The 95,095-nt window shown below is 59.1% G+C and carries 80 protein-coding genes, 1 tRNA gene and 1 pseudogene; 42 read left to right on the forward strand and 40 right to left on the reverse strand.

The features are described 5' to 3' along the window. The coding region (locus BN1117_RS01990) for a DUF533 domain-containing protein (RefSeq protein ID WP_040094517.1) at window positions 1–250 on the reverse strand (250 nt) is incomplete at its 3' end. 132 nt (window positions 251–382) lie between these two features. Between BN1117_RS01990 and BN1117_RS01995 the strand changes: the two genes are divergently transcribed. After that, on the forward strand, window positions 383–856 hold the full coding sequence (locus tag BN1117_RS01995) for an acyl-CoA thioesterase (protein ID WP_040094519.1): 474 nt from the start codon (window positions 383–385) through the stop codon (window positions 854–856). Between the two features lie 95 nt (window positions 857–951). Next, entirely contained in the window at window positions 952–1,107 is a 156-nt protein-coding gene (rsmS, locus tag BN1117_RS18840) for a pleiotropic regulatory protein RsmS (protein WP_082032537.1), read from the forward strand. Between the two features lie 126 nt (window positions 1,108–1,233). Here rsmS and rluF read toward each other — a convergent pair whose 3' ends face one another. Beyond that, window positions 1,234–2,253 carry a 23S rRNA pseudouridine(2604) synthase RluF gene (gene rluF, locus BN1117_RS02000; RefSeq protein ID WP_040094521.1) on the reverse strand — a complete coding sequence of 340 codons (1,020 nt, stop codon included), beginning with the start codon at window positions 2,251–2,253 and terminating at the stop codon, window positions 1,234–1,236. A gap of 561 nt (window positions 2,254–2,814) precedes the next feature. Between rluF and BN1117_RS02005 the strand changes: the two genes are divergently transcribed. Further along, complete coding sequence (locus BN1117_RS02005; RefSeq protein WP_040094635.1) at window positions 2,815–3,753, forward strand: hypothetical protein; 939 nt, start codon at window positions 2,815–2,817, stop codon at window positions 3,751–3,753. 56 nt (window positions 3,754–3,809) lie between these two features. Here BN1117_RS02005 and BN1117_RS02010 read toward each other — a convergent pair whose 3' ends face one another. From BN1117_RS02010 to BN1117_RS02030, 5 genes are all read right to left on the reverse strand, one after another. Further along, on the reverse strand, window positions 3,810–4,058 hold the full coding sequence (locus BN1117_RS02010; RefSeq protein WP_040094522.1) for a hypothetical protein: 249 nt from the start codon (window positions 4,056–4,058) through the stop codon (window positions 3,810–3,812). A 122-nt stretch (window positions 4,059–4,180) separates the two neighbouring features. Further along, window positions 4,181–6,604 carry a penicillin-binding protein 1C gene (pbpC, locus tag BN1117_RS02015; RefSeq protein ID WP_040094524.1) on the reverse strand — a complete coding sequence of 808 codons (2,424 nt, stop codon included), beginning with the start codon at window positions 6,602–6,604 and terminating at the stop codon, window positions 4,181–4,183. 10 nt (window positions 6,605–6,614) lie between these two features. Beyond that, window positions 6,615–11,498 carry an alpha-2-macroglobulin family protein gene (locus BN1117_RS02020; RefSeq protein ID WP_040094526.1) on the reverse strand — a complete coding sequence of 1,628 codons (4,884 nt, stop codon included), beginning with the start codon at window positions 11,496–11,498 and terminating at the stop codon, window positions 6,615–6,617. A 165-nt stretch (window positions 11,499–11,663) separates the two neighbouring features. Then, window positions 11,664–12,323, reverse strand: coding sequence for a DedA family protein (locus BN1117_RS02025; RefSeq protein WP_040094527.1), 660 nt, complete (start codon window positions 12,321–12,323; stop codon window positions 11,664–11,666). Window positions 12,324–12,537: 214 nt separating this feature from the next. Next, window positions 12,538–14,226, reverse strand: coding sequence for an FAD-dependent oxidoreductase (locus BN1117_RS02030; RefSeq protein ID WP_040094529.1), 1,689 nt, complete (start codon window positions 14,224–14,226; stop codon window positions 12,538–12,540). A 135-nt stretch (window positions 14,227–14,361) separates the two neighbouring features. On the opposite strand from BN1117_RS02030, the gene BN1117_RS02035 reads away from it, so the two are divergent. The 3 genes from BN1117_RS02035 to BN1117_RS02045 all read left to right on the forward strand — a co-directional run bounded on the left by BN1117_RS02035 (window position 14,362) and on the right by BN1117_RS02045 (window position 18,891). Continuing rightward, window positions 14,362–17,298 carry a sensor domain-containing phosphodiesterase gene (locus tag BN1117_RS02035; RefSeq protein ID WP_040094531.1) on the forward strand — a complete coding sequence of 979 codons (2,937 nt, stop codon included), beginning with the start codon at window positions 14,362–14,364 and terminating at the stop codon, window positions 17,296–17,298. A gap of 65 nt (window positions 17,299–17,363) precedes the next feature. Beyond that, the gene (pflA, locus tag BN1117_RS02040) at window positions 17,364–18,161 is read left to right on the forward strand and encodes a pyruvate formate lyase 1-activating protein (protein WP_082032538.1); all 798 of its coding nucleotides are present in this window, start codon (window positions 17,364–17,366) and stop codon (window positions 18,159–18,161) included. An 88-nt stretch (window positions 18,162–18,249) separates the two neighbouring features. Next, the gene (locus BN1117_RS02045) at window positions 18,250–18,891 is read left to right on the forward strand and encodes an energy-coupling factor ABC transporter permease (RefSeq protein WP_040094533.1); all 642 of its coding nucleotides are present in this window, start codon (window positions 18,250–18,252) and stop codon (window positions 18,889–18,891) included. Between the two features lie 77 nt (window positions 18,892–18,968). Here BN1117_RS02045 and BN1117_RS02050 read toward each other — a convergent pair whose 3' ends face one another. Both BN1117_RS02050 and ycfP read right to left on the reverse strand, forming a co-directional pair. Continuing rightward, the gene (locus BN1117_RS02050) at window positions 18,969–20,261 is read right to left on the reverse strand and encodes an NAD(P)/FAD-dependent oxidoreductase (RefSeq protein ID WP_040094535.1); all 1,293 of its coding nucleotides are present in this window, start codon (window positions 20,259–20,261) and stop codon (window positions 18,969–18,971) included. Between the two features lie 74 nt (window positions 20,262–20,335). Continuing rightward, a complete protein-coding gene (ycfP, locus tag BN1117_RS02055) occupies window positions 20,336–20,875 on the reverse strand; it encodes an alpha/beta hydrolase YcfP (protein ID WP_040094537.1) in 540 nt (179 codons plus the stop codon). A 484-nt stretch (window positions 20,876–21,359) separates the two neighbouring features. Between ycfP and BN1117_RS02060 the strand changes: the two genes are divergently transcribed. Then, on the forward strand, window positions 21,360–22,766 hold the full coding sequence (locus tag BN1117_RS02060; protein WP_040094539.1) for a nucleobase:cation symporter-2 family protein: 1,407 nt from the start codon (window positions 21,360–21,362) through the stop codon (window positions 22,764–22,766). Window positions 22,767–22,829: 63 nt separating this feature from the next. Here BN1117_RS02060 and BN1117_RS02065 read toward each other — a convergent pair whose 3' ends face one another. From BN1117_RS02065 to BN1117_RS02090, 7 genes are all read right to left on the reverse strand, one after another. Next, window positions 22,830–24,626 carry a M3 family oligoendopeptidase gene (locus BN1117_RS02065; RefSeq protein ID WP_040094540.1) on the reverse strand — a complete coding sequence of 599 codons (1,797 nt, stop codon included), beginning with the start codon at window positions 24,624–24,626 and terminating at the stop codon, window positions 22,830–22,832. 128 nt (window positions 24,627–24,754) lie between these two features. After that, window positions 24,755–25,675 carry a DUF808 domain-containing protein gene (locus tag BN1117_RS02070; protein WP_040094542.1) on the reverse strand — a complete coding sequence of 307 codons (921 nt, stop codon included), beginning with the start codon at window positions 25,673–25,675 and terminating at the stop codon, window positions 24,755–24,757. 1 nt (window position 25,676) lies between these two features. Then, complete coding sequence (locus BN1117_RS19600; RefSeq protein ID WP_167334805.1) at window positions 25,677–25,817, reverse strand: hypothetical protein; 141 nt, start codon at window positions 25,815–25,817, stop codon at window positions 25,677–25,679. Between the two features lie 298 nt (window positions 25,818–26,115). Continuing rightward, window positions 26,116–27,375: a dicarboxylate/amino acid:cation symporter gene (locus BN1117_RS02075; RefSeq protein WP_040094544.1), complete on the reverse strand. Its 1,260-nt coding sequence runs from the start codon at window positions 27,373–27,375 to the stop codon at window positions 26,116–26,118. A gap of 204 nt (window positions 27,376–27,579) precedes the next feature. Continuing rightward, entirely contained in the window at window positions 27,580–28,011 is a 432-nt protein-coding gene (locus BN1117_RS02080) for a CC0125/CC1285 family lipoprotein (protein WP_052441389.1), read from the reverse strand. A 216-nt stretch (window positions 28,012–28,227) separates the two neighbouring features. Continuing rightward, window positions 28,228–28,304, reverse strand: a tRNA-Pro gene (locus BN1117_RS02085). 113 nt (window positions 28,305–28,417) lie between these two features. Beyond that, window positions 28,418–29,761: a dihydroorotase gene (locus tag BN1117_RS02090; protein WP_040094547.1), complete on the reverse strand. Its 1,344-nt coding sequence runs from the start codon at window positions 29,759–29,761 to the stop codon at window positions 28,418–28,420. Window positions 29,762–29,841: 80 nt separating this feature from the next. On the opposite strand from BN1117_RS02090, the gene BN1117_RS02095 reads away from it, so the two are divergent. Next, complete coding sequence (locus tag BN1117_RS02095) at window positions 29,842–30,717, forward strand: 6-pyruvoyl trahydropterin synthase family protein (protein WP_040094549.1); 876 nt, start codon at window positions 29,842–29,844, stop codon at window positions 30,715–30,717. Window positions 30,718–30,784: 67 nt separating this feature from the next. Here the strand turns inward: BN1117_RS02095 and BN1117_RS02100 are convergent, their stop codons facing one another. Further along, a complete protein-coding gene (locus BN1117_RS02100) occupies window positions 30,785–32,797 on the reverse strand; it encodes a methyl-accepting chemotaxis protein (protein WP_040094550.1) in 2,013 nt (670 codons plus the stop codon). A 251-nt stretch (window positions 32,798–33,048) separates the two neighbouring features. On the opposite strand from BN1117_RS02100, the gene hinT reads away from it, so the two are divergent. From hinT to tyrA, 12 genes are all read left to right on the forward strand, one after another. After that, complete coding sequence (hinT, locus tag BN1117_RS02105) at window positions 33,049–33,399, forward strand: purine nucleoside phosphoramidase (RefSeq protein ID WP_040094552.1); 351 nt, start codon at window positions 33,049–33,051, stop codon at window positions 33,397–33,399. Further along, a complete protein-coding gene (locus BN1117_RS02110) occupies window positions 33,399–34,847 on the forward strand; it encodes a COG3014 family protein (protein ID WP_040094554.1) in 1,449 nt (482 codons plus the stop codon). Before hinT ends, BN1117_RS02110 begins: the two co-directional genes overlap by 1 nt. An 83-nt stretch (window positions 34,848–34,930) precedes the next feature. Then, window positions 34,931–35,329: a YcfL family putative periplasmic lipoprotein gene (locus BN1117_RS02115; RefSeq protein WP_040094556.1), complete on the forward strand. Its 399-nt coding sequence runs from the start codon at window positions 34,931–34,933 to the stop codon at window positions 35,327–35,329. Further along, complete coding sequence (lpoB, locus tag BN1117_RS02120) at window positions 35,329–35,925, forward strand: penicillin-binding protein activator LpoB (protein ID WP_040094558.1); 597 nt, start codon at window positions 35,329–35,331, stop codon at window positions 35,923–35,925. Before BN1117_RS02115 ends, lpoB begins: the two co-directional genes overlap by 1 nt. Next, window positions 35,915–36,760 carry a choline kinase family protein gene (locus tag BN1117_RS02125; protein ID WP_052441391.1) on the forward strand — a complete coding sequence of 282 codons (846 nt, stop codon included), beginning with the start codon at window positions 35,915–35,917 and terminating at the stop codon, window positions 36,758–36,760. Before lpoB ends, BN1117_RS02125 begins: the two co-directional genes overlap by 11 nt. Before the next feature lie 3 nt (window positions 36,761–36,763). After that, window positions 36,764–37,621, forward strand: a complete 858-nt coding sequence (locus BN1117_RS02130; protein ID WP_040094560.1) for a DUF6279 family lipoprotein — start codon at window positions 36,764–36,766, stop codon at window positions 37,619–37,621. A 96-nt stretch (window positions 37,622–37,717) separates the two neighbouring features. Further along, entirely contained in the window at window positions 37,718–38,152 is a 435-nt protein-coding gene (locus BN1117_RS02135; protein WP_040094562.1) for a hypothetical protein, read from the forward strand. 155 nt (window positions 38,153–38,307) lie between these two features. Beyond that, window positions 38,308–40,110, forward strand: a complete 1,803-nt coding sequence (gene secD / locus BN1117_RS02140; RefSeq protein WP_040094564.1) for a protein translocase subunit SecD — start codon at window positions 38,308–38,310, stop codon at window positions 40,108–40,110. A gap of 150 nt (window positions 40,111–40,260) precedes the next feature. Beyond that, on the forward strand, window positions 40,261–41,178 hold the full coding sequence (secF, locus tag BN1117_RS02145) for a protein translocase subunit SecF (protein ID WP_082032539.1): 918 nt from the start codon (window positions 40,261–40,263) through the stop codon (window positions 41,176–41,178). A 235-nt stretch (window positions 41,179–41,413) separates the two neighbouring features. Beyond that, window positions 41,414–42,730 carry a glucose-1-phosphate adenylyltransferase gene (gene glgC / locus BN1117_RS02150; protein WP_040094568.1) on the forward strand — a complete coding sequence of 439 codons (1,317 nt, stop codon included), beginning with the start codon at window positions 41,414–41,416 and terminating at the stop codon, window positions 42,728–42,730. A gap of 339 nt (window positions 42,731–43,069) precedes the next feature. Then, entirely contained in the window at window positions 43,070–44,143 is a 1,074-nt protein-coding gene (locus BN1117_RS02155; protein ID WP_040094570.1) for a 3-deoxy-7-phosphoheptulonate synthase, read from the forward strand. A gap of 118 nt (window positions 44,144–44,261) precedes the next feature. Further along, a complete protein-coding gene (gene tyrA, locus BN1117_RS02160) occupies window positions 44,262–45,401 on the forward strand; it encodes a bifunctional chorismate mutase/prephenate dehydrogenase (protein ID WP_040094572.1) in 1,140 nt (379 codons plus the stop codon). A gap of 101 nt (window positions 45,402–45,502) precedes the next feature. Here the strand turns inward: tyrA and BN1117_RS02165 are convergent, their stop codons facing one another. From BN1117_RS02165 to dapB, 4 genes are all read right to left on the reverse strand, one after another. Continuing rightward, on the reverse strand, window positions 45,503–46,654 hold the full coding sequence (locus BN1117_RS02165) for a DUF1615 family protein (RefSeq protein WP_040094574.1): 1,152 nt from the start codon (window positions 46,652–46,654) through the stop codon (window positions 45,503–45,505). A gap of 289 nt (window positions 46,655–46,943) precedes the next feature. Next, window positions 46,944–50,168: a carbamoyl-phosphate synthase large subunit gene (gene carB, locus BN1117_RS02170; protein WP_040094576.1), complete on the reverse strand. Its 3,225-nt coding sequence runs from the start codon at window positions 50,166–50,168 to the stop codon at window positions 46,944–46,946. Between the two features lie 20 nt (window positions 50,169–50,188). After that, window positions 50,189–51,325 carry a glutamine-hydrolyzing carbamoyl-phosphate synthase small subunit gene (gene carA / locus BN1117_RS02175; protein WP_040094578.1) on the reverse strand — a complete coding sequence of 379 codons (1,137 nt, stop codon included), beginning with the start codon at window positions 51,323–51,325 and terminating at the stop codon, window positions 50,189–50,191. 669 nt (window positions 51,326–51,994) lie between these two features. Then, entirely contained in the window at window positions 51,995–52,807 is an 813-nt protein-coding gene (gene dapB, locus BN1117_RS02180; protein WP_040094640.1) for a 4-hydroxy-tetrahydrodipicolinate reductase, read from the reverse strand. A gap of 333 nt (window positions 52,808–53,140) precedes the next feature. Here dapB and BN1117_RS02185 point away from each other — a divergent pair, with 333 nt between their 5' ends. The 4 genes from BN1117_RS02185 (at window position 53,141) to serA (ending at window position 57,759) form a co-directional block, all read left to right on the forward strand. Continuing rightward, window positions 53,141–54,475, forward strand: a complete 1,335-nt coding sequence (locus BN1117_RS02185; protein ID WP_040094579.1) for a Na+/H+ antiporter NhaC family protein — start codon at window positions 53,141–53,143, stop codon at window positions 54,473–54,475. Window positions 54,476–54,790: 315 nt separating this feature from the next. Then, on the forward strand, window positions 54,791–55,387 hold the full coding sequence (locus BN1117_RS02190) for a 5-formyltetrahydrofolate cyclo-ligase (protein ID WP_040094581.1): 597 nt from the start codon (window positions 54,791–54,793) through the stop codon (window positions 55,385–55,387). A 161-nt stretch (window positions 55,388–55,548) separates the two neighbouring features. Then, a complete protein-coding gene (gene rpiA, locus BN1117_RS02195) occupies window positions 55,549–56,202 on the forward strand; it encodes a ribose-5-phosphate isomerase RpiA (RefSeq protein WP_040094583.1) in 654 nt (217 codons plus the stop codon). Between the two features lie 324 nt (window positions 56,203–56,526). Then, window positions 56,527–57,759, forward strand: a complete 1,233-nt coding sequence (gene serA, locus BN1117_RS02200; RefSeq protein ID WP_040094584.1) for a phosphoglycerate dehydrogenase — start codon at window positions 56,527–56,529, stop codon at window positions 57,757–57,759. Between the two features lie 186 nt (window positions 57,760–57,945). On the opposite strand, the gene BN1117_RS02205 is transcribed toward serA, so the two are convergent. Then, on the reverse strand, window positions 57,946–58,326 hold the full coding sequence (locus BN1117_RS02205; RefSeq protein ID WP_040094586.1) for a diacylglycerol kinase: 381 nt from the start codon (window positions 58,324–58,326) through the stop codon (window positions 57,946–57,948). 144 nt (window positions 58,327–58,470) lie between these two features. Between BN1117_RS02205 and BN1117_RS02210 the strand changes: the two genes are divergently transcribed. From BN1117_RS02210 to BN1117_RS19295, 3 genes and pseudogenes are all read left to right on the forward strand, one after another. Continuing rightward, window positions 58,471–59,538, forward strand: coding sequence for a 3-deoxy-7-phosphoheptulonate synthase (locus BN1117_RS02210; RefSeq protein WP_040094588.1), 1,068 nt, complete (start codon window positions 58,471–58,473; stop codon window positions 59,536–59,538). A 17-nt stretch (window positions 59,539–59,555) separates the two neighbouring features. Beyond that, window positions 59,556–59,666: pseudogene (locus BN1117_RS20005) on the forward strand (3-deoxy-7-phosphoheptulonate synthase); the annotation flags it as partial. Between the two features lie 5 nt (window positions 59,667–59,671). Then, window positions 59,672–59,794 (forward strand): hypothetical protein, encoded by a 123-nt coding sequence (locus BN1117_RS19295; RefSeq protein ID WP_425283246.1) that lies wholly within the window; start codon window positions 59,672–59,674, stop codon window positions 59,792–59,794. A gap of 238 nt (window positions 59,795–60,032) precedes the next feature. On the opposite strand, the gene BN1117_RS02215 is transcribed toward BN1117_RS19295, so the two are convergent. The 3 genes from BN1117_RS02215 to BN1117_RS02225 form a co-directional block, all read right to left on the reverse strand. Beyond that, window positions 60,033–60,830 carry an ATP-binding cassette domain-containing protein gene (locus tag BN1117_RS02215; RefSeq protein ID WP_040094590.1) on the reverse strand — a complete coding sequence of 266 codons (798 nt, stop codon included), beginning with the start codon at window positions 60,828–60,830 and terminating at the stop codon, window positions 60,033–60,035. Between the two features lie 53 nt (window positions 60,831–60,883). Continuing rightward, window positions 60,884–61,891, reverse strand: coding sequence for a vitamin B12 ABC transporter permease BtuC (btuC, locus tag BN1117_RS02220; RefSeq protein WP_040094592.1), 1,008 nt, complete (start codon window positions 61,889–61,891; stop codon window positions 60,884–60,886). A gap of 100 nt (window positions 61,892–61,991) precedes the next feature. Further along, window positions 61,992–62,723, reverse strand: coding sequence for a substrate-binding periplasmic protein (locus tag BN1117_RS02225; protein ID WP_040094593.1), 732 nt, complete (start codon window positions 62,721–62,723; stop codon window positions 61,992–61,994). Window positions 62,724–62,835: 112 nt separating this feature from the next. On the opposite strand from BN1117_RS02225, the gene BN1117_RS02230 reads away from it, so the two are divergent. Next, the gene (locus BN1117_RS02230) at window positions 62,836–63,192 is read left to right on the forward strand and encodes a DMT family protein (protein WP_005353120.1); all 357 of its coding nucleotides are present in this window, start codon (window positions 62,836–62,838) and stop codon (window positions 63,190–63,192) included. A gap of 58 nt (window positions 63,193–63,250) precedes the next feature. Beyond that, entirely contained in the window at window positions 63,251–64,390 is a 1,140-nt protein-coding gene (gene tapW / locus BN1117_RS02235; RefSeq protein WP_040094595.1) for a type IVa pilus ATPase TapW, read from the forward strand. 94 nt (window positions 64,391–64,484) lie between these two features. On the opposite strand, the gene BN1117_RS02240 is transcribed toward tapW, so the two are convergent. Beyond that, window positions 64,485–64,934, reverse strand: a complete 450-nt coding sequence (locus tag BN1117_RS02240) for a methyltransferase family protein (protein ID WP_040094596.1) — start codon at window positions 64,932–64,934, stop codon at window positions 64,485–64,487. Window positions 64,935–65,099: 165 nt separating this feature from the next. On the opposite strand from BN1117_RS02240, the gene alr reads away from it, so the two are divergent. Then, on the forward strand, window positions 65,100–66,326 hold the full coding sequence (gene alr / locus BN1117_RS02245) for an alanine racemase (protein WP_040094597.1): 1,227 nt from the start codon (window positions 65,100–65,102) through the stop codon (window positions 66,324–66,326). 51 nt (window positions 66,327–66,377) lie between these two features. Here alr and BN1117_RS02250 read toward each other — a convergent pair whose 3' ends face one another. The 8 genes from BN1117_RS02250 to BN1117_RS02285 all read right to left on the reverse strand — a co-directional run bounded on the left by BN1117_RS02250 (window position 66,378) and on the right by BN1117_RS02285 (window position 74,397). Further along, window positions 66,378–67,337, reverse strand: coding sequence for a TerC family protein (locus BN1117_RS02250; protein ID WP_040094598.1), 960 nt, complete (start codon window positions 67,335–67,337; stop codon window positions 66,378–66,380). Between the two features lie 434 nt (window positions 67,338–67,771). Beyond that, entirely contained in the window at window positions 67,772–68,767 is a 996-nt protein-coding gene (gene oppF, locus BN1117_RS02255; protein ID WP_040094599.1) for a murein tripeptide/oligopeptide ABC transporter ATP binding protein OppF, read from the reverse strand. Then, the gene (locus tag BN1117_RS02260; protein ID WP_040094600.1) at window positions 68,768–68,881 is read right to left on the reverse strand and encodes a hypothetical protein; all 114 of its coding nucleotides are present in this window, start codon (window positions 68,879–68,881) and stop codon (window positions 68,768–68,770) included. It abuts the gene before it with no gap. Beyond that, the gene (oppD, locus tag BN1117_RS02265) at window positions 68,878–69,864 is read right to left on the reverse strand and encodes an ABC transporter ATP-binding protein (RefSeq protein ID WP_040094602.1); all 987 of its coding nucleotides are present in this window, start codon (window positions 69,862–69,864) and stop codon (window positions 68,878–68,880) included. Before oppD ends, BN1117_RS02260 begins: the two co-directional genes overlap by 4 nt. Window positions 69,865–69,918: 54 nt before the next feature. Then, window positions 69,919–70,830, reverse strand: a complete 912-nt coding sequence (gene oppC, locus BN1117_RS02270; protein WP_040094604.1) for an oligopeptide ABC transporter permease OppC — start codon at window positions 70,828–70,830, stop codon at window positions 69,919–69,921. A gap of 14 nt (window positions 70,831–70,844) precedes the next feature. Further along, window positions 70,845–71,765, reverse strand: a complete 921-nt coding sequence (oppB, locus tag BN1117_RS02275; protein ID WP_040094605.1) for an oligopeptide ABC transporter permease OppB — start codon at window positions 71,763–71,765, stop codon at window positions 70,845–70,847. A gap of 98 nt (window positions 71,766–71,863) precedes the next feature. After that, window positions 71,864–73,483 (reverse strand): ABC transporter substrate-binding protein, encoded by a 1,620-nt coding sequence (locus tag BN1117_RS02280; RefSeq protein WP_040094607.1) that lies wholly within the window; start codon window positions 73,481–73,483, stop codon window positions 71,864–71,866. A 278-nt stretch (window positions 73,484–73,761) separates the two neighbouring features. Further along, window positions 73,762–74,397 (reverse strand): YchE family NAAT transporter, encoded by a 636-nt coding sequence (locus BN1117_RS02285; protein ID WP_040094609.1) that lies wholly within the window; start codon window positions 74,395–74,397, stop codon window positions 73,762–73,764. A gap of 829 nt (window positions 74,398–75,226) precedes the next feature. Between BN1117_RS02285 and adhE the strand changes: the two genes are divergently transcribed. Then, window positions 75,227–77,893, forward strand: coding sequence for a bifunctional acetaldehyde-CoA/alcohol dehydrogenase (adhE, locus tag BN1117_RS02290; RefSeq protein WP_040094611.1), 2,667 nt, complete (start codon window positions 75,227–75,229; stop codon window positions 77,891–77,893). Window positions 77,894–78,430: 537 nt separating this feature from the next. Here adhE and BN1117_RS02295 read toward each other — a convergent pair. The 3 genes from BN1117_RS02295 to BN1117_RS18845 all read right to left on the reverse strand — a co-directional run bounded on the left by BN1117_RS02295 (window position 78,431) and on the right by BN1117_RS18845 (window position 81,322). Further along, window positions 78,431–79,171 (reverse strand): YebC/PmpR family DNA-binding transcriptional regulator, encoded by a 741-nt coding sequence (locus BN1117_RS02295; protein WP_040094613.1) that lies wholly within the window; start codon window positions 79,169–79,171, stop codon window positions 78,431–78,433. Window positions 79,172–79,271: 100 nt separating this feature from the next. Continuing rightward, window positions 79,272–81,038: an aspartate--tRNA ligase gene (aspS, locus tag BN1117_RS02300; protein WP_040094616.1), complete on the reverse strand. Its 1,767-nt coding sequence runs from the start codon at window positions 81,036–81,038 to the stop codon at window positions 79,272–79,274. 32 nt (window positions 81,039–81,070) lie between these two features. After that, the gene (locus tag BN1117_RS18845) at window positions 81,071–81,322 is read right to left on the reverse strand and encodes an FmdB family zinc ribbon protein (RefSeq protein ID WP_005337686.1); all 252 of its coding nucleotides are present in this window, start codon (window positions 81,320–81,322) and stop codon (window positions 81,071–81,073) included. Between the two features lie 162 nt (window positions 81,323–81,484). Here BN1117_RS18845 and BN1117_RS02310 point away from each other — a divergent pair, with 162 nt between their 5' ends. From BN1117_RS02310 to BN1117_RS02335, 6 genes are all read left to right on the forward strand, one after another. After that, on the forward strand, window positions 81,485–82,333 hold the full coding sequence (locus BN1117_RS02310) for a DUF72 domain-containing protein (protein ID WP_040094618.1): 849 nt from the start codon (window positions 81,485–81,487) through the stop codon (window positions 82,331–82,333). 275 nt (window positions 82,334–82,608) lie between these two features. Next, the gene (cmoA, locus tag BN1117_RS02315; RefSeq protein WP_040094620.1) at window positions 82,609–83,355 is read left to right on the forward strand and encodes a carboxy-S-adenosyl-L-methionine synthase CmoA; all 747 of its coding nucleotides are present in this window, start codon (window positions 82,609–82,611) and stop codon (window positions 83,353–83,355) included. Then, window positions 83,352–84,329, forward strand: a complete 978-nt coding sequence (cmoB, locus tag BN1117_RS02320) for a tRNA 5-methoxyuridine(34)/uridine 5-oxyacetic acid(34) synthase CmoB (protein ID WP_040094621.1) — start codon at window positions 83,352–83,354, stop codon at window positions 84,327–84,329. Before cmoA ends, cmoB begins: the two co-directional genes overlap by 4 nt. 52 nt (window positions 84,330–84,381) lie before the next feature. Continuing rightward, window positions 84,382–85,170: an ATP-dependent zinc protease family protein gene (locus tag BN1117_RS02325; RefSeq protein ID WP_040094623.1), complete on the forward strand. Its 789-nt coding sequence runs from the start codon at window positions 84,382–84,384 to the stop codon at window positions 85,168–85,170. Between the two features lie 3 nt (window positions 85,171–85,173). After that, window positions 85,174–86,712 carry an inactive transglutaminase family protein gene (locus BN1117_RS02330; protein ID WP_040094625.1) on the forward strand — a complete coding sequence of 513 codons (1,539 nt, stop codon included), beginning with the start codon at window positions 85,174–85,176 and terminating at the stop codon, window positions 86,710–86,712. Window positions 86,713–86,715: 3 nt separating this feature from the next. Beyond that, window positions 86,716–87,681 carry an alpha-L-glutamate ligase-like protein gene (locus BN1117_RS02335; protein ID WP_040094627.1) on the forward strand — a complete coding sequence of 322 codons (966 nt, stop codon included), beginning with the start codon at window positions 86,716–86,718 and terminating at the stop codon, window positions 87,679–87,681. Window positions 87,682–87,922: 241 nt separating this feature from the next. On the opposite strand, the gene BN1117_RS02340 is transcribed toward BN1117_RS02335, so the two are convergent. Next, entirely contained in the window at window positions 87,923–88,525 is a 603-nt protein-coding gene (locus BN1117_RS02340; protein WP_005337701.1) for a peroxiredoxin C, read from the reverse strand. Window positions 88,526–88,671: 146 nt separating this feature from the next. Between BN1117_RS02340 and BN1117_RS02345 the strand changes: the two genes are divergently transcribed. From BN1117_RS02345 to BN1117_RS19305, 4 genes are all read left to right on the forward strand, one after another. After that, window positions 88,672–89,580, forward strand: a complete 909-nt coding sequence (locus tag BN1117_RS02345) for a hydrogen peroxide-inducible genes activator (protein WP_040094629.1) — start codon at window positions 88,672–88,674, stop codon at window positions 89,578–89,580. A gap of 194 nt (window positions 89,581–89,774) precedes the next feature. Beyond that, on the forward strand, window positions 89,775–90,224 hold the full coding sequence (locus BN1117_RS02350; RefSeq protein WP_005337703.1) for a C40 family peptidase: 450 nt from the start codon (window positions 89,775–89,777) through the stop codon (window positions 90,222–90,224). Between the two features lie 311 nt (window positions 90,225–90,535). Continuing rightward, window positions 90,536–90,712, forward strand: a complete 177-nt coding sequence (locus BN1117_RS19300) for a hypothetical protein (RefSeq protein ID WP_005337704.1) — start codon at window positions 90,536–90,538, stop codon at window positions 90,710–90,712. A gap of 390 nt (window positions 90,713–91,102) precedes the next feature. Then, complete coding sequence (locus BN1117_RS19305; protein ID WP_005337712.1) at window positions 91,103–91,279, forward strand: hypothetical protein; 177 nt, start codon at window positions 91,103–91,105, stop codon at window positions 91,277–91,279. Between the two features lie 72 nt (window positions 91,280–91,351). Here the strand turns inward: BN1117_RS19305 and icd are convergent, their stop codons facing one another. Together icd and BN1117_RS02360 are read right to left on the reverse strand one after the other, a co-directional pair. Next, complete coding sequence (gene icd, locus BN1117_RS02355; RefSeq protein ID WP_040094630.1) at window positions 91,352–92,605, reverse strand: NADP-dependent isocitrate dehydrogenase; 1,254 nt, start codon at window positions 92,603–92,605, stop codon at window positions 91,352–91,354. Window positions 92,606–92,761: 156 nt separating this feature from the next. Further along, a complete protein-coding gene (locus BN1117_RS02360; protein ID WP_040094632.1) occupies window positions 92,762–93,637 on the reverse strand; it encodes a helix-turn-helix transcriptional regulator in 876 nt (291 codons plus the stop codon). 129 nt (window positions 93,638–93,766) lie between these two features. On the opposite strand from BN1117_RS02360, the gene manA reads away from it, so the two are divergent. Continuing rightward, window positions 93,767–94,966, forward strand: a complete 1,200-nt coding sequence (gene manA / locus BN1117_RS02365) for a mannose-6-phosphate isomerase, class I (RefSeq protein ID WP_040094633.1) — start codon at window positions 93,767–93,769, stop codon at window positions 94,964–94,966. Window positions 94,967–95,095: the final 129 nt, after the last annotated feature.

Consider the following 95,095-nt stretch of genomic DNA (forward strand, 5'->3'; position numbering starts at 1 on the left):
CTGCAACTGTGGGCGGCGCCGCCTGCTGGGCCTGCCAATCCTGATAGAGCTTGTAAGCCAACCCGCCAAGGGCTGCGGCGCCGCCCACAGTTGCAGCCTTGCCGCCATATTTGCGCATCTTCTTGTTGCCCAGCAGCAGTCCGAGCGCGCCACCGGCCAGCGCCCCCTGTATCTGCCCTTTGCGCTTGTCGCCCCCGTCGTTGAGCCAGCCTTTGCCAGCCCCCAGCAACTGTTCCAGCATCTGTTTCATGGTGTCACTCCTGCGGCTATGTTCCCGTCAATAGAGCAAGATAGTGACTCCGCTCCCCTGAATCGGGGATGAACCCTTGACCGGGCAGGCCGATGGGGCAAAGCTCAGGGAAACTCTTCAGGCAATAAGGATATGACTGTGCCCAATCGCGAACTGACCCTGCAATTTCTGGCCGAGCCCTCCGACGTCAATTTCGGCGGCAAGGTCCATGGTGGCATGGTGATGAAGTGGATCGATCAGGCGGGCTATGCCTGCGCCGCCGGCTGGTGCGGCGGCTATGCGGTGACCGTCTACGTGGGGGGGATCCGCTTTTTGCGCCCCATCCAGATTGGCCAGCTGGTGGAGGTGCACGCCCAGGTGATCCACACCGGCACCACCAGCATGCATCTGGCGGTGGATGTCTACAGTCGCCACCCCACCGAGACCGAGCGCCACAAGACCACCCACTGCATCATCATCTTTGTGGCGATGGATGAGCAGGGCAAACCGACCCCGGTGCCCCAGTGGCAACCGGTGAGCGAGAGCGATCTGCAGTTGCAGCAGTACGCCAAAAAGCTGATCGCCCTGCGCGAGGAGATCGACAAGGAGATGCGCCAGCACCTCTGACCTTGGTGACCCCCTGCCCGACAGAGCGGGGCGCTTTCGGCCAACGGCGGCGCCCCTGTATAATCCCCCCTCTTCCCGCAACCGGAACCCTGCCCATGTCACTGGAAACTGCCCCGCCCGAGGTGAAACTCGCGGTGGATCTTATCGAACTGCTGGAAACCAATGAGCTGGCCCCCGAGCTGGTGCTGGCGGCACTGGCCATCGTTCAGCGCGACTATGAGCGCAAGCTGGCAGAGCAACCAGGCCGCTGAATCAAGGCCAAGCGGCCGCCGCGTTACTCAGGTTGGTTGGTAATCCCCCGCAAAACCGGGGCGCAAAAGCAATACACCGGCCAGAGGCCGGTGTATTGGAGAGCAAAAAGGACGCAGCGGGCGAACTCAGCGCCCCTTCTTCTGCCGTCCGGCGTTCGCGGTACGCGGCTTGCCTGCTGCCGGTTTGCCACCCTTGCCGGGAGCCCCTTTGCCAGCACCGCCCTTGTTGGCAGCACCTTTGCCCGCGCCACCCTTGCCCACCGGCAGCTTCTTCTCGAAGGCTTCCGGGCCCGGCACATTGGGGCGCCCGCCAATCTCGTGATCGTCATCGCGGCGCGGCTTCTTGCCCTGCCCCGGCTTGGCGCTTTGCCCCGCAGGGGCCTTGGCCGCCTTCGGTTTGTCGCCTTTGGCCGGTTTCACCTCGGAGGAGGAGTCCTCAATCAGCTTGAACAGGTCGATCAGCTCGTCGTCGGTGAGATCGCGCCACTCGCCCACCGGTAATCCCTTGAGGCTGACGTTCATGATGCGGATGCGCTCGAGCTTGGCCACTTCAAAACCGAAGTACTCGCACATGCGGCGGATCTGGCGGTTAAGCCCCTGCACCAGGGTGATGCGAAAGACAAACGGCGCCTCTTTCTTCACCTTGCACTTCTTGGTGACAGTACCGAGGATCGGCACCCCGGCAGCCATGCCGCGCACAAACTCGTCGGTCACCGGCTTGTCGACGGTCACCAGATACTCTTTTTCGTGATCGTTGCCAGCCCGCAGGATCTTGTTGACCAGATCGCCGTGGTTGGTGAGGAAAATCAGTCCCTGCGAATCCTTGTCGAGCCGCCCGATAGGGAAGACCCGGGTACTGTGGTTGACGAAATCGACGATGTTGTCCTTCTCGCCCGCCTCTGTGGTACTGACGATGCCCACCGGCTTGTTGAGGGCGATCAACACCAGACTGTCCGCCTCGCGCGGCTCGATCACCTGACCGTTGACCTTCACCAGATCACCAACCTGCACCTGATCGCCGATCCCGGCCCGCTTGCCGTTGATAAAGACGTGGCCCTGCTCGATAAAGCGGTCGGCCTCGCGGCGCGAGCAAATACCGCTTTCGCTGATGTATTTGTTCAGGCGCATGGATTCGTTAGCCAGCATGGGTCACCTGCCAGAGGGGATAAACCCCATCCTGTTGTTCGGTTGCGTGCGTCGGCCATGCCGGACACATGATCTGCGGCATCAGCCTCTCCATTACGTCGATTTTCTGCATACGGCTCCCATTTCACGAGACCAGTGCCGGCCCATCCGGCAAAAAAGGGCGACACATTACCACATTGCCTGCCACAGCACGCCGGATTATCGCCAACTCCGTCGTACCAGCGACACAATTGCGGGCCCACTCACAAAGCAAGACCCCGTTGCACGACGCAACGGAAGCAAACAGGAGCCTAACCCACGCAAGCACACTTTCACCCGTTGGCATTTGACATCGCAAGAAAACCTCGATTATATCGCCGACCAGATGGGTCACTCAGACCTTGAAATGTGTCAGTCCAGTTACGGGAAGTGGATCATATCCGCCATAGGTTCCAGGCTGCGCGGATCGGGGACCTGATGACATCAAAAGGCCATATTGCCCCAACCGCGCCCCAAGAAAACGGCAAGTAACTATAAGGCATTGTTTTTAAAGTGGTAAAAACTTACATCTACTACCCGGGCATGGAAGTACGAGACGAACTCTGGCTCAAGTTTGCCCTGCTCTATCTGGAGCGGCTCGCCTTTGTCTTCACCGTCAGCGAAAAGAGCGGTCTTATCGCCCTGCAACAGAGCATCGAGCAACAGACAGACCTGCTGGCCGAGCGACCAGATGCTGCTTTCTTTGCCGCTATTACTCCGCAACTCGAAAGCCAACTCACCGGTCTGCTCACCCCCGACTTTGTTCGCCACAAGGTATTTGGCAACAAGGAGCTGGTGACCCGCTGGCGTCAAGAGGCCAACCACGACTGCTTCTGCCCGGATCAGGCGGGACTGGAGCGACTGCACGGTTTTTGCCTGAGCCACGGCTTTGCAACCCGGGATGAGGGGGGGATCAGAATGGCGCGCCGCTTTGCCAACCTGCTCTCCATGCGTCTCGCCCGCGAGTGGGCGCTCGCCAATGATGGGGCACTCATTACCGATCACGACTATCTCGACCGCCTGCTCCACCTGCTGGAATCCCGCTACCATAACCGGGGTGGCCAGGATTGCTTCCACCTCGAGATCCCGCTGCAAGTGCCCACTCACCTGGCCGACATTCCGTTTGCCGAACTGATTGCCCTGCGCGGGCGCAGCGGCTTTCGTCAACAGCTGGCCGAATTTCATCTGGCTCTCAACGCTCTGCTCGCCATGCTGGGCAGCGGCTACGCCGATCCCGCCGTGTTGACTCGCTTCGAGCAGGCCCGGCAGAGGCTCAATCAACTGCTGGGGCCCGAGACCATCAGCATGCCACTTACCACACTCGTCAGCACCAGCCTGCCTGCCATGGCGATGCTCCACCAGTTAACGGCAAGCCATCCTGCAAGCAATCTCATCTTCCATCCCATCAAGAAGAGCCATTTTCACCAGCGCAAGAGCCAACACTTCTTCACCCGGCTCGGTCATCTGCGCCAACCGGGTTGAAACAGCGGCATGCAAAAAGGGGTTGGCCTCTGCCAACCCCTTCCGTTATCTGCGGCCTACCAATCATCACCTCGGTGATTGACCTGCTCTTGCGCCTGTTTGCGCGCCTCTATTGCCTGGTCACGGCGGATATTGGCAGGGGTACAGGCAAACTGTTTCTGATAACAACGCGCAAAACTCTCGGAAGCAGGTTCGAAAGGTGAATAGAACCCGGTACGTTCAGGAGAAACATGGTGATCACCATGATTGGTCGTGGTACAGCCCGAACTCATCAGCACCAGCAAGGGACACAGAACACGCAGCAAAAGAGAACTCCCGATTGGATTTTAATGAATTCGTAATTATTCATAAATCAACCCATCCAATCAAATATTGATGCATTTCAAATAGTTAATTACATTCACCTCAATGGCTGTCGGCAAAATGTTCAACGGATGATGGTGCCGGTATCACTGTCAGGATGCACCACACGAAACTCGATACGATCGCTGTTGCCCGCTTCATCCACCACCACCAGCTGATAACGACCCGCCACGCTCAGCACCTGATCCCCGTCCCAGCGCAGCCGTTGGCCGTTGAGAAACCAGGCTGGCTTACCGACACCGCCGAGCACCTTGGGCTGCAACCGGTAGCGCTGACTGCGGATAAGGTTGCCCTCCCCCAGCGCCACAATGCGAATAGGGGACTGCAGCTCGGCGCGCTGCCCCTCTCCCGCGCAGCCGCTGGCAAGCAGCGCCTGTCGTCGCTCGTCGGGCGTTCGCCACGGCTCCAGCGACAGCGGCCAGAGCGCCCGAAAAGCGGATTGCGCCGCATCCTGGCAGCGGGTCAGGGTCGGCTTGCCCTCGGCGTTCAGTGCAACTTGGCGCAGTGGCGAGGGCCAATCCATGGGATCCGGCAAGGTGGGAGGATCCCGCCCTTCCAGCAACCAGGCGCTCTGTCGCTGCAAACAGGCTTCTGGCAGAGTCGCGCTCATTTTGCGCCCCAACGGCCAGCAGATCTCGGCTTCGCTCACCGTGTTGGGTTGTGCCGGCAGAGGGCTGTTGTCAGCCAACCGCGAGTAGACCGACAGCAGCAGCGGCACCGCCGCACTCTGGCCGTAAAAGCCGGGCATGGGGGTGCCATCGGGGCGCCCCAGCCAGACGCCGATGGTCCAGCGCCCGGAGACCCCCATAGCCCAGCTGTCGCGATAGCCATAGCTGGTGCCGGTCTTCCAGGCCAGCCGGTTAACCCGGCCGGTTGCCTCGCTGGTAAAGGGTTGATCCGCCCGCCCCTGCGCGCTCAATATCTGCCAGACGATCCAGGCCGCTCCCGGGCTCAGCAAAGGGCGTGACACCGCCTGCTGCTCCGCCAGCCAGACCGGCATCGCTACCTGCCCCTGCCGGGTCAGCGCACTGTAGAGCGCCACCAGCTGCTCGAGCCGAATGCCTGCCGCCCCCAGCGCAATGGCCGGATTGGGTTTATCGGAGAGCGCCAGCCGCACTCCGGCATTGTCGAGACGGCTGACCAGCTTGTCGGCCCCAAGCGCCTCCAGCACCTGCACCGCCGGCACATTGAGGGATTGCTGCAGCGCCTGAGCCAGGGTCACTGGCCCCTGAAAGGCACCGGAGAAATTGGCGGGACGATAATCCGAGCCCAGTCTTGGCGCATCGGAGAGCAGAGAAGCCGAGTGCACCAGCCCCTCGTCCATCGCCAGACCGTAGATAAAGGGCTTGAGGGTAGAGCCGGGGGAGCGGATCGCCTGCACCATGTCCAGATAACCGTGGCGGCGCAAATTGCCATACTCGGCGCTGCCCACATAGGCGCGCACCGCCATGGTTTGGTTGTCCACCAGCAGCAGGGCGGCGGAGGTCTGCTCGGGGAAACGGCGGATATAGCTCGCCACCCGACCCTCCAGCCAGCGCTGCAGATCGCCATCGATAGTGGTGTGCACCAGCGCTCCCGCCTGATGGTTGGCAGCGAGGCGGGCAAACAGCGGCGCCTCCATCGGCGTGAAGTGACCGCGGGCCAGCACCGGCTCGATGCGTCCCTCCAGCCACGCCTGTTCGGGCCAGACACCCTGAGCCACCAGCCGCTGCATTACCTTGTCACGGGCGGTGCGGGCCCGCTCGGGGTGGCGGTCCGGCCGGTTGCGGCTGGGGGCCTGGGGCAGCACCGCCAGCAGCGCCGCCTCGGCATGGGTCAGCTTGGCAGCGCTCTTGCCAAGGTAGGCAAAACTTGCCGCCTGCACCCCCTCCAGGTTGCCGCCAAACGGCGCCCGGTTGAGGTAGACGGTGAGCAAGGTGCGCTTGTCGTAATGCCACTCCAGTTGCAGCGCACGGGCCATCTGGCGCAGCTTGCCGGGCACGCTCCTGTGGTAGGGTTCGATAAGACGCGCCACCTGCATGGTGAGGGTCGAGCCGCCCGACACGGCCCGCCCGTAGCGCAGCCACTGCCAGACCCCCCGCACCATGGCCACCGGATTAACCCCGGGATGACGCCAGAAGTAGCGATCCTCGTAACCCAGCAACGCCTCGATATAGCGGGGGGAGACCTGCTCCAGGGTCACGGGGTAGCGCCACACGCCGCTGGTATCGGCAAAGGCGCGCAGCGGTCGCCCCTTCATGTCGAGCACCACCCTTGCGTAGGCAGGGTCGAGTGGCGGCGGCGGGAAAATGCGATCCAGCGCCAGCAATGACAGCAGCAGTGCTACAACGCCCAGCACCGAAAAGCGCAGCCAACGTGACAGGCCACCAAGCCAAAGCAAGCAAGCGCGGCCAGTGCGACCCAGGCTCAGCCAACCACGCTGCCAAAAAGTGAGCGGGCGAACCCGCTCAAGGGAGGGGTCGTTACTCAGAGGGCGTCTGCGACCCATCAAGCGCCAGCTACTCAGAGATACGCACCTCGTGGATATCCTCACCCACAGCCCGCAGCTCGGGCCGGTACATATCCTCCACCTGGGTCGGCGGCACCTGATAGCGACCCGGCGTCACCGCCCGCATCAGGTAGACCAGCTGCTGGTTGCTCCCCTCGCTCAGATCCAGCGCTGCCGTGTAGCGGTCATCGCGAAACGCCTGATGCTTGAGATAGTCGTTCCACTCGCTCTGCCACGCCGGTTTCCCCTCAATGGAGAGCTCTTCGAGCTTGATGCTGTTGCCAAGGGCCGGGTTCTCCAGCTCGAAGCCAGCGGGCACCATCTCCACCAGCAGGGCATCAGGCACCGCCGATTCGCTGCTGACATTGAGCCGCACCACCACCAGATCGCCCACCTTCACTTTGGCAGGATCAAAACGCTGACCGTCGCTGTTAAACCAGCTGCGGGTCACACTCATCCCCTTGCTGATCCGTGCTGGCGCCTGTTCGGGATAACCTACCAGGGTGCGCTGCACATAGAGGGAGCCCTTGCCCTCGTTGGTAACGGCGCTGGCGGCCAGTGCCTCGGGGGCACCCAGCAGCAACGGGGCCGAACCATTCAAGGCGTCGCTGCCAGAGGATGAAGCAACCCCGGCCTGCCAGTCGACGGCCGGATCGAAACGGGCGAGTCGCAACAGGGCGAGCCGCTCCTGGGTGCTGAGCCACTGACGGTGAGCCAGGGTATCGGCCACCTTGGCGCTGAGATCAGGCCAGCGCTCCGCAGCCAGCTTGTGCTGACGCAGCAAGGCAAGCTCGAGGGCCTGATCGCGCAGCGGCGAACCGTAATCCCCGAGATAGTCGTCACCACGCTCGGTCGCCAATGCCCGGCTGAGGACCTTGGCGGCGCTCTGCTCATCCCCCATGGCTGAGAGGGCCAGCGAGAGGTGCAAAAGCGGCAAGCCGGAGCGAGCGTGATCGGCCTGCTGCTCCCAGATAAGGCGCAAGGTAGCGAGCGGCGCCTTGCCCACCCGGGCCAGCACATAGGCACTGTAGGCCTGATAGGCCAGCCGGCTGTGCTCGGGGGCACTGCTCCAGCGCTCGCCATACTGGCTGTCGGTGAGATAGCTTTGCAGCCGGTTCAGCGCCTGATTGAGCATCGCCTCCGGCACGGCGTCGCCTGCCTCCTTGCGCGCCAGCAGGTAGTCGGCGGCATAGGCGGTGAGCCACTGCTCCTCGTCGGAGCGACCATCCCACAAACCAAAGCCACCGCTCGGCAATTGCAACCGCTGCAACCGTTGCAGCAGGGCGCGCTGCAGATCCGCCTCGCTCGCAGCTTTCTTGCCCTCTGCGGGTTTGCTCCAGGCGGCCCGCTCATCCGCCGTGGTCAGCAAGTAAGGCCAGGCCCGGGACAAGGTTTGCTCCAGACAGGCGTAGGGGTAGTCGGCCAGCGCCTGCCACTGGGTTGCCGGATCCCAGGGCGGGGTGCCGGAGAGGCTGAGCAGCCCCTGCAGGTTAGTGGGATCCAGCCCGGCCAGCTCAGCTGGCGCAAAGCTCATCTGTTGGCCGGGAGCCAGCATCTGGTAACGCTGGCGCGTCTCGGCCGGCCAGGGGGAGCGCAGCGGCAAAGTCCAGTCGCGGCTGATGGCAAAATCCTTGCCGCTGGCCGCCAACTGCAAGCTCGCCACACCGCTCGCCCCGGTCACGGTGAGCGGCAGAGTCAACCACTGCTCCTCGCCATTTTTAAGGGACAGGGTGCCGGGCAACTCGCCATGTGCCTTGAGCCCGCCATTGAGGGTCCAGACAAGGGAGAGGGTCTGATCCTCGCCGCTCATGTTGCGCAGCTGCACCAGCGCCCGGGTCTCATCCCCTCTGGCGCCAAAGCGCGGCCAGCCGATCTCGGCCACCAGGGGCGCCACCACCTTGACGGCGCGCTCGGCCTCGCCGACCTGCTGTTCGTTCCAGGCCAATGCCATCAGTGCCAACTCGCCGTTGAAGTTGGGCAGTTCGAGCGGGATCAACGCCTTGCCCTGCTGGTCAAAACTCACCTCGCCGCTCCAGAGCGCAGCTATCTCGACCCGGCTCTCCAGCGCGCCACCCTTTTTCAGCGACGCCCGGTCACCCCCATAGTTGAGTCGGGCCAGCTTGCCATCCTGCGGCGGGATCACTTGCCCGTAGTTGTCGAACAAATCTTGCGCGAAGCGCTTGCGGCCAAAGAAGATCTCGAACGGGTCGAGAGGCTGGTAGTCGCTGATGTTGAGCACCCCCCGATCCACCGCCGCCAGCACCACCCGCCCCTGACTGTTGGGGGTGGAGGTGGCGGTCACTTCCAGTCGGGTGAGCGGCACCGCTTTATCAGGCGCGCTCAGGGTGAGCGGCAGACGGCGCGCTTCCCGATCCAGGGTGAGCGGCACCAGCCCGACCGAGCGCAGGCTCTGCCCCTGCTGCTTGCCGACTGGTCTGGAGGCGCTGTCTGGCGCGGCGATCTGGGCCGAAATGTGCAGATCATGACGCAGCCATTCGGGGCTGACCGGGATCTCGAACTCGCCGCGGGCATCCTTGGCATCGCCATCGGCCCCCTTGAGCTCGATGCGTTGCCACCAGCGCAAGCCGTCGCCATCTTCCACCAGCAGCAAGCCCTTGCCGGGGCGCGGGGCCACCAGCGTCACTTTGGCCTTGTCACCCGCCTGATAAGCGCGTTTGTCGAGGGTGATGGCAATCTTGTCGGGCCGCGCCTGCTCGCCACCGCCGCCCCAGGCGTAACGACCGATCTCCACCCGCAGGCTCGATTGATGGCCCTGACTGTTCTCCACCTCCAATCGATACCAGCCCGCCGCCAGTTGCAGCGTGAGCGGGGTCGGCCCCTTGCCGTCCAGCTGCAGGGTCTGCTCCTGCTCCAGATAGGGCTGGCTGTTAAACTCGTACTTCCACCCCTCGCCATCGGCGTAGTGCCAGTAGTAGTCGCGGTACTCGTTGATAAGACGCACCTTCACCGACCCCGCCACCGGTTGACCTTGCTCATCAAGGTTGAGGATCTGGAAGGGGAGCGGCTTTCCCCCCTCTACCCGATCCGCCACAAAATCGGCCTTGAGCGCCGGCCACTGGCTGCCCGCGGGCCAGCCATACTGGGTGCGGCTGCGATTGACGGCGCGGCCGCCGGGCTCGGCGAGGGAGACCCGATAGGCCACCTCCAGCGGCCCGAGCACGCGCACTCCATCGAGCTCATCGGTAAGCGAAAACGTCCCCTGCCCCTGCGCGTTGAGGGTGAGACTGCGCGCCTCAAGATCCTTGGCCTGCTCGGCGAGCAGTACGTCACCCAGGGTGAACTCCTGCCACTGGGTAAAGGGCATGGTAGCGCGGCTGATTTTCACCTCCGCCTTCGCCTTGGTGCTGCTCGCGGGCGCACCGTAGAGATAGTCCCCCTGCAGTGGCAGGGTGAGGGCGGCGTCCAAATCCGTCACTTCACCATCCGGCCCCTTGCCAAGCTGCAGTTTGAGCCGCTCCGGCAAAAACTCCTCCACTAAAAAGGGCCACTCGAAGCGGCTGCCGGCAGCGGTCTTGAGGTTGATGGTCCAGCGCCCGAGCGGCGCATCATCCGGCAGACGCAGACCGTAGTGGGCCGCCCCCAAATTGTCCGGCAGCAGCCGTTTCTGTTCGAGCAGCTGGCCGTCCGGCTGTTTCACCTCCAGCTCTACCGCCATGCCCGGCAGCAGCTGGCCATCTTGGCCCTTGAGCAGGATCTGACTGTCGAGCCGCTCGCCGGGGCGATAGAGGTCACGCCCGCTAAACAGATAGAGCTGCTGGGCCTGCCAGGGCTGGGTGCCGAGATCGAAGGTGGAGAGATCGAGCGCAGCCCCATCGAGGCGCAGCACCGCCAGATGGGTGCCCTGTTCGGCCAGCAGCAGGCGGGCCCCCTGCACCTGGTCGAAGCGACGGTGGCCACGGTTGTCGGTCTGTTGCACCTGCAGCCGGTTGCCCTTCTCGTCGAGCAGGGAGAGCTGCACATCCTTGAGGGGGTCGGCGCTGGCCAGGGAGCTGACGAACACCTCCAGCTGATCGCGGTAACGGCGGGCACTGAGCCCCATGTCGCTCACCGCGAAATAGGTGGTCTCCTTGCGCCAGTCGTAGTTGCCAAGGGGGGACATCACCGCAAAGTAGACGCCAGCCTCCGCCAGTTGCGGCTCCTTGACGTTGATAAGGCGGGTCTCGCGCCGGTTGGCATCAAGCTCCAGGGCGTAGCGGCCGCTGAATACCCGCTTGGCCCGCTGGGTGATCTGCTCAAGCTCCCAGTTGCCCATGCCGGCACCGGGGCGATATTCCGCCAGGAAACGGGGCAGATATTCCGCATCGACCCGAAAGAAATCGATATTGACCTCGTCCACGTTGACCGCGCTGATGGGCAGGCGAAGTTCCTGACGAAGTGGCAATACCATGCCGCTGGCGCTAAACGACGCGCCCGCCTCCAGCGGCCGGGTTTTGAGGGTCCAGCTCTGAGGGGATGGGCCCAACCCCGCCTTGAGGCTCACCTCATAACGTTTATTGGGCTGAACATTCGGGAAATAGAGGGTGCGGCCATCGTCGGCGAGGATCCACTCCCCCTGCAGCTGCTTGCCCCCTTCACTGACCGAGAGCCAGCTCTGCCAGTTGGCCTTGGGCGCCAGGGTGCCGGAGAAGACCAGCGCCAGCGCCGGGGCATCGCGATATTGACGGGCATTGGCCTGTACCACAGTCGTTGGTGCGCCTGCTTCCTGTTGCGCAGTGGATTCTGTGGTCGGTACTTGGCTGGCGGGCTTGTCAGGGCCGCAACCAGACAGCAAACCAACCACCCCGCAAAGCAGCAGGGTCGACCAGCGGCGGCGCAGAGCGCCGATTCCAGCGGCAGAGCAGTGAAAAGCAGAGGGAGAGTCGAAGAGGCGCATAGGTTCCATCCCGAGTTGGAGCGCTGCAAACGCAGCGTGGCTGGAAACAGGATAAGGCATCCTGCTCACCCGACACAAAGCTCATTACCCGAATGGGCACAATTCCGCGCCCCTACTGCACGAGAATCCCCTTGCCCACTGATCCAGTGCGGCAAGGGTTGTCATCTAGTCGTGGCTGGTCTCGTTTTTTGCTCCGCCTTTGAACCAGCGAAACAGGATGGCCATGACGGCCGCCAGAAACAGCACCAGCGAGGTAATCAGCAGCGCCCGGGTCAACAGTTCGCTGTGGTGGAGAAAGAAGGGAGTATTCATCGCCAGTTTGCCTACCAAACTGAGGCAGAGCGCCCACATAAAGGCACTGGCAAAGCTGGCCACACTCATGCGCAGCACATTTAGTCGGCCAATTCCCATCAACATGGGAGTCAGCACTCGCACAAACGGGATAAAACGGGAGGAGAACATCGCCAGAAAACCGTACTTTTGCAGCAGCCGGGTCGCCTTGGGCAGGCTGTCAGGGGGGAGCATCCGCTCGATATGATCCATAAAGCGGGTGCGCTGCAGTGCCCGCCCCTGCCAGTAGGCGAGCACAGATCCTATGCCAGCAGCCAACGGCAGATAGATAAGGGTCACTTCGGGGCCAAATACTCCCATGCCCACCAGCCCCCCGGCCAGCAGCACCAGACTGTCTCCCGGAAGAGGCATAAAGACAAAAGCGGACTCAAGCAGCAGCACCAATATCAGGCAGCCGATCAGCAGATGCACCGCCTGCATCTGAACCAGGGCGTCAAAATCCTGATGCCAAATGGCCATCAGCATATCCAACATGTCACTCTCCCTACTACACGGTTCATGTTCCAAGATGCACGATTTATAACGCCCCTCCCCTGAACAAAACGTTAATTTTGTCCGGCATGGGAAATAAAGTGTGTCGAAATATTGCTGCAATTAGGGGATGCAAGGAGGGCAAACAGCAGAGATAAAAAGCCCCTCATCTTGCACGCACAAGGGAGAGGGGCAAACAGGCACAGAAATAAAACGGTTACTCGGCGGTGGCCATCTGCCAGGTTTTAAAGCCGCCGGAGAGATTCTTCACTTTAAAGCCGTGCTGGCTCAGCAAGCGGCAGGCGACATGGCCGCGTAGCCCGACCTGACAGCTGATCAGCAGCTCTTTCTCTTTGGGCAACTCATGGAGGCGACCACGCAACTCGTCGAGGGGGATATGCAGCGCCCCCGGAATGCGGCCCAGCTTGTCGAGCTCGGGGCCATTGCGCACATCCACCACCAGCTGATGGGAGTGACGAGCCTCAACCTCGGCCACATGGCAGAGCAGGGTGTCCCCCTTCAGGTGGTTGCTTGCCACAAAGCCCGCCATATTGATCACATCCTTGGCTGAGCCGAACGGCGGCGCATAGGTAAGCTCCAGATCCTGCAGGTCAAACACGGTGAGACCGGCGCGCTGGGCCACCGCCAGCACGTCGATGCGCTTGTCGATACCATCCTTGCCGATGGCCTGGGCGCCGTAAATCTTGCCATCCGGGGCAAACAGCAGCTTGAGGCTGACCGGATGGGCACCGGGGTAGTAACCGGCGTGGCTGCCCGGGTGGACATAGACCTTCTCGAACGGCAATCCCAGTTGCACCAGTCGCTTCTCGTTGAGGCCAGTGCTGGCCACCGCCAGATCAAACAGCTTGCAGATGGCGGTCCCTTGCGTCTTCTTGTAGGTTTCAGCTCGGCCCAGCATGTTGTCGGCGGCGATGCGCCCCTGCCGGTTGGCGGGGCCCGCCAGCGGGATCAGCACAGCTTCGCCGGTGACGAAGTCAATCTCTTCCACCGCATCCCCCACCGCGTAGATAAAGGGATCCGAGGTACGCATCCCGGCATCCACCTTGATGCCGCCCCGTGGCCCCAGCTCCAGCCCCGCCTTGGCGGCGAGCAGGGTTTCCGGCTTGACGCCGATGGCGAGGATCAAGAGACCGGTATCAAGATGGGAACCGTCATTGAGGGTCAGGCGCAGGCCACCGCTTTTGGCGGTCGGTACGGCGGAGGTCTTCTCGGCTGGCAGATCCAGACTCTCGATGGCGGTGAGGCCGGTGCGCAGGCGCAGGTCGATCCCCTCTTCCCGGATGCGGGCATGGAGCATGTTGGCCATCTCTTTGTCCACCGGCGCCATCACCTGATCGGCCAGCTCCAGCAGGGTAACCTCCAGCTTGCGCTGGTGCAGCGCCTCCATCATCTCCAACCCGATAAAGCCGCCGCCCACCACGGTAACGTGGCGTGGCTGATCATGGTGAAGAGAGGCCAGGATCCGGTCCATGTCCGGGATATTGCGCAGGGTATGGACACGGGGGCTGTCGATACCGGGGAAAGGAGGACGGATCGGCGCAGCCCCCGGGCTCAGCAGCAGCACATCGTAATGCTCGCGCAGCTCTTCACCGGTTTGCAGGTTGCGCACCAGCAAGGTCTTGCCCGCCTTGTCGATCTCGATTACATCGTGGAAAACCCGCACATCGACGTTGAAACGGCGCTTGAAACTCTGGGGAGTCTGCAGCAGCAAGGCATCCCGGTCGGGGATATCCCCCCCGATGTGGTAGGGCAAACCGCAGTTGGCGAAGCTGACAAACTCGCCCCGCTCGAACATCACGATCTCGGCCTCTTCACTCAAACGACGGGCACGAGCCGCCGCCGAGGCGCCCCCCGCGACACCGCCGATAATCAGGATCCGTTTCATCTGCAAGACTCCTCATACATGATAATGGGTTATAAATTAGATCTTTCTAATTTAGATTTCAATGAAATTTTGTTTCGCACCATTTTGCAGTATTCTTGCTACCCCGACGGTTGCTTAACAGGATGTTGTTTGTTCATGTCGTCTACCGCACTCAGTCATCTTCCTCCTGCCCGCCAGACGCCACTCTTTTTCCGGCTGGATCGGCGCAGTCAACGGCTGGTCGCCTTGACCGACGTGATGCAAACCCCGCTCTACTGGCTCGACGAGCCGCGCGCCCCCTGGCCTGCCCAGTTACCCGATGCCCTGCGCCTGCCTATCGAGCAACTGCTGACCAACGGCTATGGCGGCCAGATCACAGTCCGCTTTGCCAGTCAGCGATGGCATATCGCCCTCGCTCACGAGCAGGAGGGCTTCTGGCTTATCTGCCTGCAGACCCAGCGCCAGGCTCCGGTGGCCGATCTGGCACTGCAACTGCCACGTCTCAGCCAGATGGCAAGCCAGCAACAGTATGCGCTCCTGCTGGAGACCCTTAAAGAGTGTATCGGGGCCGATCGGCTCATTCTCTGGCACTATCAGGCCAACGGCGAGCTGGGCTGCGAGCAGCTGACCCCTGTGTTCACTTTGGGGGTCGAGGCGCTCTACCCCATTCGTGGTGACAGCCGCTATATCCGCGCCCTGCGAACCCGCAAATCGTTGAGCTTCTCGGAAGCTGCCCACCAGCCGATGCTGAGCAATCACCTCTATCTGACCAGTGCCGGTGTGCGCTCACGCCTCGATGGCGCCCTGCTGGAGCAGGACAAGCTGTGCGGGGTGCTGAGTCTGGAATATCTCGACCCCACCCCCCTTAGCGAGGAGATGCTGCAACTGGTACGCAGCAGCGCCCAGCTGCTCGGCCACTGGCAACCGCAACCGGAAGAGCGCCGTACCGAGTTGGCCCTCCCGCCCGAGCTGCACCAACAGACCGGCATCGACTACTGCAAGACCCTGGTAAGCTGGGCCATGAGCGCCAGCGGTGCCCGGGTGGGCTGGATCGGCGAGTTCCAACCCCGCGGTCAGGATCTCTGGATCATCCCCCGCTGCGTCATAAATGAAGAGATCTTCCCCACCCTCAAGCCCATCCAGCTCGACCCCGGCCCCGCTCAGGAGCTGTTCCAGCACGGTCAGGCCATCTATGTGGAAGATCTGCCCCTGCGCTATCCCAAGGCAACCCGGCTGCTGGCCCTCAATGCCAGCGCCTACATCGGCATTCCGCTTCATGGCCAGAGCGGCGCCCCCATTGGCCAGATCACCCTGCTGCTCGATACCCCCCTTGAGGCGCCCGAGCAGTTGCTGGATCTGTTGAGCAGCCAGCACGAGCGGGCCGCCATCGAGCTCAAGCGCCTCGCCGCCGACGATGCGCTGCGGCTGGCTGAGGTCGCCTTCAATACCCACGATGGACTGATCGTGATGGATCACAACGGCATCATCCTCAAGGTGAACCACTCCTTTAGCCGGATCACCGGATTTGGCGAGGTAGAGGTGATCGGTCACTCCATTCGCAAGCTGCGCCCCACCTACTACGGGGATCATCTCAAGGAAGATGTCAGCCGTACCGTCAACGAGCAGGCGTTCTGGCTCGGAGAAGAGCGCTGCCTGCACAAGGATGGTCACCTCTTTCCGGTGCGCTTGATGGTGAACGGGGTCAAGGATGAGCAGGGAGAGCTCAGCCACTTCATCTGCAGCTTCTACGACATCACTCAGGAAAAAGAGGCGGCCAGACACATCGAGCAGCTCGCCTACTACGACGATCTCTGTGGCCTGCACAACCGGCGCAGCCTCAACCATATTTTGCAGCAGACCCTGAGTGCCCCCAACGGCCAGTGGGGCGCCCTGCTGCTGGTCGATCTCGACAACTTCAAGTCGATCAACGACTCCCTCGGTCACATCTGCGGCGATTTGCTGCTGCAGGCCGTGGTGCAACGCTTCAAAGAGCTGCCCCAGGACAATCTGGTGCAGGCGCGCATCTCGGGGGATGAGTTTGCCCTGCTCTTTACCCAGCTGGGACAAGGGGAAGTCACCGCCAAAATTCTGGCAGAGCACTTCGCCCGCGAGCTGATGGGGCTGTTTCGCACCCCGTTCGACATCGGCGATCACAAGCTGCACTGCAGCGCCTCGGTGGGGATCAGCCTCTTCTCCGGCAACGAGACGGATCATCTGGTCCTGATGCAACAGGCTGACACCGCGACTCACATCGCCAAGCGGACAGGTCAGGGCAGCTACGTCTTCTTCACCGAGGCAATGGCCCAGCAGGAAAGAAACCGCCTGACCCTCACCAACCAGTTGCGCGATGCCCTGCGCCATCACGAACTACAACTGCACTATCAGCCCCAATACCGGGTCGACAATGGCTCGCTGTCGGGTATCGAGGCTCTGCTGCGCTGGCAGCGCTGCGACGGCACCATGGTGCCACCCGGGGAGTTCATTCCCATCGCCGAAGAGACCAGCCTGATCCTCGAGATCGGTTACTGGGTGATGAAGACCGCCTGCGCCCAATACAGCTTTTGGCTCAACCGCGGCCTGCTGATCCCCCATCTGTCGGTCAACGTCAGCGCCCGCCAGTTCCATACACAGGGCTTTGTGCAACAGGTGGAGTACATCTTGCGCGATACCGGCGTGCCTCCCTCCCGCCTGCTGCTGGAGGTGACCGAGTCGGTAGTGCTGGAGAATCGACGTGAGAGTATCGCCAGAATGCGCCAGCTCAAGGAGCTCGGCATCCTCATCTCCATCGATGACTTCGGCACCGGTTACTCGTCGCTGGCCTATCTGCGGGATCTGCCCGCCGATGAGGTGAAGCTGGACAGAAGCTTCATTCAGACCCTGGTACACAGCGAACAGGACAGAGCCATCGTCAAGGCGATCCTCGATCTGGCCCAGGTCTTCCGCTTTACCGTCACCGCCGAAGGGGTGGAAGAGGAGGCGCAGCTGGCCATCCTCAAAACACTAGGATGCCAGCATTATCAAGGGTTTCTCACCAGTCGGCCGCTCACCGTCAAGGGGCTGGAGCAGCTGCTTGGCAGCCGGACGCCGGACTAAAGGTGTAGGATCAATAGGGGTTTATGTAATAAAATAACGGCCTGCTCGAATCGTTGGAGTTGTTTATGTCTGTCATTAATCGGATCCCTGCCGTTGAAATCAGCCAGCCAGCCGGAGCTCACGGCACCGTTGGCCGGATCCATTCCGTTGAAACCTGCGGCACTGTCGATGGTCCGGGGATACGCTTTATCGTATTCATGCAAGGCTGCCTGATGCGCTGCAAGTACTGCCACAATCGCGATACGTGGGATACCGAAGGTGGCCGCGAAGTGACGGTGCCGGAGTTGATGAGTGACATCACCAGCTATCGCCACTTCATGAATGCCTCCGGCGGTGGCGTGACAGCGTCCGGCGGTGAAGCCATGCTGCAACCGGCTTTTATTACCGAACTGTTTACCGCCTGCAAAGAGAAAGGGATCCACACCTGTCTCGACACCAACGGCTTCGTCCGTCATCTCGACGAACAGGTGGACCAGCTGCTCGAACAGACCGATCTGGTGCTGCTCGACATCAAACAGATCAATGACGAGAAACACATTCCGCTGACCCATGTCAGCAACAGATACACCCTGGAGTTTGCCCGCTATCTGGCGGCCAAAGGCAAGACCATGTGGATCCGCTACGTGGTGGTGCCGACCTGGAGCGACGACGACGAGAGCGCTGAAGGGCTGGGCCAGTTTATCGCCGAACTGGGCGAGAGCGTGGAGAAGGTGGAGCTGCTCCCCTACCATGAGTTGGGCAAACACAAGTGGGACGTACTGGGCGATACCTATGATCTGAACGGGATCAAGCCCCCCAGCAAGGAGACCATGGAACGGGTCAAGGGCATCCTCGGCAAGTACCACGACAACGTCAAATATTGATGGTAAAAGCAGGCTGACTCGTCAGCCTGCTCTGCTATGGGTCGGTCGGAAAGGCCGTCCGGACTCTACTGCATGAATGGACGACAAGATGAGTGAAGGACAACTCGCCGCTCTCCTGGTCTGGCTGGTACTGCTGGCCTTTAGCCTGCGCCACTCCCTGTGGCAGACCCTCCATGGCAATCCCCTCTATCAGCACCTGTTGCTGGGCAGTGCCATCGCGCTGGTACCGCTCTGGTATCTAAGGGCCGGTCTGCATGAGGGGCTGGAGGTCCATTTTCTCGGGCTCACCACCCTCACCCTGTTGTTGGGCTGGCGACTGGCGCTGCTCGCCCCCTGCCTGACCCTGCTGGTGCTCGGCTACTTCGGTGTCACCAATCTGGCCGATTTTGGCTGGCAAGCGCTGGTTGGTATCGCCCTGCCGGTCGCCACCAGCTGGCTGCTGTTTCTGGCCAGCTGGGCCTGGCTGCCACGCCATCTTTTTGTCTACCTCTTCGTCGCCGCCTTTCTCGGTGGTGCCATCACCATCTCGGTCAAGCTGGCCGCCAGCGCATTGCTGATGGGACTGAGCGACAGCTACCCCTGGCACACCATCACGGCAGATTACCTCTCCATCTGGCCGCTGCTGCTGTTCCCCGAAGCCCTGCTCAACGGCATGGCGATGACGGTGCTGGCCATCTACCGCCCTCACTGGGTCAATACCTTCTTCGACCGCACCTATCTGGGCCGATAACACCTCGCTGCAACCGCCATAAAAAAGGAGAGGCCATGGCCTCTCCTTTCAGATCCCGTGTCAACGCCCTTGCAGGCTTAGTGCAGCTTCAGGGTTGGGCGCAGTACCCGGTTGATGCGACCCACCAGCATGATGAGGCCGGTCTTGACGTAACCGTGCAGGGCGATCTGGTGCATCCGGTAGAGGGAGATGTAAACCAGACGGGCGATGTAGCCCTCCACCATCATGGAGCCGCGCATCAGGTTACCCATCAGGCTGCCCACGGTGGAGAAGCGGCTGAGGGACACCAGCGAACCGTGGTCGTGATAGAGGTAAGGTTTGAGCTCTCCACCATTAATTTTGGCCAAGATATTTTTGAACGCCTGGGTCGCCATCTGGTGGGCAGACTGGGCACGCGGCGGCACGAACTTGCCGTCCGGCTGCGGGCAGGCGGCGCAGTCACCGATCACGAAGATGCTGTCGTCGCGGGTGGTCTGCAGGGTCTCTTTCACCACCAGCTGGTTGATGCGGTTGGTCTCAAGACCCGCGATATCCTTCATAAAGTCAGGCGCCTTGATACCGGCCGCCCACACCATCAGATCCGCTTCAATCAGCTCACCATCCTTGGTGTGCAGACCATCGCTGGTCGCTTCGGTGATCATGGTGGCGGTACGTACGTCCACGCCCAGCTTAACCAGCTCCTGATGGGCGGCGCCACTGATGCGCTCAGGCAGAGCCGGCAGGATGCGCGGGCCTGCTTCCACCAGGGTCACCTTCAGGCTGTCGGTGGTGAGGTTCTTGAAGCCGTAGGCGTAGAGCTGCTCGACCGCGTTGTAGAGCTCGGCAGAGAGCTCAACGCCGGTTGCGCCGCCACCAACGATGGCAATCTTCACCTTGTCGCCCGGCTTATATTCGGTAGCGAACTGCAGGAAGCGGTTCATCATGCTGTTGTGGAAGCGGTGTGCCTGGGAGGGGCTATCGAGGAAGATGCAGTTATCCTTGATGCCCTTGGTGTTGAAATCGTTGGAGACAGAGCCGATAGCCATCACCAGATAGTCGTAGGGCAGCTCACGCTCATGAACGACCAATTCACCATTCTCATCATGGATGGGGGCCAGTACGATACGCTTTTCATCGCGCTTGATATCGGTCAAGGTGCCAAGCTGGAAGTCAAAACCGTGGTTCTTGGCGTGAGACTGGTAGCTCAGGGCATCAATGCCCGCATCCATGGAGCCGGTGGCCACTTCATGCAGCAGCGGCTTCCACAGGTGGGTGCGGTTACGGTCAACCAGGGTGATCCTGGCCTTGTTCTTTTTGCCAAGCTTGCGGCCCAGACTGGTGGCCAGCTCCAGGCCACCGGCGCCGCCGCCGACAACGACAATATTCATCATGATGATTTTCCTCGGTTCCTCAAAACGAAAGGGAGCCATTGGCTCCCTAAAACGAAATCGGTCAACGTGATGGTTCAGGCTTCTTTGAAGGCCTTCATCCTCTGCAGATGATGCGAGATATTTTTGAACTTATGAGTCTCGCGCTCATCCCACACGATGTCGTAATAGTTCTTCAATTCACGTTCAGTGTCCCGATTATCTCGCACTTCATCCGCCACGGAAAGGATACACAGGCAGTTTCCTGAATTTTTCTTACGAAACTCAGTTACACACTTGGTGCCGATATCGTCATATTCTTCCGGCCGGTCTATCTTGCCCTGCATGTTATCTTCCGGATGGAGGTTAGGGTTGAAGATCACCTGGCGAATGCCGCACAGAAAACCGATCCGCTCGCTCCAGTAGCCCCCCAGACCCACGCCGCAGATCAGCGGTTTTGGATCGGTACTCATATCGAGCTGTTTTTTCACTTCCTTGAGCAAGTGGCTCATATCATGACGGGGGTGAACCGTGCTGTAGTGCACGAAACGCACATCATCATCAATAAACTGCAACTGCAGCACTTTCTCGTGATTGCCGGGGCTGGTGGCATCAAAGCCATGCAGATAGATGATCATGGACAAGACCTCAAAAACTGTGTCGGTTCTATCGAAACTACCGCAGCGTCGACACCGCGCGCTACCAAAATATCTCTCTTTCTTGCTTTGGATCACGCCACTGTCCCTGATTACACCTGATGGCTCGCAGCTACCTCCCCATACGGGAGAGGACCTTGATATCAAAGTGAGAGCAGCGGCCCGATAATGATACACCAGTTACCAATCTGAGAGCCCCGACACGGACACCAGGTGCAAAGTGGCAAGCACCTGTCAGGCCAGGTTGTGACTCATCCCGCAAAAACAAGGCGTTATCGCCAAAGGTTTTCGCTCATGAGCGGCATTGTGCATGTTTTGTGCACTGACCCGTGCTGCACCGGCTCCCTCTCACTACTGCCGAGGGATCTGGCACCTCTGCCAATACACGCGATCAATGACCGGGAAAGCTGCGGCTTTCACTATCTTGCCTGTAGCAGTTGCGCGGGCTTCAAGGAGTGATCTGTTCATGAACGAGACCAATCCCCCCTCCCCCCGACCGGGTGCGCGCAAGCGCCCGGTGGATGAAGTGGAGCGCATGCTCCCCATGGGCCAACTCTTTACCCTGGGCCTGCAACATGTGCTGGTAATGTACGCCGGCGCCGTGGCGGTGCCATTGGTGATTGGCGGCAGCCTGGGGCTGCCCAAGGATCAAATCTCCTACCTTATCAGTTCGGATCTCTTCTGCTGCGGCATCGTCACCCTGCTGCAATGTATCGGGATTGGCCGCTTTGCCGGGATCCGGCTGCCGGTCATCATGTCGGTCACCTTTGCCGCCGTGATGCCGATGCTGGCCATCGGAGCCAACCCGGATCTGGGGCTGACCGGCATCTTCGGCGCCACCATCGCCGCCGGTATCATCTCGACCCTGCTGGTGCCGCTGATAGGTCGGCTGATGCCGCTCTTCCCCACCGTCGTGACCGGGGTAGTTATCACCTCCATCGGGATCAGCATTATGCAGGTGGGGATCGACTGGATGGCGGGGGGCAAGGGCAATCCGGAATATGGCAGCCTGCGCTATATCGGCACCAGCTTTCTGGTGCTCGTCTTTATCCTGTTGGTGACCCGCTTCACCAAGGGCTTTTTCAGCAATATTTCGGTGCTGCTCGGGATCATCTTCGGCTTCGTGGTAGCCACCGCCATGGGCGAAGTGAGCCTCGATGGCCTCGGCGAGGCAGCCTGGTTTGCCCCCATAGTGCCCTTCGCCTTCGGCTGGCCCACCTTCGATCCCATCTCCATCGCCACCCTGACGGTGATCATGCTCATCACCTTTATCGAGTCGATGGGGATGTTTCTGGCCCTTGGCGACATCGTCGGCCATCCGGCCAGGCGCGGAGATATCGTGCGCGGGCTGCGAGTAGATGGTATCGGCACCATTATTGGTGGGGTATTCAACAGCTTCCCCCACACCTCGTTCTCCCAAAATATCGGTCTGGTGAGCGTGACCGGGGTGTCGAGTCGCTGGGTCTGTGTGATGTCGGGAGGGATCCTGCTCGCCTTTGGCCTTATCCCCAAGATGTCGGTACTGGTCGCCTCCATCCCGCCCTTCGTGCTGGGGGGTGCCGGTATCGTGATGTTCGGCATGGTGCTGGCCACCGGTATTCGCATCCTGGCGCGCACCGATTACAGCGGCAACCGTCACAACCTCTATATCGTCGCCATCAGTCTTGGAATTGGCATGATCCCGACGGTCTCCGGGAATTTTTTCCAGCAGCTGCCGGCGCAACTACAACCACTTTTTCATAGCGGTATCCTGCTTGCCACCATCAGCTCGGTGCTGCTCAACCTCTTCTTCAACGGCTATCAGCCGGACCTGAGTCACCAGACCCGTCCTCTGTTCGTTGGTCCCATCAAACCGCAGCAAGAGCAGGCATAGCAAACAGGCCCCCGGACAGCGAGACTGTCCGGGGGCCTGTTGTTCATATCACCGCTGACCCAATCAGGCAGGCAACTGCGCGAAGCGCTCTACCGCCTGCGCTACTTGTGCCAGACTCTCCTGCCAGAAGGCGGCCTCACGGATATCCTGCCCCAGATGCTTGGCTACCAGATCTTCGGCGCTCATCCGGCCGGTATCGCGCAACAAGGCGCGATACGCCTCGGCCACGCCCTCTTCCCCCGCCGCCTTGCGGCTCATCAACTGCTGATAGACCCCGAGGCTGAACAGATAACCGAACAGATAGGGGTAGTTGTAAAAGCCAAACCCGGCGATGGAGAAGTGCGCCTTGGCCGCCCAGAACATGGGATGATAGCGGGTAAGACTCCCCTCATACCAGCGCCCCCATGCCTCGTCAGTCAACGCCTTGAGCCGCTCTGCCGGCACATAACCCTGCGCCCGCTCGGCCACCAAGGCCTGCTCGAAATCGAAGCGGGCCGGGATATTGACCAGGAAGGTGGCAGCGCCATCGGCTTCGGCCCAGGCGATGGCCAGCTGCTCTTCCGTGCTTTGCGCCTGTTCAAACAAGGCGCTACGCACCAGGGTTTCGGCAAAAATAGAGGCGGTCTCCGCCAGCGTCATGGGGTAACGGCGCTGGCTCATCGGCAGATCGCGGATCACCCAGTTATGCCAGGCGTGACCCAGCTCATGGGCCAGGGTAATGACGTTATCCATGGTGCCAGCATAGGTAACAAAGACCCGTGGCTCGACCGGTTCGGCAAACTTGGTGCAGTAGGCGCCGGTGCGGCGATTTGGCGTGGGCGCCCCATCAATCCACCCCTTCTCGGCCATCATGCGGGCAAATGCCCCCATCTCGGGATCGAATCGGCTAAAGGCATCGGCAATCAACTCGATCGCCTCATCAAACGGAATGTCACGGCTGCTGGAAGCTGGCGGCGGCGCAAAGAGATCCTCCGGCCCCAGCTCATCTATGCCAAGGCGCTCGGCCATCAGCCCCAGCGCCCGCTGGCCCAACCCACGGGCTCGCCAGGTTTCGCTCATCAGGGTATCCAGGGTGGCTCGCTCGATATGGCTCTGGTGGCAGGAGAGATCCAGCGCATCGAGCAAACGGCTGTTGCCACGCTGGCAGGCCAGCTCCAGCCGCCAGCCATTGAGAGCATTGAGGATGGCGGCCACCGTCTCCTGCTCTCCTTCCCAGCCAGCACTGATGGCATCGAACGCCTCAAGGCGCAATGCCCGCACCGGGCTGGAGAGCAGATTGCTCGCCTCGGCCAGTCCCATCTCGCGGCCATCAATGGTCAAGCGGATCTTGCCCACCAGATCGTTGTAGAGGTTGCCCCAGGCATGAAGGCCATCGGTGCCAAGGCCGATCACCAGCTGCTCAGCCGCCACCGGCAGGCGCTGATCCTGCAAGCGACGCTCATGGCGCAGGCGGTACGCCTCTTCACCGAGCAGGGGATCCGTCATCAGCGCGGCGAACTCCTCTTCCGGCAACGCCAACAGCAAATCCTCCACCGGCGCGAGCGTCTTGAACAGGTCGGCATTGAGGGCACGGGCACGGGACGCCAGCTGTTTGGCCTGCGGATCCCGCGCATCCTGGCTGCCGCGACACGCGGCCAGGATCGCCACATTCCAGCCAATGTTGTGAATGTCCCGAGTCCGCAGCCGCGCCTCCCGTAAAAAATCCTGCAACGCGGCGGCATCGTTGCGCACCCCGTCCAGACCCGTCATAAAGCTGGCAAGCGCCTCCAGCGCGCCGCGGGCAGCGTTCATGTCCGCTTCCAGCTCGGGGCTATCGAGGCCCGGGTAGATATGATCGTTATTCCACTGTTGTTGATACATAGCGTCTCGCAAAATCCTTTATCAGGAGGCGCACCAAGCCTGAGGCTCGGTCTCCCGAAGGCAAAAAAAGAGATGAGGAACAAGAGAGCACATGGCCCACAAGCCCCTTAATCCATATGCGTTATTCCTTATCCCTTGGCCGGGGCAAGGCGGCTCGCCAGCGTCATCATCACAACCAGCAGCAGACCCGCCACCACACCGGCTACGGCATTGAGCAGCGTCGGCGTCACCGCCGCCAGTACCGCCCCCACTGTGGGCAGAGTGGCAACGACAGCGGCTGCGCCTTCAATCAGGTGATGGGCAAAAGGCCAGCCATGCACCAAAATGCCACCGCCCACCATAAACATGGCAATGGTACCGACCAGTGCCAGAATACGCATCAGACGGGGCGCCGTCACCAACAGCCCTTGCCCCACTGCGCGGCGCAGGGCGCTGCCATCAGGCTTTTGCAGCAAATGCAGGCCGATGTCATCGAGCTTGACGATCAGCCCCACCAACCCGTAGACCCCGATGGTCATCAACAGGGCGATGCCCGCCACCACCGATAGCTGCAGGGCGAGGCTCGCCCCCTGTACCGTGCCAAGGGCGATGACGATGATCTCGGCAGAGAGAATAAAATCGGTGCGGATCGCCCCCTTCACCTTCTGCTGCTCAAACGCCACCAGATCATCAGGAATAGGAGCAGTGTGTGCCTCACCTTCACTCGCCTCATGGGGCAGGAACTTGTGAGCCAGCTTCTCGGCCCCCTCAAAGCAGAGGTAAGCGCCTCCCAGCATCAAGAGTGGCGTGATAAGCCAGGGCACCAGGGCACTGATGGCGATGGCGGCGGGCACCAGAATTAGCTTGTTGCGCAACGACCCCTTGGCCACCGCCCACACCACCGGCAGCTCCCGCTCGGCGCGCACCCCGGAGACCTGCTCCGCGTTGAGGGCCAGATCGTCCCCCAACACCCCGGCGGTCTTCTTGGCCGCCATCTTGGTCATCAGCGCCACGTCATCGAGCACGCTGGCGATATCGTCGAGCAGGGCCAACAAACTGGTTCCGGCCATATCAGAGAATCCTTATATCAGTGAGAAACGTCTTCCCGAAAAATGTCTCGCGCTTGTTCACCACGACCTTGGTCATCAGCGCCACGTCATCAAGCACGCTGGCGATATCGTCGAGCAGGGCCAACAAACTGGTTCCGGCCATATCAGAGAATCCTTATATCAGTGAGAACAACCCCGGGAGAGAGGCGTACGTCCCGATAACCACCGGGGTCAACAGGGCTACCTCATGGCGATCGCAGACCATCATCGGCCGAGCCAAGAATCCGGCGCTCGCCATCGGGGTGACGTCTTTCGGGCAAAAGATGGCACAGTGTAACGAGAAGCCGCCGTTTCGGCAGTTGCCAGACGCAGGAAGTTGACCGCTACCATAAAAAATCCCTGCCATGCACATGACAGGGATTGTGACTGCTGACGCGGCAACAAACGCCAGCACCTCTTGCTTAGGCGTTAGCGGTTTCACCTTCGGCTAGCGGAGCAGCTTCACCCAGACTGTGCTCCGTCTTGGCAACCACACTGGCGGCGATGGCGTTACCGAGCACATTGGTGGCAGAGCGCCCCATGTCGAGGAAGTGGTCGATGCCCAGCAGCAGCAGGATGCCCGCCTCCGGGATATGGAACTGATTGAGGGTCGCGGCAATCACCACCAGCGAGGCGCGCGGTACCCCGGCCATCCCTTTCGAAGTGACCATCAACAGCAGCAGCATGGTGATCTGCTGGGCCATGGAGAGCTCGATGCCATACGCTTGGGCGATAAACATCACCGCGAAGGTACAGTACATCATGGAGCCGTCGAGGTTGAAGGAGTAACCCATCGGCAGCACGAAGCTGGCGATGCGCTTGTCACAACCGAACTTCTCCAGACGATCCAGGGTCTTCGGATAGGCAGCTTCAGAGCTGGCGGTAGAGAACGCCAGCAGAATGGGCTCGCGGATCAGCGCCAGCAGCGTGATAACGCGGCCACGCAGGAACACGCTGCCCATGGCAACCAGCAGCAGCCAGAGGCAGCCGAGCGCGATATAGAACTGGGCCATAAAACTGCCGTAGGTGACCAGAATACCCAGCCCCTCTTTAGCGACCATGGCGGCAATGGCACCAAACACCGCAAAGGGCGCAAAGTTCATCACATAACCGGTCACTTTCAACATGATCTCGGCGGCGCTGGCCATCAGCATCACCACAGGCTTGGCCAGGTCCCCCAGTGCGGCCGCAGCCAGACCGAAAAAGAGTGAGAACACCACAATCTGCAGGATCTCGTTAGTGGCCATCGCTTCGACCACGCTCTTGGGGATGGCGTGGGTCACAAAATCTTTCAGGGTAATGGCACCGGCAGCAATACCCGAGCTGGCGGTGTCATTGGGCAGGGAGAGTGAGAGCCCCACCCCCGGCTGCATCAGGTGGACCATTGCCAACCCCAGGCTCAGGGACATCAGAGAAGCCAGCATAAACCAGCCGAGGGTCTTGGCACCGATACGCCCCACGGTGCGGGTGTCGCCCATCTTGGCGATGCCGACCACCAGGGTAGTGAAGACCAGGGGAGCGATGATCATCTTGATCAGGCGCAGGAAGATATCGGTCAGGATGGTGATGTTATTGGCGAAATCCGCTGCCTGATCGACCGCAAACAGGCGATAGCCCTGTCCGGTGAGGATGCCAAACATCATGGAGATGAGGATGGCGACCGTCAGTTTATTCATTTTCATGGGGGAGTCCCGGGTTTGATTGGTGCAAGCTGTGTTGGGTTAGATAGGCGTCACAACAGTCCGTTTCTGTGATCCTGGCCGTTGATTCCAGGGGGCCGGTATGCTTGGAGAATGCCTAAAAGCAGGGGGTAAATCTAGAGGTTGAAACCAGAATTTTATGCTGCCATTAGATGTATTAGATATGGAACTTGCCGAACAACGATATTAATCGCCGTTTATTTTTATTTCTGCGAGATATTTTGTTGATAACGCCTGAGGATCGACCGCGCGGGATAACAGCGTGACGGTCAGTAGCGCCGAGATGGTGTGTTGTACCTGCATCTGCGATATAAAGCGATCCGGTTCATCCTCGTCAAAGCCGAAGATAGGCCGTGATGGGGTTACCCTGACGGCATCGCGGTTAATGGTCAGCTCATCGACCTTGAGCCAAGCGTAACCATCCTCCAGCGCCAGCTCCCCTGCCCGCTTGAGCATATATTTGCGGGCAGTCTCTCGGTCCACCAGATCGTTACCAACGAACTCCAGTTGCCACTTGTCGGGGGCAAGCCGGGTCTGGGAGAAACCGGTCTGGCCGTTCCAGAACGACTTTTCACTATGGTAAGGGGTGGCGCAACCCACCAACAGCAGAGTGAGCATCAGCAGACAACAGGGTTTAGATACGGATGCAGACACGAGAGGCCTCGCCAGGCAAATGAGCAACAGAGTTGTTACTACACCATAAAGCGCGGTGGCAGCACAATCTGCTCACGCCAGCAGCGACCAGCATGCATCACCACATGCTTCACGCCTGTGCGGCGAATCGCAGGCAAAAGAAAAGGCCTTGTCGTTTGACAAGGCCTTTACCGGGGAATTTGGTCGGTGTGAGAGGATTCGAACCTCCGACCCTCTACACCCCATGCAGATGCGCTACCTGGCTGCGCTACACACCGACTAAAGTCAGCTCGGCTGACGGGGGCAGAGTTTATGGAGATGACCCCGCCCTGTCAACAGAGAAACGCCGCCAATTCCCCGGCCAGGGTGCGTTCGCCTGCTTTGCGAACAATCAGCGGTTAAAGGTCAGCCGCTTGCCCAGGATCTGGTCAGTCAGCTGGCCGTTTTGCCAGGCAATCTGACCGTTGACCAGGGTCATCTCTATCGTGCTGTGAAAGCGGTATCCGTTGAAAGGAGACCAGCCGCACAGATAGAGGAGGTTGTCATCGTTAACCACATAGGGCTTGCCCAGATCCAGCAGTACCAAATCGGCGAAGTAACCCTCGCGGATATAACCGCGATCTTCTACCTGAAAACGCTCGGCCACCGCGTGGGAGGTCTTCTTGACGATGGTTTCCAGCGAGAATACCCCGTTGTGGTAGAGCTCCAGCAGCGCCTGCAAAGAGTGCTGCACCAGCGGTACGCCGGACGGCGCCTTGAAATAGCTGTTCTGCTTCTCTTCCCAGGTGTGGGGTGCGTGGTCGGTGGCGATGATGTCGAGCACATCGTTGCGCACCGCATCCAGCAGCGCCTGCTGGTCAGCCGCGCTCTTCACCGCCGGGTTGCACTTGATCAGGCTGCCCTGGGTCTCGTAATCGGCCTCATTGAAGAACAGATGGTGCACACATACCTCGGCGCTGATGTTCTTGTCCTTGAGCTCCTTCAGGTCCGGAGTGGCGGTAAAGAGCGACAGCTCTTTCGCCGTGGTCAGGTGCAGCACGTGCAGCTTGGCACCGTACTGCTTGGCCAAAGAGACTGCCAGGCTGGAGGATTTGTAGCAGGCATCGGCGCTGCGGATGCGGCCGTGCTCGCCCATCGGCACATCTTCACCCCATTTGGCGCGGGCTTCGTCCTCCAGCACCTTGATGGTAGGCGTGTCTTCGCAATGGGTGACAATCATCACCGGGCTCTCGCGGAAGATGGCGGCCAGGGTCTCCTGATTATCCACCAGCATGTTGCCGGTCGAGGCCCCCATGAAGATCTTGATGCCACAAGACTGTTTCGGATCGAGCTTCTTGATCTCTTCCAGGTTGTCGTTGGTGGCACCGAGGTAGAAGCTGTAGTTGGCGACGGAGGAGTTGGCGGCGATCTGGTATTTGGCTTCGAGGGCGTCGAGGGTGGTGGTCTGGGGATTGACGTTGGGCATTTCCATGAAACTGGTGGTACCACCGGCCACGGCGGCGCGGGATTCGCTGGCGATGGTCCCTTTGTGGGTCAATCCCGGCTCTCGGAAGTGGACCTGATCATCGATCATTCCGGGGATCAGGTGACGACCTGCGGCATCGATAACCAGCGCATCGGGCGCCTCGATATCCGGGGCAATGCGGGCAATCCGTTCACCCTCGATCAACACATCAGAGGCATAGATACGGCCTTCGTTGACCAGGGTGGCATTCTTGATAAGCAGTCTGTTCATGGGGGGTTCCAGTTCCTTTGCCGATAATCGCGGGTCATAATAGCGCAAAACTGCCCTTTCTCTGTAGCAAGGCCTGACTGATGAAGTTATTTGTAAGAGATTTGACCGTGATCGACTCCAGCTACCTGTGCGAACGCCGCGGCATGGTGGGCGAGAGCTGGCTGGTAGACATTGAAATGAGCGGCGAGCTCAACGAAATGAGCATGCTGCTGGACTTTGGCCGGGTAAAGAAGCTGATCAAGTCGATCATCGATGACGAGGTGGACCACAAGTTGCTGGTGCCGACCGAGTGCCCGCTGATCCACGTCGAGACACTGGATGGTGACGAAAGCACGGTGGATCTGCTGCGCCCGGGGCGCTCCATCCATCTGCGCAGCCCGAGTCAGGGCTTTGCCTTTATCCCGGCCCCGCAGGTCGACAAGGAGTCGGTCACTCGCTACCTGCTGGCGGTGCTGGCCAAGCGCCTGCCAGGCAATATCAAGGATCTGTCGCTCACCCTGCGTCAGGAGGCGATCACCGGTGCCTTCTACCACTACAGCCACGGCCTGAAAAAGCACGACGGCAACTGCCAGCGCATCGCCCATGGCCACCGCTCCCCCATCGAGATCCATGTCGATGGTGAGCGCGACCAGGAGCTTGAGCTCAACTGGGCCGAACGCTGGGGCGATATCTACCTCGGCACCGAGGAGGACAAGGTGGCGCTGACCGAGCTCACCCTGAGCCCCCGTGCCGATGCCCAGCTTGGCGAGCATCACACCGGCTTCAAATATGTGGCGCCGCAGGGGCTGTTCCAGCTGGCCATCCCCAGCGCCGAGGTGGAGATGATCGATACCGACACCACGGTCGAGCTGCTGGCCTGCTACATCGCCCGCGAAGTAAAGAAGATGGTGGGCGACAAGTTCGTCAAAATTGTCGCCTATGAAGGGGTCGGCAAGGGCGCCATCGCCTACGCCTGACCCTTGCCAGTAATAGATAAGGCCCCGCATCTGCGGGGCCTTATGGTTGGCGGGATGGTGGTGCGTCTCAGGCGCTGAGCCGAAAGCGCTTGACCAGGCTCTCCTGCTGCTCGGCAAGGGAGTCCAGCTGCTGGCTGGTCTCGGCCACCCGCTCGATCCCCTGATAGTTGAGATCCGAGATATCGGAGATGCGGTTGAGGTTGGTGGCGATGTCGGCGCTGGTGGCCTGTTGCTGCTCGGCGGCAGAGGCAATCTGGCTCGACATGTCGCTGATCAGCACCACAATCCCCTGCACCTCCTCCATGGCGTTGTTGGCATGAGAGCTCTGATCCACGCAGCTGTCCATCTCGCGAGAGCACTCCTGCATCACGGTCACCGCCTTGGCGACCCCCTGCTGCAGGTTCTCGATCATGGTCTGGATCTCGCTGGTGGACTGGGCGGTACGGCCCGCCAGACTGCGCACCTCATCCGCCACCACCGCAAAGCCGCGCCCCTGCTCACCAGCGCGGGCCGCCTCGATGGCAGCATTGAGGGCCAGCAGATTGGTCTGCTCGGCAATGCCACGAATAACATCGAGGATGTTGCCGATCTGACTGCTCATGGCACTCACGTCACCAATCACCTTGCCGGTCTGTTGCAGCTTGCCCGCCAATTGATGAGTGGTGGTGATATTGCCAGCCATCACCTTGCGACCCATTTCTGACGCCTTCTCCACATCCATCACCCGCTCCAGGGTCTGGTTGGCAGCCTGAGCCACCTCCCGCACCGAGGCCTCCATCTGGGTCATGGCAGCAGCGACCGAGGCGGTCTCCTGCCGCTGCTTCTCCAGATCGGCCCGTACCGATTCGGTGGTGTGGCGGTTGCCGTGGGCGGCATCGTTAAGCTGGGCCGAGGCTTGTGAAAGCTGCGCCAGCACCTCCCCCATCTGGGCGATAAGCAGGTTGATCTGGCTGCCCAGCTGACCAAATTCGTTGTTGCTGCGAAAACCGATACGCTGGGTCATATCGCCCTGGGTCACTTCGGTCAGCACCCGCAACAGCTCTTTGAGCGGACGGCGAATGGCCTTACCCAGGGTATAAGCCACCAGCATGGCGATCAGGATAGCAACCGCTATGCTGGTTCCCTGGGTCAGGGTGCTCTGGCGCTGCGCAGCTTTGGCATGCTGAATGCTCTGGTTCATCAGCTGCTGGCTCTGCGCGGTGATCCGCTCAAGTCGGTTCTGGATCTCGACAATCAGGGCGCTGGCCTGCTTGCTCTTCTCCCGCATCTGTTCCTGCTGCTGCATCAGCACCAGATATTGGGCCAGTACACCTTCATTACCTGTGGTATCGCGCACGAAACCATGGATGTAGTGACCCATGTTGTTGTCGAAATCCTTGAGCTCCCCTTGCAGATCCTTGATGGTGCTGTTGAACCCCTCAATCTGCATCCTGTTGCGTTTAAGGGCACCCTCAATGGGTGCGGGAATAGTCTGGTTGAGGGCGTCCATGGTGGAGAGTTCGATGGCGGAGAGTTTGGTGGTCAGGGTCTCGGAGAGCATCTTGATAAAGCTGTCGTCGATGGTGATCATCATATCACCCAGGTTCTTCTTGAACTGAGGCAAGCTGACCTGAAACTGTCCCTTGGCCAGATTGACTTTGTGCAACCGGGTAAGCAGTGCTTCGTGTTCACCGGGCAAGGTGTCGGTCAGTTGCAGGTATTGCTGAACCTGCTGGCCAAGGGCGGCCATCTCCCCCTGCAGTGCAGGGTGAGCTGCAACCTGTTCACCCAGTGTTGCCAGGGTCTGGTCAACCTGAGCTTTGGCCTGCTTCAACTTGGCCACTTCGGTCGGCAGCTGTTTGAGGTCCTGCTCGGTGAGCACATCCCCCAGCCACTTGTTGGCGCTGAGCAGGGTGATCTGGGTCTGACTGCTGGCAATCACCAGCGGCATCGACTGCTGGGTAACCTGCTCCAGCGCGTTCCCCAGGGTCTCCTGACTACGAAATGTGAGTAGTGAACTGGCCCCCATCACGGCCACCAGGATCGCGAAGCCAAGATAGACTCGCTGCAAGATGGAGAGATCCGACATTGTTTGTTTCATTATTATCCCGCTGTATATGCAAAAGTCCCTTGCCTGAGTACCCCGTCCTTTTGATACCCTGCAGACCACCCTCAACAGGCGCTGCAGCTGACGTTCCTCTGGCTATCGGTATTTTTAACAATAACTGAAGGGAATGGGACATCAGCTGTGTCAAATGTCGGCTTGTGTCACACTTGGCGTGCTGCTCGCCCCCCTTTCGGGAGCCGCTTGGGGTTCTAGTTCAATTTTCTGTTTCCTATAGGGAGTTAGCCATGGCGCAAGAAACCATTTTCAGCAAAATCATCCGTAAAGAGATCCCCGCCGACATCCTTTACCAGGACGATCTGGTCACTGCATTTCGCGATATCCAGCCCAAGGCCAAGACCCATATCCTGATCATCCCCAATGTGCTGATCCCCACCGTCAATTATGTGGAAGCCGAACATGAACTGGCCCTTGGCCGGATGTTCACTGTGGCCCGCAAACTGGCCGCCGAGGCGGGTATCGCCGAAGATGGCTACCGCCTCATCATGAACTGCAACCGCCACGGTGGGCAGGAGGTCTACCATATCCACCTGCATCTGGTCGGCGGCCAGCCGCTGGGGCCGCTGCTCAGCCTGTAATGCATCGATACCGCTTCACCTGCCGCAGCGCCCTGTTGCTCTGCGGCGCCCTGCTGTTGCTGGGGGGGTGCGCCTCCCGCTGGCAGGATATGTTCGTCTCCTACTCCGATCAGATGGTGCCCCTGCGCAACCAGCTGCTGCTAGGCCATGCCGCCGAGGCGCTGCCCGAGGTACGCGACTCCACCCTCGGCGATGACACCTTTGTCCTCGATCGCCTTGAACAGGGGCGTATTGCCTGGCTGGCCGGTCAGGATGCTGGCAGCAAGCAGGCGTTCACCGCCGCCGACAACCGCCTTGAGTGGGAAGATAATCAGGCACAATACCGGCTGAGCCACGGGTTCGATCAGGTGGGTAGCCTGCTCACCAACGATCAGTCTATGGCCTATCGTACTCCCGATTACGAACGCACCATGCTGCACCACTATCTGGCCCTCAACTACCTGCAACGGGGGGATGCCGATGGCGCCCTGGTGGAGGTGCGCCGGGCCAATCAGGTGCAGGAGCAGGCCCTGAAACGGCGAGCCGACGAGGTGCGCAAGGCAGAGGATAAGCGCGAAGAGGCCGAGGCCGATATCACCACTGAAGGCGAAATGCGCCAGCTGATGTCGCGCGGCGCACCGGATCTCGACCGGCTGATCGGCAAGGTCAAGAACGGTTTCCAGAACGCCTACACCTTCTATTTTTCCGCCGTGCTCTATGAGGCGGCCGGGGATCTCAACGACGCCTGGGTCGACTATCAGCGCGGCTACCAGATAGCGCCGGACAACCGCAGCCTGCAAGATGCCTTACTGCGCCTGGCTGTGCTGCGTGGCTCACCGGACGAGATCCGCGCGACCGAGAAAAAGGTGGGCCGCAAAGCGCTGCCCCTTGCGAAAGATCAAGGCCAACTGGTGGTGCTGTTTGAAGATGGCTTGATCCCGGCGCGGCGCGAGCTGTTCCTGCCGCTGCCCATCTCCACTTCCAGCGGCGATTTTCGTACCTTTACCGTGGCCATCCCCTATTACGATAATCGGGCCAGCGACACCGGCCCGCTGACGTTGGAAGTCGGCAAGGGGGCCTGGCAGACCAGCGAGCTGGTCAGGCTGGAAGCGCTGGCCGCCAAAGATCTGCAAGAGCGGCTGCCCGGCATGCTGACCCGCCAGGCGCTGCGACTGGTGGCCAAGGAGCAGATGCGCCGCACCGCCGCCAAAGAGGGGGGCGATCTGGGCAATATTCTGGTGGGGATCTTCAATACCCTCTCGGAGCGAGCCGATACCCGCAGCTGGCTGACGCTACCAGCGCAGGCATCAAGCTGGCAGGGGATGGTGCCGGCAGGTGACATCAACCTCACCCTGAGCGCGGGGGCTGCGCAGCGGCAATTGCCGCTGACCATTCATAGCGGCCGTACCACCCTGGTGTGGGTACAGCGCCTCGGCGCTGGTCTGACCACCCGGGTGATGCCGCTCTGAGCAGATGGCAAAGAGAGATGAGCAAGACAATTAACCGGGCAGGCTCACACGCGGCCCCACTCACCCCGATTAAGGAGAGCAAGATGAAAGCATACGGGTTGGCCCTCGGGATCGCGCTGCTGCTGACCGGCTGCGCCACCAACACCTCAGGCGTGGCGCTCTATGGCCCGGCGGGCGGTGCAGCCACGCAGGAGCCGCATCAAAACGTCAACGTCACCCTGACCGAGCTGAGCCGCCGTGAACAGAACGGCCTGCTGCAGGTCAATGTGGCCGCCGCCAGCACCCAGCGCGGCGATAACAAGCTGCAATATATCTTCTATTGGTATGATGACGCCGGTCAGGAGGTCGCCAGCGATGGCCGCGGCTGGACCCCCATCAAGCTGCATGGCTATCAGACCCGCACCCTCTCCGCCCTGGCCCCCAGCCCGGCGGCGCAGGGTTACCGGATTTACGTACGCGAAGTGATTGAGGAATCCAACTGATGAAAATGAATCATGCCCTGCTGATATTGACCTCTGCATTGCTCTTGGGCGGCTGCTCCAGCACCACCGTCAGCTATGGCGATCCCACTGAAACCGAAACCGTCACCGTCGATTATGGCTCGACCGACCTGCAGGCTATCGCCGACAAGATGGCGGACTCCATGCTGGCCTCCCCCGCTACCAGCGAGATCACCGCTGGCGGGCGTCCGGTGATGTTTATGGACTCTATCCGCAACAAGACCTCCGAGCACATCGATACCGAAGCCATCACCGATACCATCCGCACCAAGTTGCTGCGGGCCGGTAAGTTCCGCTTCGTCGACATGAGCAAGGTGGCCGCCGTCAAGCAGCAGCTCGAATACCAGCAGAGCAGCGGCATGGTTGACCCGGCCTCCATGGTACGACTGGGCAAGCAGACCGGTGCCCGCTACATGGTCTATGGCAACCTCGCCAGCATCGTCAAGGACAACGGCAAGGTGAAGGATGTCTACTACCAGATGACCATGAACCTGATGGATCTGCAAAGCGGCGAGCTGCTGTGGGCCGATCAGAAAGAGATCCGCAAACAGGCGAAGAAATCCACCTTTGGCTGGTAACAGGCTCCCGCTGACGGGCAACTGTGATCCGTTGCTGGCCAGCCTGCCCGCCCCCTGGCGAGAGGGCACATTGATACCACTCGGGGTGGGGCTGACCAACTGCAACTATCGACTGCACCTCCCCTCCGGGCGCAGTTACTTTTTGCGTCAAGGCCACCCCGATCCGCTTCGTCTTGGCATCGACCGAGCTACCGAGTGGCAGCTTTATCAGGGGGCGATGACCGAAGGGCTGGCGCTGCCTTGCCACTATGGCGATCCCGCCAGCGGCCTGATGCTACTCGAATGGTGCGATGAGCCAAACTGGACGGTCGCGGCGCCACCGGCCGCCGATCAGCCCCTGCTGCTGGCAGAGGTGCTGCGCAAGCTCCATTGCTTGCCGCTACCTGCGGTGGTGATGGCGGTGCGAGCTCACGCTGCGGGCTATCGCGCCCGCCTGGCCCACACTCCCTCCTGGCTGCCCGCGCTGGAGCGGGGCTTGCTCGCCTGCAGTGAGCCAAATGATTGCTGGCGCCCTTGCCACCATGATCTCAATCCGGCTAACTTGTTGGGAAGCAAACCCTGGGTCATCGATTGGGAATACGGCGCGACCGGGCACCCCGGCTTTGAACTCGCCAGTATCCAGCGAACCCATGAGTGGCCCGCCGAGCGGCGTGACGAGCTGGAAGCGCACTATCTGCTGGCCCTGCCGCGCCACCAGTGGCCCGATTTTCAGAGCGAGGCGTTTTTACCCTGGGTCGACTATATCGGCCTGCTCTGGGCCCTGCTGATGGCAGAGCGACAGCCCTCACTCGACTATGACACCCTGATCGCCATCAACCGGCAACGACTGGAGTAACAGATGATAAACAAGGTGCGCTGGCACAAGCCGAAAACCTGGGGTCTGCTGCTGATCGCCCTGCTGCTGACCGGCTGCTCTACCCGGGTGATCTACTACTGGCTCGATACCGCCATCATCTGGCAGCTGGATGACTATTTCGCCCTCTCCTCCTCTCAAAAGAAACTGCTCAGTCGTGAAGTGAAGGGGTTGATGGCCTGGCACCGACAGCATGAGCTGCCTCGCTACGCCAAGGATCTCGACGCGCTGGCCAAGGCGGTCGCCAGCCCCATGACGCCGGCCCAAATTGCCACTCATCTCGATACGGCTCAGCACAGCCTCACGCGCACACTGGAAAATACCATTCCCCGGACCGTCAAGCTGGCACGCACCCTCACCGACGAGCAGGTGGCCCGCTTTATGACCGACAGGGTTAAGCGGCAACAGGATCGCCAGCGCGATTTTGCCACCGAATCCCGCGAACAGATGCTGGCGGAGTTTCGCGACAAGATGAACAAACGACTCACATTCTGGATTGGCAAAGTAAAGCCTGCTCAGGAACCGCTGGTGGCCCAGTGGGCCGAGTGGCAGTACGAGCTGATGCCCCCCTGGCTGGAATTTCAGGAGTCCTGGACCCTGGAGCTGGACCGGCTAATGAAGCAGCGGCAAAACCCGGACTTTAGTCAGGCGTTGAGCGCCCTGCTGGCCGAAGGGGATGGCCTGATGGATGGCCGCTTTACCGGCTATACCGAGCAGTCTCGCCAGCGTACCGTCAACTGGCTGAGTGACCTCAGTCAGTCGCTGGATATCTCCCAGCGTGCCCATCTCTACTCCCTGCTCAAGGGTTATGCCCGTGACTTCAACAAGATGGGTGGCCGTTGATACGATGACCGGACAGGCATCAACAACTCGCTATGACCTTGTTACAGATAAGGGCTTGTGGTAGCTTGCACACTCTATTTTTCTGGAACTGACTCTTTGCGCCTTATCGACAAAGTCAAACTGGTGCTGGTAACCCTGGTTATCGCCCTCACCCTGCTTTGTTCCATCGCACGAATGGAAGGCACGCTGCTACCCGTATCTCCCCACAGTGAACAGCAGCAGACTCAGGTGTTCAATCAGCTTAGCGACAGTGATGATGGCCTCATCAAGTTTGTTGGCAGCCATCAAAATCATCTGCTTCGCCTAGAACAGTCCCTGCGTGATGACCATCAACCCAAAAGTGTGGTCTATGAACTGATCATGAGCTGGTCTGCCCAGGCCATCCTGCTGTTGCTGCTCGGTTGGCTGTTACTTACGCCCGAGCTCTATCACAGACAGAGTTTTCGCGATCGCTTCGGTGCGATCCATCGGCACCATCTACAGCGCCAACATCTCCAGTACCGCTTTACCCAGAGTTATCTGATCGCCTGACCCGAGGGGTTGGCGCATCGACTGTTTGTACCTCTCCTCTTCCTGACGGATCCGGCTGCTGCCTGATCCGCATCTGATGCATCCCATTTTTTGCGCCTTGCCGAGCCTTGCTGCTATGGCCAGCGCACCATTCTCCTGACAGAGGCTTATTTGCCATGAGAAAGAGCAATCGCACCATTCTTAACCGCATGAGCAAGTGGCAGTATGCACTGCTGCTGTTGATGCTGTTGACCTTTACCTTTTACTCCCTGCCCACCTTTTTTGGTGAGCAACCCTCCCTCGGCCTGCACGGACAGCAGCGCCTGACCAACCAGCAGCAGATGTTGCTGAGCGACACCCACCTGACACCGGTCAAGGTGATCGAGCAACCTGAGCGGGTTGAGCTGGTGTTTGCCAGCCAGGGCGAGCAGCAGCGCGCCAAGCAGTTGCTGGAACAACAAGGGGTCGACAGTGCCGCGCTGACCCTGGAGTTTCACTCCAATGCGCCGGCCTGGATCACGCGTCTGGGCGCCGATCCCATCAAGCTGGGGCTCGATCTGCGAGGCGGCTCCCAGCTGCTGATCGGGGTGGACGTGGATTTTGTTATCGACACCCAGACCAAAAATCTGGTGGATACCCTGCGTACCCGCTTCCGTGAAGCCAACCTGCGCGGCGCCAGCGTCACGCGCACGACACAAGGCGCGGTAGCCGTCACCCTGCCGGAGGTCGCCGAACAGGAGAGCTGGCTCGCCATCATCAAGGAGAGTGCCGGTACCCGTCAGGATCAGTGGAAGCTGACCCGCTCCGGCAATGATCTGAAACTGGTGCTGAGCGAGGCGGAGCGCACCCTGCTGGCCAACAATGCTGTGACCCAGAACCTGTCGATCCTGAAAAAGCGGATCAACGAACTCGGCATCGTCGAAGCCTCGGTGGTGCGTCAAGGGCAAGATGGCATTCGTATCGAACTGCCCGGGGTACACAACCCCAAGCAGGCAAAAGAGGTGATCGGGGCCACCGCCTCCCTGGCCTTCTACGAAGCCAAAGCCGACAGCCACTTCTATATCGCCGATCGCAACGGCCAGGCCGTCGGCATGGCACGCAAGCCGGTACTGACCGGCGAGCACATCGTCGATGCCCGCGCCAACATGGGCGAAATGGGCCAGCCCCAGGTCAATATCGTGCTCGACACCCTGGGTGGCAGCAAGATGAACCAGTTCAGTCGCCAGCACGTGGGCAAGCCGATGGCGACCGTTTTCACCGAGTACAAAACCAACGCCCAGGGCAAACTGCGCGCCCAGAGCGAGGTGATCAACGTCGCCACCATCCAGACCGCCCTTGGCAATCAGTTCCGCATCACCGGCATTGGCAGTCTGCCGGAGGCGCAAGAGCTGGCCATGCTGCTGCGTGCCGGTGCCCTCACCGCCCCGCTCAAGATCCTCGAAGAGCGGTCTATCGGTCCGACGCTGGGGATGCAGAATATCGAGGCAGGCTTCACCGCGCTGGCCTTCGGCATGGCAGGCATGATGCTGTTCATGATGGCCTGGTATCGCAAGTTCGGCTGGGTTGCCATCACGGCGCTGGTCGCCAACCTGTTGATGCAGGTGGGGATGCTGGCGGTGCTGCCGGGCGCCGTGCTGACCCTGCCGGGGATCGCCGGTCTGGTGCTGACGGTGGGCATGGCGGTGGATACCCATGTGCTGATCTTCGAGCGGATCAAGGACCGGCTGCGAGAAGGGGGATCGCTGGCCAACGCCATCGATTTTGGCTACCGCTCAGCCTTCCACACCATTTTCGATGCCAACATCACCACCCTCATCTGTGCCGTGGTGCTCTACTCCATCGGCTCCGGGCCGCTGCAGGGCTTCTCCGTCACCCTTATTCTGGGTCTGCTCTCCAGCATGATCACCGGGATCTGGGGCACCCGCGCCATCATCAACCCCCTGTGGGGACGCAGCAGCGAGCGCGCGCTGAAGGTGTAACGGGACAGCTGTCCCTCTGATGAGCAGCTTTGGCGGCGGTATCGGCCATGGATATGGCCGGGGCATGCCAAAGCAGAACCTTTTCCCCGGCGTGTTGCGACACGTCGTGATGGGCCAACAGCCTGATGCTGGCTGGCCAAGGAGAGAATTATGTTGAGAATGATCGTTGCCATGGGGCTGACCCGTTGGCGCTATATCGGCCTGTGGGCTTCCATCATGCTGACCGTGGCCAGCGTCGCCATCTTGCTGGTGAACGGCCTGACCCTGGGGCTCGATTTTACCGGCGGGGTGCTGCTGGAGTTTCATATCCAGACCCTGAAAGAGGCCCATGAGCTCAATGCCATGCTGGTCTCACCGCTGGCGGGCGCCGTTGAGCTGAGCTCCGCCGGTATTCCCGGCGAGTGGTTGATCAAGTTGCCCCCCCACGAACTGCCCTGGCCCGCGGCGGATCTCGCCACCATGCTGACCCAGCAGCTGGGGATGCCGGTCGAGCTGTTGCGCACCACTATCGTTGGCCCTCAGGTGGGTGCCGAGCTGTTCCAGCAGGGGATGCTGGCGGTGCTGGTGGCGTCGCTGGCGATGTCGGCCTATCTGGCGTTTCGCTTCGAGTGGCGTCAGGCCATCGGCATCCTGCTCTCGGTGGTCCATGACGCCATCGTCGCACTGGGAGTGCTGTCACTCTTTCAGATCGAATTCGATCTGAACATTATCGCCGGGCTGATGGCGGTGATCGGCTACTCCCTCAACGACAGCATCGTCATCTCGGACAGGCTGCGTGACCTGTTGAGTTCGCGCACCCAGATGGGGATCCATGAGTGCTCCGATGTGGCGATCAAGGCGACCTTCAGCCGCACCATGATCACCTCGGGTACCACCCTGTTTACCGTGGGCGCCCTGCTGCTGTTTGGTGGTGATGCCCTCTACGGCTTCTCCTTCACCCTGTTTGCCGGGATCCTGGTGGGCACCGTCTCTTCCATCACCGTCGCCTCGACCGTGCAGGAGCTGCTGGGCCTCACCCCGCAGGCCTATCAGAAAAAAAATGATGAGTCGCTGGCCAACGCAGCATGACTCCGGGTGGTTGCTTATTGCGCCCCTGCCAATGGCAGGGGCTTACTGCGACATCCATCGGTTAGATCCACAAGAAGGCGCAGGCAACTTGTCAACAAGGGGAATGTCAGGGTTTGCGACTAATAACAAATAGGTCATTTTATTACGTTTAAAACTTTAAAGTGTGACTGAAAGCACTTTCTTTAGGGCTCAAAAGCGGCAACATTGTGGTGATTTATCTACAAAGGGATATGAGATGTTGTTACAACCTGCCAATACAGCAAAATCCAGACAGTTGCTGAACGAGACCATGGCTTTGGTGCTCGCAGGAGGGCGGGGGAGTCGCCTCAAACAGTTAACCGACAACCGTGCCAAGCCTGCTGTTCATTTCGGCGGCAAGTTCCGCATCATCGATTTCGTACTCTCCAACTGCATCAACTCCGGTATCCGTCGGGTCGGTGTCGTGACCCAGTACAAATCCCACAGCCTGTTGCGCCATCTCCAATCGGGCTGGTCTTTCCTGCGTTACCAGATGAACGAGTTTATCGATCTGCTCCCTGCCCAGCAGCGGGTGGATGAGGTGAACTGGTATCGGGGGACCGCCGATGCGGTCTACCAGAATCTGGATATCATTCGTGATCACGCCCCCAAATATGTCGTGGTGCTGGCAGGGGATCACATCTACAAGATGGATTACGCCGCCATGCTGCTCGACCATGTCAATATGGGGGCCAAGGTGACGGTCGCCTGTATCGAGGTGCCACGCAGTGAAGCGAGTGCCTTCGGAGTGATGGCGGTAGATGATGATCGCAAGATCAACGCCTTTGTCGAGAAGCCTGCCAACCCGCCCGCCATGCCGGGCAAGGAAGATACCGCACTGGCCTCCATGGGGGTCTATATCTTCGATGCCGAGTATCTCTATCAGCTGCTGGAAGAGGACATTGCCAACGAGCAGTCTCACCACGATTTCGGGATGGATGTGATCCCCCGCGTGGTCAATGAGGGCACAGCATTTGCCCACCCGTTTGGCATGTCCTGCGTCGGCTGCTCGACAGACCGCCGCCCCTACTGGCGCGATGTGGGCACGGTGGACTCCTTCTGGGAGGCCAATATGGATCTCGCCTCTGTGACTCCGGAGCTCGACATCTACGATCAGGATTGGCCCATCTGGACCAGTCAGAACATGACTCCGCCCGCCAAGTTTGTGCAGGACAGAAACGGCCAGCACGGCATGACCATCAACTCGATGTTCTCCGGCGGCACCATCGTCAGCGGCTCCTTTATCCTGAGTTCGGTGCTCTTTACCAATGTGCGGGTTCACTCTTTCTGCACCCTGGATCAGGCGGTGATCTTCCCGGGTGTGGAGATCGGTGCCGGTTGCCGACTGCGCCGGGTGGTGATCGACAAGGGATGCAAGCTGCCGGAAGGGATGGTGATCGGTGAAAATGCCGATGAAGATGCCCGCCGCTTCCATCGCTCCGAACAGGGGATCGTTCTGGTCACCAAACCCATGCTTGATGCCCTGGCAAAGACGCAACACAAACGTGCGGTAGAACAAACCGTGCCGGCATAACGCGCCATTTAGCACGGTTATCGCAGCCGAAAACGGGAGCCCTTGCAGGCTCCCATTTTTTTACTGTCACGAGACCGGCCATGCGGCAGCCAACCGTAAACATAAGATTACAAAAAAAACCTTCCCATGAACCAAAAATGGTAATTCATCCAAATTTCTGGTGATGAGCAGCACGTTTATATTGCCATAAGGCTACTTAATTCCTTATTCACACTTGAATATTGGCGTTTCATTGGTATTGTGGTGGCCACCCGTAACGAAAAAAGAACTTTCGTAAATAAAAAATTACAGCTAGTGGTATTAAAACCAGCGTGCTGACTGTGGCGAGGCAAAGAGGCTATGCAACGAGATCCCCTGAACAATATCCATATCCAGTCCGAACAAGTGATGATCACCCCTGCCCAGCTCAAGGAGAAGTTACCCATCTCCGATAAGGCTCTGGCATTCGTGCAAGGGGCCCGCACTACCATCGCCAACATCATTCATCGTCGCGATCACCGCCTGCTGGTGATCTGTGGTCCCTGCTCCATCCACGACATGGACGCCGCCAAAGCATACGCAACCCGGCTCAAAGCATTGCATGATGCCTACCAAGACTCGCTCTACATCGTCATGCGGGTCTACTTTGAGAAGCCACGCACCACGGTCGGCTGGAAAGGGTTTATCAACGACCCCAATCTGGATGGCACCTTCAATGTGGAGTTAGGGCTACACCGGGCCCGCGAGTTGCTCTGCTGGCTGGCGGAGCTGGAGTTGCCGCTGGCCACCGAAGCGCTCGATCCCATCAGCCCGCAATACCTGGCTGAGCTCTTCTCCTGGTCAGCCATTGGGGCCCGCACCACCGAATCCCAGACCCACAGAGAGATGGCGTCCGGCCTCTCCATGCCGGTGGGCTTCAAGAACGGCACCGATGGTAATCTCGGCACCGCCATCAATGCGCTGCAGGCGGCCTCCTCCCCTCACGCCTTTATGGGGATCAACCAGCAGGGCCAGGTTGCGCTGCTGCAGACCCAGGGCAACCCGGATGGCCACGTGATCCTGCGCGGCGGCAAACATCCCAACTATGACTCGGTCAATGTGTCGCTGGCGGAAGAGGCGCTGGAGCAAGCGGGCCTGCTGCCCAGCCTGGTGGTGGATTGCAGCCATGGCAACTCCAGCAAGGATCACCGCCTGCAGCCCAAGGTGGCGGACAACGTGATCCACCAGATCCAGGAGGGCAACCGTTCAATCATCGGAGTGATGCTCGAATCCAACCTGTTCGAAGGTAACCAGTCCAGCGAGCAGCCCAAGTGCGAGATGCGCTACGGCGTCTCCATCACCGATGCCTGTATAGACTGGGAGACCACGGATGCGCTGCTGGCCCGCTGCCACAGCCAGTTGCAAGCACCACTTTTGGCCAGAACCAGAGCATAAGCCGTGGTATCTTGTTGTAACTGATTGAACCATAGAGGTATCACTGTTCACGCGGTGATACCTTGTTGCCTCTTGAATTTCAGGGCGTCGCTGCGGGCGGCGCCGGTAGGGACCGGACATGGCTGAAGAGTTGAATGCCCTCAGGGACAAGATAGATGTGGTGGACCAGCAGCTGATTGATCTGCTGGCTGCCCGTCTGGCGCTGGTGGGGGAAGTGGGGGAAGTGAAGAGTCGGCACGGCCTGCCCATCTATGCACCGGATCGGGAGGCGAGCATGCTGGCCCGCCGCCGCGCCGAGGCCGAACAGCTGGGAGTACCCGGGGATCTCATCGAGGATGTGCTGCGCCGGGTGATGCGCGAATCCTACATTCTCGAGTCCGCCAGTGAAAAAGATAACCACTTCAAGTGCATGAAGCCGGATCTTGGCAAGGTGGTCATCATCGGCGGTCAGGGCCAGCTGGGCCGCCTGTTTGGCAACCTGTTCAGCCTCTCTGGCTACCGGGTCGAGACCCTGGAGCAAGCCGACTGGCCCCGTGCTGACGAGCTCCTCGCAGGTGCCGGTCTGGTGATGGTGGCGGTGCCCATCGATATCACCTGCCAGGTGATCGATCGGCTCGGCAACCTGCCCCCCCACTGCCTGCTGGTGGATGTCACCAGCGTGAAGGCGGCGCCGCTTGAACATATGCTGGCGGTACATCAGGGGCCGGTATTGGGACTGCACCCCATGTTCGGGCCGGATGTGGCGAGCCTCGCCAAGCAGGTGATTGTCTGCTGTCAAGGGCGCGAGCCCGCCGCCAGCCAGTGGTTGCTGGATCAGATGACTATCTGGGGGGCGCGTTTGCAACAGGTAGAAGCCAGGGCCCACGATGAGGCGATGACCCTCATCCAGGCGCTGCGCCACTTCGCTACTTTTGCCTATGGCTGGCACCTCTCCCGGGAGCAGGCCAACATCGACCGCCTGCTGGCGTTGAGCTCCCCCATCTACCGGCTGGAGCTCGCTATGGTGGGGCGGCTGTTTGCCCAAGATCCCCACCTCTATGCCGATATCATTTTGTCATCACCGCAGAATCTGGCGATGATCCGCCGCTACTACCAAAACTTTGGCGAAGCGCTGGGGCTGCTGGAGCGGGGGGACAGGGATGGCTTCATCGCAGCCTTCTCACAGGTCTCCGGTTTCTTCGGCGAACACGCCGACCAGTTCCTGCGGGAAAGCCGTATGCTGCTGGCCCAGGCCAACGATCGCCGCCAACACGGCTGACTCTGCCAACAAGAGCAATCCCTCATCAATAGCACGTCAAACCTGCCAGCGGGTTGCCATTCTCTGAGGCAACCCGCTTGATTGGCTATCTGTAAACTGCACTACCTGATTGTGGCCATCTTTCTGACACACGCCTGCTCCCTTTCATCCACCCGCTTGGCAAACCAGGCTGTGGTGAGATTGCGGGTGATTTTCGGACTCTTTAGCTGAATACCGGGCAGGATGGCGCGGGGCTGTCGCTTGCCCGCTTGCTTGTCGGCCAGGGTAAAGATGCGATGGTAGAGATCGGTCTTGGCGAATTCGGCGCTATCCCCTTTGCGCAGGCTCTGGCGAATCGCCTGTTTGCTCATATTGACCCGGCTGGCGAGGCTGTAGACGGCCAGTTCGGTGTTGCCCGGCAGATCCGAGTCATAGCGGATCAGATCCCCGTCCAGCGCCAGTGGCTTGCCACTCAAGCGGCTGACGGCGGCCTGAAAAGCGGCATTGCGGCTGGCATACCAGCCGGCGTTGAAGTCGGCAAAGCGGTAGAGGGTATCCGGGTAGTCAGCGGGATAACCGAAGATATGTTTGGTGCCAAACCAGATGCCGCCGCGACGGGTAAAGACTTCGTGGCGAATGGACTCCTTGACAGGATAGGGGTAGCCACGGGCATTGGCCTCGGCAAAGGCCACGCTCACCTGCATCGGGCCGCCGGTACGCACCGGGTTGAGGTTGCCAAACAGCGTCTTGCCCATCGGTAACATGCCGATCATGTCTTCGAAAATTTCGCTCATCTCCCGCTCGGTACGCAACTTGTCGATCCGCTCGGCGTAACTCTTGCCGGTGGGCGAGTTGATGGAGAGCGCGGCCCGTACCATAAACTCGGGGATCAGCAGCTTGCTGGCGCGGGCGTTGATCTCTTTCCAGGCGATCTTGTTGAGATTGGGCACCACAGGGTCGGCCTGATAGGTCGCCTCCTGCTCCGCCACCGCCAGCACGCTACAGACGTTGTGATCATTAACCATCACCCCCTGGGTGGTGAGCGCCGTCACCACGTCGTTGGCCCAGCCCTGTTTGTCAGGCACCTGACGGGGCAAGAAGCGCACGATGCGACTTTTCATATCCGCCGGTTTGCGCGGCTGCATGGCAGGCGGCGTTTTGGGGGGGCTCACGCTCGCCTCTTTGGCAGGCGCCGAGGCGGGATCACTGGCACAACCGGCCAGCAGCAGGGCAGAGCAGAAGGCAATAAGACGACAGAAAGGCAACGCGGTCATATGCATATCCATTTTTGTAGGCCCGACAGGCTGCGCCGCTGGCACTGTACTGACAAGCAAAGTGGGGTCATTGTAGAGGATTGCCTGCTGCAGTTGAAACCCGCGCTCTCAGCATCCCCTCCCCTTGCCTGCTGTAGCCACCCCACGCGCCATCCGTTGTCTGCGATGGGGAAGACATGACCTTCCTCAATGGCTCACCCGGCCCGAGCCGAACAGTGAACGCCAGATAAAAAGAAACCCCCGCCATCGCTGGCGGGGGTTGGTCGTCTGGCAAGTCAGGCTCAAAACCTTAGCGGTTCTTCACCTTCTGGTGCAGCTCCTGCACCGAGTTGACGTTGGCGGTGGCATCCACGCTGATGGCCATGCAGGTGGCGAACGCCTCATTCATGGTGGTGGTATACGCCACCTTGTTCTGCAAGGCGGCGCGACGCAGCTGCTTGGAGTCCTGGATCGCCACCCGCCCTTCGGCGGTGTTGACGATATAGGTGTACTCGCCATTCTTGATGCGGTCGAGAATGTGCGGGCGACCTTCATGCACCTTGTTGACCAGACGCGGGTTGATGCTCGCTTCACCCAGTGCGACCGCGGTGCCGTGAGTGGCATCCAGCTCGTAGCCCAGCTCCAGCAGCTTGGCAGCCAAGTCGACCACCTGCGCCTTGTCGCTGTGACGCACTGACAAGAGGGCACGACCCTCTTTCGGTACCGCGTTGCTGGCGCCCAGCTGCGCCTTGGCATAGGCCTCGGCAAAGCTGCTGCCCACCCCCATTACCTCACCGGTAGAGCGCATCTCCGGCCCCAGCAGCGGGTCAACCCCCGGGAACTTGGCGAACGGCAGTACCACCTCTTTCACCGAGTAGTAGGGCGGGATGATCTCTTTGGTGAAGCCCTGTTCTTGCAGCGACTGACCGGCCATCACGCGGGCGGCAATCTTGGCCAGCGGGGCACCGGTCGCCTTGGAGACAAACGGTACGGTACGGGCAGCACGCGGGTTCACCTCGATGAGGTAGATGTCATCGCCCTTGACCGCGAACTGCACGTTCATCAGGCCGATAACGCCGAGCTCCAGCGCCAGCTTGCGCACCTGTTCGCGGATCTCGTCCTGAATTTTCTTGGACAAGGTATAGGGAGGCAGGGAGCAGCCGGAGTCACCGGAGTGGATACCGGCCTGCTCGATGTGCTCCATGATGCCGCCGATGACTACATCGGTGCCGTCGCAGATGGCATCCACGTCCAGCTCGGTGGCATCGTCCAGGAAGCGGTCCAGCAGTACCGGCGATTCGTTGGAGACGCTCACCGCCTCGGCGAAGTAGCGACGCAGATCCTGCTCGTCATAGACGATTTCCATGGCGCGGCCACCCAGCACGTAGGAGGGGCGAACCACCAGCGGGTAGGTAATGCGCTCGGCCAGCAACACCGCCTGCTCCAGCGCGGTGACGGTGCCGTTTTCCGGCTGCTTGAGGCCAAGACGCTCGACCGCAGACTGGAAGCGCTCGCGGTCTTCGGCGCGGTCGATGGCATCCGGGCTGGTACCGATGATCGGCACGCCGTTGGCTTCCAGTGCACGGGCCAGTTTCAGCGGGGTCTGGCCACCGTACTGGACAATCACGCCCTTGGGTTTTTCGATGCGCACGATTTCCAGCACATCTTCCAGGGTCACCGGCTCGAAGTAGAGACGATCCGAGGTGTCGTAATCGGTGGAGACGGTCTCCGGGTTGCAGTTGACCATGATGGTCTCGTAACCATCTTCGCGCAGGGCCAGCGCCGCGTGCACGCAGCAGTAGTCGAACTCGATACCCTGACCGATACGGTTCGGGCCGCCGCCGATGATCATGATCTTGTCGCGGTTGCTCGGGGCCGCCTCGCACTCCTCGTCATAGCTGGAGTACATGTAGGCGGTGTTGGTAGCGAACTCGGCGGCGCAGGTATCTACCCGCTTGTAGATCGGGAAGATGTTGTGGCGGGCACGCAGTTTGCGCACTTCCCCTTCGGCCACACCGAGGATCTTGGCCAGACGGGCATCGGCAAAGCCCTTACGCTTGAGGGCGCGCAGGAAGTCGGCATCCAGACCCGCCATGCCGCGCTCTTTCACCTCTTCTTCCAGTTTCACCAGATCCTCAATCTGCACCAGGAACCAGGGGTCAATCTTGGTCAGCTTGAAGATGCCATCCATGGAGAGACCGGCGCGGAACGCATCGGCGATATAGAAGATACGGTCGCTACCGGCGTCCTGCAGCTCATGACGGATGCGGGTCAGGGAGTCCGGCGCATTGAGGTCAACCATGGGATCGAAGCCGGTTTTGCCGGTCTCGAGGCTGCGCAGCGCCTTGTGCAGGGACTCCTGGAAGTTGCGGCCGATGGCCATCACTTCGCCGACCGACTTCATCTGGGTGGTCAGACGGTCGTTGGCACCGGCGAATTTTTCGAAGTTGAAGCGCGGCACCTTGGTGACCACGTAGTCGATGGCCGGCTCGAAGGAGGCTGGAGTACGGCCGCCGGTGATGTCGTTCATCAGCTCGTCGAGGGTGTAACCGATGGCGAGCTTGGCGGCGATCTTGGCGATGGGGAAGCCGGTCGCCTTGGAGGCCAGCGCGGAGGAGCGCGACACCCGCGGGTTCATCTCGATGATGACCATGCGGCCATCTTTCGGGTTGATACCGAACTGGACGTTGGAGCCGCCGGTCTCGACGCCGATCTCGCGCAGCACCGCCATGGAGGCGTTGCGCATCAGCTGGTACTCCTTGTCGGTCAGCGTCTGGGCTGGCGCGACCGTGATGGAGTCACCGGTGTGGATACCCATGGGGTCGAAGTTTTCGATGGCGCAGACGATGATGCAGTTGTCGTTGCGATCCCGCACCACTTCCATCTCGTACTCTTTCCAGCCGATCAGCGACTCGTCGATGAGCAGCTCTTTGGTCGGCGACAAGTCCAGACCACGTTCGCAGATCTCGACGAACTCTTCGGTGTTGTAGGCGATGCCGCCACCGGAGCCGCCCATGGTAAAGGAGGGACGGATGATGCAGGGGAAGCCGACCATCTGCTGCACGCCCCACGCCTCTTCCATGTTGTGGGCGATGCCGGCACGGGGGCACTCCAGGCCAATGCTGCGCATCGCCTTGTCAAAGCGGGAGCGGTCTTCGGCCTTGTCGATGGCGTCGGCGGTGGCACCGATCATCTCGACACCGAACTCGGCCAGCACGCCATGCTTCTCCAACGCCAGTGCGCAGTTGAGCGCAGTCTGGCCGCCCATGGTGGGCAGGATGGCGTCCGGGCGCTCTTTCTTGATGATTTCGCGCACTACTTCCCAGGTGATGGGCTCGATGTAGGTGGCGTCTGCCATCTCCGGGTCGGTCATGATGGTGGCCGGGTTGGAGTTGACCAGAATGACGCGGTAGCCCTCCTCGCGCAGGGCTTTGCAGGCCTGGGCGCCGGAGTAGTCAAATTCGCAGGCCTGGCCGATAACAATGGGGCCGGCGCCGAGGATCAGGATGCTCTGAAGGTCGTTACGTTTTGGCATGAAACTCTTTCCTCTTTTCCTTAGGCGCGATACTGCTTGATCAATTCAATAAAGTGGTCAAAGAGACCGGCACAGTCGTGCGGGCCCGGGCTCGCTTCGGGGTGCCCCTGGAAGCTGAAGGCCGGACGGTCGGTGCGATGGATGCCCTGCAGCGACCCGTCGAACAGGGAGACGTGGGTGGCGCGCAGGCAATCCGGCAGGCTGTTCTCGTCTACCGCAAAACCGTGGTTCTGGGCGGTGATCATCACTGTGTTGTCATCGAGGCTCTTCACCGGATGGTTGGCACCGTGGTGGCCAAACTTCATCTTGACGGTCTTGGCACCGGAGGCCAGACCCAGCAGCTGGTGACCCAGACAGATGCCGAACACCGGGGTGTTGGTATTAAGGAAAGCCTTGATGGCCTCGATGGCGTAGTCGCACGGCTCGGGGTCGCCGGGGCCGTTGGAGAGGAAGATGCCATCCGGGTTCAGCGCCAGTACCTCGGCGGCCGGGGTCTTGGCCGGTACAACTGTCAGGCGGCAGCCACGGTCAACCAGCATCCGCAGGATGTTGCGCTTGACGCCAAAGTCATAGGCTACCACGTGGTATTTCAGCTGGTCGGCAGCCGGGGTCACGTGCCCCTTGCCGAGCTGCCAGCTGCCTTCGGTCCAGCTGTAGGATTCGCTCACGGTCACTTCCTTGGCCAGATCCATCCCCTTCAAACCGGGGAAGGCGCGAGCCTGTTCGAGGGCATAGGCTTCATCGACCTGCTTGCCGGCCAGAATGCAGCCAGCCTGAGCGCCTTTCTCGCGCAGGATGCGGGTCAGTTTGCGGGTGTCGATGTCGGCGATGCCAACGATATTGTGAGACTTGAGGTATTCGGAGAGGGATTGCTGATTGCGGAAATTGGAGGCAAGTATCGGAAGGTCCCGGATGATCAATCCTTGCGCATGGATTTGACTGGACTCTTCATCTTCGCTGTTGGTGCCGGTATTGCCGATATGGGGGTAAGTGAGGGTGACTATCTGACGGGAATAAGAGGGATCGGTGAGGATTTCCTGATAGCCCGTCATCGACGTATTGAAAACCACTTCACCAACGGAACATCCCTCGGCGCCTATCGACACGCCTTTGAACACAGTTCCATCTTCCAGCACTAGCAATGCAGTGTGATTCAAGACAACCTCCAGTTATTTAGCTTTAAATTCAGCAATTTACCTGGGTGTTGCGGGCTCGATTCCGGTCTTGAACAGGACTCGAACCCGGCAGATTTCTGGCAAATTGGGCGCATTCTACTTAAAAAAAGTGGCATTTCAACGTCTTTTCTCAGGTGAAATGCATCTAAATTCAATAAAAAAGCAACATTACCCATTATCTATGCACTCAATACCTTTGCAACCCCCTCCCGCGAAAGAAAAGGAAAAACCACCACCAAAAGATGCCACCAAGCCAGCAATAACGACAAAAACAAACAAAAAGACCAATTAAAACAATGGCATTTATTTTTACACAGAAAGCATTAATGACAAATTTAACGCTTTTACGATGACAAGAGTGAACGCGAGGAATGTAAAACGTTTTTCCGCGTTTGAATTTTTAGTCTTTTCCAGCCAGTGTAAAAAAATGACTTCATCCGCCATAAAGATGCTCAAATCTGTTACCTGGTGATGACATTCAGGAAGGGGAAATCTGATGGATAACGAAATAGTGTGATTTATAAGGCATTCAGATAAAAATTGCAGAAAGTACGTCTTTTTACACAAACTCTGGCTGACTGACAGCAAAAACCCCGGCAAGCCGGGGTTTTTCACTGGATAGCAGTAATACGAAAGTGCCGCACAGAGACATCACTTGAGATTGAGCACATCCTGCATGTCATAAAGACCGGCACCCTGCTGACCAAGCCACTTGCCCGCCCGCACGGCACCGTTGGCGAAGGTGAGACGGCTGGAAGCCTTATGGCTGATCTCCACCCGCTCGCCGATATCGGCAAACATGACGGTATGCTCACCCACCAGATCGCCGGCGCGAATGGTGGCAAAGCCGATGGTGTTGCGATCCCGCTCGCCGGTGATCCCCTCGCGGCCATAGACGGCGCACTCTTTCAAGTCACGTCCGAGGGTCTTGGCCACCACTTCCCCCATGGAGAGCGCAGTGCCGGACGGTGCATCCACCTTGTGCCTGTGGTGACCTTCGATGATCTCGATGTCGGTGTAATCCCCCATCACCTTGGCCGCCTGCTCCAGCAGCTTGAACACCAGGTTGACGCCGACCGAGTAGTTGGAGGCGAAGACGATGCCGATCTGCTTGCCCGCCTCTTGCAGGGCCGCCTTGCCCGCATCGTCAAAGCCGGTGGTGCCGATCACCATCTGCTTCTGATGAGCCAGTGCAAACGCCAGGTTGGCCAGGGTCACCTCGGGACGGGTGAAGTCGATGATAAGATCAAACTCATCCCGCACCTTGTCCAGACTGTCGCTGATCACCACCCCCAGCGTGCCCAGACCATTGAGCTCACCGGCATCGAGACCGATCACCGCCGAACCCGGCCGCTCCAGCGCAGCACCAACCTCCACGCCATCGGTATTGGTGATGGCCTCCAGCAGCACCTTGCCCATACGACCATTACAGCCCATCACGGCCACACGGATCGGATTGTCCATCTCCACCCTCTCATCTCTTTTAATTATGGAAAGAGACCGTTTTACCAGCCCGCGCCGGGTTTGAAAAGCCCGCGGTGAACCAGCAGAGCAAGCCGATAAATCAACGAAATATCTCATTTAATCCGAACATTTGACGGATTTAATCAGAGGAGCGAAATCGACAGATAAAAACAACTATCCGTCTGGACGTCTATCTTGACCTTGCGGGGTTGACTCACTACTGTGGGCACCCCAATGCGGCAGGATGCCCGCCCTGTTTTCCCCCTATCCCTATCCGATACAGGCACAAAGCAGTTTATGACAGGAGGTCATTGTTCAATTTCAGAGGAACACATGATCCAGACTCAACCCAGTGCCAGGGCCTTGCTGCCACTTCTGGTTTTTCTCGCACTCTTTATCGGTACCGGTACCTGGCTGACCCTGCAGGGGGTCGAATTTGCCTTCTATCAGCTGCCCGCTCCGGTTGCTGCTCTGCCTGCGGTGATGCTCGCCCTGCTGCTTGGCAAAGAGAGCTTCAACAGCAATCTGGAGACCTTCTTCAAGGGGGTCGGCCACAGCAATATCATGGCGATGTGCCTTATCTATCTGCTGGCAGGGGCCTTTGCCAGCGTGGCCAAGGCCACCGGCGGGGTTGATGCCACTGTGGCGCTGGGTTTGTCGCTCATCCCCGGCTGGGCACTGCTGCCCGGGCTGTTCCTTATCTCTGCCTTTATTGCTACCGCCATGGGTACCTCGATGGGTACCATAGGTGCAGTCGCCCCTGTGGCCCTTGGCGTGGCACAGGCGGCGGATATCAATCCGGTACTGATGGCAGGTACCATCCTCTCCGGCGCCATGTTTGGCGATAACCTCTCCATCATCTCCGACACCACTATCGCGGCCACCCGCAGTCAAGGGTGCGAGATGAAGGACAAGTTCCGCGAGAACATCAAGATTGCCGCCCCTGCCGCCATCGCGGTGATCCTGCTCTATCTGACTCTGGGCTCAGTGGGTGAAGCCCCTGCCAGCGGCAACGCCATCGAGCTGTTCAAGGTGATGCCCTATCTGCTCATTCTTGGGCTGGCGCTCGCCGGGGTGAATGTGTTTGTGGTGCTGGGGATCGGCATTCTGGCCGCCGGTACGGTAGGCATGATCAACGGCTACGCCATCGGCCAGTTCAGCAAGGATATCTATCAGGGTTTTACCGGCATGCAGGAGATCTTCTTGCTCTCCATGCTGATCGGCGGTCTCGGTGCCCTGATGGAGCGCCAGGGGGGGCTGGCCTGGATCAGCGAGCGCATCAGCGCTCTGATTGCCCGTTTCACTCGCGAGCACAATGGTGAACAGAACGAGAAAGCGGCCGAGCTCGGCATCGCCGGGGTGGTGAGCCTCACCAACCTCTGCACCGCCAACAACACGGTGGCCATTATCGTCGCCAGCAAGGTGGCCCGGGATCTGGCCGAACACCACGGGGTCACCCCGCGCCGCGCCGCCTCCATGCTCGATATCTTCTCCTGCGTGGTACAGGGTCTGATCCCCTGGGGCGCACAGGCGCTGCTGCTCGGCTCCATCTTCGCCCTGTCGCCGTTGGCGGTAGTGAGCATGAGTTTCTACCCGATGGCGCTGGCTGTAGCGGCACTGATTGCAGTGTTTGTGAAACACCAGATGCGCGGCAAGGCTGACAAGTAACAGGATAACGTCCATGCGTTTCTACACAGGATTAGCGCTCGCGGTGGCGGCACTCATTGCAGTGTTTGTGAAGCACCAGATGCGCGGCAAGGCTGACAAGTAACAGACCAGAGGCTGGCGCGCCGACATGCCGTCAACAGGGGCCGTACCCTAGCCCCTGTTAATGCAATATCGGATACACCGGCGTTTATCCCCCTCCCCGTGCATCAGCCGTCCGGGGCGGGAGTCCTCCTGTCACCCCTTAACGTCAAGAGTGAGTGTGCTAAGGTAGAGCGCGTTCAAGCCATCGATGCGCAGCTATACCAGAGGTTCCCCATGCATGAGTCCCAACCCGAACGTCAATCCCTGCGCCAACTGGTTCGTCAACGCCGCAAAAATCTGAGTCCGGCCGAGCAGCAAGCGGCGGCCCAACAGCTGCTGGCCCAGTTCAAGCAACACCCCGAGATCCTCGCCGCCAAACGGATTGCCCTCTATCTGGCCAATGACGGGGAGATCAATCCCTTGCCCACCATCCACTGGCTGTGGGCCCAGCACAAAGAGGTCTACCTGCCGGTGCTCCACCCCTTTACCCCGGGTCACCTGCTCTTTTTGCGCTATACCGCCACCAGCCCCATGGTGCGCAACCGCTACGGCATCGAAGAGCCGGAGCTGGATATCCTGCAGGTGGTGCCCCACAGCACCCTCGATCTGATTTGCACCCCGCTGGTTGCCTTCGATGCCCATGGCAATCGCCTTGGCATGGGGGGCGGCTACTACGATCGCACTCTCGCCATCTGGCATGAGCACAAGCTGGGCCCCAAGCCACTCGGCATTGCCCACGATTGCCAGCAGGTAGATGCAATCCCGCAAGAGGAGTGGGATGTGCCGCTGCCCCAGATCATCACCCCGAGCCACTGCTGGCGCTTTGAATAGGCTGTTTTTGGCCGGCAGCCCCGGCTTTGTGCGCGCAAACGCAGAATAAACAGGCAAACGATTTACAAAGTCCCTCTTTTTGCCCCGGAACGTGAGCAACAAGGTCGCGACGGGGTACCGGGTTGGATATAATGCGCCCGCTTTTTTCTTAAGGAACGATCATGACTCAAGATGAAATGAAGAAGGCGGCCGGTTGGGCTGCGCTCAAGTATGTGGTTCCCGGCACCATCGTCGGGGTGGGCACCGGCTCTACCGTCAACCACTTTATCGACGCGCTGGCGACCATGAAGGACGAGATCAAGGGGGCGGTGTCCAGCTCAGTGGCCTCTACCGAGCGCCTCAAGGGCTTCGGCATCACCGTATATGATCTCAACGAGATCGACGCCCTCTCCGTCTATGTGGATGGCGCCGACGAGATCAACGCAACCCGCGACATGATCAAGGGCGGTGGCGCAGCCCTGACCCGCGAGAAGATCGTTGCCGCCGTCGCTGACAAGTTCATCTGCATCATCGACAACACCAAAACCGTCGAGGTGCTGGGCCAGTTCCCGCTGCCGGTGGAGGTGATCCCGATGGCCCGCGAATACGTGGCCCGCGAAATTCGCAAACTGGGTGGCAACCCGGTGTGGCGTGAAGGGGTGGTCACCGACAACGGCAACCACATTCTGGATGTGAAAGGCATGGCCATTACCGACGCCAAGGCGCTGGAAGTGCGACTGAACGCCATTGTTGGTGTGGTCACCAACGGCCTGTTCGCCGCGCGCGGCGCCGATGTGGTCCTGATCGGTACACCGGACGGCGTGATTACCCAGTAATCCCGACACCGGCAGCACAGTGCAGCGGCATCCTCCCTCGCCCGCCAGCGCCACTCTGGCAGCCCTGACACAACAGCTGCGTTGCTTGAGCCCCGGGATGGGATATGACCGAAACATTGCATTGTGAATAAATGACGGCGCCTGATGGCGCCGTTTTTATTTATCCCTCAACAAGTTGCATTCGGATGTTTACAACAATCGTTGATAACTTCAAAGAATTTGACTTTCGTCACAAATATTCCTTCTCCCGAACGTTTTTGCTACTTTACGGTTTTCTTCGCACACCAAATCTGCACTTACGTTTGCACATACAGAGGGATCGTCATGACTGCCAAGTTTTCACTGGACAAGGATAAAATCAAGGTGCTGCTGCTGGAGGGAGTCCATCCCAACACGGTAGAGACCTTTCGCGGAGCAGGTTACACCAGTGTGGAGTATCTCAAGACCTCTCTTTCCGAAGAGGAGCTGATCGAGCAGATCCGCGATGTCCATTTCATCGGGCTTCGCTCGCGCACCCAGATCACCGAAAAAGTGCTGGATGCCGCCAACAAGCTGGTCGCCATCGGCTGCTTCTGCATCGGTACCAACCAGGTGGAACTGGAAGCGGCCCAAATCCGCGGTATTCCGGTCTTCAACGCCCCCTTTTCCAACACCCGCTCGGTCGCCGAGCTGGTACTGGGTGAGATCCTGCTGCTGCTGCGCGGCATCCCCGAGAAGAACGCCAAGTGCCATCGCGGCGTGTGGGAAAAACTGGCCAACCGCTCGGTGGAAGCGCGCGGCAAGAAGCTCGGCATCATCGGCTACGGCCACATCGGTACCCAGCTTGGCATCATCGCCGAGAGCATCGGCATGAAGGTTTATTACTACGATATCGAGAACAAGCTCTCGCTGGGCAACGCCATTCAGGTGCCAAGCATGGTCGAGCTGCTCAATATGTCCGACGTCATCAGCCTGCACGTTCCCGAAACCCCCTCCACCAAGAACATGATCGGTGCCGAGCAGCTGCGGATGATGAAACCGGGCGCCATCTTTATCAACGCCGCCCGCGGTACCGTGGTGGATATCGATGCGCTGGCTGACGTGATCAAAAGTGGTCATATCGCCGGCGCCGCCATCGACGTCTTCCCGGTCGAGCCCAAGTCCAACGACGAGGAGTTCCAAAGTCCGCTGCGTGGGCTGGAGAACGTCATCCTGACCCCGCACATCGGTGGCACCACCCATGAAGCGCAGGAGAACATCGGGCTGGAAGTGGCCAACAAGCTCATCAAGTACTCCGACAACGGCTCCACCCTCTCCGCCGTCAACTTCCCGGAAGTGTCGCTGCCGGGCCACAAGGGCTCCAGCCGTCTGCTGCACATTCACCGCAACCAGCCCGGTGTCATGAACCAGATCAACCAGATCTTCGCCGAAGAGGGGATCAACATCGCCGGTCAATACCTGCAGACCAGCAGCCATATCGGCTACGTGGTGATCGACGTGGAAACCGAGCATAGCGAGAAGGCGCTCACCAAACTCAAGGAGATCAAGGGCACCATCCGCGCCCGGATCCTCCACTGATAAGCCCTTATCTGCGCAGCAAAAAGCCCGTCGTGATGACGGGCTTTTTTATGTTGCAGAGCCTAAATCGTGTTCGCTCCCTTCTCCCCTCGCGGGAGAAGGGCTGGGGATGAGGGGGAGAAGATATCTCCCTCACCCTGCTCTCTCGCAGGGAGAGTGCGCAAACTCACCGGCAAGATATGTGCTCTACCACCACCCCAGTAAATTGCGGCCCACCAGCGCCCCCCATACCAACCCATTGAGGGCCAGCGCGATAAACACCGCTGCAGAGCCGAGATCCTTCGCGCGGCCGGAGAGCTCGTGATGCTCGGAGCCAACCCTGTCTACCACGGCTTCAATGGCAGAGTTGAGGATCTCGACAATCACCACCAGCCAGCTGATGACAACCAGCAGCAGGATCTGGTTGAGAGAATCCCCCAGCCAGAAAGCCAGCGGCATCAGCAACATGATCAGCATCAGCTCCTGCCGAAAAGCGGCTTCATTGACCCAGGCTGACCTGAGCCCCTTGATGCTGTAACCGGTTGCGTTGATGATGCGGGTGACCCCGGTTGCCCCTGGCTTTGCCACGCTATCTACCTCATTTGAAATCGATTTTGGCCTCACATCCTATCAGAGCCCCCCAAGGTTTCAATCAGGGGACTTTTGCTTTATTTTATCTCTTCGCCTTTTCGCCCCTTGCGGCTGACACCACCCACTCGAGACTTGAGTTGTATGTCCATTCACACAGATGAATTGCGCACCCGTCGCCTGGAGTCACTGATCACTCCGAGCGAGCTTGCCCACGCGTTTCCGATCACCGATACCATTGCCCAGAATCTGCTGGATGCCCGTCGCGAAGTGGAAGCCATTCTGGCCGGAGACGATCAGCGCCTGCTGGTCATCGTCGGCCCCTGCTCCATCCATGATCCCGCGGCCGCCCACGAGTATGCCAAGCGCCTCAACGCACTGCGCGAGCAGTATAAAGAGAGCCTCTGCATCGTGATGCGCACCTATTTCGAGAAGCCGCGCACCATCGTCGGCTGGAAAGGGCTCATCAATGATCCGCGCCTCGATGGCAGCTTCGATGTCAACGAAGGGCTCAAACTGGCGCGCAAGCTGCTGGTCGATATCAACGAACTGGGCATGCCCACCGCCACCGAGTTCCTCGACATGGTGACCGGCCAGTACATTGCCGACCTCATCACCTGGGGTGCCATCGGCGCCCGTACCACCGAGTCCCAGGTACACCGCGAGATGGCCTCCGCCCTCTCCTGCCCGGTCGGCTTCAAGAACGGCACCGACGGCAACACCCGCATCGCCATCGATGCGGTGCGCGCCGCCCGCCACAGCCACATTTTCTATTCGCCGGACAAAGACGGCAAGATGACCATCTACCGCACCGCCGGTAACCCCTTTGGTCATGTGATCCTGCGTGGCGGTCACCGCCCCAACTACGACACCGCCAGCATCGACGAAGCGTGTGAAGCGCTGGCCGATGTGGGCCTGCCGGAGCGGCTGGTGGTCGATTTCAGCCATGGCAACAGCATGAAGGATCACCGTCGCCAGCTGCTGGTGGCGCAAGACATCTGCGATCAGCTGCGCCGCGGCCGCACCGGCATCGCCGGCATCATGGCAGAAAGCTTCCTGGTGGAAGGGCGTCAGGATGTGGAGAACGGCTGCGCCGCCACCTTTGGCCAGAGCATCACCGATGCCTGCCTGTCGTGGAGCGACAGCGAAACCCTGTTAGCGATGCTGGCCGAAGCCGCGCTGGTACGGTTGAACAAAGCAGACCTGCGGTAACGACTGCGACATCACCCTTTGGCCAGAGCATCACCGATGCCTGCCTGTCGTGGAGCGACAGCGAAACCCTGTTAGCGATGCTGGCCGAAGCCGCGCTGGTACGGTTGAACAAAGCAGACCTGCGGTAACGACTGTGACATCACCCTTTGGCCAGAGCATCACCGATGCCTGCCTGTCGTGGAGCGACACCGAAACCCTGCTGGCGATGCTGGCCGAAGCTGCGCAGGTGCGGTTGAACAAAGCAAACCTGCGGTAACGACTGCGACATCACCCTTTGGCCAGAGCATCACAGATGCCTGCCTGTCGTGGAGCGACACCGAAACCCTGTTGGCGATGCTGGCCGAAGCCGCGCAGGTGCGCCTGAGCAAACAGGCTTGAACTGCGAATAAAACCAAAGGGGCCAGTATTTTTGATACCGGCCCCTTCTTCTTGCCGTCGGCCGATTACGCTTCGCTAATCGACCCTACATGCGCGCACTTTCCTATACACCCTACTTACAAACTGGGCATAAACCACACGCGCCCCGCCGCTTCAATGCGCTCGGTCTTTATCTGGAACACCTGCGCCAGCAGCGCCTCATCCACCAGCTCGACGCCTCCTTCGCGCACCACAGCCCCCCCTTGCAGACAGAGAATGCGGTCGGCCCAGTCAATGGCCAGATTGATATCGTGGATGGCGAGCACCACCAGCAAGCCCTGCCTGGCCAGGGTTTTCAACAGCCGCAATAGCGCCAGCTGATGATGCAGATCGAGCCCCGCCAGCGGTTCATCCAGCAGCAGCACCTTGCCGGTCGGATTGAGGCTCGGCCACACCTGCAGCAGGGTACGGGCAATCAGCACCCGCTGCTGCTCGCCCCCCGACAACCGACTGAAGTCCCGGGCCAGCAGAGCTTCCAGCTCCAATGCCTCGCACAGTGCGTTTATCGCCTCGTTCTGTCTGGCGGGCGCAACTGCCTCATCGAGCCCCAGGCTCAACACCTGAAACACCGGAATATGGAACAGTTGAGGCTGACGCTGGGGCAGCATGGCGCGCCGTTTGGCAAGCTCGGGCCAGCTCAGGTCAGTGAGCACTTCCCGCCCCAGCAGCACTGTGCCCTCGGCGGGCAAAATCCCCGCCAACGCCCCGAGCAGGGTCGACTTGCCACTGCCATTGGGACCAAGCAGCGCCACCAGCTGGCCGCCATGCCAGCGGATATCGAGGGGAGAGAGCCGTCCGGCGATGGCGAGCTGCTGCGCCTCCAGCAGCGGCGCAGCAGCACGAGAAGAAACAGGCATCAGATCAGCGGGCGACATCGGCATCTTGCCTCAACAACGGGTAAATAAAGAGAGTGCGCACCCCGACCAAATCATGGAGCACCATCAGCAGTTTGCCTCAATAGCAGGTAGATAAAGAGCGGCGCCCCCACCGAGGCGGTAATGACGCCGATAGGCAGCTCACCGGCGCTGAGTGCCGAGCGCGCTAACAGATCAGCGGCCAGCAGCAGGGCTCCGCCACCGAGCGCCGAGGCAGGCAGCAGAAAGCGCTGATCACTACCTCCACAGAGCCGCAGCAGATGGGGCACCACCAACCCGACAAAACCGATCACACCGCACAACGACACCGCCACCCCGGTCAGCAGACAGACCGCCAGCACCAGCCGCACCCGCATCTTGTCGACATCCATCCCCATCAGGCGGGCCTGGGTCTCCCCCAACAACAACTGTTGCAGCGCCTTGCCCTGCCAGCAGAGCCAGCCCAGGGTAAGCGGCAGCACCAGCCACCACCAGCCAAACTGCTGGCTGCCGTAAGAGAGGCTGCCCATCATCCAGAACATGAATTCACGCAAAGAGCCATCGTCGGCAAAGTACATCAGCCAGGTCATGGCGGCATTGGTGAGAATACCGATGGCCACCCCAAACAGCAGCAAGCGGGCATGACCGAGGCGCGCCCGGCGAGCCAGCCGAATGAGCAACATGGTCACCAGCAAGGCGCCAGTGAAGGCCGCCAATGACAGCCCCCAGCCGGGCAGATAGAGGCCTAGGGACTTGGCCACCGCCATCGCCACCATGGCGGCAAGGCCTGCCCCGCTTGAGACGCCAAGCAGCCCGGGTTCGGCCACCGGGTTGTGCAGCATCACCTGCAGCACGGCGCCGCCACAAGCAAGGGCTGCGCCGGCCAAGAGGGCCAGCAGGGCGCGGGGCAGCCGCAGCTCCAGCAAGATGCGCTGTTCGAGATCGCCAAGGGGCTGCCAGGGCAGCAGCACAAACTCGCCCCAGACGAGGGAGAAGAGAAACAGCAGCAGGGTCAGCAGCGTCAGGCCACAGAGCCAGCGCAGCTGCCAGCGCTGCTGGCGGGCGATAAGGGAGAGGTACAAGGATGATCCCCGGCAATGACTAGGCTTTATCCCAGGCCCTGTCGCAGCGCCGGGGAGGAAGCAGGAAACGGGCATGATAACAGTGGCTTGCCACCCAAGGTCAAGGCTGGTAACGCTTGGCCATCACGGTTATCTCACCGCTGGCCACCAGATTTTGCACTGCGATCTGCAAGGGCTGGTGCAGCGACTGGTGAGGTGAGTGCTTGCTCATCCCCAGATAGAGGGTCACCGGCGTGGCGGGGCGGTAATCCGCCTTGCCTATCCGGCTGGCATTTCCCTGACTCAGGGCATAGTCCACCTGACAGTCGGTGCCAATCATCAGTGGCAGGTGACCGCGCTGCACCATGCGCAGCAACTGATCTTCGGTGGGAACGCCATGCTTATCGAGGCTGCTGTCACTGTTGAAGGGCTCAAAGTAGAAGGAGTTGAGCACATAACCCACCTTCACCCCCTGCAGATCGCGGTATTGGTGGATCCGGGCCACATTAACCGGCTGACCATAAAACGCCGGCCAGCACTGGTAGTAGGCAGGCTGCAGATAGTCGATGAACTGCGCCCGCTCGGCGGTATAAGCCAGCCCAATCATCAGATCGACCTGACCGGTCTGCATCTGCTTGAGCGCCCTGCCCCACGGCATCCGTCGTACCTGCAACTCAATGCCGCTCGCCTGTTGCAACCGGCGCAAGATGTCCATGTCGAGCCCCTGCAACCGGCCGTCCGCTTGCAGGATGCGAAATGGCGGCCACAGATCGGTGGCCACCGTCAGCGTCGGGGTCGCACGCACCGGCATGGCAAATAACAGTAACAACACAATCCCGCATAACTTGCCCATCCCGTCGCATACCTCGCACGGCTTATCCTGTTGGTTAAAAATACCCTCTCGCACCACGTATGAAAACCCGTGGTTCAGGGATAAAATGCGCCGGATTTTCAAGGAGAACCCAATGAACCCGATTTTCGCCAGTATCGGTCTGCTGCTCTGCAGCAACGTCTTTATGACCTTCGCCTGGTACGCTCACCTCAAGAGCATGAACCACAAACCCTGGATCATTGCCGCCCTGGTAAGCTGGGGCATAGCACTGTTCGAATACCTGCTGCAAGTGCCCGCCAACCGTATCGGCCATACGGTGATGAGCGTGGGGCAACTGAAAATCTTGCAAGAAGTGATCACTCTCACCGTATTCGTCCCCTTCTCTATCTTCTATCTCAAGGAAGATCTGAAATGGGACTATCTCTGGGCAGGGCTCTGCATTCTCGGAGCGGTCTTTTTTGTCTTTCGCGAGAAACTGACCGGCGCCTGAGGCTGTACACTCAATATCATCCCGCTCATGGCATCCTATTGATCGACGAGGCAAAAAAATGGAATTGCGAGACATGTTACAGATCCTGGCCAAGCAGGATGGCTCAGACCTCTATCTGTCGACCGGCGCCCCACCCTGCGCCAAGTTCAACGGCGGCCTGCGCCCCCTCAACGAAACGCCGCTGGAGCCAGGTGAAGTGGCGCGGATCGCCGCCGAGATCATGGATGGCGAGCAGAAGCTGCAGTTCGACAAGGAGCTGGAGATGAATCTCGCCATCTCATTGCCCCAGATCGGCCGCTTTCGGGTCAATATCTTCAAACAGCGCAACGAAGTCTCCCTGGTGGCCCGCAACATCAAGACCGAGATCCCCCGCTTTGAAGATCTCAAACTGCCACCTGTGTTGCTCGACACCATCATGGAGAAACGGGGACTGGTGCTGTTTGTCGGCGGTACCGGCTCGGGCAAATCCACCTCGCTGGCGGCCCTTATCGACCATCGCAACCGCAACAGCGGCGGCCACATCATCACCATCGAGGATCCGGTGGAGTTCGTTCATCGCCACCGCAAGAGCATCATCAACCAGCGGGAAGTTGGCGTGGATACCCGCAGCTTCCACGCCGCCCTGAAAAATACCCTGCGTCAGGCGCCGGATGTCATTCTTATCGGCGAGATCCGCGACCGCGAGACCATGGAACATGCGCTGGCCTTCTCCGAAACCGGCCACCTTGCCATCTCCACCCTGCACGCCAACAACGCCAACCAGGCGCTGGATCGCATCATCAACTTTTTCCCCGAGGAGCGCCGCCCGCAGTTGCTCAACGATCTTGGCAACAACCTCAAGGCCTTTGTCTCCCAGCGACTGGTGAAAACCACCGATGGCGGCCGCCGGGCGGCGGTGGAGATCATGCTCGGCACCCACACCATCCGCGACATGATCAAACGCGGTGAATTCGGTAGCCTCAAGGAGGTGATGGAGAAGTCCAAGGCCCTCGGCATGGTCACCTTCGACAGCGCCCTGTTCGATCTGGTGGTGGAGGGGGTGATCGACGAAGAGGAGGCGGTGAAGAACGCCGACTCGGCCAACAACCTTCGCCTCAAGATCAAGCTGTGGAAGGAGAAGGGGCAGATTGCCAGCAGCAGCGATGCCACCGGCTGGAGCCTCGAACCCACCAAGGACGAGAAGGACGATTTATTCTAAGTTACTAGCAGCGAGAGCCCTGGCCCGCCCGGGGCGCTCGCTCTTGAGCTGGGTCGTTCTGGCTTATCCGCCTTCCCGGTCAGATCATCCTCCTTCAGCACCAACGGCGAACGCGCTGACAATAATCCTCATACTCGTTGCCAAAGCGAGCGCGCAGCAGCCGCTCCTCCGGCATGATCTGAAAACGGGTTAACCAGGCCACCAGCACGATTGGCCCAGCCCAGACCCAACTTCCCCCCAGATAACAGCCCCAGGCGGCCAGCCAGCAGAGCAGTCCCAGATACATGGGATTGCGACTGACACGATAGACGCCGCAGGTCACCAGACGACTGGTGTGCTGAGGTTTGGTGGGGCTGACCGTGGTCTGGTGGTGGCGAAACCGTTGCAGGGCGCCAAAGCCCATGATAGCCCCTACCACCACCAGCACAGCCATCAACGCCATTGCCCAGATGCCGGACTGGCTCTCCCCTCTTAGCCACCACATGGCTCCCGCGCAGAGCAGGAAGATCAGCGGTGGTGGCAAACGTAACTCAAGATTGACCATTTTCTTCCCCTGAAAAGTGTCGGTCGACGCTCTCTTGCGGTAGACTTGCAAACGTCCGCACTGTTTGAAAGATCTTAATAATAACAATAAGTTGTCGGTGAACCATAACCAATGTTCCCGACACCGACCACACTATCCCAACGCGAATAACAAAGAGGAACCACCATGCACAAGAAAACGCTACTGGCGACCCTGATCTTCGGCCTGCTCGCGGGCCAAGCCGTTGCGGCTCCCTACCTGCCCCTGGCGACAGATCATCGCAACGGTCAGGAGCAGACCGCCAGCAACGCCTGGCTGGAGGTGGATCTGGGTGCCTTCGAGCACAATATCCAGACCCTCAAGGATCGCCTCGGCGACAAGGGCCCGCAGATCTGCGCCATCATGAAGGCTGACGCCTACGGCCATGGTATCGACCTGCTGGTCCCCTCCGTGATCAAGGCAAACATTCCCTGCATCGGCATCGCCAGCAATGAAGAGGCCCGTGTCGCCCGCGAGAAAGGCTTTGAAGGCCGGCTGATGCGGGTGCGTGCTGCCACCCCGGCCGAAGTGGAGCAGGCCCTGCCCTACAAGATGGAGGAGCTGATCGGCAGTCTGGTGAGTGCCCAGGGCATTGCTGACATTGCCCAGCGCAACAACACCACCATTCCGGTCCATATCGGTCTGAATTCCGCCGGCATGAGCCGCAACGGCATCGACCTGCGTCTGGCCGATGCCAAGCAAGATGCGCTGGCCATGCTCAAGCTCAAGGGGATCACCCCGGTCGGTATCATGACCCACTTCCCGGTGGAGGAGAAAGAGGACGTCAAGATGGGGCTGGCCCAGTTCAAGCTGGACTACCAGTGGCTGATCGAGGCTGGCAAGCTTGATCGCAGCAAGCTCACCATCCACGCCGCCAACTCCTTCGCCACCCTGGAAGTGCCAGAAGCCTACTTCGATATGGTCCGCCCGGGCGGATTGATCTATGGCGACTCGCTCCCTGCCTACACCGAGTACAAGCGGGTGATGGCATTCAAGAGCCAGGTCGCCTCGGTCAACCACTATGCGGCGGGTAATACCGTCGGTTATGACCGCACCTTTACCCTCAAACGTGACACCTGGCTCGCCAACCTGCCGCTCGGTTACTCTGACGGCTATCGCCGTGCCCTCAGCAACAAAGCCTATGTGCTGATCCAGGGTCAGAAGGTGCCGGTGGTCGGCAAGACCTCCATGAACACCATCATGGTGGATGTGACGGACCTGAAAGGGGTGAAACCCGGCGATGAAGTGGTGCTGTTTGGCCGTCAGGGTGACGCCGAGGTGAAACAGGCAGATCTCGAGGAGTACAACGGTGCCCTGCTGGCAGACATGTACACCATCTGGGGCTACACCAACCCCAAGAAGATCAAACGCTAGCAAATAGCTTTCCCGCAATAAAGAGGGCTCCCGCAGGAGCCCTCTTCGCCATTACCGCTCTGGAGCGGCAGCCAGCTGATTGCGAGTGGTCCACAGACTCAGGGCCATGGAGGCCAGCAGGATCAGCGCAACCACGCCCAGCGCTATGCCCGTGGGTATCTTGAAGATATCCAGCAGCAACATCTTGCTGCCGACAAACATCAGGATCAGCGCCAGACCATATTTGAGCAGGGCGAAACGCTCGGCCACCCCCGCCAGCAGAAAGTACATGGCACGCAACCCCATGATGGCGAAGATGTTGGAGGTCAGCACGATAAAGGGATCCGTGGTCACCGCGAAGATGGCCGGAATGCTGTCTACCGCGAAGATGAGATCGCTCGCCTCCACCAGTACCAGAATGAGCAGCAGCGGGGTGGCATAGCGCACACCGTCACGCCAGACCAAGAACTTCTCCCCCTCCAGGGTCTCGGTCACCTTGAAACGGCGGCGCATCCAGCCCAGCAGCGGGTTGTTGGCCAAGTCAGGCTCCTTGTCGGCAGCCCACAGCATCTTGGCCCCCGTCAGCAGCAGGAAGGCACCGAACAGATAGAGGATCCAGTGGAACTGCTCGATAAGCCAACTGCCGGCGAACACCATGCCGGCACGCATCACGATGGCCCCCAGTACGCCATAGAGCAGTACCCGGCGCTGCAGCTCGGCTGGAATGGCAAAATACCCGAACAACATCAACCAGACGAATACATTGTCCACCGCCAGCGCCTTTTCGAGCAGATAGCCGGTGAGAAATGCCAACCCCTTCTGGTTGGCAATCTCACGGCCCGCGCTGTGATCCAGCCAGAGCCAGATGGCCAGGTTGAAGAGCAGGGCCACGCTGATCCAGACAAGGGACCAGATGCCCGCCTCTTTCAGCGACACCTTGTGGGATTTGCCGCCACCGACAAACCGTATGTCGATCCATAGCAAAGCCAGCACAATGCCGAAAAAACCGGCCCACATCCACCATTCACCCATGTTCACTTCTCCTTAAACGACAAAACCCACGGCCGGGAGGCGTGGGTTTGCGTTTGGAGCAGGGTCACCTTGCCTCTCGGCAAGGTCTCACTTACAGCCAATGTACATCGACTGCCCGGCTGCCGGGTGCACTGCAGGATATGGATGCACCGTCATGACGACAAACCGGCGAGAAGTTACTCCCCTTGTGGCGCGGATAGTAACAGCCTCGAAAGGTGACGCCAAGGGGCATCTTCACCGTCCCATGAAAAAGGGGCGCCACCTGGGTGCCCCTCTAGATATGGCTCTCCTTAGAACCTGTCTACGATCTGTCGCGAGAGGTCGTCAGCAAGGTAAAGAGCAGCGCAGGAACCGGAGCGTATAGATATACGTGAGGATTCCGAGCAGCGCATGAGCCTTGATCACGGCCTCGCAGTAAGATCGTGAACAGGTTCTCAGAGCGGATCAACCTTGAGACAGGAGACTGCGTGATCGAAGTTCCCCTCCAGCACAGGCCTGGTCTTGGCGCACTCGGGACCCGCTTCCGGGCAGCGAGTACGGAACACGCAACCGGATGGCGGGTTCATCGGCGAGGGCAAATCCCCCTCCAGGATCTGGATCACCTTGTTGCGCTCCAGCTCCGGATCCGGGATAGGTACTGCCGACATCAACGCCTTGGTGTAGGGGTGCAACGGATTGGCGAAGATCTCCTTGCGGGTCCCAAGCTCAACGGCATTGCCCAGATACATCACCAGCACCCGATCGGAAATATGTTTGACCACAGACAGGTCGTGGGCGATGAAAATAAGCGACAACCCCATCTCCTTTTGCAGGGATTTGAGCAGGTTAACCACCTGCGCCTGAATGGAGACATCGAGCGCCGAAACCGGCTCATCGCAAATGATCATCTTGGGCTCGAGGATCAGCGCCCGGGCAATCCCGATCCGTTGGCACTGACCGCCAGAGAACTCGTGGGGATAGCGGTTGACCAGGTTGGGCAACAGCCCCACCTTGCTCATCATGGCGCGTACCTTCTCTTTCACCTCCTCCTTCGGCAAGTTGGGGTAAAAAGTGATGAGCGGCTCGGCGATGATATCGCCAATGGTCATGCGCGGGTTGAGCGATGCAAGCGGGTCCTGGAAGATCATCTGGATCTCTTTGCGCTTCTCCCGCAGGGCATTTTGATCGAGCTTGGTAAGATCGTCACCCAGCCACACCACCTTGCCGGCGGTGGCCGGTACCAGACCGATGACAGCGCGGGCAAAGGTCGATTTGCCACAGCCGGACTCACCCACCACACCTAGGGTCTCCCCCTCGTAGAGGCGCAAGGTCACGCCATCGACCGCCTTCAAATCGGAGGGCTTGGCCCAGGGCCACGCCTTGCCACTCTTGATACTGAAGTGGACCTTGAGATCAGACACTTCCAACAGCAATTTCTTCTCGGCACCCATTTAGTTGGCCCCCTTGATCATGGCATCCGATACCCAGTAGCAAGCCCGCTCCCGACCGTCGTTGAACGACGTCAGGGGCATGGATGATTGCTGGCCGCATTTCACAGCATTCATACACTCACCTCCTTGGCATTGATGGCATCAGAGATCCAGTGACAGGCTCGCTCACGGCCGTCATTGAACGGAGTGAGGATCGGCGACTGCTGGCCGCAAATCTCGCTGACCCGATGGCAACGCTCCTGGAAGGGGCAGCCGGTGGGCAGACGCAGCAGGTTGGGCGGATTGCCCGGGATGGTGGGCAGCACTTCCCCTTCGGTATCGAGACGGGGAATGGCGCGCAGCAAGCCTTCGGTATAGGGGTGGCTCGGGCGATAAAAGATATCGTCTACCTTGCCGTACTCCATGGTCCGACCGGCATACATCACCAGCACCTTGTCGCAGATACCGGCGACCACGCCGAGGTCGTGGGTGATCATGATGATGGCGGTGTTGAACTCACGCTTGAGCTCGTTCATCAGGGTCATGATCTGGGCCTGTACGGTCACATCGAGCGCGGTAGTCGGCTCATCGGCGATCAGCAGTTGCGGCCGGCAGAGCAGCGCCATGGCGATCATCACCCGCTGGCGCATACCGCCGGAGAACTCGTGGGGATACATCCCCATCCGCTTGCGCGCTTCGGGAATTTTCACCGCATCGAGCATCCGCACCGACTCTTCAAACGCTTCCGCCTTGCTGACGCCCTTATGCAACATCAGCACTTCCATCAGCTGATCCTGCACCTTCATATAGGGGTTGAGGGAGGTCATGGGGTCCTGAAAGATCATGGCGATCTTCTCGGAGCGGATCTTGTTGAGCTTGGCTTCGGGCAGGTTGAGGATCTCCTCCCCCTGAAACTTGGCGGAGCCGGTAATAATGCCGTTTTTGGCCAGCAGCCCCATGATGGCAAAGGCCGTCTGGGATTTACCTGAGCCGGATTCACCGACGATCCCCAGGGTCTCGCCTGCGGCGAGGGAGAAGTTGAGGTCGTTGACCGCCACCACATTGCCGTCCGGGGTCTTGAACTCGACCCGCAGATCTTTCACATCCAGTAACTTCATATAAAAACTCCTTATCGATCTTTCGTGACGTTTTCCTGTCGATCCTATGTTCGATTAACGATCTTTCGGATCGAGGGCGTCACGCAGACCATCCCCGAGGAAGTTGAAGCAAAACAGGGTCACCACCATGAAACCGGCGGGGAACAGCAATTGCCAGATGGCCACTTCCATCGACTTGGAGCCTTCATCCAGCAGGGCACCCCAGCTGGTCATCGGTTCCTGAACGCCAAGGCCCAGGAAACTCAGGAAGGATTCAAACATGATCATGCCCGGCACCAGCAAGGTGGCGTAGACGGCCACGATACCGAGCACGTTCGGTACGATATGACGGGTAATGATCTTCCACTTGGAGACACCACAGACGTGGGCCGCCTCGATAAACTCCTTGCTCTTGAGGCTCAAGGTCTGACCGCGCACGATACGCGCCATATCGAGCCAGCTTACCGCCCCGATGGCGATAAAGATAAGCGCCAGATTGCGGCCGAAGAAGGTGACCAGCATGATGACGAAGAACATGAAGGGGAAGGCGTTGAGGATCTCCAGTACCCGCATCATCAGGCTGTCGACCCGCCCACCGATAAAACCGGAGGCGGCGCCATACAGGGTGCCGATGATGACCGCCACCATGGCGCCCATGATGCCGACCATCAGGGAGATGCGACCGCCCAAGAGGGTGCGAACGAACAGATCCCGCCCCAGACTATCGGTACCGAAGTAGTGACCCGTCTCCATATCCGGCGGCGACTGCATGGCGCCCCAGTCCGGATCGTCAAAGGTGTATTGGGACAGATGGGGGCCAAAGATGACCGCCAGACCTATGATGGTCAGAATGATCAGACTGGTCAGGGCCGCCTTGTTGCGCAGGAAACGGCGACGGGCATCCTTCCACAGGGAGCGTCCCTCCACCACTTCCACTTTTTGCGCGAACGCCTCGACGGCATCGCGTTTTTCAGTTGAAACAACCATGATGAACTCCCGAATTAGTAACGAATTTTGGGATCGATAACGGCGTAGAGAATATCGACCACAGCGTTAAAGGTGATGGTAAGGGCGCCGACCAGAATGGTCAGACCGAGCACCATGGAGTAATCACGGTTAAGAGCACCGTTGACGAACAGCTGACCGATCCCCGGCAGGCCGAAGATGGTCTCGATCACCACGGACCCTGTGATGATGCCGACAAAGGCCGGACCCAGATAGGAGACCACCGGCAGCATGGCCGGACGCAGCGCGTGTTTGAGAATGATGTGGCGCAGCGGCAAGCCCTTGGCACGGGCGGTACGGATGAAGTTGGAGTTCATGGTCTCGATCATGCTGCCCCGCATGATCCGCGAGATGGCAGAGATGTAGTACATCATCATGCCGAACACCGGCAGCACCATAAACTGGATGCCACCTCCCTGCCAGCCACCGGCAGGGAACCAACCCAGATGAATACTGAAAAACAGCACCAGCAAGGGCGCCAGCACAAAGCCCGGGATCACCACCCCGGCCATGGCCGACGACATCAGCAGATAGTCGATGAGGGTATTCTGTTTCAGGGCCGCTATGGTGCCGAAGGTCACCCCCAGCGTCACCGCAAACAGAAAGGCAAATGACCCAATCTTGGCGGAGACCGGCAGGGCCTGACTCACCAGATCATTGACGGTGAAATCCTTGTATTTGAAAGAGGGGCCCAAATCACCCTGCACCAGGTTGCCCAGGTAGGTGAGATATTGCATGCCAATGGGTTTGTCGAGCCCGTATTTGGCCTCGATGTTGGCGATGACTTCGGGGGGGAGCGAGCGCTCGCTGGTAAAGGGGTTACCCGGGGCGAAACGCATCATAAAGAAAGAGACGGTGATCAAGACCAGCAGAGTCGGGATCGCTTCCAATAGCCGTTTAAAAATGAATTTCAACATAGACATTTCCTGTCCTGTACTGCTTCCAAAGGGTCGCGGTTGTAATAAAGGCCCGCCGTCTGGCGGGCCCTGCTTGTTATGCGACTTGTTGCTTTAAATCAGTGAGCAATGATGTACATATCTTTGCTGTAGAGGTTATCCAGCGGGTTGGCCGGGTAGCCGCCTACATAGGGTTTGACCATACGAGGAATGACATACTGATAGATGGGGGCGATCGGCATATCTTTGGCCAGGATCTCTTCAGCCTGGACGTAGAGCTGGTTGCGAGCGTCCGCGTCCACCTGATCACGTGACTCACTCAACAGCTTGTCATAGGCAGGATTGGCGTACTTGCCATCGTTATTGCCATGGCCGCTCTGCATCAGATCCAGCATGGAGGAGGCCTCGTTATAATCAGCCACCCAACCCGCTCGGCTCACATCAAATTGCCCCTGTTTCTTGGTTTCCAGGTAAGTTTTCCACTCCTGGTTGACCAGGCTCACCTGCACCCCCAGCTTCTTCCACATGGAGGCCACGGCCACAGCCACTTTCTTGTGGTTGTCATCGGTGTTGTAAAGCAGCTCGAACTTGAGCGGCTTGCTGGCATCGAAACCGGCCTCTTGCAGCAGCGCCTTGGCCTTGGCATCACGCTCGGCTTGAGTCAGCTTGGCCCAATCGGCGACCACTGGCTTGAAGCCATCCACATAGTCTGGGGTCAGACCGTAAGCCGGAGTCTGGCCCTGACCCATCACCTTGTCGGCGATCACATCACGATCGATGGCGTAGGAGAGCGCAGTACGGACACGAACATCGTCAAATGGTGCCTTACGCACATTGTATTGGTAGTAATAGGTGGATACCTGCCCGGTAACTTTCAGCTCATTGGGATAATCTTTCTTGAGCTGCTTGAAACGCTCGATAGGCGTATTCTTGGTCATATCCAGTTCACCGGCCAGATAACGGTTCAACTCGGCGTTAGTGGACTGGATCGGCAGATAAACCACCTTGTTGATCACGGTCTTACCGTCATCCCAATATTGTTTGTTGCGCTCCAGCTCAATCCGCTCGTTGACCACCCACTTCTTCAGCACATAAGCACCGTTAGAAACCATGTTCTCCGGCTGGGTCCACTTGTCACCAAACTGCTCGATCACCTTCTTGGGTACCGGATAGGTGGTGGTGTGGGAGAGCATGCTGACGAAATAAGGGATCGCTTTTTCAAGCTGCACTTCGAAGGTGTAATCGTCGCTCGCCTTGACCCCTAGCGCATCGAGTTGTTTTTTGCCGGCGATAATATCAGTCGCATTGGCAATGGTCGGCATCTCGAGATACCAGGAGTAGGGAGAGGCAGTATTCGGATCAACGGCACGCTGGAAAGCAAAAACGAAATCGTGGGCGGTAACCGGATCCCCGTTGGACCACTTGGCATCTTTGCGCAGATGGAAGACATAGTGCTTGTTATCCTTGGTTTCCCAAGATTCAGCCACCGCCGGGAGAATTTCCCCTTTTGGACCGGAAGTCACAAGCCCCTCAAACAGATCGCGCAAGATCGCGGACTCGACATCACCTTCACTCTTGTGTGGATCCAAGGTCGCAGGCTCGGAGCCATTGCCTTTGACCAGTTGCTGGACTTCAGCCAGCTTGGTTCCCGCCGGGACATCGGCTGCTTGAGCCAGATTGATGCCACCAAACAGTGCAGCCACCAGCATTGTATTAATAATTGTTTTTTTATGAGTCATTTCCCTACTCCAACAAGAACATTCCATGCATTTTTTAAAATGACGGGGTAAAACCCGGTCCCAGCATAATTCCCTGCCAATTCCGAGAATGCAACAGATATTGTCAGGGTAATCGTCATTATTTGGTCAAAAAATCAGCCGCCACGTCTTTTTTCAGTATTAAAACACCGACAGCAAGCTCATTTTTCACACAACCGGCCGATTCTAGAAAAGACCGGGCAAAAAGCAACCAATAAAAAGCCGGTCACAAGGACCGGCTTTCATAAAACAGACCTGGCTCACATCAGACTGGGGAAAACCCCCTTGATACCGGCCACCATGATTTCGATACCTAGCGACATCATGATAAGCCCCATGATACGGGTTACCACGTTGATGCCGGTATTACCCATGATCTTGAACAGCAGCGGCGCGGCCCGAAAGATAAGCCATGAGCAGAAGGAGAAGAGCATCACCACCACTGACATACCGAGCAGCTGCTGCCAATGGCTATGGCTGGCATAGACGATGACTGAAGAGATCGCACCGGGGCCCGCCATCAGCGGCAGGGCCAACGGCACCACGGCAATAGACTCACGCACCGCCAGTTCCCCCTTCTCCTGTTTGTTGTGCTTCACCTCGCCCAGCTTGCCCTGCAGCATCGACCAGGCGATCAGGGTAATCAGCGAGCCACCTGCAATCCGAAACGATGCCAGTGAAATGCCAAAGCCATCCAGGATCAGCTGACCCATATACATGGAGACCAGCAGGATCACCATCACCGCTATATTGGCGGTGGTATTGGTTTTCATCCGCTCGGCCTGGGTATGGTGGCTGGTCAGGCTGACAAATACCGGCAACAAACCAAGCGGGTTGATAATTGCAAACAAACCGACAAAAAATTTCAGATACAACGAGACGTCTATTGCAGCCATTGGCGCCTTCCAAGAGAGTGTCGGGCCCATTGGGCCAATCCATTAATTTCGAGCGTAAATTTACATCATAGCCAGAGTGGGCACCAATCAAATAATTTCACCCTTTTTGGGGTTTTTAGTTAGTTCATCTAATGCATCCGCTCTAATTGGCATAAACCGATACCAAGAGCCAGCTCTACCGCCTTGCACAGATGACAATAGTGAATACAAGTTTGCTGACTCATGGCCAGAGAGTCTGACGGTGACCACATGAACACCAAAGCGACTCGAGAGAGACCAGGCTTTGCGAGCACTCTGTTTCAGGCCCGGCATGAGTGACATTGACTAGGCAAGAGGGCCACCACGCAAAAACGGGGAAATGGCCCCTTCGGGGAAGAAAGCGGATTTATCATGGATTAAAACAACAATCATTTTCGCAACAAATGCTGAAATAAAGTACTTCTGTCGGTGATTTTGAAACCAATACACTCATATTTGCTAACCAAAACCGCCAAAACGCCCCTGCCACTCGATCACCAGGTACGATTAACCACTTGATAAGTGTGGGTTATTACCAGAAATTAACAAGTCACTCAGCTTTTCCTTTGGTGCACATTCCGATAACATCAGTCAAACAAGGATTGTGAAATAAAATTTCTTTTGTTCTTTTGTTACACATGATCCAGATCAAGTTTTTCTGAGTCAGCCCCGCTCTATAATCGACTCAGAAAGCGATTTAGTAAGGCATGTGAAAAAGCTGTTGCAACGATACCGTCTTGACAGGGCGACTATAATTGCCGGGCATTGCCAACGTCTTACTAAACAGTTTTCAAATAATCAGGAGATAAACATGGCAGTAACCAATTTGGCTGAACTGGATGCACTGGTCGCCCGCGTTAAGGAAGCACAGCGTGAATTCGCCAGCTTCTCACAAGAGCAGGTAGACAAGATCTTCCGTGCCGCCGCCCTGGCCGCCAACAACGCCCGTATCCCGCTGGCCCAAATGGCCGTGGAAGAGTCCGGTATGGGTATCATCGAAGACAAGGTTATCAAGAACCACTTCGCCTCCGAATACATCTACAACAAATACAAAGATGAGAAGACCTGCGGCATTCTGAGCGAAGACACTCAGATGGGCACCATCACCATCGCCGAGCCGGTAGGTATCATCTGTGGTATCGTTCCGACCACCAACCCGACCTCTACTGCGATCTTCAAATCCATGATCGCGCTCAAGACCCGCAACGCCATCATCTTCTCCCCGCACCCCCGTGCCAAGAACTCCACCAATACCGCAGCCAAGCTGGTACTGGATGCAGCTGTTGCCGCCGGTGCACCGAAAGACATCATCGGCTGGATCGACCAACCGTCTGTTGAGCTCTCCAACGCGCTGATGAAACACGAAGACATCAACCTGATCCTGGCCACCGGTGGCCCGGGCATGGTGAAAGCAGCCTACTCTTCCGGTAAGCCTGCTATCGGTGTGGGTGCCGGTAACGTACCTATCGTTATCGACGAGACCGCCGACGTGAAACGTGCTGTTGCGTCCGTGCTGATGTCCAAGACCTTCGATAACGGCGTGGTCTGTGCTTCCGAGCAGGCGGTCATCGTTGTTGATGCTATCTACGACCAGGTTAAAGAGCGCTTTGCCTCCCACAAAGGTCACGTACTCTCCAAAGAAGACGCTGACAAGGTACGTAAAGTTATCCTGATCAACGGTGCCCTTAACGCCAATATCGTTGGCCAGCCAGCCACCAAGATTGCCGAGATGGCAGGTGTGACTGTACCGGCTGATACCAAGATCCTGATCGGTGAAGGGGTCAAGCTGTGTGCAGAAGATGAGTTTGCGCACGAGAAATTGTCCCCGCTGCTCGGTATGTTCCGTGCAAGCAGCTTCGAAAACGCCGTGGATATGGCCTGTGACATGGTCAACATCGGTGGTATCGGCCACACCTCAGGTCTGTACACCGACCAGGACCGCAACGCTGACCGCATCAAGTACTTCGGCGACAAAATGAAGACTGCGCGTATCCTGATCAACACGCCGTCTACCCAAGGTGGTATCGGTGACCTGTACAACTTCGCGATGGCACCGTCCCTGACCCTGGGTTGCGGCTCCTGGAGCGGTAACTCCATCTCCGAAAACGTGGGTCCGAAGCACCTGATCAACAAGAAGACAGTCGCAAAACGGGCAGAAAACATGCTGTGGCACAAACTTCCGAAATCCATCTACTTCCGTCGTGGTTCCCTGCCGATCGCTCTGAGCGACCTGGAAGGTAAAAAGCGTGCCATGGTTGTGACCGACCGCTTCCTGTTCAACAACGGCTACGCCGATGAGCTGGTCAGCCTGCTGAAAGCACAGAATATGGAAGTGGAAGTGTTCTACGAAGTAGAAGCTGACCCGACCCTGGCTGTGGTTCGCAAGGGTGCCGAGATGGCCAACTCCTTCAAACCGGACGTTATCCTGGCGCTGGGCGGTGGTTCACCGATGGATGCTGCCAAGATCATGTGGGTGATGTACGAACACCCGAACACTGCGTTCGAAGATCTGGCCATGCGCTTTATGGACATCCGCAAGCGTATCTACAAGTTCCCGAAAATGGGCGTGAAGGCCGAACTGGTCTGTATCACCACCACTTCCGGTACCGGCTCTGAAGTGACTCCGTTTGCGGTAGTAACCGATGAAGTGTCTGGTCAGAAGTATCCGCTGGCTGACTACGAGCTGACCCCGAACATGGCCATCGTTGATGCCAACCTGGTGATGGGTATGCCCAAATCCCTGTGTGCCTTCGGTGGTATCGATGCCGTGACTCACGCCATGGAAGCCTATGTTTCCGTACTGGCTAACGAGTACTCCGACGGCCAGGCGCTGCAAGCGCTGAAAATGCTGAAAGAGTACCTGCCGTCCAGCTACCTGAACGGTGCCAACGACCCGGTTGCTCGTGAGAAGGTACACAACGCCGCTACCATCGCCGGTATCGCGTTTGCCAACGCCTTCCTGGGTGTCTGCCACTCCATGGCTCACAAGCTGGGTGCTGAATTCCACATTCCGCACGGTCTGGCCAACGCCCTGCTGATCAGCAACGTGATCCGCTACAACGCCAACGACAACCCGACCAAGCAGACTGCGTTCTCCCAGTACGACCGTCCGCAAGCTCGCCGTCGTTACGCAGAAGTCGCCGACCACCTGGGTCTGACTGCTGCCGGTGACCGTACCGCCGCCAAGATCGAGAAGCTGCTGACCTGGCTGGACGAGCTGAAAGCGACTCTGGGTATCCCGGCCTCCATCCGCGAAGCTGGCGTCTCTGAAGCTGACTTCCTGGCCAAAGTTGATCTGCTGTCCATCGAAGCCTTTGATGACCAGTGTACCGGCGCTAACCCGCGCTACCCGCTGATCAGCGAGCTGAAGCAGGTTCTGCTGGACTCCTACTACGGTCGTCAGTTTACCGAAGCCGCTCTGGTAGCAGATGCCCCGGTTGAAGCCAAGGTTGAAGGCAAGAAGAAATCCAAGGCCTGATAACCAGTCCTGAGATAACAAGCCCGCGCACTGCGCGGGCTTTTTTTATCTGCCACTTATCACAGCGATCCTCTCCCTGCCGATTGCGCTAGTACCGCGCTTAACTTCCCAACCAACCAACCAACCAACCAACCAACCAACCAACCAACTCGCCCCAGCCAATCTCTTATCAACATCCCAGGCAGTGACTCCGCATTGATCTCCCTGTGTGATAGAAAGAGCACGATCCCTTACCCGCAACGCAATTACCCTGATGGGCAGATGCAAGCAGTGAATCCCATCTACAGAACTAAAGGAGTGATAAACAGGATACGTGGAGCCTCGCTAACGCAACGCAGCATAACTGCAACTGGCGTACGTACAGGGCCAACCGACCAGCAGGAACAGAGCAATGATAATGTGCAGAGAACGCGGGAAAGAGAGTAATTGAAGAGATTGTTGGACCGGTTGCTCAACCGACACATCAGCAGTTGCCACGATGCAAAGATAAAAAAATGGCAGCCATCTGGCTGCCATCGGGAGAGCACGACTTAGCGATCAGAGGGTCGCAGCAACTTCATCGGAGATGGAGCCGTTGTGATACACCTCTTGCACATCGTCCAGATCTTCCAGCATGTCGATCAGACGCATCAGCTTGGGTGCAGTTTCTGCATCCAGTTCGGCTTCGGTGGAGGGGATCATGGTCACTTCGGCGCTCTGCGCCTTGAAGCCGGCCGCTTCCAGACCGTCCAGCACGGTACCGAAGTCGTTCGGGGTGGTGTACACCTCGATGGTGCCATCCTCTTCAGTGACCACATCATCGGCGCCCGCTTCCAGCGCGGCATCCATCAGAGCATCTTCGTCTACGCCCACGAAAGTCAGCAGACCTTTCTTGCTGAACAGATAGGCAACGGAGCCGTCGGTGCCCAGGTTACCACCGCACTTGCTGAAGGCGTGGCGCACTTCGGCTACGGTACGGTTACGGTTATCGGTCAGGCACTCCACCATCACGGCAGAGCCAGCCGGGCCGTAACCTTCGTATACGATGGTCTCGAGCTGTTCGCCATCGCCACCACCGGCGCCACGGGCAATGGCACGGTTGATGGTGTCGCGGGTCATGTTGTTGGTCAGGGCGGCAGTCACCGCAGCACGCAGGCGCGGGTTGTTGGCCGGATCAGCATCACCCAGACGCGCGGAGGTAGTGATTTCGCGGATCAGTTTGGTGAAGATCTTGCCACGCTTGGCGTCCTGAGCGGCCTTGCGGTGTTTGATGTTGGCCCATTTACTGTGACCTGCCATAGAGACTCTCCGTTATTTTTCAAATGTCAGTAACACTGATCATGACTAACCCAAGGGAAACACAGAGGCCGCATGGCGGCGGCCTCTGGTGCCGGTAGGCTTATTCGTCGCCCTTGACGGTGGTTGCAATCGCCAGCTCACCCAGTTGGGCAGCGTTGGCAAGGCTGGGGGCGTCTGTCATCAGACAGGCAGCCGCGGTCGTTTTCGGGAAGGCAATCACATCCCGAATGTTTTCGGTGCCGGTCAGCAGCATGCTGAGACGGTCCAGACCGAAGGCCAGACCGGCGTGCGGCGGGGTACCGTACTTCAGCGCATCCAGCAGGAAGCCGAACTTCAGGCGCTGCTCGGCCGGGGTGATACCCAGGATGTCGAACACGGTGGATTGCATCTCGCTGTTGTGGATACGGACAGAGCCGCCACCCACTTCGTAGCCGTTGATCACCATGTCGTAGGCGTTGGCGTAAGCACCCACCGGGTTGGCTTTCAGCTCGGCCGGGCTCATGTTGCTCGGCGCGGTGAACGGATGGTGCATGGCGGCCAGACCACCTTCGCCATCTTCCTCGAACATCGGGAAGTCGATGACCCACAGCGGTTTCCAGCTGTTCTCCAGCAGACCCAGATCGCGACCCACTTTCAGACGCAGGGCGCCCATGGCATCGCAGACCACTTTCTTGCTGTCAGCGCCAAAGAAGATGATGTCGCCGTCGGCAGCGCCGGTACGAGCCAGGATCTCGCGCACGATGGCGTCAGAGAGGAACTTGGCAACCGGAGACTGAACACCTTCGATACCATTGGCCGCTTCGTTGACCTTCATCCAGGCCAGGCCCTTGGCACCGTAGATGCCGACAAACTTGGTGTATTCGTCGATCTGCTTGCGAGAGAGCTCGGCACCGCCCGGGACTTTCAGGGTAGCCACACGGCCTTTCGGATCGTTGGCGGGGCCCGCGAACACGGCGAACTCGACAGCAGTCAGCAGATCTGCCACATCAACCAGCTCCATTGGCAGACGCAGGTCCGGCTTGTCGGAGCCGTAGCGACGCATGGCTTCGTCGAAGGTCATGATCGGGAAGTCGCCCAGATCCACGTTCAGGATGTGCAGCCACAGTTTGCGGATCATCTCTTCCATCACTTCACGCACCTGCGGCGCGGTCATGAAGGAGGTCTCCACGTCGATCTGGGTGAATTCCGGCTGGCGGTCGGCACGCAGGTCTTCGTCACGGAAGCACTTGACGATCTGGTAGTAGCGATCGAAGCCGGACATCATCAGCAACTGCTTGAACAGCTGGGGTGATTGCGGCAGGGCGTAGAACTTGCCCTTGTGCACGCGGCTCGGCACCAGATAGTCACGGGCACCTTCCGGAGTGGCCTTGGTCAGCATCGGGGTCTCGATATCGAGGAAGCCGTGCTCGTCCATGAAGCGGCGTACGAAGGCGCTGGCCTTGGCACGGGTCTTCAGGTACTTGGCCATCTCGGGACGACGCAGATCCAGGTAGCGATACTTGAGGCTGATCTCTTCGCTGTTGACCTGATTGAAGTCCAGCGGCAGCGGCTCGGCACGGTTGATGATATTGAGTTCGTGGGCGAACACTTCGATGGCGCCAGTGGCCATGTCGCTGTTGCGCTGGGAGTCCGGACGGGTACGCACCACGCCGGTCACCTGGATGCAGAACTCGCCACGCAGCTCGGAAGCCAGGGCAAAGGCGTCCGGCTTGTCCGGATCGAAGAACACCTGAACGATCCCTTCCCGGTCGCGCATATCGATAAAGATCAGACCGCCGAGATCACGACGACGATGAACCCAACCGCACAATGTAATGGTCTGCCCTGCATGGGCCTCATTGACCTGTCCGCAATAGATAGAGCGCATGGACTTCTTCCTTCGAAATTGTAGAGAGACGGTTAACCTTGGGCCGCCGGGCACGACTGGCAAGCACCGTCTGTCTCACAGCTGGCCAGATTCTTTTTCTTACCCGGTTTGAAATCAGTCTCGTACCATCCGGTTCCCTTGAGCCGGAAGCCTGCCGCCGATATCAGCTTGACCAGATTCGGCTTGCTACAGGCCGGACAGTCGGTCAGGGGGGCATCGGAAAGCTTTTGCAGTTTTGCCAATTCATGGCCACAGACGTCGCAACGATATTCGTAGATAGGCATGGGTCACAAGAAATTGAAAAACAAAAGGGCTGGCATTATAGAGGAAAACCCCCTTTTGGGTAAAATGGCCAGCAGCCTCCTTTCGCCAGTTTTTTGCACTCAACGGCAAAAAGCGGGCAAAAAATCGGCACAAATGCACCAAGAGCGAAGAGTACAGCCACCATGAGCCTCTATTTGGGCCTGCCACAGTGGTCCCACCCCAGCTGGCCCGGCCAGTTGCTGGGCCTTGGCGCCAAGCCTGCCGAACACCTCGCCCACTACGCCACCGTGTTCAATTCGGTGGAGGGCAACACCACCTTCTACGCCCTGCCGACCCCCGATACGGTGCAGCGCTGGGCCGATGCGGTGCCAAACCACTTTCGCTTCAACTTCAAGTTCCCGCAAACCATCAGCCACCAGAGCGATCTGGTGAGCGCAGACAAACAAGTCGCCGACTTTATCGGCCTGCTCGCCCCGCTGCACGACAAGCTGGGGCTGCTCACCCTGCAGTTGCCCGCCCGTTTCGGGCCACAGGGGCTGGCCAGACTGGCGGCCTTTATCGAACGGCTGCCACGGGGGTTTCGCTACGCCCTCGAGGTACGTCACCCCGACTTCTTCGCCAAGGGGGAGGCCGAGCGGGCATTGAACCGGCTGCTGATGGAACAAGGGGTCAACCGGGTGATGCTCGACAGCCGGCCACTCTTCTCGGTGCCAGCAACCACGCCAACCCTTGTCGATGCCCAGGGCAAGAAGCCACGCCTGCCGGTACATCTGCTGGCCACCGCCAACGCCCCCATGGTGCGCTTTATCGGCCTGCCAGATCCGGCGGCCAATCACCCCTTCCTGCCCAGCTGGCTGCCCCACTGGCGCCAGTGGCTCGCAGAGGGGAAAGATCTCTACCTCTATATACATACTGCCGACAACGCTCGGGCACCTGAGCTAGCCCGCCAGATCACCCGCTTGCTGGAGCAGGAGATGGCCCCCTGGCCGGGGGAAAACGATCGCGCACAACAGGGAGTGCTGCGCTTTTAGCCAACCCATTCTACGGCTATCCTTTCGCTGCAAAAAAAGCGCTTTTTTGTGGCGAGGCAAGCCCTGGTGTCAAGACAAACGGCCATCAATCCTCTACACTAGCGCCCCAAGCAAGGGTCCGGAACATGGCCCGTACGAACAGGATCGGTCCAACGGATGTCACGACCAGCCACCCCGTTCGTAAACAGGTGATAAATCTACTCTGATGGGTGTCACCCAACGACTCAATTGAACAATACAGCCGGGTGATGTCCCGACTGTCAGGTTGCGCCAGCATGCAGACCAAAGACCAAATTTTTGCCGCCCCAATCGCCCGATTGGGAGACTTCTGTTTTGACGAACAGGTCGTCGACGTATTTCCCGACATGATCCAGCGCTCGGTGCCGGGTTACAGCAATATCATCTCTGCCATCGGCATGATGGCCGCCCGCTACGCCCAACCCGAGAGCCGACTCTATGATCTGGGCTGTTCACTGGGCGCCGCGACCCAGGCGATGCGTCGCCATATCAATCAGCCCGGTTGCCGTATCACCGCAGTGGACCTCTCCCATCCGATGATCGAGCGCGCCCGCGCCCACCTCTCCGGTTTCAAATCCGAGGTGCCGGTGGAACTGGTGGAAGCAGATATCTGCGACATCGCGATCGAGAACGCCTCCGTGGTAGTGCTCAACTTCACCCTGCAATTTGTCGATCCCGAGCGGCGGGCTGCCTTGATCCAGCGCATTCACGATGGGCTGCGCCCGGGCGGGATCCTGATCCTGAGCGAAAAGTTCCGTTTCGAAGATGAACCGGTCAATGAACTGCTCATCGATCTGCATCTCGACTTCAAACGGGCCAATGGCTACAGCGAGCTGGAGATCAGCCAAAAGCGCACCGCCCTTGAGAACGTGATGCGCACCGACAGCCTGCCAGTGCATCAGGCCCGTCTGCGGGACGCCGGTTTCGTCCATCAGGACCTCTGGTTCCAGTGCTTCAACTTCGGCTCCATGATTGCCATCAAATCCAGCGACGCCCAGCCATGATCGACTTTGCCAACTTCTATCAACTGATCGCCAAAAATCGGCTGAGCCACTGGCTGCATACCCTGCCCGCCCAGCTGCACGCATGGCGACATGACAACCAGCATGGCGATCTGCCGCGCTGGAACCGCGCCCTCAACAAGCTGCCGGTGGTCTCCCCCGGCAACATCGAGCTGAAAAGCCGGGTCGAGATTGGCTCGGCCGAGAGCCTTGGCGAGGGGGAGCGCAAGAAGGTCGAGAGCCTGTTGCGCCACTTCATGCCCTGGCGCAAGGGGCCGTTCACCGTGCACGGCATCCATATCGATACCGAGTGGCGCTCCGACTGGAAGTGGGATCGGGTATTGCCCCATATCAGCCCCCTCGAGGGGCGTTATGTGCTGGATGTAGGCTGCGGCAGCGGCTACCACCTCTGGCGCATGGTGGGTGAAGGGGCCAAGCTGGCGGTCGGCATCGACCCGAGCCCGCTGTTTCTCTGCCAGTTCGAGGCCATCCGCCATTTTGCCGGCAATGATCAACGCGCCCACCTGTTGCCGCTCGGTATTCAGGAGTTGCCGGAGCTGCGCGCCTTTGACACCGTCTTCTCCATGGGGGTGCTCTATCACCGCAAATCCCCCATCGAACACATCGAACAACTGCGCAATCAATTGAAAGATGATGGCGAGCTGGTGCTGGAGACGCTAGTGATTGACGGCGGGATCAACGATGTGCTGATGCCCACCGATCGCTACGGCAAGATGCGCAACGTCTGGTTTATTCCCTCAAGTACCGCCCTCAAACTGTGGGTCGAGCGCTGCGGCTTCACCGATGTGCGGATTGTAGACGAGAATATGACCAGCACCGACGAACAGCGTCGTACCGACTGGATGATTAATGAATCCCTGAGCGACTATCTGGACTCAGACAATCCGGCACTCACGGTAGAAGGACACCCCGCGCCGAAACGTGCCGTACTGATTGCCCGCAAAGCCAAAGACTAGCCGCTGGCGCTTGTGAAAGTTACACTGACCCTATTCCAGGAAGCACTGTTAAATGAATGACATGAAAAGCAAATTAAAAGGAATCACCCTGCTCTCCCTGCTTAGTCTCGGCGGGTGTGTCAATATGGAAAAAGCGCCCGAGGTGCCTGCCCTGACGCTGGCTGAGCTCCGTAGCGAACTGGGGCAGCACGAACAGCGCCTGCAAACATCCATGGAACAGCAACATAAACAGTATGTGCAACAGCAGCACCTGCTGGTTCAGCTCAACACAGATGTCACCAATATGAAAGAGTCCGTCAAACAAGTAGATCACAAGCTCGCCGCCCTCCCCACCGAGTCGCCCAAGCCGACAGCTATCCCTACCGAGAAGTGCCCGGCCCCCAATCAGGGTCACACCATCGATGGCAAGCTGCTGGTCGGTGAAGCCGAGTGGCTCTGGGTTGATGCGGCCAACGATGCCTTCCAGGCGCGGGTCGATACCGGTGCCACGACCTCCTCCATCAGTGCTCAGGAGATCACCATCTTCGAGCGCAACGGCAAAAACTGGGTACGCTTCTTCCTGAGCCATCAGGAAGTGGACGACAAAATCCAGATCGAAGCGCCACTGGTGCGTCATGTACGGGTGCGTCAGGCCTCAGCCGATGATCTTGATCGCCGCCCGGTGGTCCGTCTGACGGTGCGCATTGGCAATATGACCGAGAAGGCCGAATTTACCCTGAAAGACCGTAGCGACATGACCTTCCCGGTGCTACTGGGTCGTGAGTTTTTGAAAGACATCGCGGTGGTTGATGTGGCCCGTGAATATATCCAACCCAAACCCAAGCTCAAGGATGTGAAATAATCCATGGTTTCCCGTAAGCCGTTCTATTTGCTGGTGGCCCTGCTGTACATTGTCGGTCTGGGAATGACGCTCTATCACCATATCGCGTTGGATGTGCCGCTCACCCCCGGTGAAAAGCGCCAAATCTGGTCCATCGAAGCCAAGCTGGAGTTCGAGGCGACCGGTGATCCGGTGATCGCCTCCCTGGCCATTCCGGGTACTCAGCCCGGTTTCACCCTGATGAATGAGAACGCCGCCAGCCCCGGCTACGGCCTCTCTTTTGTCGAGAAAGATGGCGATGCCCGTGCCGAGTGGTCCATCCGCACCGCCTCCGGCCGTCAGGAGCTCTACTACCGCGTCGACATGATGGCGGATGCCCATGCCAAACCGGCCGCCAATCCGCAGCCGCCCGCCATCGAGAAGCAGATCGAAAGCGAACCCTACGCCACGGCGATGAAGCAGATCCTCGAACGGGCGGAGGAGCGTTCAGCCGATGCTTATACCCTGACGCGTGAAATCATCAAAGAGATCGAGAAGCAGGAGCAAAACGCCGAGCTGCTGAAAAAGCACAAGAGCCGCGCCAACCTGATCGCCGAGCTGCTCAACAATGCCGATGTGCCCGCCCGCGTAGTCCATGCCCTGAAGCTGGAAGATGGTCGTCGTCGTCAGGAACTGCTGGATTATCTGCAGGTATTTAACAGCCCGACCGACTACAAGCTGTTCAACCCGCAAACTGGTGAACAGGGGCGTCCTGCCAACCTGCTGCTATGGGAATATAACTCAGGCGCCCTGCTGGACGTAACCGGTGGCCACAACTCCCGGGTTAGCTTCTCGATGATCGAGCAGGAGCAGCCAGTCAGCGTTGCGCTGGCGCAGAAGTTCGAAAAATCCGAGATGATGAACCTCTCCATCCACAGCCTGCCGCTGGAAGAGCAGACCCTGTTCAAGGGCTTGCTGCTGATCCCCATCGGGGTGCTGATGGTGGTGTTCCTGCGGGTACTGGTGGGGATCAAGACCTCTGGCACCTTTATGCCGGTATTGATCGCGGTTGCCTTTATTCAGACCTCGCTGGTCACCGGTCTGGTGGGCTTCCTGCTGATCGTCGGCACCGGTCTCGTTATTCGCTCCTATCTGTCGCGGCTTAACCTGCTACTGGTCGCCCGAATATCGGCCATCATCATCATGGTGATCTCGATGATCGGCATCTTCTCGGCCTTCGCCTTCAAGCTGGGGCTGACCGACGGCATGAAGATCACCTTCTTCCCGATGATCATCCTCTCCTGGACCATCGAACGGATGTCCATCCTGTGGGAAGAAGAGGGCCCGAAAGAGGTGTTCCGCCAGGGTGGTGGCTCCCTGCTGGTTGCCGTCATCGCCTATCTGGCCATGGATAACGAGCTGATCCGTCACCTCACCTTCAACTTCCTCGGCCTGCAGCTGGTGCTGATGGCGACCGTGTTGTTGATGGGTAACTACACCGGCTACAAGTTGAGCGAACTCAAGCGCTTCAAACCGCTGGTGGATGAGATGAAGTCTGGCGTCACCCCGGGTAAGGATAAGTAACCGATGTGGTTCTGGCAGAAATACACCACCCCGTGGAGCCTGTCACAGGCAGGCATCCTCGGTATGAACAAGCGCAACCACTCCTATATCAGCCGCTACAATCCGCGCAGCCTCTATCCGCTGGTGGATGACAAGCTGCAGACCAAGCAGATCGCTCTAAATGCAGGCGTGACGGTACCGGAACTGATCGGTACCATCCGTGCCCAGTACGATGTAGGGCGCATCACCGAGCTGGTAAAGGATTGGCCGGGCTTCTGCATCAAGCCGGCCCGAGGCTCGGGCGGCAAGGGGATCCTGGTGATCCTGCGCCAGGAAGATGGCCTCTTCTACAAGCCCAACGGCACCACCTGCAACGGTCAGGATCTGGAGCGCCATGTCTCCAACATTCTGGCTGGGCTCTATTCGCTTGGCGGCAAGCCCGATGTGGCACTGGTCGAAGGCCTTATCAACTTTGATGATGTGTTCGACGGCTACTCCTTTGAAGGGGTGCCCGATGCCCGGGTCATCATCTTCAAGGGGTTCCCGGTGATGGCGATGATGCGCCTCTCCACCGCCGCCTCCGACGGCAAGGCGAACTTGCACCAGGGCGCTGTGGGGGTGGGTCTGTGCCTGCGTACCGGTCGTGCCCTGCGGGCGGTGCAGTTTGGCAATCCGCTGCGCCACCACCCGGATACCGGCCTTGACCTTTATGAGCTCAAGGTGCCCCACTGGGATACCCTGCTCACCCTGGCTGCCTCCTGCTACGAGATGTCGGGTCTGGGCTATATCGGCACCGATATGGTGCTGGACAAGTTCCGCGGCCCCATGCTGCTGGAGCTCAACGCCCGTCCCGGTCTTGCCATCCAGATCGCCAACGGTCGCGGCCTGGTGCCCAATCTCAAGACCATCGAGAAGCTGGGGCAGGTGAAGATGAACGTGGAGCAGCGGGTCAATTTCGCCAAGGATCACTTCGGGATCTTTGAGGAATAACACCTCAGCTTGTGAACTGAGCGCGCCTATGGCGCGCTTTTTTATGGCTATTACTTGTCTGTCGGCATATCCCCCACCCAGCCATAGGGTGTCAGCACCTCATTCCAAAACAACGCGTTCAGCTAACGGCAGTGTGGAATCGCGAGATGAGTGTGACCGGCGATGTCAGGGGGATTGATGAATCATAGGTATAAAAAAACCGGCGCCAAGACGCCGGTTCTTCAAGGAGAGTACGACCCGATTACAGGGAGTCAGCATTCTCGGACAGGTATTTGGCAACGCCGTCCGGAGAGGCTTGCATACCTTTTTTACCTTTTTCCCACTGAGCCGGGCACACTTCGCCGTGCTCTTCGTGGAATTGCAGGGCATCGACCATGCGCAGCATCTCGTCGATGTTGCGGCCCAGCGGCAGATCGTTGACGACCTGGTGACGAACGACACCGTTCTTGTCGATCAGGAAGGAGCCACGGAAAGCAACGCCAGCTTCCGGATGTTCAACATCATAGGCTTTGCAGATTTCGTGTTTCACGTCGGCGATCAGCGGGTACTTGACCTGACCGATACCGCCATCTTCCACTTTGGTGTTGCGCCATGCGTTGTGGGAGAACTGGGAATCGATGGAAACACCGATCACTTCCACGCCACGCTTCTGGAACTCTTCATAACGGTGATCGAAGGCAATCAGCTCGGACGGGCAGACGAAGGTGAAATCGAGCGGGTAGAAGAAGACAACGGCAGCTTTGCCTTTGATGTGGGATGACAGGTTGAATGAATCAACGATCTCGCCATTACCCAGAACAGCTGCGGCGGTAAAATCGGGTGCGGGACGGCCTACCAATACCATATTCAATTCCTCTTTATGTGAAGTGAACAATCCGGTGAGGATTGGGCTACCTAGAGCCAAGTCCATCTAATTGAAGCGACAAACTATAGACCCGGTGGTAGATTAGTTAAATCAAATTAAATAGATAGCATTAATCGGGTTTTTCTATGCAACGTTGGCCCAGCCTCAAACAGCTGCAATATCTGGTCGCTCTCGATGAGCACAAGAACTTCAACCGCGCCGCCAAGGCCTGTCATGTCAGCCAGTCGACCCTGAGTACCGGGATCCAGACGCTGGAGGACATGATGAACCTGCAACTGGTGGAGCGGGACCACAAGAGCTTCATTATGACCCCGGTCGGCATGGAAATCGTCGAGCGCGCTCGCAATTTACTCTCCGATGCACGGGATCTGATGGAGCTTGGGCAACATCAGGGCGGTGTAATGCAGGGGACTGTTCGTCTGGGCTGCATTCCCACCATCGCCCCCTTTCTGCTGAGCAAGCTACTGAAAGAGTGCAGTAAAACCTATCCTGACCTCGAATTGTTACTGCGTGAAGACACCACCACCAACCTGCTTAAGCAGCTGGAGCAGGGTCAGCTCGACTTGCTGATCCTCGCCCTGCCCATCGAGATCGGCGGTTTTCACTGCAAGAGCGTTGGTCAAGACCCCTTCCACATGGTGATGCCCGCCAGCATGGCGGCCGGTCTGCATACCCCGTTCGATTACAAGGAACTTCCCAACCAGAGCATCTTCCTGCTGGAGCGGGAGCACTGCCTCACCGAGCACGCGGTGAGCGCCTGTCGCCTGCGGGACAAGAGCAAGATCAACCCGTTTGCCGCCACCAGCCTGCACACCCTGGTGCAGATGGTGGAAGCTGGCCTCGGCACCACCTTCCTGCCGCAGATGGCCATAGATGCCGGCATTCTTGCCAACTCCGATCTGGTGGCCATCCCGCTGCCGGGCGAGACGCCATACCGCGAAATAGGCCTGGTGTGGCGTCCCAGCACCACCCGGGTACAGACCTTCTACAAGCTGGCCGAGCTGCTAAAACCACTGATCAGCCACAGCGAGTAACAACAAACGCCAGCCCTCGGGTTGGCGTTTTTCAATCCCCCGCCACATTTTTCTTCCCAGAAACTAGGTATGAAGCCAGATCCCTGTTTATGATGGAAAAGTTGTCGCGCCAGCGCCTATAGCCAAAACGGTGGGTCAGAAACTGGCGTGCGATAAATGTCTCGTTTGGTAGACCCCTCCGTGGAGAGAGCCCGATGTATCGCAAGCTGCTGCTATCCCTGCTGACTCTGCTGCTGGCCGCCTGCTCCAGCACGCCGGAGCCGCCTCCGGCCCCTCGGCAGAGCAGTGCTTTTGATGGCTTCTACCAGCAGTGGCGCGGTGTCCCTTACCGGATGGGCGGCGCCAGCCGTGCCGGGCTAGACTGCTCCGCCTTCACCCAGCTCGCCTACAGTCAGGTGCTGGGCTTCAACCTGCCAAGAACCACCGAATCCCAGGCCAGCATTGGCAAACCGGTGGATCGCTATCGGCTGCAACACGGGGATCTGGTCTTCTTCAAGACCGGCTGGCAACAGTACCATGTGGGGGTCTACACAGGTGCCGGCGAGTTTATTCACGCCTCCACCAGCAAAGGGGTGATCCGCTCCCGACTCGACAACGTCTACTGGAACAGCCGCTACTGGCAGGCGCGTCGGGTGACCCAGTAACCGGCGACACGCCTGCTCGCGGCACACATTGCGTGCCGCTACTCTCCGTCAATCCCTGTCGTTATGTCGGGACCCTCAGCCCACGCTTATAACTCGATTGGTCCCAAATTCTGCATATCACACCATTTTGTGATAAGGTGGTGGCCAATTTTTAACACATTCGCCCTTTTCTCATACGCTCTCTGTCCTGATTAACAACAAGCGAGGCGATAACAAGCAGCGCACGGCGAAAGTGGAGTGTGGCGCAACACTGCCGGACGGGTGGCCCACAGCAGCAGTATCAAGGGTTAAATAGATAAGGAGATCGAGCAATGAAACAGTATCAAAGCTGGCTGGGGCAATACCTGATGAGTCGCCGTGACGGTGACCACGCCATGGCATGCGAGATGGCAAGCTCCATCTGCGAGTTCTGGCAGCAACAGGGAGATGAAAACGAACTGGACAAGTGGCAGCAGATTTACCAAAACCATCTGGAAAAGACCACCTGAATCCCGCCGTTTCCTTGCTGCCAGCCACCATGGGTTGGCAGCAAGAGTGCCCCCATATCACCTCACACCTATACAGCATCCCCCCTCCCTTTTGCACACCATCCAAATCAACCCCATCATCTCGGCGGGTTTTCTGTTTTGGGAACAAGGGGATGGGGCAGTTCTGGCACAATCCGTGGCGACAATTTCCCCAAGTTGCTCAGTTTGTGCTAAAATGGCGCTCATTTTTTGACATCTCGCGTCACGTTCGCCGCCAGATTGCCCATCGGGCTCTCTGCCCGGGTCGTGACTTTGCACCATCATGCCTGATGATGTTCCCCCCAGGATGAGCCGACAGGCTCCCGTCAAGGTGGGCACCCTCAAGGGCACATGAGATAAGGAGATCGGGTAATGAAACAATATCAAAGCTGGCTGGGAGATTATCTGATGAGTCGACGTGACGGAGATCACGCGATGGCTTCGGAACTTGCCAACACCATCTGCGCCTTCTGGAAGGCCCAGGGTGATGAAGCAGAAACCAGCAAATGGCAGCAACGCTATCAGCAACACGTAGAGCAGGCGCAATAAGCCCCTTCACTCTTTCGCGATAAAAAAACCGGCGCACATGGCGCCGGTTTTGCGTTTCTGGCAAGCAGCAGATTACATCTGGTCGATCATGTCCTGAGCAAACTGGGAGCAGGAGCGCAGGGTGGCCCCTTCCATCAGACGCTCGAAGTCATAGGTGACGGTCTTGTTGCGGATCGCCGCTTCCATCCCCTTGATGATGAGATCGGCCGCTTCAACCCAACCCATGTGGCGCAGCATCATCTCGGCGGAGAGGATGAGAGAGCCCGGGTTGACCTTGTCCTGACCGGCATATTTCGGTGCAGTACCGTGGGTCGCTTCGAACAGGGCCACGCCGTCACCGATGTTGGCACCCGGCGCGATACCGATACCGCCTACCTGAGCGGCCAGCGCATCGGAGATGTAGTCGCCGTTGAGGTTCATACAGGCGATGACGTCATACTCGGCCGGACGCAGCAGGATCTGCTGCAGGAAGGCGTCGGCGATGACATCCTTGACCACGATAGTCTTGCCGGTTTTCGGGTTCTTGAAAGAACACCAGGGGCCGCCGTCAATCAGCTGGGCATCGTACTCTTTCTGGGCCAGGGCATAGCCCCAATCCTTGAAGGCACCTTCGGTGAACTTCATGATGTTGCCCTTGTGCACCAGAGTCACGGAGTCGCGATCGTTGTCGATAGCATACTCGATAGCGGCACGTACCAGACGCTCGGTTCCGGCCTTGGACATCGGCTTGATGCCGATCCCGCAGGACTCGGGGAAGCGAATTTTCTTCACGCCCATCTCGTTTTGCAGGAAGGTGATCACCTTGTTCGCTTCAGCGCTGTCGGCCTTCCACTCGATACCGGCGTAGATGTCTTCGGCATTTTCGCGGAAGATCACCATGTCAGTCAGATCCGGACGCTTCACCGGGCTCGGGGTCCCTTCGTAGTAACGCACCGGGCGCAGGCAGATGTAGAGATCCAGCTCCTGACGCAGGGCCACGTTGAGGGAGCGAATACCGCCGCCGACCGGCGTGGTCAACGGGCCCTTGATGGCCACGCAGTATTCGCGAATGAAATCCAGGGTTTCGGCCGGCAGCCAGGCACCTTCGCCATAGACATGAGTCGATTTCTCGCCGGTAAAGATCTCCATCCAGGCGATAGAACGCTCGCCCTTGTAGGCTTTCTCGACCGCAGCATTCACCACATTCAACATGGCCGGGGTTACGTCAACACCGATGCCATCCCCTTCAATAAACGGAATGATCGGATGGTTGGGAACCTGCAGCTTGCCGTTGGCATCGACTGTGATTTTCTGACCCTGGGTCGGGATTACTACTTTGCTTTCCATCGGCATCTCCTAACGTCCGTTTGTTATCAACTTGTTTGTTGCGCGCGGCCATCTTAGCCCATTCATTTTCATAATAAAATGGCGAGCAAGCATGTCAGACCAAAGAGGTAGCCCCCCGCTAGTGCGCCGTCACCACGCCTCTCCGACCCCGCCCCGTTATCCCTCCAGCTCGCTGGCCGCCGCCTGCGGCTGGCTCAGGGAGCGGTACTGGGAAGGAGTCAAGCCGGTCTTCTGTTTGAACACCCGGCAGAAGTAGTTCACGTCACTGTAACCGCAGCGACTGGCCACCTCTTCAAGACGGAAACGGTACTTTTTCAGCATGAATTTGGCCCGATCTATCCGCACCCAGCTGATGTAATCGGCAAGGCGCATATGACCCTGCTCGCGAAACAGGTGGGAGAGATGGCTGGCTGAAACGTTGAAGCGGTGGGCAATGGAGTCACGGGTGATGGGACGGTGAAAGTTCTCCTGGATATAGATGCAGATCCCGTGAAAGAGCTCTGCCCCCCGTGGCCGATCCGTGGCGGACTCCAGCAACAGCTGACGGGCACTCGCCAGCAGAGCCTGCAGCAGGTGATCATCGGTGGGGGAGCGACCGGGATCCTCGGTCAGTACGTTCAGCGCCGCCAAAATGTGTTCGATCACATGGCCCGCCCGCGCCATGATGCTGTGCTTTTGCACATCGAAAAAGTCCGGATCTTCACGGCGCTTGCTCACCAGACTGAACCCCAGCTGGCGTTTGCCAAAGAGCAGGCTCAGCACCGAGCAGTCGGTGGTCCAGAGCGGCTTGTTCCAGCCGTTGGGGGGGATATAGAGCGCCTGTCCCGGCAGCACGCAGATCTCCTTGCAACCGCCCTCCCTGTCCCAAATTTGGTTGAGATACTCGCCGCTAAAGACCAGTTCGAGGCGGGGAAAGTTGACCTGATAGCTGAAACTGGGTGGCACCCCCTGTTCACTGGCAAACCAGATTTGGTCAAATGGAACCTGTTCGCTCAGGGCTCCGTCGAGCAGTTGGCTGAAGATGAGAGACATGGTGATCCTGATCAAGAGAGAGGCAAGCGGTTGCGGCGTGCGCGACCGCCCATGTTATAGTCCGGTCCACAGCAGTAATGCCACCCTTTTCTGCACCCGATTTTCTTCAAACTAGACGAGGCGTCCCTTATGAGCAGTAGCGATCTGCCCTCCTTTCTGTTGATGCAAAACCCGATTCAAGGCTATGACTGGGGCAGTCATGACTCCCTCACCACCCTGTTTGGCATTCCCAACCCGCAAGGCAAACCCCAGGCCGAGCTATGGATGGGGGCTCACCCCAACGGCTGCTCCGAAGTGACGCTGGCGGGCAGTGTGCAAAAGCTCTCTACAATGATCGACAGGGCCCCGGCCGCCGCGCTGGGTGAGGCCACCTTCGCCCGTTTTGGCAGCCTGCCGTTCCTGTTCAAGGTGTTGTGTGCCGAGAAGGCGCTCTCCATTCAGGTGCACCCGAGCAAGGCTCAGGCCGAAGCAGGCTTTGCCAAAGAGGAGGCCGCAGGCATCGATATCAAGGCAAGCAATCGCAACTACAAGGACCCGAACCACAAGCCGGAGCTGGTCTTTGCCCTCACCCCCTATCAGGCGATGAACGGCTTTCGCGCCATCCCCGCCATTCTGGCGCTGTTCGAGCGGGTCAATCTGGCGGCCATCGCCGATCTGACCGCAGCCCTTGCCGCCAGCCAGAATGAAGCGGGCCTACAGCACTTCTTCCACCAGCTGCTGGTATTGGAAGGAGCGCGCAAGGAGGAGGCGCTGGCAGGACTGCTGGCCTATGCCGCCGCCCATCAGGATGAAGTGGCTTTCGCCACCATCAGCAATCTGGCCAACCAGTACCCGGGGGATGTGGGGCTCTTCTCGCCGCTGCTGCTCAACGTGGTGACCCTCAAACCCGGTCAGGCGATGTTCCTCGATGCCCAGACCCCCCACGCCTACATCCACGGCACTGGCCTCGAGATCATGGCCAACTCGGACAACGTGCTGCGCGCCGGTCTGACCCCCAAATACATGGATGTGCCGGAGCTGCTGGCCTGCACCCGCTGTGTCGCCAAACCGGATGGCCAGATCCTGCTGGCACCCCGCTGTGATGGTGCGGTACAGCACTTCGAGGTGCCGGTACCTGACTTCACTTTCAGCGTCTACCCGGCTGGCGAGCATCAGCTCACCACTGCCAGCGCCGAGATCCTGTTTGCCATCGATGACACAGTGACCCTCAAGCAGGGTGAACAGTCACTGCGTCTGGAAAAGGGCCAATCTGCCTTTATTCCTGCAGCGACTGGCAGCTATCAACTGCTGGCCGAAGGACGGGTCGCCCGCGCAGGCAACCGCTGCTAACCCGCACATCCCGGGGCTACGCCCCATCCGAATATGCACAAGGGTCATCAATGATGGCCCTTGTTTTTTAGGTTCATCGCGGCTTTCCGGGGAAGGCAGCCTTGATTTTCAGGAAGAAGTAGTCCGAGT

This window comes from Aeromonas australiensis, from assembly GCF_000819725.1.
Taxonomy (GTDB): Bacteria; Pseudomonadota; Gammaproteobacteria; order Enterobacterales; family Aeromonadaceae; genus Aeromonas; species Aeromonas australiensis.

What these genes read in the sequence shown, in the direction of transcription:
- BN1117_RS02045 (WP_040094533.1), top strand. Translation starts at nt 18,250, where the DNA reads ATGAGTGAAGGACAACTCGCCGCTCTCCTGGTCTGGCTGGTACTGCTG.
- rluF (WP_040094521.1), bottom strand. Translation starts at nt 2,253, where the DNA reads ATGCTGGCTAACGAATCCATGCGCCTGAACAAATACATCAGCGAAAGC.
- dapB (WP_040094640.1), bottom strand. Translation starts at nt 52,807, where the DNA reads ATGGACAATCCGATCCGTGTGGCCGTGATGGGCTGTAATGGTCGTATG.
- BN1117_RS19600 (WP_167334805.1), bottom strand. Translation starts at nt 25,817, where the DNA reads ATGGCCGGAACCAGTTTGTTGGCCCTGCTCGACGATATCGCCAGCGTG.
- BN1117_RS02115 (WP_040094556.1), top strand. Translation starts at nt 34,931, where the DNA reads ATGAAAGCATACGGGTTGGCCCTCGGGATCGCGCTGCTGCTGACCGGC.
- BN1117_RS02360 (WP_040094632.1), bottom strand. Translation starts at nt 93,637, where the DNA reads ATGTCTCTCATCTTCAGCCAACTGCTCGACGGAGCCCTGAGCGAACAG.
- aspS (WP_040094616.1), bottom strand. Translation starts at nt 81,038, where the DNA reads ATGCGCTCTATCTATTGCGGACAGGTCAATGAGGCCCATGCAGGGCAG.
- BN1117_RS02030 (WP_040094529.1), bottom strand. Translation starts at nt 14,226, where the DNA reads ATGAAACGGATCCTGATTATCGGCGGTGTCGCGGGGGGCGCCTCGGCG.
- BN1117_RS02075 (WP_040094544.1), bottom strand. Translation starts at nt 27,375, where the DNA reads ATGAAAATGAATAAACTGACGGTCGCCATCCTCATCTCCATGATGTTT.
- carB (WP_040094576.1), bottom strand. Translation starts at nt 50,168, where the DNA reads ATGCCAAAACGTAACGACCTTCAGAGCATCCTGATCCTCGGCGCCGGC.
- BN1117_RS19305 (WP_005337712.1), top strand. Translation starts at nt 91,103, where the DNA reads ATGAAACAATATCAAAGCTGGCTGGGAGATTATCTGATGAGTCGACGT.
- pbpC (WP_040094524.1), bottom strand. Translation starts at nt 6,604, where the DNA reads ATGGGTCGCAGACGCCCTCTGAGTAACGACCCCTCCCTTGAGCGGGTT.
- BN1117_RS02090 (WP_040094547.1), bottom strand. Translation starts at nt 29,761, where the DNA reads ATGAACAGACTGCTTATCAAGAATGCCACCCTGGTCAACGAAGGCCGT.
- oppC (WP_040094604.1), bottom strand. Translation starts at nt 70,830, where the DNA reads ATGGTTGTTTCAACTGAAAAACGCGATGCCGTCGAGGCGTTCGCGCAA.
- tyrA (WP_040094572.1), top strand. Translation starts at nt 44,262, where the DNA reads ATGGCTGAAGAGTTGAATGCCCTCAGGGACAAGATAGATGTGGTGGAC.
- BN1117_RS02155 (WP_040094570.1), top strand. Translation starts at nt 43,070, where the DNA reads ATGCAACGAGATCCCCTGAACAATATCCATATCCAGTCCGAACAAGTG.
- BN1117_RS18845 (WP_005337686.1), bottom strand. Translation starts at nt 81,322, where the DNA reads ATGCCTATCTACGAATATCGTTGCGACGTCTGTGGCCATGAATTGGCA.
- BN1117_RS02230 (WP_005353120.1), top strand. Translation starts at nt 62,836, where the DNA reads ATGAACCCGATTTTCGCCAGTATCGGTCTGCTGCTCTGCAGCAACGTC.
- BN1117_RS02335 (WP_040094627.1), top strand. Translation starts at nt 86,716, where the DNA reads ATGTGGTTCTGGCAGAAATACACCACCCCGTGGAGCCTGTCACAGGCA.
- glgC (WP_040094568.1), top strand. Translation starts at nt 41,414, where the DNA reads ATGTTGTTACAACCTGCCAATACAGCAAAATCCAGACAGTTGCTGAAC.
- cmoA (WP_040094620.1), top strand. Translation starts at nt 82,609, where the DNA reads ATGCAGACCAAAGACCAAATTTTTGCCGCCCCAATCGCCCGATTGGGA.
- BN1117_RS02340 (WP_005337701.1), bottom strand. Translation starts at nt 88,525, where the DNA reads ATGGTATTGGTAGGCCGTCCCGCACCCGATTTTACCGCCGCAGCTGTT.
- BN1117_RS02345 (WP_040094629.1), top strand. Translation starts at nt 88,672, where the DNA reads ATGCAACGTTGGCCCAGCCTCAAACAGCTGCAATATCTGGTCGCTCTC.
- BN1117_RS02210 (WP_040094588.1), top strand. Translation starts at nt 58,471, where the DNA reads ATGTCCATTCACACAGATGAATTGCGCACCCGTCGCCTGGAGTCACTG.
- BN1117_RS02095 (WP_040094549.1), top strand. Translation starts at nt 29,842, where the DNA reads ATGAAGTTATTTGTAAGAGATTTGACCGTGATCGACTCCAGCTACCTG.
- adhE (WP_040094611.1), top strand. Translation starts at nt 75,227, where the DNA reads ATGGCAGTAACCAATTTGGCTGAACTGGATGCACTGGTCGCCCGCGTT.
- secF (WP_082032539.1), top strand. Translation starts at nt 40,261, where the DNA reads ATGTTGAGAATGATCGTTGCCATGGGGCTGACCCGTTGGCGCTATATC.
- BN1117_RS02035 (WP_040094531.1), top strand. Translation starts at nt 14,362, where the DNA reads ATGTCGTCTACCGCACTCAGTCATCTTCCTCCTGCCCGCCAGACGCCA.
- BN1117_RS02240 (WP_040094596.1), bottom strand. Translation starts at nt 64,934, where the DNA reads ATGGTCAATCTTGAGTTACGTTTGCCACCACCGCTGATCTTCCTGCTC.
- BN1117_RS02050 (WP_040094535.1), bottom strand. Translation starts at nt 20,261, where the DNA reads ATGATGAATATTGTCGTTGTCGGCGGCGGCGCCGGTGGCCTGGAGCTG.
- alr (WP_040094597.1), top strand. Translation starts at nt 65,100, where the DNA reads ATGCACAAGAAAACGCTACTGGCGACCCTGATCTTCGGCCTGCTCGCG.
- manA (WP_040094633.1), top strand. Translation starts at nt 93,767, where the DNA reads ATGAGCAGTAGCGATCTGCCCTCCTTTCTGTTGATGCAAAACCCGATT.
- hinT (WP_040094552.1), top strand. Translation starts at nt 33,049, where the DNA reads ATGGCGCAAGAAACCATTTTCAGCAAAATCATCCGTAAAGAGATCCCC.
- BN1117_RS02250 (WP_040094598.1), bottom strand. Translation starts at nt 67,337, where the DNA reads ATGGGTGAATGGTGGATGTGGGCCGGTTTTTTCGGCATTGTGCTGGCT.
- BN1117_RS02280 (WP_040094607.1), bottom strand. Translation starts at nt 73,483, where the DNA reads ATGACTCATAAAAAAACAATTATTAATACAATGCTGGTGGCTGCACTG.
- BN1117_RS02065 (WP_040094540.1), bottom strand. Translation starts at nt 24,626, where the DNA reads ATGTATCAACAACAGTGGAATAACGATCATATCTACCCGGGCCTCGAT.
- BN1117_RS01995 (WP_040094519.1), top strand. Translation starts at nt 383, where the DNA reads ATGACTGTGCCCAATCGCGAACTGACCCTGCAATTTCTGGCCGAGCCC.
- BN1117_RS02005 (WP_040094635.1), top strand. Translation starts at nt 2,815, where the DNA reads ATGGAAGTACGAGACGAACTCTGGCTCAAGTTTGCCCTGCTCTATCTG.
- BN1117_RS02070 (WP_040094542.1), bottom strand. Translation starts at nt 25,675, where the DNA reads ATGGCCGGAACCAGTTTGTTGGCCCTGCTCGACGATATCGCCAGCGTG.
- lpoB (WP_040094558.1), top strand. Translation starts at nt 35,329, where the DNA reads ATGAAAATGAATCATGCCCTGCTGATATTGACCTCTGCATTGCTCTTG.
- BN1117_RS02310 (WP_040094618.1), top strand. Translation starts at nt 81,485, where the DNA reads ATGAGCCTCTATTTGGGCCTGCCACAGTGGTCCCACCCCAGCTGGCCC.
- BN1117_RS02110 (WP_040094554.1), top strand. Translation starts at nt 33,399, where the DNA reads ATGCATCGATACCGCTTCACCTGCCGCAGCGCCCTGTTGCTCTGCGGC.
- BN1117_RS02295 (WP_040094613.1), bottom strand. Translation starts at nt 79,171, where the DNA reads ATGGCAGGTCACAGTAAATGGGCCAACATCAAACACCGCAAGGCCGCT.
- BN1117_RS19300 (WP_005337704.1), top strand. Translation starts at nt 90,536, where the DNA reads ATGAAACAGTATCAAAGCTGGCTGGGGCAATACCTGATGAGTCGCCGT.
- tapW (WP_040094595.1), top strand. Translation starts at nt 63,251, where the DNA reads ATGGAATTGCGAGACATGTTACAGATCCTGGCCAAGCAGGATGGCTCA.
- ycfP (WP_040094537.1), bottom strand. Translation starts at nt 20,875, where the DNA reads ATGATCATCTATCTGCATGGCTTTGATGCCACCAGCCCCGGCAATCAC.
- serA (WP_040094584.1), top strand. Translation starts at nt 56,527, where the DNA reads ATGACTGCCAAGTTTTCACTGGACAAGGATAAAATCAAGGTGCTGCTG.
- pflA (WP_082032538.1), top strand. Translation starts at nt 17,364, where the DNA reads ATGTCTGTCATTAATCGGATCCCTGCCGTTGAAATCAGCCAGCCAGCC.
- oppD (WP_040094602.1), bottom strand. Translation starts at nt 69,864, where the DNA reads ATGAAGTTACTGGATGTGAAAGATCTGCGGGTCGAGTTCAAGACCCCG.
- BN1117_RS02020 (WP_040094526.1), bottom strand. Translation starts at nt 11,498, where the DNA reads ATGCGCCTCTTCGACTCTCCCTCTGCTTTTCACTGCTCTGCCGCTGGA.
- BN1117_RS02325 (WP_040094623.1), top strand. Translation starts at nt 84,382, where the DNA reads ATGAATGACATGAAAAGCAAATTAAAAGGAATCACCCTGCTCTCCCTG.
- BN1117_RS02100 (WP_040094550.1), bottom strand. Translation starts at nt 32,797, where the DNA reads ATGAAACAAACAATGTCGGATCTCTCCATCTTGCAGCGAGTCTATCTT.
- BN1117_RS02285 (WP_040094609.1), bottom strand. Translation starts at nt 74,397, where the DNA reads ATGGCTGCAATAGACGTCTCGTTGTATCTGAAATTTTTTGTCGGTTTG.
- oppF (WP_040094599.1), bottom strand. Translation starts at nt 68,767, where the DNA reads ATGGGTGCCGAGAAGAAATTGCTGTTGGAAGTGTCTGATCTCAAGGTC.
- secD (WP_040094564.1), top strand. Translation starts at nt 38,308, where the DNA reads ATGAGAAAGAGCAATCGCACCATTCTTAACCGCATGAGCAAGTGGCAG.
- BN1117_RS02025 (WP_040094527.1), bottom strand. Translation starts at nt 12,323, where the DNA reads ATGTTGGATATGCTGATGGCCATTTGGCATCAGGATTTTGACGCCCTG.
- rsmS (WP_082032537.1), top strand. Translation starts at nt 952, where the DNA reads ATGTCACTGGAAACTGCCCCGCCCGAGGTGAAACTCGCGGTGGATCTT.
- BN1117_RS02225 (WP_040094593.1), bottom strand. Translation starts at nt 62,723, where the DNA reads ATGGGCAAGTTATGCGGGATTGTGTTGTTACTGTTATTTGCCATGCCG.
- BN1117_RS02165 (WP_040094574.1), bottom strand. Translation starts at nt 46,654, where the DNA reads ATGACCGCGTTGCCTTTCTGTCGTCTTATTGCCTTCTGCTCTGCCCTG.
- icd (WP_040094630.1), bottom strand. Translation starts at nt 92,605, where the DNA reads ATGGAAAGCAAAGTAGTAATCCCGACCCAGGGTCAGAAAATCACAGTC.
- BN1117_RS02185 (WP_040094579.1), top strand. Translation starts at nt 53,141, where the DNA reads ATGATCCAGACTCAACCCAGTGCCAGGGCCTTGCTGCCACTTCTGGTT.
- BN1117_RS02330 (WP_040094625.1), top strand. Translation starts at nt 85,174, where the DNA reads ATGGTTTCCCGTAAGCCGTTCTATTTGCTGGTGGCCCTGCTGTACATT.
- cmoB (WP_040094621.1), top strand. Translation starts at nt 83,352, where the DNA reads ATGATCGACTTTGCCAACTTCTATCAACTGATCGCCAAAAATCGGCTG.
- BN1117_RS02190 (WP_040094581.1), top strand. Translation starts at nt 54,791, where the DNA reads ATGCATGAGTCCCAACCCGAACGTCAATCCCTGCGCCAACTGGTTCGT.
- BN1117_RS02080 (WP_052441389.1), bottom strand. Translation starts at nt 28,011, where the DNA reads ATGCTCACTCTGCTGTTGGTGGGTTGCGCCACCCCTTACCATAGTGAA.
- BN1117_RS02130 (WP_040094560.1), top strand. Translation starts at nt 36,764, where the DNA reads ATGATAAACAAGGTGCGCTGGCACAAGCCGAAAACCTGGGGTCTGCTG.
- BN1117_RS02215 (WP_040094590.1), bottom strand. Translation starts at nt 60,830, where the DNA reads ATGTCGCCCGCTGATCTGATGCCTGTTTCTTCTCGTGCTGCTGCGCCG.
- BN1117_RS02260 (WP_040094600.1), bottom strand. Translation starts at nt 68,881, where the DNA reads ATGAATGCTGTGAAATGCGGCCAGCAATCATCCATGCCCCTGACGTCG.
- BN1117_RS02350 (WP_005337703.1), top strand. Translation starts at nt 89,775, where the DNA reads ATGTATCGCAAGCTGCTGCTATCCCTGCTGACTCTGCTGCTGGCCGCC.
- rpiA (WP_040094583.1), top strand. Translation starts at nt 55,549, where the DNA reads ATGACTCAAGATGAAATGAAGAAGGCGGCCGGTTGGGCTGCGCTCAAG.
- oppB (WP_040094605.1), bottom strand. Translation starts at nt 71,765, where the DNA reads ATGTTGAAATTCATTTTTAAACGGCTATTGGAAGCGATCCCGACTCTG.
- BN1117_RS02060 (WP_040094539.1), top strand. Translation starts at nt 21,360, where the DNA reads ATGAACGAGACCAATCCCCCCTCCCCCCGACCGGGTGCGCGCAAGCGC.